The organism is Kitasatospora sp. NPDC097643 (assembly GCF_040302625.1).
Taxonomy (GTDB): domain Bacteria; phylum Actinomycetota; class Actinomycetes; order Streptomycetales; family Streptomycetaceae; genus Kitasatospora.
Map to the genome: position 1 here is coordinate 1 of NZ_JBEOSA010000027.1, position 102,460 is coordinate 102,460.

Below are 102,460 nucleotides of genomic sequence, written 5' to 3' on the forward strand. Positions count from 1 at the left end.
CGACGACGCCGCTGGTGGCCGTCCACGGGGCGGCGGAGCCGGTCTCGAAGCCCTGGTTGCCCAGCAGCTGGGCCGGGGTGCAGTTGCCGCCGGTGCTGGAGACGGCCCAACTGAAGCTGGTGCTCCCGCTCTTGCCGGCCGAGTCCTTCACCGTCACGGTCACGGTCGAGGTCCCCGCGGTGGTCACGGTGCCGCTGATCACACCGGTGGAGGAGTTGATCGACAGCCCGGCCGGCAGGCCCGTGGCGCTGTAGGACAGCGGCGCGGTGCCGCCCGAGGCGTTGATCTGCAGGTTGACCGAACCGCCCACCGTGGTGGACTGGTTACCGGGGTTGCTCACCGACACGGCGCTGCCGGCGGGCTTGGTGAGCAGGCAGCCGCTGACGTTGAGGTCGATCACCCGGCCGCTGCCCAGGCAGGTGGTGAACCAGTACGTCTCCTCGCCGTAGCTCTGGCCCTTGGTGACCGTGGTGGTGCCGTCGGCCGCGACCTCGCACGGGTTGTTGAGGGTGCACATCTCACCGTCGTCGTTGCCGGTGTTGTTGATGCCGATGATCCGCCCGCTCGCGGAGTCGACGATCGGCGAACCGGAGGTGCCGTGCGTGGTGTTGCAGCCGGAGTTGTAGCGCAGCGAGTCGTGCCAGGTCCACTGGTCCTCGCGCAGGGTGGGCACGAACCCGTTGACGGAGCAGTTCCAGGTCTGCTTCCAGTACCCGGAGGGGATGTACATCGCGGCGCCGTCGACCGGGTGCGCGTCGCTGATGGTCAGCGCGGTGGCCCCGTACTTGGAGCTGATCGAGCCGTAGGTGTCGGTGAGTTCGTAGAGCGCGACGTCGGTGCCGGTCATCGTCGCGTAGAGCACCTTGTCGGCCTGGACGGTGCCCAGGCTGTTGCCGGCGCCGTCGAGCAGGGTGCCGGTGCGGCTGCTGCCGGCGTTCTGGATCACCTCGCCGGGCCCGGGCATGGTGGGCAGGCAGTGGCCGTTGGTGAGCATCAGCGCGCGGTCGCCGGAGACCGAGGTGGGGTAACGGACCAGCGAGGCGGAGCAGTTGCTCAGGGCGATGGTGGAGGTCAGGTCGGCCGCCTGCACGGCGTGCGCGGGGGCGGCGGCGAGGGTCAGCCCGCCCGCGACGACGGCGCTGACGCCGGCCATCGCGACAACTCTCTTCAGCATGGCTCTCCTTGTGGGGGATCGCGGGCTGCTCGACTGGTCGCCGAGGCCCACGCCGCACGAAAGTGCCATGACCACTTCAAGGGGGTCAACCGTTGTGACCGAACTCGCCACCGGGAATCGGCAGTTGTGACACGCGCTGTCAGGTACGCATCGCCACAAGTCGGTTCATGGCGGGCGCGGGCGGCACTGCACGGCGCCACCCGTGCCCGCTCCGCGTACCGACGGACCGACTACGGCTGCGGGAAGTTGTTCGCGTCCACGTCGTCGGTCTTGGCGTTGCCGCCGAGCGTCGGCTGGAGCGTGATCGACCAGGAGGTCGCCGTCCGGCCGGTCTCGAACGCCAGCGTGTCCTGGAACTTGGTGAACCGGCAGTTCTGCGTGAACGCCTTCGCGTCGGAGTCCCAGTCCACCCCGCCGGCGAAGAAGACCTCGTACGTGCCGTCCTCGATCCCCTCGATGCTGGCCTTCTCCCCCTTGGCCACGTACACCGAGTGCACCGACTTGCCGTTCAGCGCGAGCGAGACCACCGCGTCCGACTTGCCGCCGTTGTCGACCTTGAACACGCCCTCGCCGCGCAGCCGGCCCTCGCGCACCAGCGTGCCGTTCTCCAGCGTGCGGGTCTGCGCCTTCGGCGTCTCCGGCACGGTGAAGGTCGTCTGGTAGCCGGCCGCGGTCAGCTTCGTCAGCGCCGCCGGCACCGTCTTCAGGCCCTCGGACTGGCCGAACTCCGCGAGGGCGGAGCTCACCGCGCAGACGTTCTTCTTGGTGATGTCGCCCCGGACCTTGGCCGCGTCGCCGGAGAGCTTCCGCAGTGCCGGGATCAGCTCGGCCTGCCCGGCCACCGCCCCGGCCGGCGTGAAGTAGCTGGTGGGCAGGCCGTTGGCGCCCTTCTGGGCGGCCTGGTCGAGCGCGCCGAGCGCGGCGTTCAGCTCGGTCAGGTTCTTCGCCGCGGCGATCTGGACCAGGGCGGCGTTGACCGGGTCGACCTGCCTGCTGAGCGCCGGGCCGTACGGCGGAACGGTCGGCGTCCAGGTCGCCGTCGGCGTGACCGTGGCCGTCGCGGCGGTCGACGCGGGCGGGACGGCCGACGGCGCGCCCGTGGTCGCCGTGCTCCCCCCGCCGCTGGAACAGGCCGCGAGCAGCAGCGCGGCGCCGACGGCCAGACCGGCCCTGGTGATGGATGTCATGGAATCCCGCCCCCCGGTGATGTCCCGTGCACACAGCGTGCACATCCCCGCGGACATGGTCCCGAGCCCGCGCGGGAAGGTCAACCGGATTGGAGAACTCCCGGAACGGCGGGCACCAGAGGAGTAAGGGGAGCGAGGGGGCCGGGGGGTCGGGGGGTTGGGAGGGGTCAGGGCCCCCCGCAGCGCGCCCGCCCAGGTCAACTACGATCGGGCTCGTGCTCAGTCTCACCGGACTCCCCCTCCAGATCATCGCCTCGGTCGTCGCGATCGCCGTCTTCGCCGCCACCATGTGGCTCTGGCCGCGGTTCGGCGGCAAGGGCTGGAAGTCCTGGACGGGACGGGTCGGCGCCTTCCTCGCCACCCAGCTCGCCGTCCTGGTCGCGATGGGCCTGATCGCCAACGGCTACTTCGGCTTCTACAGCTCCTGGAGCGACCTGCTGGGCACCAACGGCAAGCTCGGCACGGTCGTCGACCACAACCCGAACGCCGCCCTCGCCGTCACCGGCGAGCAGAGCTTCTACTCGGCCCAGGGGTCGGACCGCGAGCGCTCCGGGCTGATCCAGAAGGTCGCCGTCAAAGGAGCCGCCAGCGGCCTGAGCAACGAGTCCTACGTCTACCTGCCGCCGCAGTACTTCCAGCCGGCCTACGCGCAGCAGAAGTTCCCGATGGCCCTGGTGCTCACCGGCTACCCGGGCACCCCGGAGAAGCTGATCTCGCTGATGCAGTACCCGGCGTCCGCCCTCGCCGCGATCGAGCAGAAGAAGCTGCCGCCGACCATCCTGGTGATGACGCGCCCCACCCTCGTCGGCAACCGGGACACCGAGTGCGTCGACGTCCCCGGCGGCCCCCAGACGGAGACCTTCTTCACCAGCGACCTGCCCCGGGCCCTCGCCACCACCTACCGGATCGGCACCGACCCGGCGAACCGGGCCGTGATCGGCAACTCGACCGGCGGCTACTGCGCGCTCAAGTTCGCGCTGCGCAAGCCCGACTCCTACCGCGCGGCGGTCGCCCTCTCCGGCTACTACAGCGCCGCCCACGACGAGACCACCGGCGACCTGTTCGGCGGCAACGACCGGCTCAAGCAGGAGAACGACCTGCTGTGGCGGCTGAAGAACCAGCCGGCCGCCCCCGTCTCCCTGCTGCTCACCACCGCCAACGACGAGAACAACTACGACGAGACCCAGGCGATGGTCGGTGCGTTCAAGAGCCCGACCAAGCTCTCCACCATCACCCTGGACACCGGCGGCCACAACTTCCACACCTGGACCCGGGAGATCCCGCCGGCCCTGGAGTGGCTGGGCAAGCACCTCACGATGCCCCAGGCGGCCTGAACGAGGCCCCAGTCGGCCTGACACCCCGTCCGTCGGCCCTCCGGCCGGCGGCTCCGGGGAGATCACACCCGCCTCACAGCCCCGTCTCACCCTCCTCTCAGCCGCGCCACGCACCGTATGGCGCATGACCACGACCAGCTACACCCCTCCGGCCGGCGACCCGTGGCCCGAAGCGGCGGACTACCCGCCGCCGGAGGTGCCGCAGCCGGCCGCCGCCCCGCCCGAGGCGGCGCCGCTCTTCGCCGAGCAGCCCCTGCCGCCCACCGGCCCCAAGGGCCCGGCCTCCTGGTCCGGGCGGCTGCGCACCCTGCCCGCCCGGGCCTGGCGCGGCCGCGCCGACGACCCGCGCTGGGTGCGCCCCGCGCTGCTGGCACTGCTGGCCGCGACCGCCGTCCTCTACCTCTGGGGCCTCAGCGCCTCCGGCTGGGCCAACGCCTTCTACTCGGCCGCCGTCCAGGCCGGCAGCCAGAGCTGGAAGGCCCTCTTCTTCGGCTCCTCCGACGCCGGCAACTTCATCACCGTCGACAAGCCCCCGCTGTCGCTCTGGCCGATGGCGATCTCCGCGCGGATCTTCGGACTCTCCTCCTGGTCCGTCCTCGCCCCGCAGGCGCTGATGGGGGCGGCCACCGTCGGCGTCCTGTACGCGACCGTGCGCCGCCGGTTCTCCCCGCTCGGCGGCCTGCTGGCCGGGGCCGCGCTGGCACTGACCCCGGTCGCGGCGCTGATGTTCCGCTTCAACAACCCGGACGCGCTGCTGGTGCTGCTGCTCACCCTGTCCGCGTACGGGCTGGTGCGGGCCACCGAGGCGGCGAGCACCCGGTGGCTGGTGTTCACCGGGGTGATGTTCGGGCTGGCGTTCCTGACCAAGACCTTGCAGGCCTTCCTGATCCTGCCCGCCTTCGCGGCGGTCTACCTGGTCGTCGCGCCCACCGGCTTCTGGCGGCGGGTGCGGCAGGTACTGCTCGCCGGGGCGGCGATGGTGGTCGCGGGCGGCTGGTGGGTGGCGGTCGTCGAACTGCTGCCGGCCTCGGCCCGCCCGTACGTCGGCGGCTCGCAGGACAACAGCTTCCTCTCCCTCACCTTCGGCTACAACGGCCTCGGCCGGATCAACGGCGACGAGACCGGCAGCGTGGGCGGCGGCGGACGGCTGCCGGCCGGCATCGAGGCGCCGCCCGGCGGGATGCGCGGGCGTGGCTGGGGCGAGACCGGCATCACCCGGCTGTTCGACGGCGACATCGGCGGGCAGATCGCCTGGCTGCTGCCCGCCGCACTGATCCTGCTGGTCGCCGCGCTCTGGGCGACCCGCCGCTACGCCCGCACCGACACCGCCCGCGCGGCGTTCCTGGTCTGGGGCGGCTGGCTGCTCTCCACCGCGCTGATCTTCAGCTTCATGTCCGGGATCTTCCACCAGTACTACACGGTGGCCCTCGCCCCGGCCGTCGCGGCGCTGGTCGGCATGGGCGTGGACGGGCTCTGGCGGGCCCGGCACCGACTGCCGTACGCGCTGGTGCTGGCGGCCGCCCTCGCGGTGACGGCCGGGTGGGCGTTCGTGCTGCTCGGGCGCAGCGGGCAGTTCCTGCCCTGGCTGCGCTGGGCGGTGCTGGTCGGCGGGCTGGTGGCGGCGGTCGCGCTGGCGGCCGGGCCGCTCGTCGCGCGCTTCGGCGGACACCTCGGTGAGCGGCTCACCGGGCGCGCCGGGGCGCGGATCGCCTCGGTGGCGGGCCTGGTGGGCCTGGCGGCGGCGCTCGGCGGTCCGGCGGCGTACGCGGTGGACACCGTGAACACCCCGCACACCGGCTCGATCGTGACGGCCGGGCCGGCCGTGTCGGGCGCGTTCGGCCCGGGCGGCGGCGGGCGGCGCGGCGGGCCGGGCGGGCCGGGCTTCGCGGGCAACGGCCGGGTGTTCGTGCCGGCGCCGGGCGGCCAGGGCGGCCAGGGCGGCCAGGGCGGCCAGGGCGGCGCCCAGGGGTCCAACGGCGGCTTCCCCGGCGGCAACGGCTTCCCGGGCGGCAACGGCGGCTTCCCGGGCGGCGGTTGGAACGGTGCGGGCGGCGCGAACGGGACCGGCGGCGCGAACGGGACGGGCGGGCGTCACGAGCGCGGCGGCACCACCGGCCAGGGCGGCACCCAGCCGGGCCCGGAGGGCATCGGCGGTACGACCGGCGGCCCCGGCGGCATGGGCGGCCCCGGCGGGATGGGTGGCCCCGGCGGCATGGGCGGTCTGCTCGGCGGCACCAAGGTGAGCGAGGAGGCGGCCGGGCTGCTCGAGCAGGACGCCGACCAGTACACCTGGGCGGCCGCCACCAGCGGCTCGCAGAACGCCGCCAGCTACCAACTCGCCACCGGCAAGCCGGTGATGGCCCTCGGCGGCTTCAACGGCACCGACCCGTCGCTCAGCCTGAGCGCCTTCCAGAAGTACGTCCAGGAAGGCAAGGTGCACTGGTTCATCGGCGGCGGCAGCCGGCGCATGGCCGGCACCGGTACGAACGGCGGCACGAACGGCGGTCCGAGCACCGGTACGAACGGCGGCGCGAACGGCGAGGCGAAGGAGTCCGAGACCGCCCAGATCGAGAACTGGGTGACCAGCCACTTCACCGCGAAGACGGTCGGCTCGGCCACCTTCTACGACCTGACCGCCCCGACCTCCTGACACCGGGCGCAAGAGAAGGGGGCGCATCGCACACGCGGTGCGCCCCCTTCCGCGTGCCCGCGCTCAGTCCGACGGGCAGTGCGTCCCGGCGGCCGGCAGCGTCCCGTCCACCAGGAAGTCCGCCACCGCCTCCCGCACGCACCCGCTCTTGTCGTACGCCGTGTGCCCGTCGCCGTCCCGGGTGAGCAGCACCGCGTGGGCGAAGCCGGCGGCCATCCGCTGCGCCCAGACGTAGGGCGTGACCGGGTCGCCGGTGGAGCCGATCACCAGGATCGTGGCACTGTCCTCGGCCCGGATCCGGGCCGGCCGCTCGGCCGTGCGGAACGGCCAGCGGCGGCAGTCCGGTTCGAGCAGCGCCGCCCGGTCGTCGTGCCGGCCGACCAGCGGGGCGCGGACGGCGAGTTCGGCCCGGGCCGCACGGAGCTCCTCCTCGGTCGGGGCCATCAGGGCGTCCGCGCAGGTGATGGCGGCGAAGGCGTCCGCGGGGGCGGAGTAACCGCCGTCCTCCTCATGGCCGTTGGCGCCGTCGGCGAGCCGGAGCAGCTCCCCCGCGTCGCCGTGGTCGAGGGCCGGTTCGAGGGCCTGCCGCAGCCGGCCCCAGGAGCGGCTGCCGTTGTAGAGGACGTCGAGGGCGCCGGTCCAGGCGAGGGTGGCGGTGAGCAGGCGGCCGTCCTCGGTGGGCAGCGGGTGGTCCCGCAGGCCGTCGAGGAAGTCGGCGAGCCGGCCGGGGGCGGCGGCCCGGTCCTGGCCGAGCGGGCACTCGGGCCGGGTCGCGCAGTCGGCGGCGAAGGCGCGCAGGGCGGTCTCGGCCGCGGCGGCGGTCTCGCCGTTCAGCCGGACGGGGTCGAGGCTGCGTTCGACCGAGCCGTCCAGCGCGAGGTGGCCGGTGCGGGTCGGGAACTCCTCGGCGTAGAGCGCGCCGAGGTAGGTGCCGTAGGAGCTGCCGAGGAAGTCGAGCCGCGGTTCGCCGAGCGCGCCGCGCAGCACGTCCATGTCGCGGGCGCTGTCGCGGGTGCCGAGGTGGGGCAGCAGCGCGGCGTGCTTGGCCTGGCAGGCGTCGGCGAGGACGCGGCCCCGGTCGTAGCCGGGGTCGTCACTGCTGGTCCACTCGTCCCGGGTGCGGTCGTCGAGGCAGTGGACGGGGGTGGTGCGCCCGGCGCCGCGCGGGTCGAAGCCGACCAGGTCGAAGTGGTCGGACAGCGCGCCGCGGTAGGCCTTCCAGCCCGAACGCACCTGGTCGACACCGGAGTTGCCGGGCCCGCCGGGGTTGAGCACCAGCGTGCCGACCCGCTCCCCGGCCCGGGTGGCCCGCAGCCGGGCCACGGCCACCTTGATGGTCCGCCCGCCCGGGTCGGCGTAGTCCAGCGGCACCTTGAGCGTGGTGCACTCGACGGCCGGGTCACCGTCCGCGGGGTCCGGCTGGTCCGGGCACTCCGCCCAGTCGAGCCGCTGCCCGTACAGCGCCTTCAGCTCCGGGGCGGCCCCGTCGGGCGCCGTCGTCTCGCGGTCCGCCCGGTCCGGCCGCGGCGGCTGGGACGGCACGGTGCAGCCAGCCGCCAGGAGCAGGGCGACGGTGAGCAGGGCACGGCGGGAGCGCCGGAGTGTCAACAGGGGCACGGTCCACGAATACCATCCGTGCCCGGCCTCGTTCGCACCCGCCCCTGCCCTCCCACCTGCCTCTCCCGCCCCGTCGTCTCCCGGTCAGCCGCCGATCGCGGACATCGGGCGGTCGGGCTGGACGAAATCCGCGGAGTTGATGGCGTGTCCGGGGCCCTTGCGGGCGATGGTGGCGCGCCAGGCCTCCTCGATCCGTCCGTCGTCGGCGCCGCCGCGCAGCAGGGCGCGCAGGTCGGACTCCTCGGTGGCGAACAGGCAGTTGCGCAGCTGGCCGTCGGCGGTGAGCCGGACCCGGTCGCAGCCGCCGCAGAACGGGCGGGTGACGGAGGCGATCACGCCGATCACGGTGTGGGTGCCGGCGATCCGCCACTCCTCGGCGGGCGGGGTGCCGCCCGCGCCGGGCCGGACGCCGTCCAGCGGGTGGTGCCGGTCGACCGGGACGAGCTCCCAGCGGCGGCCGAGCACGGCGAGGATCTCGTCGGCGGTGACCATCGTCGAGCGGTCCCAGGCGCCCTGCGCGTCCAGCGGCATGGACTCGATGAAGCGCATCCGGTAGCCGTGCGCGAGCGCGAACTCGGCCAGCGGCACGATCTCGTCGTCGTTGACGCCGCGCACCGGGACGGCGTTGACCTTGACCGGGGCGAGCCCGGCGGCCTGCGCGGCGGCGAGGCCCGCGAACACGTCGGCGATCCGGTCCCGGCGGGTGATCGCGGCGTACCGGTCGGCCCGCAGGGTGTCCAGGCTGACGTTCACCCGGTGCAGTCCGGCCTCGCGCAGCGCGACGGCGGTGCGGGCCAGCCCGATGCCGTTGGTGGTGAGCGAGACCTCCGGGCCGAGCGCGGCGATCCGCCCGACCAGCTCCGGCAGGCCGCGGCGCAGCAGCGGTTCGCCGCCGGTGAGCCGGACGGAGGCGATGCCCAGCCGCTCGACGGCGATCCGCACCAGCCGTACCACCTCGTCGTCGCTCAGGACCTCGGCCTTGGGCAGCCAGTTGAGGCCCTCGGCCGGCATGCAGTAGGTGCAGCGCAGGTTGCAACGGTCGGTGAGCGAGACCCGCAGGTCGGTGTGGACCCTGCCGAAGCGGTCCAGCAGCGGGCGCGGTGCGGTGTTCATCGACTCAGTACAGGGCCCAGCGGACCGTACCGCCAGCGGCCGAACCACCGGGGACCCGCCGCGACCTGCGGGTTCTCCTTGTGGATTCGTACAACTGTGAGTTCCTACGGCTGCGCGGCGGCGGCCCGGGCAGGCAGGCTGGGCGCATGCAGCCCCCGCAGCCCTTCCGCTCCCAGTCCGACGCCCCGCCGCCCCTCGGCCCGCGGCCGTCCGCCGACCGCTCGGGGCCCGTCGCCGCGCTGGTCCTGGCCGCCGGGGGCGGGCGGCGGCTGGGCGGCCGGCCCAAGGCGCTGATCCGCTACGCCGGGCGGCCGCTGGTCGAGCACGCGGTGGCCGTGGTCCGGGCCGGTGGCTGCCCGGACGTCACGGTGGTGCTGGGCGCGGACGGCGACCGGGTCCGCTCCACCGCGCACCTGCCGGGCTGCCGGCTGGTCGCCAACCCGGACTGGGCGGGCGGCATGGGCTCCTCGCTGCGCGCCGGGCTGGCCGCGCTGCCGCCGGAGGTGTCGGCGGTGCTGGTGATGCTGGTGGACACCCCGGGCGTCACCCCGGCCGCGGTGGCCCGGCTGCTGGCCGCCCACCGGGCGGGCGCCGACCTGGCCGCGGCCGGGTACCACGGGCGGCGCGGGCACCCGGTGCTGATCGGCACCCGGCACTTCGCGGAGGCGGCGGCGGGCGCGAGCGGGGACGCGGGCGCGCGGGCGCTGCTGGCCGCGCACGCGGACGAGATCGCGCTGGTCGAGTGCGCCGACGTCGCCGTCCCGGACGACCTGGACACCCCCGCCGACCTGGCTCGCTGGTCGGCCGGCTGACCGGATCCGGGCCGCACGGGCGTTCCGTCCGGGGCATCCGCACCGCGCCGTACGGGCCTCCGACGCGCGCCACCCGGGCCTCCGAGGCGCGCCGTACGGGCGTCCGCAGCGTGCCGTACGGGCGTCCGATTCGTCCCGACCGGGCACCGATCGGGCGCATACCCCTGATCCGTCCCTGAGGATTGCCCCATTCCGCGCCGGGCGCCCCTCCTTTCGGGGAGCATGGAAACCGTCCCACCACCCGACTCGAACGGACGGAGCCCGCGATGGCCGGACTGCCCGACGACTTCACCGGACACGACCCCGCTCGGCAAGGGCCGGGGGTGGGCGGTGGCGCCCGGGCGATCCGCTGCCCCGCCTGCCGTCGCGAGCACCTGTACGAGCCGCCGTCGCTGCCCTGCCCGTGCGGCGCCTCGCTGAAGGTGCCGCTGCTGCGCGGCGGAGTGCCGGTGCAGGTCCGGTTCCGGTCCTGGGAGGACTCCTGGCTGAGCATGCGCTGCCCGCACTGCGGCCGCTCCGACCAGTGGCCGCAGCCCGAGTTCACCTGCAACTGCGGCGCCACCGTACGGCTGCCGGTGGACCGCGCCACCCGGCTCGGCGGCGGCACCGCCGCCCCGCTGGCCGGCCCCGGCCCGCAGACCTCCCGCCCGCACCCGGCCCACCCGATGGGCGCCCCGGTGCCGGCCCCGCCCACCAGCCCCGCCGGCCCGAGCGGCCCCGCCGGCCCGGCCCGCCCGTTCCGCCACCGCGCGCCGTTCCGCCCGCACCCGGTGCGCACCTCGCAGGACGCGGTGTTCACCGCCGCCCGCTACCTGGAGTGGCTGGGCTTCGACGACCTGGAGCTGACCGAGGCCCAGGAGCGCGACGGGGTCACCCTGCTGGGCAGCCGGATGGTCGCCCAGGTGGACACCTGGACCGAACCGGCCGACGTGAAGTCGGTGGAGTGCCTGTGGCTCCAGACCCTGCACGCCGAGGAGATGGCGGCCGCGATGTTCACCCTGGCCGGTTACTCGCACCAGGCCACCGTGCGCGGCGAGCAGCTGCTGGTCGCCCTGTTCAGCCTGGACCTGGCCGGCGTCCCGCAGCCCGCGAACGGCGCCGCCGAGGCCCTGATGGAGACCGGCTGGACCTCCTGAACCACCCACCCCTCCACTAGATCATCTCCTCGCCGAATGCAATAACCTGCGCTCGTGATCTGGTGCACAAGCTCACCCCCGTGTTGAATTGCCGCCACAGCGCGGGCCGTGGGCCTGTGTCGACGCTGCCCTGGCGGGCGTGCGCCCACAGACCCTCAGGGGCAGGCCCGCGCCCTTGCCGGATGGCGCACACAAGGAGGTGGCGTTGTCGGAGCACGGATCGTTGTCGGAGCACGGTTGGGGCCCGGGCGGCCCGGACCGGCGGGGGCGGGCCGCAGCGGAGGAGCCGGGGGACACCGTGTGGCGGCTGCGCTCCCGGGGGTGCTGGCAGGAGGCCGCCGAACTGTTACGGCCGGCCGCCGAGCGGGATCCCACCGCGGCCCTCGGCCGGGCCGAACTCCTCATCGAGCAGTGCCTGTTCACCGCCGCCCACTGGACGGCGGCGGAGCAGGCACTGCGACTGGCGGAGGCCGTGGTGACCACCACCGAGCAACGCGCGGCCGCCGCCTGCGCCCGCGGGTTCCTGGCGTACGTGGCCAGCGTGCTCGGCCCGCGGGACCGGCTGGACGAGGCGCAGGCCGCGCTCGGCCGCACCTCGGCCCTGCTGCCGCCGGACGCACCGGGCCGCCCGCTGCTGGACTTCCGCCGCGGACTGGTCGCCGAGAACCTGCTGCGCGACCGCGGCGCCGCCTGGATCGCCTACCGCCGGGCGCACGAGGGCGCGGGCGAGCGCGGGGACGAACTGCTGCGCTCCTACACCTGGCGGCACCTGGCCGCGCTGGCGCTGGCCCGGGGGGACCGCGGGCACGCCCGCGAGGGCTTCGACGCCTCGCTGCGGCTGCGTGAGCAACTCGGCTTCACGGTGGGGGTGGCGCCGGCGCTCGCGGCGCTCGCCGAGGTGTCCGATCCGCCGGAGGCCGCACGGCTGCGCGCCGAGGCGGCCCGGCTGGTGCACGCGCTGGGCGGGGTGCCGGTGTGGCTCGCACGCCAGTTGGGCGGCGTCCGCGCGCCGGGTGCGCCCGCTGAAACCCGCTCAGGTCCTGCGCCGGGACTGCCATCGGGGCTGCCGTCGGGACTTGCTCCGGGACTTGCTCCGGGGCCTCCCCCCGGGCTTCCCCCGGAAGGACGCATCGAACGGGAGCCCCGGGGAACAATCAGCTAAGGTGAGCCTAACCTGGCCGGGGTGAGCAGCGCCTCGGCCGGGTCGCCTTGCCGTTCCCCGGGCTCCGCCGTGCCCCGGTCCGGCCGGCCCGGCGGGGGACGCCCCGGCCGGGGACCGCCGGGCGGTCATCGGCGGCCTCCGGTCGACCCGATGGGGCCCCGCCCATGACCGTGAGCAGCAGCACCCGGCCCGGCCCCGCGCCGCGCGCCCCCCACACCTCCGAGGCGCACACCCCCGGCCCCGCGGCCGGCTCCCCCGCCCCCTCCCTCGGCCCGACGGCCGCCTCCCCGAACCCGAACCCGGACCCGGCCCCGGCCCCCGGCACGGCCGCGTACCACCGGCTGTCCCTGCTCGCCCCGCTGCTGCGGGTGCGCTGCGGCCCGCCCCGGCGCGGCGACGGCTGGATCCCCGCCGCCGACCTGACCGTCCGGCCCGAGGCGGTGCGCGAGCTGATCGCCCACGACGCCCGGCAGGGCCTGGCCCGCTACGGGCGGCCGCTGCGCCCGGACGTGGCGGCCGGCTTCGGCCTGCACCGCCTGGTCTGGCCGGTCTCGCTGCTGTTCACCGCACCCTGGTTCCTGGAGCGGCGGGTCCCGCTGGCGACCCCGGCCGACGTCGCGCTGCGCCGGGGGCGGACCATCGGCGCCACCACCGAACTGACGGTCCGTCCGGGCGCCTTCGCCTGTCTGCCGGACGACCCGGCCGCCGCCGCGCCGCAGGCCCGTACGGTGCCGGACGAGCCCGCACTGGCCGCCGAACTCCGCACCGCCCTGGGCGACTTCCTGACCCCGCTGCTGGCCGCGTTCCGCCCCGAGGTGCGGCGCGGGCCGCGGGTGCTCTGGGCGATGGCCACCGACGCGGTGGTCGAGGGGCTCTGGTACGTCGGCGGACTGCTCGGCGAGCAGGACCGGGCGCGCGCCGAACTGTCCGCGCTGCTGGCGCCCGGCCCGCCCGCCGCCGCACCCGCGTGCGCGCCCGGCGCGCCCGGCGGCTCCGCCCCCGCCCCGACCCCCTTCGCCCCGGGCGCGGGCTTCGCGCCGGGGGCGGCCCCGGGTGACGACGCTTCGGATCCTTCGGGTACCGACCGGGCCCGGGCCAGCTGCTGCCTCGTGTACACCGTGCGACCGGAGGCCATGTGCGGCGGCTGCCCCCGCGTCATGCGAAGTTGACGAAAAGGCGTACGAATTCCTCACCGGAAAGCCCGGAATTCCGGGAATCGCCTGCTTCACATTCATACGAAAATGCGATTGCGCAGGGCCGGGAAATCCCTCTCCTCAGCGCATTGACGGAGAATCAGCCATTCCCCAGCCGAGCATCCGTCATGATGGTCCCCGCCATCACGACGCAGGAACGCGACGCAGGAAAGCGAGGCTGGTTCCGGCGATGAAATTGTCCGACATACCGCTCGGCTGGGCCGTCACCGGAGGCGCGGGGCTGCTGGTCAGCGCACTCATGGTGGCCCTGGCCCGGAGCCGGGGATCCGCCCCCACCGGTGGCACGGATTCCTGGGAGCGTTCCGAGGAACGGCGCCGCCGCAAGGAATCCCTGTACGGCGCCGCCTCGTACACGCTGCTGTTCTGCTGCGCCGCCGTCGCCGCCGCGCTCTCCTTCCACGGGCTGGTCGGCTTCGGGGTGCAGAACCTCAACCTCTCCGGCGGCTGGGAGTACCTGGTGCCGTTCGGGCTCGACGGCGCCGCGATGTTCTGCTCGGTACTCGCCGTCCGCGAGGCCAGCCACGGCGACGCCGCCCTCGGCTCCCGGCTGCTGGTCTGGCTGTTCGCCGGCGCCTCCGCCTGGTTCAACTGGGTGCACGCCCCGCGCGGCTTCGGCCACGCCGGCGCCCCCCAGTTCTTCTCCGGCATGTCGCTCTCGGCGGCCGTGCTGTTCGACCGGGCCCTCAAGCAGACCCGCCGGGCCGCGCTGCGCGAGCAGGGGCTGGTCCCCCGCCCGCTGCCGCAGATCCGCATCGTCCGCTGGATGCGCGCGCCCCGCGAGACCTACGCGGCCTGGTCGCTGATGCTGCTGGAGGGCGTCCGCAGCCTCGACGAGGCGGTGGACGAGGTCCGCGAGGACCGCCGGGAGAAGATCGTGGAGAAGCAGCGCCGCAAGCTCGCGGGGCGCCGCGAACGGGCGGAGATCCGCGCCATCAACCGCGGCAACGGCGCCTGGCGCGGGCGCGGGAGCGGCGCCGCCGCCCGGCAGTTGGAGTCCGGCTCGGAGCCCGCCATACCCGGCGGGCCCGGGGGCCCGCGCGCGGTCGAGGCCGCCGAGGGCGCCGTCGTCCAGCCCGGCCTGCCGGCCCGGCCGGAGCGGCGCACCATCGACCTCACGCCCGACGAGGACACCGTGGCGCTGCCGCGGCTGGACTCGCTGGAGCGCAAGCTGAAGGACCTGGAGCAGCAGTTCGGATGACCGCGGGCCGCGGGCCCGGTTGACCGACCGTCGGGCGGTGAGGCGGCCCACCGTCCGACGGCCCGGCGGCAAGCGACCTGGCGTCAGGCGGCCGCGGTCCCGCTGAGCTCGAACCACATCCGCTTGCCGGAGCCCCGCGGCTCCACGCCCCAGGCGTCCGCCAGCGCCTCCACCAGCATCAGCCCGCGCCCGGAGGAGGCCTGCTCCCCCGGCGTCCGGCGGGTCGGCCACAGGTCCGACTCGTCCTCCACCTCGACCCGCAGCCGGGCCCGGCCGCCGTCCGTGGCCGGCTCGCGGTAGAGCCGGGCGGTGAACATGGCGTCCCGGTCGGTGTGCCGGATCGCGTTGGTGACCAGCTCGGAGGAGAGCAGCTCGGCGGTGTCGATGAACTCAGCGACGCCCCAACGGCGCAGCGCGTCGCGCAGCTCCGCCCGGACCTCCGCGATCCGCGCCAGGTCCGCCTGGCCGATCCGGCGGCGCAGCTGCTGGGCGGCCAGACCGCCGGCCGGGCCGTCCCAGCGCAGCAGCAACAGCGCTATGTCGTCCTCGCGCTCACTGGAGTCGGCGGCCTGGGAGGCGATCCGCTCGGCCAGCTCCTCCAGCGGGTCGCGGGCCGCCTCCCCGGCGGCCGGCAGCGGTCGGCCGAGCACCCGGGTGAGCCGGGCGACGCCCTCGTCGAGGTCCATGCCGCGGGCCTCGACCAGGCCGTCCGTGCAGAGCACCACGGTCTCGCCCGGGTCCAGGCTGAACCGGGTCACCCGGTACTCCTGGTCCGGATCGATGCCCAGCGGCAGCCCGCCGGCCACCGGCACCACCGTGGCGGTGCCGTCCGCGCGCCGCACCACCGGGTCCAGGTGGCCGGCCCGCACCGCGTAGACCACGCCGTAGTCCACGTTGACCTCGGCGTAGGTGCAGGTCGCGAAGTGGTCGGTGTCCAGGTCGGCGAGGAAGCGGGAGGCGCGGGCCATCACCGCGGCCGGCGGGTGCCCCTCCGCCGCGTAGGCGCGCAGGGCGATCCGCAGCTGCCCCATGATCCCGGCGGCGTGCACGTCGTGGCCCTGGACGTCCCCGATCACCAGGCCGACGTGCCCGCCGGGCAGCGGCACCACGTCGTACCAGTCGCCGCCGATCTGCAGCCCCGAGCCCGCCGCCAGGTAGCGCACCGCCGTGGTCACCCCCGGCACCGACGGCACGGTGCGCGGCAGCATCACCCGCTGGAGGCCGGCCGCCAGCTCGTGCTCGGCGTCGTGCAGCCGGGCCCGGGCCAGCGACTGCGCGACCAGGCCGCCCAGGGTGGTCAGCAGGGTGCGCTCGTCCGCGTCCAGCTCGCGCTCGTCGTCGAAACTGACCACGCAGACGCCGATCGCCCGCCCGCTCGCCACCAGCGGCAGGTACGCCCAGGAGCCGCGGCCGTTGCGGCTGGTCGGCTCCCAGACGTCCGGGTAGCCCGCGCGGTACTCCTCGCGGGTCGAGATGAAGATCGGGGTGCGGTGCTTGAGCGCCTCCGCGGCCGGGTGCCCGGCGGGCAGCACCGTGCGGTCCCAGATCGACAGCGCCTGGGGCCGGTAGCCGGAGGCCCCGAGGATCTGCGCCCGGCCGGCCTCGAAGGAGGCCAGCACCAGGCCGTCCGGCGGCAGCCCGGGCAGCGGCAGCTCGGTGAACACCCGGGCCACGTCACGGACGGTGACCGCTTCGGAGAGGGCGCGCGCCGCCTCCTTGATGAACCGGGAGCGCTCCTCGCGCAGCAGGGCCATCCGGTCCGCGCGGTCGCGCTTGTGCAGCTCGACGGTGGCGTCCCAGACGAAGCCGACCATCCGGGAGGCCCGGCCGAAGGCGTCCGCCAGCACCCGGCCGCGGAAGCGCACCGCGCGCATCGTGCCGTTCGGCCCGACGGTGCGGTAGTACGCGCCGCACTGGCCCAGCTCGGCCACCGCGCGCTCGACCCGGCGGCGCACCACCGGCGCGTCCTCGGGGTGCAGCAGGGCCAGGAAGGAGGCGGCCGTCCGGTCGAAACGGCCCCGGTCCATGGTGTCCAGGCCGATGATCGTGCAGGCCCGCTGGTCGCCCTCCAGGACGTCGCGGCGGATGTCCCAGTCGAAGGAGCCGATGCCGTTGGCAGCCATCGCGGGCTCCAGCCAGTCCGGCATCGAGTCGGCGGAGGACGGCGGCAGCCCGCCGGTCAGCACCGGCGCCAGCCGCCCGGCCGCCAGGCTCGGCGCGGTCCGCAGCGAGTGGCGGCGCACCGCCTGCGCGGGCGGCTTCGCCCGGCCCGTTCCGGCGGTGGTGGGGCCGGCGGGGGTGACTGTGGTGGCGGTGGCGGGGCCGGGCTGTTCGGGGGTGGCGGTGGTGTCGGTGGTGGACGCACCGGGAGGAAGCGCCGGCCCCGGCGACTCGGGCTCAGTGGGCATGCTGCTCCTGCCGCTGCCGTGGCGGACCGCGCCGACCGTCCGGACGGGCCGCGTGGCAGTGTGATCGGGTGCTGCTGGGATGGGTGGTGCTGCGATGGGTGGTGCTCGATCGGCCGGTGCCGACGGGCGGTGGTCAGTCGAGGTTCGGTCTTCCCGCTGCTTCCCGCACGTGGACACACATTCCCACCATCCTGGCCAATGTTCGGCCCAGCGGCAATGGCAACGGGCCGGAAATCTTCCGCTGCGCCTTCTGTTCAGGGCTTCCTTCGACAGCGAATGAATCGTCGACGAACAAGTCTTCCGGTTCGGGGCCGCACCGGCGACGGCAGCCGTCGCTGCCGTTACGGCAGGGCGTCGCTACGGCAGGGCGTCGCTACGGCAGGGCGAGCTCGAACCAGGTGACCTTGCCGTCGCCGCGCAGCTGGACGCCCCAGGCGTCCGCGAGCGCCTCGACCAGCATCAGCCCGCGCCCCGAGGTCGCGTACTCGGCGTCCGGATCGCGACGGCGGCCGGGCAGCCTGGTCACGCCGTCCTGGACCTCGATCCGCAGCCGGAGGTCCGACCCCAGCACCGCGTCGAACACCGCGCCCTTGCCGGTGTGCAGCAGCGCGTTGGTGACCAGCTCGGAGGAGAGCAGCTCGGCGGTGTCGGACAGCTCCGGCACTCCCCAGTGGCTCAGCGCCGAACGCAGCCGTCGGCGGACCGAACCGACCGCGACCAGATCGGCCGGGTCGACCGTCAGGTGCAGCCTGCGGTGCACCGCGCAGCCGGGCTCCTGCGCCCCCGGCAAGGTGGTCCCCGTGCTGCCGGTCGTGCCCTGGGAGGGGCCGCCGGACCGGAAGGCGTCGCCCGAACTCGTCCGCTGCCGCGGGAATCGCGACTGACCGTCCATCACCACATGCCCCCGCCCTCGAATCCGGGCCCCCGCCTCCGGATCCCCCGCCGGCCGGGTGGCCCCCTCGTTCTGACCACCCATCCTCATGCCCAGTTGACGGCGTTTGCAACAGTGTGCGTCCGATCACGTGGGGTGAAAGGGGCACGGGGAGGTTCACGTGATCCAACTGCCCGCGCCGGACAGGTTTGCGAAGCGCAGAGGCGGCATTCGAGCCCGCCCCTGCCCGATCCCGCGCACACCCGGCGCCCGGCCACCGGCCCGGGGCGGGCCGGGCGCCCCTACCCGCGCCCGGCGCGCACTCGCCCTTCCCCGCTCTTCGCGCCCCTGTCTCCCAGCCCCTCCATTCACGCCCCCTCCTCACCCCCCTTCCCCGCCCGGCGAGCCGAACCTCCGGGGACGGGCAACGCTGGACAGGGCGGCCGGTCCCGGGTTCAATGGCCCGGAGATGTTTGAACGCCGTTCTAACATCGTCCTGAAGCCGACCCCGTCCCCCCTCCCCGGCGACCGCGAGCGAGGAACCGTGCGACTGACCCCCACCGAGCGGGACCGGCTGCTGATCTTCACAGCAGCCGAGCTGGCCCGCGCCCGCCGCGCCCGGGGCGTACGCCTCAACATCCCCGAGGCGACCGCCCTGATCGCGGACACCGTCTGCGAGGCCGCCCGCGACGGCCGCCGCCTGGCCGAGGCCATCGAGGCCGGCCGCAGCGTGCTGACCGCCGACGACGTCCTCCCCGGCGTGCCGGACGTCGTCACCGTCGTCCAGGTCGAGGCCGTCTTCGACGACGGCACCCGCCTCGCCGTCGTCAACGACCCGTTCAAGGGCGCCGGCTCGCTCGGCGACGAGGCCCCCGGCGGTGCGCTGATCGGCGACGGCGCCGGCTACGACCCGGTCGAGGAGACGGTGGTGCTCCCCGTCCACAACACCTCCGAGGTGCCGATCTCGGTCACCTCGCACTTCCACTTCTTCGAGGCCAACCCCCGGCTGGCCTTCGACCGCGGCGCCGCCTACGGCACCCACCTGGCCGTCCCGGCCGGTTCCTCGGTCCGCTTCGACCCGGGCGCCACCGTCGAGGTCGGCCTGGTGCCGATCGGCGGCGAGCGGGTCGCGATCGGCTTCGCCGGCCTGGTCGACGGCCCCCTCGACGCGCCCGGCGCGAAGGAGGCCGCCCTGGCCAAGGCCCGCGCGACCGGCTACCTGACCACCTTCGACGACGCGGAGGTGCCGTCGTGAGCGAGCGGAGCGAGCAGTTGAACAGAGTCGCCACGCGGGCGTGGTCCGCCGAGCGGAGCGAGGTGGGAGCAGCATGACCGCCATCACCCCGCACGACTACATCTCGGTCCACGGCCCGCGCGCCGGCGACCGCATCCGGCTCGGCGACAGCGGACTGATCGTCCGGGTCGAGTCCGACTCCCAGGCGCCGGGCGACGAGTTCCTGGCCGGCTTCGGCAAGACCGCCCGGGACGGCCTGCACCTGAAGCCCGCGGCCGTCCGGGACACCTGCGACGTGGTGATCAGCAACGTGCTGGTGATCGACGCGATCCAGGGCATCCGCAAGACCTCCATCGGTCTGATCGACGGACGGATCGCCTCGATCGGCCGGGCCGGCAACCCGGACACCCTCGACGGCGTGGACGTCGTCGTCGGCACCGGCACCACGATCGTCTCCGGCGAGGGCCTGATCGCCACCGCCGGCGCCATCGACACCCACGTCCACCTGCTCTCGCCGCGGATCATGGAGGCCTCGCTGGCCTCCGGCGTCACCACGATCATCGGCCAGGAGTTCGGCCCGGTCTGGGGCGTCGGCGTCAACTCGCCCTGGGCGCTGCGGCACGCCTTCAACGCCTTCGACGCCTGGCCGGTCAACATCGGCTTCCTCGGCCGCGGCTCCTCCTCCGACGAGGCCCCGCTGGTCGAGGCGCTGGCCGAGGGCGGCGCGTCCGGCTTCAAGGTGCACGAGGACATGGGCGCGCACACCCGCGCCCTGGACACCGCGCTGCGCGTCGCCGAGGAGTACGACGTCCAAGTCGCCCTGCACACCGACGGGTTGAACGAGTGCCTGTCGGTCGAGGACACCCTCAAGGTGCTGGAGGGCCGGACCATCCACGCCTTCCACATCGAGGGCTGCGGCGGCGGACACGTCCCCAACGTGCTCAAGATGGCCGGCGTGCCGAACGTCATCGGCTCCTCCACCAACCCCACCCTGCCGTTCGGCCGCGACGCCCTGGGCGAGCACTTCGGCATGATCGTCTCGGCGCACGACCTCAAGGTCGACCTGCCCGGCGACGCCGCCATGGCCCGCGACCGCATCCGGGCCGGCACCATGGGCGCCGAGGACGTGCTGCACGACCTCGGGGTCATCGGCATCACCTCCTCCGACGCCCAGGGCATGGGCCGGGCCGGCGAGACCGTGCGCCGCACCTTCGCCATGGCCGGCAAGATGAAGGCCGAACTCGGCCCGCTCGACGGCACCGGCTCGTACGGGACGACGGAGGGCGGCGACGACAACGAGCGGGTGCTCCGCTACATCGCCAAGCTGACGATCAACCCGGCCATCGCGCACGGGCTTTCGCACGAGGTCGGCTCGATCGAGGTCGGCAAGCTCGCCGACATCGTGCTCTGGCGCCCCGACCACTTCGGCGCCAAGCCGCAGCTCGTCCTCAAGGCCGGCTTCCCCGCCTACGGCGTGGTCGGCGACCCCAACGCCTCCACCGACCGTTGCGAACCGCTCGTCCTGGGGCCGCAGTTCGGCGCGCACGGCGCCACCGCCGCCGACATCTCGGTGGCCTTCGTGGCCCAGGCGGCCGCCGACGGTGCGTACCTCGACCGCGCCGCCGACGGGCTGCCCACCCGCCGCCGCCGCGTCGGCGTCCGGGGCACCCGCGGCATCGGGCCGCGCGACATGGTGCGCAACGCCCGGGTCGGCCAGGTCGACGTCACCGAGACCGGCCTGGTCTCGCTGGACGGCTCGCCGCTGCGTTCCGAACCCGCGGACAGCGTCTCGCTCAGCCGCCTCTACTTCCTCTGACCCACCCTCACCCTCCTTTCTAGGACTGCCAGATGACCCCCACGCCCGCCTCCCTCGGCTACCGGATGCCCGCCGAGTGGCACCCGCACGACCGCACCTGGATGGCTTTCCCGACCGCCAACCCGACCTTCGACAGCCCCGAGCACCTGCACGCCGGCCGCGAGGCCTGGGCCGCCGTCGCCAACACCATCGTCCGGTACGAGCCGGTCACGCTGGTCGTCAACACCGGCGAGACCGAGGAGGCGCGCAAGTACGTCTCCGAGCAGGTCGAGATCGTCGAACGGCCGCTGGACGACGCCTGGATGCGCGACATCGGCCCGTCCTTCCTGATCGACGGCAAGGGCTCGCTCGCCGCCGCCGACTGGATCTTCAACGGCTGGGGCGCGCAGTCCTGGGCGCGCTGGGACAAGGACCAGCACATCGCCGAGCACATCAGCGAACTGACGGAGGTTCAGCGCTTCGCCTCCCGGCTGATCAACGAGGGCGGCGGCATCCACGTCGACGGCGAGGGCACGGTGCTGGTCACCGAGACCGTTCAGCTCGGCGAGGGCCGCAACGCGGACTGGACCAAGGAGGAGGTCGAGGCCGAGCTGCACGCCTTCCTCGGCACCACCAAGGCGATCTGGCTGCCGCGCGGACTCACCCGCGACTACGACGAGTTCGGCACCCGCGGCCACATCGACATCGTCGCCTCCTTCGTGCGCCCCGGCGTCGTGGTCGCCCACGTCCAGCCGGACCCGGCCCACCCGGACCACGAGGTCTGCCAGGAGCTCGTCGCCATCCTGCGCGCCGCCACGGACGCCCAGGGCCGGCAGCTGGAGGTCGTCGAACTGCCCGCCCCCACCGTCCTGCTGGACGAGGAGGGCGAGCCGGTCGACTACTCGTACATCAACCACTACGTCGCCAACGGCGCGGTGATCCTGTGCGCCTTCGACGACCCGCGCGACCAGGAGGCCGCCGCCATCCTCGGCCGGGCCTACCCGGGCCGCACCGTCGAACTCGTCGACGCCCGCGAGATCTTCGCCAACGGCGGCGGCATCCACTGCATCACCCAGCAGCAGCCCAAGGCCTGAGCCCGGCCTGAGCTGACCCTGGCCTGACCCTGGCCTGACCCGGGGTCCGACCGGCCCGATCCCGGCTACCGGAGCGGAGGCCCTGCCCCCGCTCCGGTAGCCTTCGGGCCTCCGTTCCACCGAGGGAGAGCACGCACATGGCGGACCCCCGCCCGCGCCGGCCGGCACGCCCCCGCGAGGAGGTCTTCGCCACCGCCCGCGCCGCCATCGCCGAACACGGGCTCGCCAAGCTCACCATGGCCGGGCTCGGCAAGCAGCTCCAGATGAGCGCCGGGCACCTGCTCTACTACTTCGGCAGCAAGGACCAGCTGCTGCTGGAGACCCTCCGCTGGAGCGAGGACCAGCTCGGCGCCCGCCGCCGCGACGCCCTCGCCGACCGCTCCCGCGACCCGTGGCAGCGCCTGGACGCCTACGTCCGCCTCTACCTGCCCGAGGGCACGGGCGACCCCCGGTGGATCCTCTGGGTCGAGGTGTGGGGGCGCTCCCCCGCCAGCGCCGAGATCCGCCAGGGGCAACAGGAGATCGAGGCGCCCTGGCAGGCCGACCTGGTCACCCTCATCGAGGAGGGGACCGCCACCGGCCACTTCACCCCCGGCCCCGCCGCCGACCGCGCCGCCCAGATCCGCGCTCTCCTCGACGGCCTCGCCGTCCCCATCGCCATCGGCCTCCCCGACACCCACCTCCCCACCGCCCTCACCCACGCCACCTCCCTGACGGCGATCCTCCTCCGCGCCTGAGCGGGGGAAAATATACCGACCGGTCTACAGATTTGCCTTTTTGCTGGGCCTGGCCCGCGCAGGAAGTCGGCCGGGCCGACTTTTCGCGCGCGGTGCAGGCGCACAACCCTGCGCGGGCCAGGCTTGGGCGCGCCGCCCGCCCGGGGGAGAAATATGTAGACCGGTCTAGAGATTCACTCACTCCATCAGTCGAAGCGCGCAGGAAGTCGGCCCATCCGACTTCCTGCGCAGTGAACGCTCACGCTGTTGCGCAAGGGTCATACGGGGGCGGCGGCCCCAAGGAATATGTAGACCGGTCTAGAGATTTCTCCTGGATGCGGATGCGGATGCGGGTGTGCTCCGTGCGCAGGAAGTCGGGCAGGCCGACTTCCTGCGCGGGGGTGAGGGGTGGATGGAGGGGGCGGGCCGGGTTATTCGGTCCAGATGGCGGCGGCGGTGCGGTCGTCGGCGTAGCCCTTGGCGCGGACTTGGACCTGGCGGAGGAAGTCGACGGTGCCGGGCGGGTGGGGGTGCGCCCAGTGGGCGGAGAGGAAATGGGCGACGGCCGGCTCGTCGGCGATCGGGCGGGCCAAGCCCGGTGTGCAGAGCAGCAGGATGTCGCCCGGGGTGGCGGGTACCAGGCGGAAGCGGAACGGTCGCTGGTCCGGCACCGGTCCCTCCGGCGTCGGCGGCTGGCCGTCCGGGTGGTGCAGCAGCCGCGCCGCGTAGGCGTCGATCCAGTGGCCGGAGCGCAACAGGTAGAGCCCGCCCGGGCCGACTCCGAACGCCGCTCGGTAGCCGGCCGCCGGGTCGAGCGACACCAGCAGGCAGTGCAGCGACGCCGGGGACGGGCGTTCGTCCCCCTCCTCCCGGGGCGAGAGCGCGCGCAGCGGGGCCGCCGCGCTGGTGGCGAGCCGCTGGAGGCCGTAGCGGAGCCGGTCCCGGGCGCCGTCGCGCAGGTCGGCGGCCAGGCCCGCCCGGCTGCGGCCGATCGCGGCGGCGAGTTGCCGGCAGGACTCGCCCGTGCTGGTGCCGACCGCCTCCGGGGTGACCGCCTCGTCCGCGGCGCCACCCGTGCGGTCGAAGCCGGCGAGCACGGCGAGCAGCAGTCCGTCGGGGCCGTCGCCGAACCTGGTCACCAGCAGCGCGTCGCGGCGGGGCTCGCCCCGGTAGCGGGCGGAGTCGCCCCGGACGGACACCGCCCGCAGCACCGACGACCCGTACTGGGCCCCCTCCAGCACGGTGTCCGCGATGACCGAGCCGAGCGAGCCCGGATCCGCCTCGGGCACGGCGGTCGGCTCCGGGCCATAGGTGGGCGGGCGCTCACCGACGTGCGGGGTGGCCGTCCCGCTGTCGGTGAGGGGGGAGCGGGCGAGCGGGCGTTGGTCGGGGATGAGGGTGGTGGCGGCGGCTGCGGCAGTGGACGCGGTCGCGGCGGCCGTGGCGGCGGCGAGGGTGGCCGGTTCGGGTTCGGGCGCGTGGTCGGGCTCGGGTTCCGGGACCGGCTCCGGCTCCCGCACGGCGGTGGGGGCGGGCTCGGGTTCGGGGGCGAGGTCCGGGGCTGCTTCGGTGACGGGCTCCGCCTCGGCCGTCGGTTCGGGCTCGGGTTCCGGGACCGGCTCCAGCTCCGGTTCCGGTTCCGGAGCGGGTTCGGGCTCCGGGGCCGCCTCGGCGACGGGCTCGGGTTCCGGCTCGGGTTGGGCCTCGGCGATGGGCGCGGGCGTGGGCTTGTCGAGGGAGACGGTGGGGGTGGGGGCGGGCGTCGATTCGGGGGCGTCGTCGGCGAAGGAGGGGGCCCGGAACTTGTGGGTCTCCGGGGAGGTGTACTCCGGTCCGATCACACCGATCGCGGTGTCGAACCAGTCGTCGATGCTGTCCCGTTCCAGCACCACCGTGTCAGCGGGCTCCGGCTCCGCTACCGGCTCAGGCTCCGGCTCCGCTACCGGCTGGGGCTCCAGATCCGGCTCCGGCTCCGGCTCCGGCTCCGGCTCCGCCGTGCGCTGGTGGCCGATGAGGCCGACCGCCGTGTCGAACCAGTCGTCGACGCTCCCGTCGCCCGGGTCGGCGTCCGGGGTGTCGGGGAGGGTGCCCGCGGGGCCTTCGTAGACCGTGTCCCACCAGCCGTCGTCGGGCCGGTGCGGTTGTGCGGGTGCACCCTGCATGCTCATCTGGCGGCTCCTGGGAGGTCCGTGGTCGTGCCGCCCCCGGCGGGGCCGGACTCGACGTCATTGTCTCCAAGCGCAACGACGCTGTCCGGGTTTCAGCGACAACCGGACAGTGATCGGAAAGTCCCGGCCATCGCGCCCCTCGGGGGGTTGAACAGGGGCGTGAAAGGGGTTGAACGGGGGCGTCACCAGGGGCTTCCGCGGCGGCCCGATCAGGGGGTTCACCGCCGTGTTCGCTTCCGTTCCGTCCGTGCTTGCCGGAAGTGCCCGGAGCAGGCCGTTTCCGGGGTGTTCGGTTCCGCGGGTGCCCGAAAATGGGGCCCAAGGAGGGGCATCGCTTCACTCGTTCGGCTGATTAAATGTCCGCATGACCGCGTCGGCCCCCAGCTCGCCCCGACCGGGGAGGGCCGCATGGGCGGGCCGCCCGGCGGGTGCGCTGTTGGTGCTGCTGCTGGCCGCGCTGCTCACGGCGCTGCCGTGCGCGGGCCAGGCGAAGGCGGTCGGCGCGGGCGCCCACTCAGCTCCGGCCGCGGCCGCGGCCCCAGCGCTGGCCCCCACCATGACCGCGGCGATCACCGTGACGACGGCCCCCGCCGCGCACCCCGACCCCGCCGCCAAGGCATCCGGCCTCACCGCGCCGAACCGCGCCGAACCGAACGGCGCCGCACCGAACCTCACCGCGTCCGACCTCAGGCTGCTCGCCGAGGACCAGCGGCACTGGACCTGGTGCACCGCCGACGGCGAGCCCCCGCACCGGGACAACGGCTGCTCCAGCCACCCGTACTGCGCCCAGGACGCCCAGCTCCCGAACCCGCCGCCGCATCCGCAGCCCGCCGGGTCGCCGCTCACCCCGGCGCCCGACGCGCTGCCCAGGGTGGTGCCCGCCGGGTTGCTGGACGGTCCGCACCCCGCGCCCGATCTGCACGAGCTCCAAGTACACCGGTCCTGAGCGGAACCCACCGCCCGGCACCCGCCGGCGGATCCGCCCTCCCCCGATACAGCCAACCGCCGCCCCCACCCCGGTGCGCGGCGGAGACAAGGACAACCACCATGGGTTCCGCCTCGAAGCAGTCGAGCAAGCAGTCCGGCAAGTCCGGCGCCAAGCAGGCCGGTCTCGACCGCCGCGCCCGGATCGCCGAGCTGCGCGCCGCCGAGCAGCGCCGCGACCGCCGCAACAAGATCATCGCCTCAGTGGCGGGCGGCGCGCTGGTGATCGGTGCGATCGCGACCGGCACCTGGCTCGTGATGGACCAGAACCAGAAGAAGAAGGACAAGGAGGCCGCCGCCAACGCGGACATCCCGGGCGTGCAGACCTTCGGCGAACTGGGCCGTACGCACGTCAAGGAGAAGGTCAACTACCCGATGACCCCGCCGGTCGGCGGCGACCACAACGCGGTCTGGCTGGACTGCATGGGCCACGTCTACGACCAGCCGGTCGAGAACGAGCGCGCCGTCCACTCGCTGGAGCACGGCGCGGTCTGGGTGACGTACAACGGCAAGGCCACGCCGGACGACATCAAGACCCTCTCCGACAAGGTCAAGGCCACCCCGTACTCGCTGATGAGCCCGTACCCGGACGAGAAGGGCACCATCACCCTGAACGCCTGGAGCACCCAGCTGGTCGTGGACAGCGCCAGCGACCCTCGGGTGGACCGGTTCTTCACCAAGTACGTCCAGGGCAAGCAGACCCAGGAGCCGGGCGCCTCCTGCACCATGGGGCAGATGTGACCGCCGAGAACACCGGGCCGGAGGCCGACGCCCAGGCCGGCGCCGGCACCGAGGCCAAGGCCGAGGCCGTCCGCCCGGCCTCGCGCCGCCGGCTGTGGTGGCCGGCCGCGCTGGCCGCCGCGCTCGCGCTGGCCCTCGGCGTGCCCGCCCTGGTGGCGAGCGGGACGTCCGCGTCCGGCTCGTCCGAGGCGGCCGCCCCGGCGGACGACTCGCCCGAGGCCGGGTTCGCCCGCGACATGGCGACCCACCACCAGCAGGCGGTGGACCTGTCGTTCATCGTGCGGGACCGGACGAGCGACGAGCCGACCCGCACCCTGGCCTTCGACATCATCAACACCCAGGCCAACCAGCGCGGGATGATGATGGGCTGGATCGACCAGTGGGCCCTGCCGCAGCACTCGCCGGCCAAGCCGATGGCGTGGATGAGGATGGGCCACGACTACCAGGCCCACGACGGTTCGCTGATGCCCGGCATGGCCACCAACACCCAGATCGCGAAGCTGCGTTCGCTCAGCGGTCGGGACGCCGAGGTGTTCTACCTTCAGCTGATGATGGAGCACCACAAGGGCGGCGTCGAGATGGCCCAGGGCTACGTGGACCTGGCGAAGAACGACGTCGAGAAGCGGCTGGCCCAGTCGATGGTGGTCGCCCAGACCTCCGAGATGGAGCTGATGACCGACATGTTGAAGGAGCGCGGCGCAGCCCCCGGCGTGCCCGCGTCCTGACCGACCGCGCCCTCACCGACCGCGCCCACCCCCGCCGACCCCCCGCCGACCCTGGCCAGCCCCGGGCCGGCCTGGTTCGGCGGGGGTTCGCCGTCGCGCCACCGACGCCCCCCCGAATGGAGACCGGATGACCCCCGACGCCCCCTGGCTGATCGCCGGCCTGGGCAACCCCGGCCCGTGGTTCCGGCGGACCCGGCACAACGCCGGCTTCCTCACCGTGGACCGGCTGGCCGAGCGGCACGGCGCCCGGTTCCGCCGGCGCGGGCTCGGCACCCTGTTGGCGGAGCTCGAGGTCGACGGTCACCGGGTGCTGCTGGCCAAGCCGCAGTGGTTCATCAACCTGTCCGGCCGGCCGGTGGCCCGGGTGCTGCGCCGGTACGGCGTTCCGGTCGAGCGGCTGGTGGTGGTGCAGGACGACCTGGACTTCGGGTTCGGCTCCGGCCGGCTCAAGCGCGGCGGCGGCCCCGGCGGGCACAACGGCGTACGGTCGGTGGGCGACGCGCTCGGCACCCGCGACTTCGTCCGGCTGCGGTTCGGCATCGGGCGCCCGCCGAAGGGGCAGAGCATCGGCGACTTCGTACTGAAGCGGTTCACGGAGGACGAAGAGGCCGCGCTGCCCGCCGAGTTGGACCGGTGTGCGGACGCGCTGGAGACGCTCGTCCGGCTCGGCCTCAACCGGGCCCAGGACGCCCTGAACGCCCGGACGGAGAGCTGAGGCGCGCAGCGGGTCCGGCTGCGGCCGTCACCGGGTGGTCGAACGGGTACTGCCCGGGCGGGTACCGGCCGAACGGGCACCAGCTGAACGCGAGCGGGCCGAACTGGCCTTGCCCGAGCGGGCGTTGACCGACCCGACCTGCCCGGGGATCGCCGCCCGGCGCAGCGGCGGGTCCTGCCGGACCCCGGTCCGCCGGACCACCGGCCGGGTCAGGCCGACGGCCGCCAACGCGACCGCCGCGAGGACGAGCAGCACCGTCCGGCCGCCGAACGCCGCGCCCGCCAGGTGGACGCCGAGGACCGGCAGCGCGGTGCCGAGGGCCGTCCCGAGGCTGCGCGCCATGTTGACCATGCCGCCGCCGACCGCCGAGCACTCCGCCGGGATCGCCCGCATCACCAGCGCGTTGTTGGCGGGCAGCAGCAGTCCCAGCCCGTACCCGGCGATCAGCAGCGGGGCGGCCACGGCCGGGCCGGAGGCGGGCAGCAGGGCGAACAGCAGCAGTCCGGCGGCCGCGAGCAGCGCACCGGCACGGCTGCGGGTCACGTCCGACCAGCCGCGCGGCAGCAGGGCGCCGCCGACGGTCGCGGCGACGGCGAAGGCGGCGGGCAGGAGGGTGATGACCAGGCCCGCCCGGGCCACCGGCACGCCCGCGTCGGTGAGCAGGACGGGGCCGAGCACCAGCGGGCAGAACAGCAGCAGGTAGCCGATCAGCGAGACCACCAGTCCGGACCGCACGCCGGGGGTGTTGACCAGGCCGGGCGCGAGGATCGGCCGGGCGGCGCGGCGTTCCTGACGGACCAGCGCGAGCGCGAGGACGGCGGCGGTGAGCAGCAGGGCGGCGACGGCCCAGCCGGGCAGCGGCAGCCCGGAGGCGGTGGACAGGGCCAGCAGCAGTGCCGTGGTCGAGCCGGTGAGCAGCAGGGTGCCGGGCAGGTCGAAGCGGCCGTCCTCACCGCCGGTCGCCGTCCTGCCGACCGCACCGCCGGTCGGCGTCTCGCCCGCCGCGCCAGTGGCCGGCACCTCGTCGGCTGCGTCGTCGGCCGGCACCTCGTCGGCCGCACCGCCGGTCGGCGCGTGTTCGGCCCGGGGACCGGCCGTGCGGGTGCAGGGCAGCAGGAACCAGCCGGCCAGGATGCCGAGGACGCCGATCGGTACGTTGATCCAGAACACCCAGCGCCAGGAGGCGTGTTCGACCAGCAGCGCGCCGAGGCTGGGCCCGAGGGCGAGGCCGAGCCCCTGGGCGGCCGCCTGGATACCGAGGGCGCGTCGCATGGCGTGTTCGGGGACGCCGCGCGCGACCAGGGCGACGCTGTTGGCCTGCATCATCGCGCCGCCGACCGCCTGGACGGCCCGGCAGGCGACCAGCAGTCCGAGGCTGCCGGCGAATCCGGCGCCGAGCGAGGCGAGTCCGAAGACGGCGAAGCCGCCGAGGTACATGGTCTTGCGGCCGATCAGGTCGGAGAGCCAGCCGATCGGGGCGAGCAGGGCGACCAGGACGAGCAGGTAGCCGAGGGCGACCCATTCGACGGCCGCGAAGCCCGCGTCGAAGTGCCGGCCGAGGGCCGGGAAGACGAGGGAGGTGACGCTGGCGGTGAGCTGTCCCAGGAAGGCGCCGAGGCAGACGGTACCGACGGCCAGCCAGTGGGCGTGGCGCCAGCCGGCTATGCCGCGGGGCCGGGGCCGCTCGGTGAGCAGCCGCGCGGCAAGAGCGGTGGCGTTCATGCCACGAATATATCGGATGCAGATATGTTCCTTCTACGATCTGCTCGCCGTCCGACAGGAATCGGCCACCGTCGACGGAACCGCTCCGCCGGGACCGGTCGACGATAGCCGGAGCGCAGCCGGGCACAGCGGGACGCAGCCGGGGCGGGGAGCGGCTCCGGACAGGTCCGTACCAGGGGATACGCTGTCCGCCATGCCGTCGTCACCACACGTTCCCGACCCCGCCACCGGGGCCCCCGACCCGGCGGTCGAGCACGCCCGACGGCTGACCGACGTGGTCACCCGGCTGCGCCGCGCGCTGCGCAGCAGCATCCGGACCGACTACCCGTGGGAGTCCCTGCCGATGGCGCAGGTCGAACTCCTCCAGACCCTCGCCGCCGCGCCGCTGCGCGTGGGCGAACTCGCCGCCCGGCAGCGGCTCGCCCCCAACACCGTCAGCGGGCTCGTCGGCAAGCTGCTCGAAGCCGGGTTCGTCGACCGCCAGGCCGACCCCGGCGACCGCCGCACCGCCCGGATCGCCCTCACCGACGCCGGCCGGCGCCAGCTCGACGACTGGCAGCGCGCACACGAACGCCGCATCGCCACCGCGCTCGGCACCCTCGACCCCGCCGACTGCGCGGCCGTGGTACACGCCCTCCCCGCACTCGAACACCTCGCCCAGGCCCTCGCCGAGCCGACTCCCGCCTCCGCCGAGTAGCCCCGGAGCGGGGCACGGACCGCTGGGAGGGCGACACAAAACCGCTGTTCACCGACGGTACGAACCGCTACCGTCCCTGCCATGGCCACAGCAACGGTACTGATCGAACCCTGGACGGACGCCGACCTCGCGCTGCTGCGCCGGGTCAACACCCCGGAGATGAAGAAGCACGTCGGCGGCCCGGAGACGGAGGAGCAGCTGCTCGTCCGGCACCGCCGCTACCTGGACTTCGTCCCGTCCGGCCTGGGCTGCATGTACCGAATCGTGCTGCCGAGCGGCGAGTCCGTCGGCACCGTCGGCTACGGCACCCGGACGTGGGAGGGCGAGACCGTCCACGAGATGGGCTGGAACGTCCTGCCGCCCTACCAGGGGCGCGGCATCGCCGTCGCCGCCACCCGGGCCGCCGTCGCGGCCGCCCGCCGCGAGGCCGCCCACCAGTACCTGTACGCCTTCCCGTCGGTGGACAACCCCGCCTCCAACGCGGTCTGCGAGAAGGCCGGGTTCACCCTCCTCGGCGAGACGGACTTCGAGTTCCCGCCCGGGCGGTTCATGCGCAGCCACAACTGGCGGGTGGACCTGCGGGCCGCGGCGGGCTGAGCACGAGGCGCGGGGGCGTCGTCGGCGGCGGGGGCGGGCCCGGAGGTCGAGCACCCAGGGCGGCCCCGGTCAGAACAGGGTCCCGCTCTCCAGCTCCAGCAGCCAACGCTTGCGGTCCACGCCGGCCGCGAAGCCGGTCAGCGAGCCGTTGGCACCGAGCACCCGGTGGCAGGGGCGGACGATGAGCAGCGGGTTGGCACCCACCGCGCCGCCGACCGCCCGCACGGCGCGCGGCGACTCCCCGGCGAGGTCGGCGAGTTGGCCGTAGGTGACGGTCTCCCCGTACGGGATCTCGTCGAGCGCGGCCCAGATCCGCCGGCGGAACTCGGTGCCGACCGGGGCGAGCGGGAGGTCGAAGGTGGTGCGCTCGCCCGCGAAGTAGGCGGTCAGCTGGGCGACCGGCTCGGCCAACGCCTCCGGGTCCAGGATCCAGTCGTCGGCGGGCTCGGCCAACGCGTACTTCTGGCCGGGCGCGGTGACGGTGGCCAGCGCCGCCGGACCGCCGTCCGCGGGCAGCACGCCGCTCAACAGCAGCCGGCCGAAGGGGCTCTCCATGGTGGTGTAGACGGTGGTGCTCATGCCGTTGCCGTTCATGCCGGTGCCAATCACCTCGTTGCCGTTCACGCGGTCGCCGTTCACGCCGTTGCCGTTCATGCCGGGGTGTTCTCCGTTTCGGTGCTGGTGCTCAGGGGCCCGGCCCACAGCCGGTGGACGGCGTAGGAACGCCAGGGGGCCCAGGCCTCGGCCGCGCGGGCGGCGGACTTCGGGTCCGCGGGGGCGCCGAGGCGGGCGAGGCCGTGCCGGACGCCCACATCGCCCGGGAGGAAGACGTCGGGATCGGCCAGGGCCCGCATCCGCAGGTAGCCGACGGTCCACGGGCCGATGCCGGGGAGGGCGAGCAGCCGGGCCGCGGACTCCTCCCGGTCGACGCCGCCGTCGAGCCGGACCACGCCCTCGGCCAGCGCCGCGCACAGGCCGGTCAGCGCGCGGCGGCGGGCGGCGGGCATCGCGAAGTCCTCCGGGTCGGCGACGGCCAACGCCGCCGCGCCCGGGAAGACCAGCCGCAGGCCTCCGTTGGGTTCGGGCAGCGCGGTGCCGTACTTCTCGGCGAGCCGGCCGGCCAGGGTCCGGGCGGCGCCGACGGTGATCTGCTGGCCGAGGACGGCGCGCACGGCCAGCTCGTGCGGGTCGACGTGGCCGGGCGAGCGCAGGCCGGGACGCTCCCGGACCAGCGGGCCGAGCACCGGGTCGGCGCCGAGCTGCTCGTCGACCGCGTCCGGGTCGGCGTCCAGGTCGAACAGGACCCGCAGGCGCTGGACGGCGGTCGGCAGGTCGCGCAGGTCGGCGAGCAGCAGGCGGCAGTCGAGCCAGCCCCGGGTGCGCGGGTCGCCCGGCGCGAGCCCGTCGACCTCGGCGATGCCGTGGCCGTACGGGAGTGCGAGGGTGCGCCGGTAGGTGCGGACGCCGGGGCGCGGGCCGGGGACGACCTCCTCCACGCCGGGGACGGCGCGCAGCGCGAGGAAGTCGATCAGGTGGTCGCTGTCGATCGCGCCCCGGTAGGCGAGCCGCAGGGTGAGACCGCCGGCCGGGGTCGCGGTGCGGCGGCCGGCGGCGACCTCGGCGCGCAGGCCGCTGGGGGTGCGGTCGTACACCTCGCGGACGGTGTCGTTGAACTGCCGGATGGAGGCGAAGCCGGCGGCGAACGCGACGTCGGTGACGGACAGTTCGGTGGTCTGGAGCAGCAGCCGGGCGGTCTGGGCGCGGCGGGCCCGGGCGAGTGCGATCGGGCCGGCGCCGAGTTCGGCGGTGAGCTGGCGCTGGAGCTGGCGGGAGCTGTAGCCGAGGTGCTGGGCGAGGCCGGCGACGCCCTCGCGGTCCACCACGCCGTCGCCGATCAGGCGCATCGCGCGGCCGACCAGGTCGGCGCGGTGGTTCCACTCCGGTGAGCCCGGCACGGAGTCGGGGCGGCAGCGGCGGCAGGCGCGGAAGCCGGCGCCCTGGGCGGCCGCGGCACTGGGGTAGAAGACGCAGTTGGCGCGCTTGGGGGTCACGGCGGGGCAGCTCGGCCGGCAGTAGATGCCGGTGGAGGTGACGGCCGTGAAGAAGACCCCGTCGAAGCGGGCGTCGCGGCTGTCCACGGCTCGGTACCGGATGTCGTCGTCGATCACGCTGTCCAGTCTGCGGCACCCGGCGGGGGGTGACTGGCGGAATTCGGACACCACCATCGGGCCCCCTCCCTCCCCCCACCCCGCCCCTCCTCCACCACCCGCCGCCCTCCTCGCCTTCCCTGTTATGGCCGCGGACTGTTATGGCCGCAGGCTGTTGTTGCCGCGGGCTGTAATTGCCGCGAGCTGAGGCCTCGCCGCGGCTACGCTCGGGCGCATGACCGAGCAGCCCTTCACCGGACCGGACGATCCGCGGGTCGCGGCCCTGCGCCCGGCCGAGTTCGCGTTCCCCGGCCCTCTGCGCGACAAGCTGGTCGCCGCCGTCCTCAGCGGCGCCAAAACGAGCACCACCGGCCTGCTCGCCGACTACGAGCACGCGGGTGACCCGCTGCCGCGGATCGGCGAGCGGACGGCCGTCCTCGACTCGGACGACCGCCCGGTCGCCGTGATCGAGACCACGGACATCCGGGTGCTCCCGCTCGCCGAGGTGGGGCTGCAACACGCCGTCGACGAGGGCGAGGGGTACACCACGGTGGCCGCCTGGCGCTCGACGCACGAACGCTTCTGGCGCAGCCCGGAGATGCTGGCCGCCGTCGGTGACCCGGGTTTCACCGTGGACGACACCACCCCGGTGGTGCTGGAGCGCTTCCGGCTGCTGGCCGACCTCCGCTGAGTCGGGCGGAGGCCTGGCCGGCAAGGCCGGGGTCGGCCTGGTCAGTGCTTCACGGTGCCTCCCACGGCGCGCATCGACTTGGTGATTGTCTTCCACTTCTTCAGCCGCTCCGAGGCCAGCCGGGCGTCCGAGCGGGAGGCGATCCACTCGTTCTCGCGCTGGAGCTTGAGGTAGCTGTCCATCCGGCGCTGCGGCAGGGTGCCGTCGGCGAGCGCGGCCTGGACCGCGCAGCCGGGCTCGGTCCGGTGGCCGCAGTCGTGGAAGCGGCATTCCTCGGCCAGCCCGGCGATGTCGGCGAAGGCGAGGTCCACCCCCTCGCCACCGTAGAGGCCGACCTCGCGCAGGCCCGGGGTGTCGATCAGGACGCCCCCGCCGGGCAGCGGGATCAGCTCGCGGGTGGTCGTGGTGTGGCGGCCCTTCTGGTCGACCGAGCGGGCCTCCTGGACGGCCATCGCGGCAGTGCCGGCCAGCGCGTTGGTGAGGGTCGACTTGCCGACGCCGGACTGGCCGATGAGGGCGGTGGTGCCGGGCGTGCAGGCCCGTAGGACGTCCATGCCCTCGCCGGTCTCGGCGCTGACGACGAGCACGGTGACGCCGGGCGCGGCCGCCTCGACGTCGGCCCGGATGAACTCGGCGTCGTCCACCAGGTCGGCCTTGGTGAGGACGACCAGGGGCTCGGCGCCGGACTCCCAGGCCAGGGCGAGGAAGCGCTCGATCCGACCGAGGTCGGGGTCGGCGGCCAGCGAGGAGGTGATCAGGACGGTGTCGACGTTGGCGGCCAGCACCTGGCCGTCGGAGCGCTTGCCGGCCACCTTGCGGATGATCGCGGTGGAGCGCGGCAGCAGCGCGACGACGGCGGCCATCGGCTGGGCGTGGAGGTCCACGGCCGCCCAGTCGCCCGTGCACGGGCAGTTGATCATGTCGGCGTCGCCGACCGGCCGGGTGTCGAGCCGCACGGTGCGCGGCTCGCCGGTTTCCGGGTCGGCGATCACGGCATCGCACTGGCCGCGGTCGACCCGGACGATCCGGGCCGGGAGCAGCCCGGCCTCGGCCAGCGGCGCGAAGTCGTCGGCGAGTTCGGGCGTCCAGCCGTAACCGGCCAGCGGCAGGGCGGACGGGAGGTCGGAGGTGTGGGAGGAGAACGACGGAACGGAGGCAGCGTTGAACAACGCAGTGGGCCCTTCGGGAGGAGATGACCCCGGCGGGCTACGGCTGCGTGAGACGAGAGGTGTCTCGGGACGTCAGCCGGCGGCCGGGAAGGTGAGGTGAATGCGAGTGCTGCCCTGGGCAGCCGTCGTGGCAATCCCGACCATGGGGCTCACCTCCTGCTTCTCTCCTCGGCGGCCACAGCGGCCCCCGAACCGAACGCCCCAAACGCTAGCGGACCGACCCTCCGCCGCCAACGGGTTTTTGACCTGCGGAAACGCCCGCCGGAACGCCGGAACCAGCCCCGGAACCCGCCCGGAACCCGCCCGGAACCCGCCCGGAACCCGCCCGGAACCCGCTCGAAACGCCTACCCGAAACGCCCGCCCGGAACGCCCGCCTACCCGCCGTACCGGTGCTTGAGGTTGGGGTCGTCCAGCCACCACGGCCGCATCCCGGTCTCCTCCTCCGCCGGACCGCCCCCTCCCGACCCGCCGGCCACCCCGTCCGAGCCGGAACCGGCCGCCGCCCGCGCGGCCGCCGCCGCGAACCGGGCGTCCAGCTCGGCGTCCACCGCCCGGTTCTCCTCCCGCCCCTGCACCACCATCCGCCGCACCAGCGCGGCCAGGAACGGCAGCCCGACCAGGTCGCCCAGCACCCAGAGCACGTTGCCGCCCCAGGTCTGGTCCTGCGCCAGGCTCGGCCCCCACGGCCGCCCGAGCGCCAGGTAGTAGTGCTCGGCGACGAGGTGGCCGCCGTAGATCAGCACCAGCCCCAGCCCCGCGTCGAAGATCACCTCGACGAAGGTGATGAACAGCCCGACCAGGTGCGGGTACTCGTGCCCGACCGGGTCGATCTGCAGCCGCGGCCAGAAGTACGCCAGCCCGAGCAGCACCAGTGCGAGGTGCAGCAGCACGTTCCCGAACGCGCTGGACACCGACTCCTCGTACCAGGGCGTGAAGTAGAGCAGCCACGGCGGGGCCATCAGCAGCGCGGTGGAGACGGCCGGGAACATCAGGACCTTGGACGGCCGGCTGCGCAGCGCCCGCAGGATCCGCTCCCGCCGGGCCTCCGGCGCGGCCGCGACGAGCAGCGAGACCGGCGCGCCGAGCGCCAGCAGCAGCGGGACGACCATGAGCAGCAGCACGACCTGCACGGCCCGGTCGGTGAACAGGATCCGCTCGTACACGCCGAGCCCGGAGCAGGTGGACCAGATCCACAGCAGCAGCCCGCCCAGGAAGGCGGCGGTGCGGGTGGGCCGCCAGCGTTCGCCGCCGGCGCGGTGAACGGTGCGCACCGCGGCCAGGTACCAGCCGCCGAGCGCGGCGGAGAGGGCGAGGACGAGCGGTTCGGCCGTCCACGAGGTGGCGAGGTCGGACCACTGCCAGGGCGGTGGCCCGCCGTAGCCGAGCGCCTGGACCGCGCCGTCCATCCGTGCACCTCTCCGTCCGCCCGGGCGTGATTTCCGTCCGGGCCCACCCCGGGCCCACCCGGGCCGGCCCGCCCATGATGTCCGGTCCGTCCCGGGTCGCCGCACCCGGGGCCCGGCTCTATACCCCGACCTGGACAAAGTTTTGCCAAGTCCGAACCGAGCGCTGCCCGGCCGGAGTTGCGCTCCCTTCCGGGTTCCGTCCGAGGCCCGACCGGGTCCCGTCCGGGCCGGAACGCAACCGCCGGGCCGCCGCCTTCGTCTGGCAGGATGCGTCGTCGGCGATACCGGCCACGTGGGTGAAGAAGCAAGGGGACGGACAGGGTGCACAGCACTGCACGCGGCGAGGGCCGCCGGCTGGCGACGCGCCACCGCAACATCGAGCTGGGCCTGCTGGCGCTCGCGGTGGTCGTCTGTCTGGCGGGACACATCGACGCCTATCTGGCGCTGACCGGGAAGATGCCGCCCGGGCTGCTGGTGCACGCCCTGGCACTGGGCGGGCTGGCCGGCGTGGCGCACCTGGCGGTGCGTCGGTTCGCGCCGTACGCGGATCCGCTGATCCTGCCGCTGGGGGTCTTCCTGACCGGCTTCGGGCTGATGCTGCTGGACCGGCTGGACAAGTCGTACGCGGCCGTGCACTCCGCGAAGGGCGACTACCAGAAGCTGCCCGCCGCGCCGTCGCAGCTGATGTGGGTGTTCATCGCCGTGCTGGCGGCACTGGCGCTGGTCGTGCTGGTCAAGCACCACCGGTTCTTCCAGCGCTACGTGTACCTGCTGATGGCGGGCGCGCTGATCCTGCTGGCGGCGCCCGCGTTCTTCCCGGGCCGGCCGGAGGACTTCGGCGCCAAGCGCTGGATCCGCCTGTTCGGGCTCTCCTTCGAGCCGGACGAGTTCGTGAAGGTCGCGATCACGATCTTCTTCGCGGGCTACCTGATGGCCTCGCGGGACGCGCTCGCGCTGGCCGGCCGCAAGGTCTGGGGGATGACGCTGCCGCGCGGGCGGCACGCCGGGCCGGTGCTGGCGATCTGGGTGGTCAGCCTGCTGGTGCTGGTCTTCGAGCGCGACCTCGGCACCTCGCTGATCTTCTTCGGCGTCTTCATCGTGATGCTGTACGTGGCGACGGAGCGGACCAGCTGGGTGGTGCTCGGCCTGCTGATGGCGGTCGGCGGCGCGGCGGTGGTCGGCACGGTCGAGCCGCACGTGCACGGCCGCGTGGAGGCCTGGCTGCACCCGCTCGACATCTACAAGGAGCACCACGACCCGGCGATCATCTCGGACCAGCCGGCCGAGGCGCTGTTCAGCCTGGGCACCGGGCACCTGACCGGGACGGGCCTGGGCTCGGGCCGGCCGTGGCTGATCGGCTTCGCCGGGCGCAGCGACTTCGTCTTCACCACGATCGGCGAGGAGCTGGGGCTGGCCGGGGTGACGGCTGTGCTGCTGGTGTACCTGCTGCTGGTCCAGCGTGGGCTGCGGACGGCGATCGGGCTGACCGACCCGTTCGGCAAGCTGCTGGCGACGGGCCTGGCGACGGCGCTGGCGCTACAGGTGTTCGTGGTGGTCGGCGGGGTGAGCGGGCTGGTGCCGCTGACCGGCAAGGCGCTGCCGTTCCTGGCGGCGGGCGGGTCCTCGTTGCTGGCGAACTGGCTGATCGTGTCGCTGCTGATCAAGCTGAGCGATTCGGCGGGGCGCACCGCCCTGGAGCCGGCGCTGCCCGGCCCGGAGCCGCTGCCGGCCCAGGCCGGGCCCGGCGACCGCCCGGCGGCCCCGAGCCCGTCGACGGCCTGACGGTCAGCGGGCACCCGCACACGGCACAGGGCCTCCCCCGCACCACGCGGGGGAGGCCCTGTGCCGTTGAAGCCGTTGAAGCCGTTGAGGCCGTTGAGGCCCCTGAAGCCGTTGGCGCCTGCCGGGGAGCCCGCCGGGAGCCCCCGCCGGCTACCGCTGCTGGTCCCACGGCGGCCGGGGCGGGTAGCCGGGCACCTGGTAGTCCGGCGGCGGCGCGGTGGGCCGGTCGCTGTCCGGCGGCGGCGGGGTGGGCCGGTGGTGCGGGCCGCCGCGCGCGGTGAGCCGGCCGCGGACGTTGTCGGCGGCCAGCACGTCGGCCCAGCGCTCGGGGTACTCGGAGGGCACGTCGAGGTCCTCGCCGTCCTCCTCGCCCCATTCCTCCTCGGTGCCCTCGGCGAGGCCGAGTTCGCGGGCGCGCCGGGCCCGTTCGACCGCGCGCCGGGCGGCGACCTCGCGGACCACGGCGGCGGCGGCCTCCTCGTGGGCGCGCTCGTTCTCGGCGCGGGCGTCGGCGGTCTCCAGGGTGGGCCAGCGGCGGTCTATGGCGGCGTTCATGGCGGCGCCGATGAGGACGGCCAGCGCGACCACGAAGATCCACAGCAGGACGGCCACCGGTGCGGCCAGCGAGCCGTACACCGAGGGGCCCTCGACCGAGCTGACCAGGTAGAGCCGGAGCCCGACGCTGCAGAAGACCAGCACCACCAGGGCGACCAGGGCGCCGGGGATGTCCTCGCGCCAGGGCGTGGAGACCGGGACGGCCAGGTGGTAGAGGGTGGTCAGGGAGACGATCAGCAGCACGATCGCGACCGGCCAGTAGGCGGCGCCGACCAGCCCGGCGATCCCGGGCACCGCGTTCTCGATCAGGCCGGGGCCGGCCATCAGCAGCGGCAGCACCAGCGACCCGATCACCAGGGCGCCGAGGTAGAGGCCGAGCGACATCATCCGGGTCTTGACGATGCCGCGCTTGCCGTCCAGTCCGTACATGACGGTGATGGTGTCGATGAAGATGTAGAGCGCCCTGGAGCCGGACCACAGGGAGAGCAGGAAGCCGATCGAGACGAGGTCGGGCCGGCTGTGGTCGAACACCTGGTTCAGCAGCGGCACCACGACCTCGTGGATGGACGAGTCCGAGAGGACCGTCCCGGAGGCCGAGACGATGTCGTGCTTGAGCCGGTCGATGGTGCCGGCGCCGAGGAACTTGTCGAGGTAGCCGAGGGTGCCGGCCAGGCCGAGCAGCAGCGGTGGGATCGACAGCAGGGTGAAGAACGCCGCCTCCGCGGCGAGGCCGGTGACCCGGTACTCGACGCAGGTGTTGGTGGTGTCCTTGACCAGCTCCCACGCCGTGTGGCGCCAGGTGGCCTGCTTGGCCGCCCGCCGGGAGCCCTTGCCCCGGCGCCGGGACGGCCGCTCGGGGCTCGGTCTGTTCGTTTCGCCTGCTGCTTGCACAGGGGTAACGGTATCGGGCCGGGGCGGTCCGGCTGATCTCCCCGGGGTGGGGCTGCGTGCCAGGGCACCGGGGCGGGGAGCGGCGGGAAGCCGCGGCCGTCTCGCTCTGCGAAACAGCAGCGTCCACCATCCGGACGTTAGTGGACCGCGAGTCGTGCGCCGTGCGAATCTCTTGCCATGCCAAGCGCCGGAACCACCCTAGTAGGTCGACTGCACGTCGATCTCCTTCGCGTGTCCAGCGCCATCTGTCCGGTGACCTGAGCCCCACCCCGCCGCCACCACCGCACCCGGCGCCACCACCCCGCCGTCCCCGCTGAAGCGGATGCGCAGGCGCCTGCCCGGCCTCGGTCACTGCTCCTCCCGGTCCTGAGAAACCCGCAGGTCACAGCAGCACCGCCCGCCGCGCCCGCCCAGCGACCCACCCGGCGTCAGAGCCACCTGCCCCGAAGGACTTCACCATGGCCACCACCCCCGAGACCGCCGAGCCCACGGCCGACCGCGCCGCGGCGCGCCGCCCCGCCGCGCCTCGCAAGGTGACCCGCCACCGCGGCGAGGGCCAGTGGGGCATGGGCCACTTCACCCCTCTGAACGCCAACGAGCAGTTCAAGAAGGACGACGACGGTCTCAATGTGCGGACACGTATTGAGACGATCTATGCGCACCGGGGCTTCGACTCGATCGACCCCGCCGACCTGCGCGGCCGGATGCGCTGGTGGGGCCTGTACACCCAGCGCAAGGAGGGCATCGACGGCGGCAAGACCGCGATCCTGGAGCCGCACGAGCTCGACGCCGAGTACTTCATGCTCCGCGTCCGGATCGACGGCGGCCGGCTGACCGTCGCCCAGCTGAAGGCGATCGCCGAGGTCTCCGAGCTGTACGGCCGCAACACCGCCGACCTGACCGACCGCCAGAACGTCCAGTACCACTGGATCCGGATCGAGGACGTCCCGGCGATCTGGCAGAAGCTGGAGGCCGTCGGCCTGTCCACCACCGAGGCCTGCGGCGACACCCCGCGCGTCATCCTCGGCTCGCCGGTGGCCGGCATCGCCGAGGACGAGATCATCGACGGCACCCCGGCCATCGAGGAGATCCAGCGCCGCTTCATCGGCAACCCCGAGTTCTCCAACCTGCCGCGCAAGTTCAAGTCCGCCGTCTCCGGCTCCCCGCTGCTCGACGTCGCGCACGAGATCAACGACATCGCCTTCGTCGGCGTGGTCCACCCCGAGCACGGCCCCGGCTTCGACCTGTGGGTCGGCGGCGGGCTCTCCACCAACCCCCGCCTCGGCGTGCGGCTGGGCGCCTGGGTGCCGCTGGAGGAGGTCGCCGACGTCTACGGCGGCGTCATCGGCATCTTCCGCGACTACGGCTACCGCCGGCTGCGCAACCGCGCCCGGCTGAAGTTCCTGGTCGCCGACTGGGGCGCGGAGAAGTTCCGCCAGGTGCTGGAGGACGAGTACCTCAAGTACCAGCTGGTCGACGGCCCCGCGCCCGAGGAGCCCGCCGCCCGCTGGCGCGACCACGTCGGCGTCCACCGGCAGAAGGACGGCAACTACTACGTCGGCTTCGCGCCGCGCGTCGGCCGCGTCGACGGCGCGCTGCTCGGCCGGATCGCCGACCTGGCCGCCGCCCACGGCAGCGACCGGCTGCGCACCACCGCCGAGCAGAAGATGCTGATCCTCGACATCGCCGAGGACCGCGTCGAGTCGCTGGTGGCCGGCCTGGAGGAGCTGGACCTGCGGGTCACCCCCTCGCCGTTCCGCCGCGGCACCATGGCCTGCACCGGCATCGAGTACTGCAAGCTCGCCATCGTCGAGACCAAGGAGCGCGGCCGCACGCTCATCGACGAGCTGGAGAAGCGGCTGCCGGACTTCGCCGAGCCGCTGACCATCAACATCAACGGCTGCCCGAACGCCTGCGCCCGCATCCAGGTCGCCGACATCGGCCTCAAGGGCCAGCTCGTCACCGACGAGAACGGCGCGCAGGTCGAGGGCTACCAGGTGCACCTGGGCGGCGCACTGGGCCTGGAGGCCGGGTTCGGCCGCAAGGTCCGCGGCCTCAAGGTCACCAAGGACGGCCTGCCCGACTACGTCGAGCGCGTCCTGACCCGCTACCAGGCCGACCGCGCCGAGGGCGAGCGCTTCGCCCAGTGGGCGGCCCGGGCGAGCGAGGAGCAACTCTCATGAGTGAGCGAGCCGCACCGTTCTTCTGCCCGTACTGCGGCGACGAGGACCTGCGCCCCTCGGAGGCCGGGCACGGCGCCTGGGAATGCCACGGGTGCCGCCGCGCCTTCCAGTTGAAGTTCCTCGGCCTGCTGTCGCCGGCCAACTCCGGTCCGACCAACGGGGGTTCGTCCGATGACCAGCACGACGACTGACTACGAGGCGATCGCGACCCGGGCCGGCCGCGAACTGGAGGAGGCGACCCCGCAGGAGATCCTGCGCTGGGCCGCCGACACCTTCGGCAAGCGGTTCTGCGTCACCTCCTCGATGGAGGACGCGGTCGTCGCCCACCTCGCCTCCTCGGTGTTCCCCGGCGTGGACGTGGTGTTCCTGGACACCGGCTACCACTTCCCGGAGACCATCGGCACCCGCGACGCGGTGGCCGCGACCATGCCGGTCAACGTCATCACGCTGACGCCGCTGAGGACCGTGGCCGAGCAGGACGCCGAGCACGGACCGAACCTGCACGACCGGGACCCGGACCTGTGCTGCTCGCTGCGCAAGGTCGAGCCGCTCAACCGCGGTCTCGGCGGGTACGACGCCTGGGCCACCGGGCTGCGCCGCGACGAGTCCCCGACCCGCGCCGACACCCCGGTGGTGGCCTGGGACGCCAGGCGCCGCAAGGTCAAGCTCGCCCCGATCGCCCGCTGGACGCAGGAGGACGTGGACGCCTACGTCGCCGCCAACGGCGTGCTGCTCAACCCGCTGCTGTGGGAGGGCTACACCTCGATCGGCTGCTCGCCGCTGTCCTGCACCCGCAAGCCCGGCGAGGGCGAGGACGCCCGGGCCGGCCGCTGGTCCGGCTCCGGCAAGACCGAGTGCGGCATCCACCTCTGACCACCCCGCTCAACCACCCGTAAGGACGGAAACCGTGACAGCTCACACCCTGGCCGCCGGCGGAGCCGCAGAGGCGGCCGCCCCGGCCGCCCCCTGCGAGCGCGGCGCCACCGTGTGGCTGACCGGGCTGCCGAGCGCGGGCAAGACCACCCTGGCGTTCGCCCTGGCCGAGCGGCTGCGCGCCGAGGGCCACAAGGTCGAGGTGCTGGACGGCGACGAGATCCGCGAGTTCCTCTCCAAGGGCCTCGGGTTCTCCCGCGAGGACCGGCACACCAACGTCACCCGGATCGGCTTCGTCGCCGAGAAGCTCGCCGCCAACGGCGTCAAGGTGCTCGCCCCGGTGATCGCCCCGTTCGCCGACTCCCGCACCGCGGTGCGCGAGCGGCACGCGGCGGCCGGCACCGAGTTCCTGGAGATCCACGTCGCCACCCCCGTCGAGCTCTGCGCCGAGCGCGACGTCAAGGGCCTGTACGCCAAGCAGGCCGCCGGCGAGATCTCCGGTCTCACCGGCGTGGACGACCCGTACGAGGCCCCGGAGCGCCCGGAGCTGCGCCTGCAGACGCAGGGCCGCGCGGTGGCCGAGTCCGCCGCCGAACTGCACGCCTTCCTGACCGAGAGGGGCCTCGCGTGACCACCGCGACCGACAGCCTGGTCCACACCGACGACAACCCCTTCGCGCTGACCCACCTGGACGCGCTGGAGGCCGAGTCGGTGCACATCTTCCGCGAGGTCGCGGGGGAGTTCGAGCGCCCGGTGATCCTGTTCTCCGGCGGCAAGGACTCCATCGTCATGCTGCACCTGGCGCTGAAGGCCTTCGCGCCGGCCGCCGTCCCCTTCTCGCTGCTGCACGTCGACACCGGGCACAACTTCCCCGAGGTGATCGCCTACCGCGACCGCGTGGTGGCCGAGCACAACCTGCGCCTGCACGTCGCCCACGTGCAGGACTTCATCGACCGCGGCGTGCTGCGCGAGCGCCCGGACGGCACCCGCAACCCGCTGCAGACCGTGCCGCTGCTGGACGCGATCGAGACCAACCGCTTCGACGCGGTCTTCGGCGGCGGCCGCCGCGACGAGGAGAAGGCCCGCGCCAAGGAGCGCGTCTTCTCGCTGCGCGACGAGTTCGGCGCCTGGGACCCGCGCCGCCAGCGCCCCGAGCTGTGGTCGCTGTACAACGGCCGGCACGCCGTCGGCGAGCACGTGCGCGTCTTCCCGCTCTCCAACTGGACCGAGCTGGACGTCTGGCAGTACATCGAGCGCGAGGGCATCGAGCTCCCGGAGATCTACTACGCCCACGAGCGGGACGTCTTCGCCCGCGGCGGCATGTGGCTGACCGCCGGCGAGTGGGGCGGCCCGAAGGACAGCGAGCCGGTCGAGCGGCGGCTAATCCGCTACCGCACCGTCGGCGACATGTCCTGCACCGGCGCCGTCGACTCGGACGCCACCACCATCCAGGCCGTGATCGCCGAGATCGCCGCCAGCCGGCTCACCGAGCGCGGCGCGACGCGGGCCGACGACAAGCTGTCCGAGGCCGCGATGGAAGACCGCAAGCGCGAGGGGTACTTCTAGACATGACCAGCACCACCCAGGAAGCCACCGCCACGTCGCTGCTGCGCTTCGCCACCGCCGGCTCCGTCGACGACGGCAAGTCCACCCTGGTCGGCCGACTGCTGCACGACTCCAAGTCGGTGCTCGCCGACCAGCTGGAGGCCGTCGAGCACGCCTCCCGCAACCGCGGCCAGGACGCGCCCGACCTCGCGCTGCTCACCGACGGCCTGCGGGCCGAGCGCGAGCAGGGCATCACCATCGACGTCGCCTACCGCTACTTCGCCACCCCCCGGCGGCGGTTCATCCTCGCCGACACCCCGGGCCACGTGCAGTACACCCGCAACATGGTGACCGGCGCCTCCACCGCCGAGCTCGCCGTCGTCCTGGTCGACGCCCGCAACGGCGTGGTCGAGCAGACCCGCCGGCACGCCGCCGTCGCCGCGCTGCTGCGGGTGCCGCACGTGGTGCTGGCCGTCAACAAGATGGACCTGGTCGGCTACGCGGAGCCCGTCTTCGCCGCCATCGCCGAGGAGTTCACCGCCTACGCCGCCTCGCTCGGCGTCAAGGACGTGCTGGCCGTGCCGATCTCGGCCCTGGCCGGGGACAACGTCGTCGAGCCGTCCGCGCACATGGACTGGTACGGCGGCCCGACCCTGCTGGAGCACCTGGAGACCGTCCCGGTCGGCAGCGACCCGAGCGCCGAGCCGGCCCGCTTCCCGGTCCAGTACGTGATCCGCCCACAGACCGAGGAGCACCCCGACTACCGCGGCTACGCGGGGCAGTTGGCCTCCGGCGTGCTGCGGGTCGGCGACCCCGTGACGGTGCTGCCCTCGGGCCACACCACCACCGTCGCCGGGATCGACGCGCTCGGCCGGGCGACCGACATCGCCTGGGCGCCGCAGTCGGTCACCGTCCGGCTCGCCGACGACATCGACATCTCCCGCGGCGACCTGATCGCGGCCGGCCCCGCCCCCGTCCCCACCAAGGACATCGAGGCGACCGTCAGCCACCTCAACGAGCGTCCGCTGCGCGCCGGCGACAAGGTGCTGCTCAAGCACACCACCCGCACCGTGCGGGCGCTGGTCAAGGAGATCTCCTACCGGATCGACATCGACACCCTCGAACAGCGCAGCGGCGCCGAGGGGTTGAACGTCAACGACATCGGCCACGTGGTGCTGCGCACCGCCGAGCCGCTGGCGCTCGACGCCTACTCCGACAACCGTCGCACCGGCTCGTTCCTGCTGATCGACCCGGCCGACGGCACCACCCTCACCGCCGGCATGGCGGGCGAGGCCTTCGACACCGTACGCACCACCGACGCACTCGACGCACCCGAAGAGGAGGACTGGGTCTGATGCCCAGCGAGGCGTACTCGGGCATGGACAAGGAAGGCGGCCGCATCGGCAGCGGCGTCCTCGGCAGTGGCCAGGGCGGGCTGACCCGATGTGTGGGCCGACAGGGCTGAGAACGCCCTGTCACCGGGCCGCCCCTCCCCGTCGGCCCGGCTTGCCCGGCATCGCGATGCCGCAAGCACAACCTTCCGAACGTCCGCCCCGAGACCGCCTCCTGACGGTCCGTCCGTGAACAGGACTCCACCATGGCACCGAACCGGGCCCCCCTCCATACCCTGATCCGCCCCAACGCCGGCCGGATCAGACGCACCGCCGCGGCCGCCGTCGCAGGTCTCGCCGCCGTCAGCCTGCTGTCGGCCTGCGGCTACGGCTCCAAGGCGGACGACAAGTCCTCGGACACCAAGGCCAACGCGGCCGCCACGGCCGGGGACCCCAGCTCCGCCGCCGGCGGCGCGAAGCTCTCCGCGGACACCGTGAAGATCGGTTACTTCGCCAACCTGACCCACGGCACCGCCCTGGTCGGCCTCCAGGAGGGGCTGTTCCAGAAGGAGTTGGGCGCCACCCAGATCAAGACCCAGGTCTTCAACGCGGGCCCGGCCGAGATCGAGGCGCTCAACGCCGGCTCCATCGACATCGGCTGGATCGGCCCCTCCCCCGCGATCAACGGCTACACCAAGTCCGAGGGCAAGTCCCTGAAGATCATCAGCGGTTCGGCCTCCGGCGGGGTCAAGCTGGTGGTCAACCCGGACAAGGTCGCCTCGCTCGACGACCTCAAGGGCAAGAAGATCGCCACCCCGCAGCTGGGCAACACCCAGGACGTGGCGCTGCTCAACTACCTGGCCGGCAAGGGCTACAAGGTCGACGCCTCGTCCGGCGCGGGCGACGTCTCGGTGGTGCGCACCGACAACAAGGTCACCCCCGACGCCTACAAGCAGGGCTCCGTCGACGGCGCCTGGGTGCCCGAGCCGACCGCCTCCAAGCTGGTCACCCTCGGCGCGAAGGTCCTGCTCAACGAGAAGGACGTCTGGCCGGACAAGAAGTTCGTGATCACCAACATCATCGTCTCGCAGAAGTTCCTCAAGGAGCACCCGGACGTGGTGGAGGCCGTGCTGCGCGGCTCGGTGAACACCAACGCCTTCATCAAGGCCAACCCCGACAAGGCCAAGGCCGACGCCAACGAGGCGATCAAGAAGGAGGCCGGCAACGCCCTGGAGCCGGCGATCCTCGACCCCGCCTGGTCGGACATCGACTTCCTGGACGACCCGCTGGCCGGCACCTTGCAGGCCGAGGCCGACCACGCCGTCACCGCCGGGCTGCTCAAGAAGCCCAGCCTGAACGGCATCTACGACCTCGCCCTGCTGAACAAGGTGCTCGCGGCCAAGGGCCAGGCCGCCGTGGCGGACGCCGGACTCGGCACCAAGTAACGCCCGCAGCACGGCCGTTCGCCCCCGACTCCGCGGTCCGGACCTCCGCCCGCCCGGTCGATCCCCGATCGATGCCCACCGGGACGGGCGGGGCCGGACCCCGGCCCCCCTTCGCCAGCCCAGCCGGCTGGCCACGCCAGCCAGCCACGCCAGACCACTCACGCAGGAGGTGCCCGGATGACCACGGCACTGACCACCTCGGCGGACGCCGTCGGCGCCGACGCCCACGGCGGCACGCCCGCCGTCCGGATCTCGCACGTGCACAAGTCCTTCGGCCGCCCGGGCGCCCAGACGCACGTGCTGGACGACATCACCCTCGACGTCGCGCCCGGCGAGTTCGTCACGCTGCTCGGCGCCTCGGGCTGCGGCAAGTCCACCCTGCTCAACCTGGTCGCCGGCCTCGACAAGCCGACCGCCGGCGCCATCGAGGTGCCCGGCGGCCGCCCCGCGCTGATGTTCCAGGAGCACGCGCTGTTCCCCTGGCTCACCGCCGGCAAGAACATCGAACTCGCCCTCAAGCTGGCCGGCGTCCCCCGCCCCGAGCGCCGCCCCGAGGCCGAACGGCTCCTCGAACTCGTCCGCCTCCAGGGCTCGTACGGCAAGCGCGTGCACGAGCTGTCCGGCGGCATGCGCCAGCGCGTCGCGATGGCCCGCGCGCTCGCCCAGGGCAGCAAGGTGCTGCTGATGGACGAGCCGTTCGCCGCGCTCGACGCCATCACCCGCGACGTCCTGCACGACGAGATCACCCGGATCTGGGCCGAGCGTCAGCTGTCCGTCCTGTTCGTCACGCACAACGTGCGCGAGGCCGTCCGGCTCGCCCAGCGCGTCGTGCTGCTCTCCTCCCGCCCCGGCCGGGTCGCCCGCGAGTGGCGGATCGACCTGCCGCAGCCGCGCCGGATCGAGTCCGCCGGCGTCGCCGACCTGTCCATCGAGATCACCGAAGAACTGCGTGGGGAGATCCGTCGCCATGGCCAGCACTGACACCACCCCCGTCCTGGACAAGCCCGTGAACGTGCAGAGCACGAGCGACACCGCGAACGCCGACACGGCGGACGTCGGCGCCGGCCTCGACGCCCTCGACGCGGTCACCGCGCAGCGCGGCTCGCTCGGCGAGGCGCTGCGACAGAAGGCCCTGCCGCCGCTGATCGGCGTGCTCGTCGTGATCGCCCTCTGGCAGGGCGCCTACAGCCTGCACCTCACCTCCTCCTACAAGCTGCCCAGCCCGGCCGACGTGTGGGCCTCCGCCCAGGACCTCTGGTACCAGGGCACGCTGTTCTCGATCATCTGGACCAGCGTCTGGCGCGGCCTGTCCGGCTTCGTGCTCGCCGTCGTCATCGGCACCCCGATCGGCCTGCTGGTCGCCCGCGTCAAGCCGGTGCGCACCGCCATCGGGCCGGTCCTCCAGGGCCTCCAGTCGCTGCCCTCGGTCGCCTGGGTGCCGGCCGCGGTCATCTGGCTCGGCATCAACGACTCGATGATGTACGCGGTCATCCTGCTCGGTGCCGTCCCGTCCATCGCCAACGGCCTGGTCGCCGGCATCGACCAGGTGCCGCCGCTGTTCCTGCGCGCCGGACGCACCATCGGCGCCACCGGGCTGGCCGGTGCCCGGCACGTCCTGCTGCCCGCCGCGCTGCCCGGCTACCTCGCCGGGCTCAAGCAGGGCTGGGCGTTCTCCTGGCGCTCGCTGATGGCCGCCGAACTCGTCGCCTCCTCCCCCGACCTGGGCCTCGGGCTCGGCCGGTACCTGGAGAACCAGCGCGAGTTCTCCGACATGTCCGGGGTGCTGCTCGGGATCATCCTCATCCTGTTCGTCGGCATCGCCATCGAACTGCTGGTGTTCACCCCGGTCGAGCGCCGGGTGCTGCGCAACCGCGGCCTGCTGGCCGCCGGCAAGTAAGGACCCGCGCCATGCCCGCCCTCCTCCTCATCGCCCACGGCAGCCGGGACCCCCGGCACGCCGCGACCGTGGCCGCGCTGGTCGAGGAGGTGCGGGCACTGCGGCCCGGGCTGGAGATCGCCACCGCCTACCTGGACCACTGCGCGCCGCGGATCCCGCAGGTCCTCGGGCGGCTCGACGGCGCGGCGGTGGCCGTGCCGCTGCTGCTCAACCGGGCCTACCACGCCAAGCACGACATCCCCGCCGCCCTGCGCGCCGCCGGCTCCCGGCTGCCGGTGGCGGAGGTCCTCGGCCCCTCGCCGCTGCTGCTGGCCAGCCTCGACCGCCGCCTCGCCGAGGCCGGGCTCGACGTCGCCTCCCCTACCGTGCGGGCCCGCACCGGCGTGGTGCTGGCGGCGGCCGGCTCCTCCGACCCGGCCGCCGATGCCGCCACCCGCGCCGTCGCCGCCGCGTGGCGGCGCACCCGCGGCTGGGCCGCCGTCGAGGTCGCCTACGCCTCCGCGGCCGGCCCCCGCGTCCCCGACGCGCTCGCCGCCCTGCGCACCGCGGGCGCCGCCCGCACGGCCGTCGCCCCCTACCTGCTGGCCCCCGGCCTCCTCCCGGACCGCATCGCCGCCTCCGCCGCGGACGCCGACGTCCTCGCCGACGTCCTCGGCCCCGCCCCCGAAGTCGCCGCCCTCCTGCTGGCCCGCTACGACGCCGCCCGCCTCGCCACCCCGCAGGTGCCCGCCCTCACCGCCTGAGCCTCACGAGGCCTTCCGGTGCCGGTACTCGGCCACCGCCGCGGTGATCACACTGAGCGGCACCGGCTCGTCCACATCGGCAATCGCGGCCTCGATCCACTCCCGCATGATGGCCGTCGGCTTCAGCCCCCGCTCCCGCGCCCGCCGCCGCACCTCGTCCATCACCGGCTTGGGCAGCCGCAGCGAGGTGGTGATCATCACCGACTCCGCCGTGATCGGCTCCCCGGGCTCGGCGCTCATGACCTCGTCCTCGGTGAGCTCGTGCGTCTCGTCGTACTCGGCGATGGCTTCGAGCTCCGCGCCGTTGTCAGTCATCTGCCACCTTCAACTCGTCCGCTTGGAGAACAGGCGCCGTTCGGCAGAGCCGTCATGTCACGCGCAGTGGCGCAGTACCACGCCGAGGGCACCGTGGCGCAGGCCGCCGGCACCACCAACAGATAACGACCCGCCCGCGTCACGCCGTAGCAGAGCGTTGTGCCGGCCCGGCCGCCCGAGAACCGATGAGGACGGGTGAAGACGACATCCTCGACCTCCTCCGGGTCCACGCCATGCCTGGCGATGTGCTCCTCGGACCGCTCGTTCCAGCAGATCTCACCAGGCACGAGCCGCAGCGTGTTGCAAACGCAATACGCCAGGCCAGCGGGGTTCACTCGGGCGGGTGACGGCGCCCGGGAGCGCGGACGGCGCGCGCGGCCGGGGCCGCGCGCGCCGTGGGGGTAGGGGTGGGTCAGGCCGGGAGGTTCCACTTCTGGTTGGCGGCGCCGTTGCAGTCCCAGATGCCCAGCTGGTTGCCGTTGGTGGTGGAGAAGCCCAGGTCGTCCAGGCAGCGGCCGGACTGCGGGTTGACCAGCGAACCGTCGGGGCGGGCCTGCCACTGCTGGGCGCCGGTGCCGTTGCAGTCCCAGGTCTGCACCAGGGTGGCGTTGCCGGTGCGTCCGCCCTGGACGTCCAGGCACTTGCCGAGGGCGCGGATGGTGCCGTCGGTGCCGATCTTCCAGGTCTGGTTGACGTTGCCCAGGCAGTCCCAGATCTGGGTGGGGGTCCCGTTGGCGGTGCTGCCGCCGCGCACGTCCACGCACTTGTTCGCGTAGCCGCTGATCTGGCCGACCGGCCCCGCCGGAACCGCCGGGCCGAACTGGATATAGCCCATACCCGGCGTCAGCGGGTAGCGGCACGAGGTGCTGCCGGTGCCGTTGCCGGTCACCCAGTTGCCGGGCGAGACCTCGTAGATGGGCATGTACCGGGTCCAGTCGTAGCCATTGCAGTCGACCACGACGCGCCAGGTCTGGTTCGGGTCGATGCCCGTGCAGGTGCCGACGGGGTTCCAGTTGGCGTCGTTGACGGTGCAGCTCCCGACGCCGCCCGGGCCCGGGACGGTGCTGGACGCCGCGCTCTGGGTAGTGCTCTCGGCGGCTCCAGCTGCGGCGGGCGCGGTGAGCGCGGCGGCTCCGGCGAGCAGGGCGGTGGCGAACATGGTGGCGATACGACGCATGGCGGGGCTCCTTGAGGCTGAGGGTGATCCGGTCGGCAGTCCTGCCGCGGGCATCAGACGGGCAGGTGCCAGACCTGGTTGACGGCGGTGGCGCCGAAGCAGTCCCAGATCTGCAGGACCGCGCCGTTCGCACTGGAGACGCCCCGCACGTCCAGGCAGCGGCCCGACTGCGGGTTGACCAGCGAACCGTCGGGGCGGGCCTGCCACTGCTGGGCACCCGTGCCGTTGCACTCCCAGGTGCGCACCAGCGTCCCGTTGCCGGTTCGCCCGCCCTCGACGTCCAGGCAGTTGCCGACCGCCCGCACGGTGCCGTCGACACCGACCTTCCAGGTCTGGTTCACGTTGCCCAGGCAGTCCCAGATCTGGGTCTGGGTCCCGTTCGCGTTGCTGCCGCCGCGCACGTCCAGGCACTTGCCCGCGATGCCGGTGATCTGGCCGACCGGACCTGCGGGGACCGCCGGACCGAACTCGATCTGGCCCGCACCCGGCATCAACGGGTAGATGCACCCGGTGGTGGCGGTGCCGCTGCCGGTGACCCAGTCGCTGACCGCACCCGAGTAGATGGGCATGTTCCAGTTCCAGTCGTAACCCGTGCAAGCGACCCCGACGCGCCAGGTCTGCATCGGGTTGATGCCCGTACAGGTGCCGACGGGGACCAAGTTGACGTCGGTGACGGTGCAGCTCCCGACGCCGCCCGGGCCCGGGACGGTGGTGGACGGCGCGCTCTGGGTGGTGTTCTCGGCGGCTCCGGCGGCGGGCGCGATGAGCGCGGCGGCACCGGCGAGCAGGGCGGTGGCGAACAGGGCGGCGGTACGACGCATGGGGGAGTCCTTCCGGGGAGGGTGAACCGGGCGACCCACATGTGAAGTACTCGTGGTGATAATGCGATTTTTATGTGGGCCGCGCGAAAGCCTCGGGGCGGGACATGTTCACGGTCAACGGGCAGGGTGAAGATCACGCCACCGGTCCGTCCACGTACGGAACGTGTACGACACGGCACGCGACCGACCCGGGCAGGCCGGACGCGCGGGCGATCCGGCCGGATCCTGTACGGCCCGGCCCCCGGGTGAACGGGAGCCAGGCCGCGGCCGGGTGGTGCCGGGTCAGATCCGCCGCAGGGTGAAGGTGTCCGTGGGGTGGCCGCCGATCGCGTCGGCGAGGCCGCCGGTGAGCTGGTAGAGGGCGCCGGCGGGGCCGGCGGTGACGGCGGTGGGGGTGGGATCCGTGCTGGGGTGGACGGCGGTGAGGCGGGCGGTGCGCCAGTGGTCGTCGGAGCGCAGTTCGACCTCGGCGTCGCGGCCGGCGCCGAAGAAGGCGTTGGTGACGCCCGCGATGCCGCCGTCCGGGCGGCCGTGCAGGCCGTCGAGGTGGAGCAGCGCGCCGGGCTCGGCGCCGGTGACCTCGACGCGGCGCAGTTCGGCGGGGCGGTGCACCGGCAGCTGCCAGAGGGCGCCGTCGTCCCACTTCCCGAGGACGAGCCGGCCGTCCCGGTAGACGATGCCGTTGAGGCCGGGGAGGCCGGGCTGCGGGGTGAGCCGCTCGTCGCGCAGCAGCACGGAGGCGGTGCCGTCGGCCGTGACCCGGTAGACGATCGGGGCGGAGGAGTCGGTGACGTACGCGGTGCCGTCGGGGCCGATGGCGAGGTCGTTGGCCTGGTGCCCGCCGCCGTCGCCGGCCACCGCCGCGAGGTCGACGTAGAAGAGCCGACGACCGGTGTCCAGGTCGTAGGCGCCGAGGCCGGCGATGTGGTTGCGGGTGGCGGCGCTGCTGCGTTCGCCGACGCCGTTGTCGAGGTTGGCGACCAGGACGCGGTTGCGCGCGGGGTCCACCTTCACCCCGGCGACCTCCACCAGGGCGGCCGGGTCGTCGACCAGGGTGCGGACGCTCCCGTCGGTGCGGACGGCGGAGACGGTACCGTGGCGCAGCGAGCCGAGCAGGAAGCGGTGGTGGGCCTGGTCCCAGGCGGCCGACTCGGGTACCAGCGCGGCGGCGTGACCGGTGATCACGGCCGGGGCGCGCCCGGCGGAGGCCGAAACGGAGGCCGAGGCCGAGGCGGTGGCGTTGGCGGTGCCGGAGGCCGTACCGAGCAGCAGGGCGGATGCGGCGGTGGCGACCAGGGTGCGGCGGAGGGCGCGGTTCATCGGGGATCCCTTGGGTGTGTGGTCCGTTGACGGGATCAAGCCTCGCCGGACCGGCCGGGCCGCAGCAGTGCGTGGCGATACTGGTAGTCGAACTACCAGGAAGGACGGGGGACATGAACGACGCCGAGGAGCGCCGGCGGGAGCTGTCGGGCTTCCTGCGCAGCCGCCGGGCCCGGCTGACGCCGGAGGACGTCGGTCTGGCGCCGGGGGTGCGGCGCCGTACGCCGGGGCTGCGGCGGGAGGAGTTGGCGCTGCTGGCCGGGGTGGGGGTGACCTGGTACACCTGGCTGGAGCAGGGGCGGGACATCAACCCCTCGCCGGAGGTGCTGGGTTCGTTGGCCCGTACGCTGCGGCTGGACCGCGCGGAGACGGCGTACCTGTTCCGGCTGGCGGGCAGCCACCCGCGGGAGGACGACGCCGGGGTGCCCGACGAGGTGCCGGCCTCGCTGCTGCGGCTGATGCACGCGCAGTGGCCGGCGCCGGCGTTCCTGATGGACGCCGGCTGGGAGGTGCGGGCGTGGAACCGGGGTGCCGAGGCCCTGTTCGGCCTCTCCGCCTGGCCGTTGGAGCAGGGCCTGGCCTGGGTGGTGTTCGGCAATCCGGTGCACCGGGCCCGGGTCGTGGACTGGGAGGCCCATGCCCGCCGGTTCCTGGCCCAGTTGCGTTCCTCGTACGCCGAGCGCGGCGGCGACGCGACGGCGGCCGGGCGCCGGCTGGCCCGGCTGATCGCCCAGGTGCGGGCCGAGTACCCGGAGGCGGAGCGCTGGCTGGACGAGCACCGGGTGGAGGAGCGTGCGGGAGCCGAGAAGGTCATCCGGCACGAGGAGTTGGGGCTGCTGCGGATCGACGAGCACGTCCTCCAGGCGCCCGGCGGCCTCCAGCTGGTCGTCCTCGCTCCCCGGGACGCCGAGACGGCCGACCGCCTGAGCCGGCTCGGCCCGGCGGCCGTGCCGGTGTGAGGGGGTCCCGCCGCCCCGTTCCAGCGGGGTCGGGGCGGCGGGACCGGGGCGGCGGGACCGGGGCCGGGTCAGGCCGTCGGGAGGTTCCACTTCTGGTTGTCGTAGCCGTTGCAGTCCCAGATGCCGAGCTGGTTGCCGTTGGCGGTGGAGAAGCCGAGGTCGTCCAGGCAGCGGCCGGACTGCGGGTTGAGCAGCGAGCCGTCCGGGCGGGCCTGCCACTGCTGGGCGCCGGTGCCGTTGCAGTCGTAGATCTGGACCCGGGTGGCGTTGCCGGTGCCGCCGCCGCTGACGTCCATGCACTTGCCGAGGGCCCGGATGGTGCCGTCGACCCCGATCCGCCACTTCTGGGCCCAGGTGCCGTTGCAGTCGTAGATCTGGACGGGGGTGCCGTTGCCGGTGTTGGCGCCCTTCACGTCCACGCACTTGCCCGCGTAGCCGGTGATCTGGCCGGTCGGGCCGGCGGGCGGGGTGGCGCCCATGACGATGCGCGGGAACCAGACGCTGTCGCCGATGCCGCAGGAGGCCGAGGCGGTGCCGTCGCCGATCGCCAGGCCGCCCCACGCGGGGCGGGAGAACTGCACGGTGTGGTCGGCGTTCCAGTAGTAGCAGTTGGCGGTGACGGACCAGGTCTGCATCGGGTCGAGGCCGGTGCAGCGGCCGACGACGCTCCAGCCGGACACGCCGACGGAGCAGGCGGGGTCGGCCTGGGCGGCGGTGGCCGGCGCGGTCAGGGCGGCGGCCCCGGCGAGCAGGGCGGTGGTCAGCAGTGCGGTGGATCGGCGCATCGGGACGGTCGTCCTTCCAAGTCGGCGGATCACGTCAACTCGGCCTCCGGCGCTTCGTGATGACGGCGCGTCGGATGTGCGGGCCGCGGGCAAGCCTCGGGGTGGGCGCGGTGGACCGTCAACCGGCAGTTCACCGGGAACTGCCGGTCGCACCGGCGCTGAGCAGCGCAGTTCCGGCCAGCGGCAGTTCCGGGCGGCGGCAGTTCCGGGCGGCGGCAGCTTCGGCCGGCGCCCGGAACGCCGAACGGCCCGGCGCCCCCTCCGCAGCGGGGATGCCGGGCCGTTCCGCGGAACGTCAGTCGAACTTGCGGCGCTGGCGCCCGGTGCCGTAGTTGCCGCCGGACTTGGAGCCGCTGCCGGGCTTGGCGCGGCCGGAGGAGCGGCCGATGAAGCCGGCCGCCTGGGGGCGGTCGCCGCCCTGGCCGCCGGCGCCGATGCGCTGCTTGGGGCGGGGGCGGCGCGGGTTGCCGTTCATGTCGACGTCGGTCGGCAGCGTGGAGCGCTTGCCGGGGCGGCGGCGCGGGGTGCCGGCCTTGGCCTCGGGCTTGCCCTCGGCGGGCGGGGTCACCACCGGCACGGCGAGGGTGACCGGGACGCCGCTGGGGGTGCGGGCGCCGGTGATCTTGGCGAGGTCGGCGTCGCCGGGGCGGATCTTGGTGACGGTCGGGCGGATCCCGGCGACCGTCATCAGCCGGTTGACCTCGCGGCGCTGCTCGGGCAGCACCAGGGTGACGACCGTCCCGGACTCGCCGGCCCGGGCGGTGCGGCCGCCGCGGTGCAGGTAGTCCTTGTGGTCGACCGGCGGGTCGACGTTGACGACCAGGTCGAGGCCGTCGATGTGGATGCCGCGGGCGGCGACGTTGGTGGCGATCAGCGCGGTGACGTGGCCGTCCCGGAACTGGTCCAGCACCCGGTTGCGCTGCGGCTGGGACTTGCCGCCGTGCAGGGCCGCGGCCTTGACGCCGTTGGCGAGCAGCTGCTTGGCGAGCCGGTCGGCGCCGTGCTTGGTGTGCACGAACATGATCACGCGCCCGTCGCGGGAGGCGATGTGCGCGGTGGCGGACGCCTTGTCGGTCGGGTCGAGCTGGAGGACGTGGTGGTCCATGGTGGTCACCGCGCCGGCCGACGGGTCCACCGAGTGGGTGACCGGGTCGGTGAGGAAGCGCTTGACCAGGCGGTCGACGTTGCGGTCCAGGGTGGCGGAGAAGAGCATCCGCTGCCCGCCCTCGGCGACCTGCTCCAGCAGCTTGCTGACCTGCGGCAGGAAGCCCATGTCGGCCATCTGGTCGGCCTCGTCCAGGACGGTGATCGTGACGTCGGAGAGGTTGACGTCACCGCGCCCGATCAGGTCGTCGAGCCGGCCCGGGGTGGCGACCAGGACCTCGGTGCCGCGGCGGACGGCGTTGGCCTGCCGGTTGATCGACATGCCGCCGACCACGGTGGTGATCCGCAGGTTGACGGCGGTCGCGTACGGGGTGAGCGCCTCGGTGACCTGCTGGGCCAGCTCGCGGGTGGGCACCAGGACCAGCGCCAGCGGGTGCCGGGCGTCGGCACGGCGGCCGGCGGTGCGGGCCAGCAGCGGCAGGCCGAAGGCCAGGGTCTTGCCGGAGCCGGTGCGGCCGCGGCCGAGCACGTCGCGACCGGCGATCGAGTCGGGCAGGGTGGCGGCCTGGATCGGGAACGGCTCGGTGACGCCCTCGCGGGTCAGCGCGGAGAGGATCGCCTTGGGCAGGTCGAGCTCGCCGAAGCTGGCCGCCGGGGGCCGGGCCGGGGTGCCCTCGACGACGGTGAAGTCGGCGGGCTCGGGCGCGACGGTGGTGCGGATGTTCTTGGGGGCGCCGGCGCGGCTGCGCGGCTTGCGCGCCTGCTCGGGGCGCTCGGCGTTCTCGGTGCGGCGCGGGCGCTCGGCGCCTTCGGTACGACGCGGGCGCTCGGCGCGGCCGGCGCTCTCGGTGCGGCGCGGACGCTCGGTCCGGGCGGCGTTGTCGGTGCGGCGCTCGCGCGGCGGGCGGGCAGGGGTGGTCACGGGGTCTCCGTCCGTTGGGCAACAGCCCGGTGTGCGGGCTGGTCGGCCGTCGGAAGGGAGTGCGCCGCCCCGGCCGTTCGGCGGCATGCGCGAGGGCCCGCACCCTGCGGTACGGGCCCTCGCTTCGCGAGATCGCGAGTCAGCGTGGAGGCTGACGTCAGCCGATGACGCGGATGTTCTCGGCCTGCGGGCCCTTCTGGCCCTGGGTGACGTCGAACTCGACGTGCTGGCCCTCGAGCAGCTCACGGAAGCCGTTCGCCTGGATGTTCGAGTAGTGCGCGAACACGTCCGGGCCGCCCTCGGCCTGCTCGATGAAGCCGAAGCCCTTTTCGCTGTTGAACCACTTCACGGTGCCGGTAGCCATAACCGTCTCCTCTAAAACTGGGGCATCAGGGATTCACACCTCGTGAACCCCGAGTAGCCGCGATCCCCATCCGGAGACTGAAACACCGGACAAAACAAATGCGCCTGTTGGTTGGGACCAGCAGGCGCACACAAGCGTTCATGGGAACCAAAACTGCAACTGACTCGACTGTAGCACGCTGGCACCCCGATTGACCGGGGAGTTTTCTGCCCGACAGATCACGTTTGGCCGCCCGGGAAAGCGGGCAGGCGGCGCCCCGCCGAAGCGGGACGCCGCCGTGTCCGGGCGTTTCCGGTGATCAGTGCCGGCCGGCCGGCTCCGGCAGGCCGTGCGCACCCGCCACCGGCGCCGTGCCGTGGCCGACGGCGTCGCCGCCGTGGCCGGGCCACCAGGCGCGCTTGCCGACCAGCGCGGTGAGCGCCGGGGTGAAGAACATCGCCATCACGAAGGCGGCCAGCAGGATGCCGAAGGCCATCGCGAAGCCGAACTCCATCATGAACATGTTGCCCGCGAGCATGAAGGTCGCGAACGAGGCCGCCAGGATGAAGCCGGCCGCGGCGACGGTCGGGCCGCCGTGACGCAGCGCCTCGCGGGCCGCCTCGCGCGGGCTGCGGCCCGCCCGGGCCTCCTCGCGCAGGCGGGCGATGATCAGGATGTTGTAGTCGGTCCCGATCGCCACCACGAAGAGGTAGATCAGGATCGGCATCATGAACATCAGGCCGGTCTCGCCCTTGAGGTTCTGGAAGATCAGCGTGGTCGAGCCGAGGGTGGCGGTGAAGCCGAGGCCGACCGAGGCCATCAGGTACCAGGGGGCGACCACGCTGCGCAGCTGGAGCGCGAGGACCAGCAGGATGAGCAGCCCGGCGATCGGGAAGACCAGCTCGTAGTCGTGCGTCATCGCCAGGTTGATGTCCTTGAACACCGAGGTCAGGCCGCCGACCTTGGCCTCGGTGCCGGCCGGCGCCTGGCCGTGGGCGACCTCGCGCAGCTCGGTGACGGCGTCGATGGCCTCGCCGCTGGCGGGCGCGTCCTTGAGCATGACGGTGAACTGCGCGGTGGTGCCGTCGGCGTTGATGCTCTTGGCGTCGGCGTTCGGCAGGAACACCTTGGAGACGCCGTTGACCTTCTGCAGCTTGTCGGCGAAGGCCTGGAAGGAGGCCGGGTCGAGCTTCCCGCCGTTGGTGCTGCTCAGGTAGACCTGGCTCGGGTCGGCCGCGCCCTTGGAGAAGCCGTTGGCGATCTTGTCCTGGACGACCATCGACTCCTTGTCCTTGGGCATGGAGCTGCTGGCCATGTCGAACAGGCCGTTGTAGTTCAGCGCACCCGCGGACAGCGCCAGCAGCACACCGCCGGAGGCGACGGCGACCAGCGCCGGGCGCTTCTGGACGACCCGGCCGAGCGCGGTGAAGCGCGCGTCGCTGGGCTCGTTCATCCACTTCTTGCCGGGCCAGAAGACGGCGCGGGCCGGGATGACGGAGAGCAGCGCCGGGGCCAGGGTGAGGGCGGCGAAGGCGGTGACGACGACCGCGATGGCCAGCGCCGGGCCGAGGGCCTGGAACATGCCGAGGCTGGAGAGGATCAGCGCGGCGAAGGCGATGGTGACGGCGCCGGCCGCGGAGGCGATCGCCTCGCCGACCCGGCCGACCGCGTTGACGACGGCGTCCTTGCGGTCGTCGCCGGCCCGCAGCCGCTCGCGGTAGCGGAAGGCGAGGAAGAGGAAGTAGTCGGTGCCGACGCCGAGGACGACGACGATCAGGATCGCCATCAGCACCGGGGTGCTCTTCAGGTTGAAGATGTCGGTGGCGTAGTTGATCAGGCCCATGGAGGCGGGCAGCGCGACCACCAGCGAGACCAGGATCGGCAGCAGGCCGGCCAGGATGCTGCGGAAGATGATGCCGACGATCACGATGACCAGCACCAGCGTGGCCATGGTGATGATGCCCTCGGCGGCGCCGGAGGACTCCTTCTGGTCCAGCGCCTGCGCGGCCGGGCCGCCGAGCTGGAACTTCAGGCTGGTGCCGGAGGCGAGCTGCTTGCCCTCCTCGCGGATCTTCTTGGCGATGTCGGAGAACTCGTTCTGGTCCTGCTGCTTCACCTTGTCGATGGCGATCATCGCCATCGCGTACTTGCCGTCCTGCGAGGTGGTCTGCTTGCTGGCCGGGATGACCTTCTCGACGCCCTCGATCTTCTTGGCCGCCAGGTCCTGGACCAGCTTGTCCATCGAGGCCTTGTCGGCGTCGTTCAGCGCGGCGCCGTCATTGCGCTCGAACAGGGCGAGCGCGGAGGGGGTGAAGGCGCTGGGGAAGGCCTTCTCCTGCACCTGCGCGGCCTGGATGGACTCGTAGTGCTTGGGGAGGAACGCGGCCTCGTCCGTCTGGGCGGCGATCTTCGGTGCGGACAGGACGAGTCCGAAGGCCACGACCACCCATGCGATGATCACAAACCACGCACGGCGTACCGCGAATTGTCCTAGTCGGTGGAACATGCTCGTGATGCCTCCTGGGCATGGTTCACCGCAGCCCTTGGGGGACGGGACGCCGGGCGACGGCAGGACCGGCCCGGGGAACGCACGGCGACGCCCCCTAGCCGGTCGGCAGGTAAGTAGGTCTTGGGCGTCATCCTACGAGCACTTGCTTGCCGCCCGGCAAGGAGCCCCCGTTTTCCAACCCCCGATGGGCCGCCCCGAAACGGCCCGCGCTCCAGTCTCCCCCGACGGCACGCCGGTTGACCTCGTGCTCCGGGTGGAGACAACTCCCCCTCAGGGTGGAGTTCGCCCCCTACCTCCAGGGAGGAGACGGTCAGGGTCGGGGGGTAGGGAAAACCCCACCCCGGCCCCGAGGCAAGCACCAGGGGCCACTCACCCGCCAGCCGGATACCTCCCCAACACCCGTTTCCCTACTGTCGATTGCGACGCCGGACCCGCACCCGGCGCCCGGAATCCGGCGGCCGTGGCGAGCACCGACCACCACCGCCCGTCCGGCGACGACCGCCGCTCTCCCTGGGGGGACCACCGTGAGGACCAAGCTCGGCATGGCTGCCGCGATGGGCGCCTGGAGCGCCAAACACAGAAAGACCGCCGTCTTCGGCTGGCTGCTCTTCGTCGTCCTCGTCGCCGTGCTCGGCGGCCTGCACGGCAGCACCGAGGTGACCGAGTCCGAGGCGATGCCCGGACAGGTCTCCCGCGCCGCGAAGATCCTCGACGACGCCGGCATCAAGAACCCGGCCGGCGAGACCGTCCTGGTCCAGAGCACCACGCAGACCGCCGACGCGCCCGTCTTCCGGGCCGCCGTCGCCGAGGTGGTCGCCGCCGTCAACGGCACCGGCCGGGCCGCCGCCGTCCACTCCCCGTACGACACCAAGGCGGTCTCCGGGGACGGCCACTCGGCGCTCGTCCAGGTGACCCTCAAGGGCGACCACGACGAGGCCGTCAAGAACGTCCAGACCGTCCTGGACGCCGTCGCCGGCGTGCAGTCCAAGCACCCCGACCTCACCGTGGTCGAACTCGGAGACGCCAGCTCCGGCAAGTGGCTCCAGGACCAGTTCGCCAACGACTTCGCCCGCGCCGAGTGGACCGCCGTGCCGCTCGCCCTCGGCATCCTGCTGATCGCCTTCGGCGCCCTGGTCGCCGCCGTGCTGCCGGTGGTCCTCGCGCTCACCGCCTTCGTCGCGGCCGGCGGGCTGGTCGCGCTCGGCAGCGGCCTGCTGCACACCAGCAACGACGCCAGCTCGGTGATGCTGCTGGTCGGCCTCGCGGTCGGCGTCGACTACTGCCTCTTCTACCTGCGCCGCGAGCGCGAGGAGCGGGCCGCCGGGCGCGACCTGGACGGCGCGCTGGCCGTCGCCGCCGCCACCAGCGGCCGGGCCGTGCTGGTCTCCGGGGTCACCGTCGTGGTCGCCATGGCCGGCATGTTCCTCACCGGGATCGCCGACTTCCAGGCGATGGCCTTCGCCACCATCGTGGTCGTCGTCACCGCCGTGCTCGGCTCGCTCACCGTGCTGCCCGCCCTGCTGTCGATGCTCGGCGACCGGGTCGACAAGGGCCGCCTCCCGCTGCTGTCCCGGCTGCGCCGCCGCGACACCGCCGAGGCCGGCGGCCGGTTCTGGAACGCCGTGCTCACCCCGGTGCTGCGCCGCCCGCTGGCCGCCACCCTGCTCGCCGGCGCCTTCCTGCTCGGGCTGGCCGCGCCACTGCTCACCATGCACACCGCCAACCTGACGTTCCAGCAGCAACTGCCCAAGGGCAACGAGCTGGTGGCCGTCTCACAGAAGATCAACGACGCCTTCCCGGGCAGCCCCGCCCCCGCCACCGTGGTCGTCAAGGCCACCGACATCGGCTCCCCCGCGATGACCGCCGCCCTCGCCGACCTCAAGGCCAGGGCGCTCGCCAGCGGCCGGATGCACGGCCCGGTGGACGTCACCGTGCACGCCGACAAGAACATCGCCGTCGTCGACATCCCGCTCAACGGCACCGGCAACGACGACACCAGCACCGCCGCCCTGAAGACCCTGCGCGAGGAGCTGGTGCCCGCCACCGTCCTCAAGGTGCCCGGCACCGAGGCCCCGGTCACCGGACGCACCGCCGGCTCGTACGACTTCAACAACCAGATGACCGACGCGATGCCGGTGGTCCTCGGCTTCGTGGTCGCCTTCGCCTTCCTGCTGATGCTCACCTCGTTCCGCTCGCTGGCCGTCGCCGCCACCGCCGTGGTGCTCAACCTGCTCTCGGTGGGCGCCGCGTACGGGGTGCTGACCCTGGTCTTCCAGCACGGCGTGGGCGCCTCGCTGCTCGGCACCGCGGGCGTCGGCGCGGTCGAGTCCTGGGTGCCGCTGTTCCTCTTCGTGATCCTCTTCGGCCTCTCGATGGACTACCACGTGTTCGTGGTCTCCCGGATCAAGGAGGGCCGGGACCGCGGCCTGCCGACCCGGGCCGCGATCGCCCACGGCATCCGCTCCACGGCCGGGGTGGTCACCAGCGCCGCGGTGATCATGGTCGGGGTGTTCGCGGTCTTCGGCACCCTGTCCATGCAGGCCATGAAGCAGATGGGCGTCGGCCTGGCGGTCGCGGTGCTGATCGACGCCACCGTCATCCGCGCCGTCCTGCTGCCCTCGGTGATGAGCCTGCTCGGCGAGCGCAACTGGTACCTGCCGCGCTGGCTGAACTGGCTGCCGGACCTCTCGCACGGCGAGGCCGTCCCGCCGGTCGGCACCGCCCGCACCCTGCACGGCCAGGCCCCCGCGGCGCCCGCCGAGGGCAACCGGCACCGCCGGGTCGAGGTCTGACCACCCACTCTCCACGGCCGGGCCCCGCAGCGCGCGGGGCCCGGCTGCGTCATGATGATCACGACCGGCCGGTGGCCCGGAGAGCGGCACCGGGGAACCCGAGGAACGGAGCAGCGCCATGATCCCCTTCGACGAGGGCCGGGCCCGACTGCTGCTCGCCCACGCCTGCGAGTCCGCCGGACTGCCCGGCCCCGGCGACGCCCGACTGCTCGCGCTCGGCGAGAACGCCGTCTTCGACCTCGGCGACCCGGCGGTGGTCGCCAAGGTCGGCCGCGGCCCCGAACTGTACGAGCGGGCCCACCGCGAACTCGACGTCGCCCGGTTCCTCGCCGGGCAGGGCGTCCCGGTGGTCCGCCCGTACGACGCGGTGCCGCCCGAGCCGCAGCTCGCCCACGGGCACCCGGTCACCTTCTGGCACCGGCTCGCCCCCGCCGTCCGGCCCGCCCGCCCCGCCGACCTGGCCCCGCTGCTGCGCGACCTGCACCGGCTGCCGCCGCCGCCCCTCCCGCTCGCCCACCGCGACCTGCTGGCCCCGGTCGAGCGCTGGCTGGCCTCCGCCGAGGGCCACGTCGACCCGGCCGACGTCGCCTTCCTGCGCCACCGCCGGGACGCCTTCGCCGCCGCCCTGCCCGACCTCGCCCCGCACCTGACCCCCGGCGTGATCCACGGCGACGCGCTGCCGCGCAACGTCCACGTCGGCCCGGACGGGCCCGTCCTGCTCGACCTGGAGAACGTCTCGAACGACCTGCGCGAGCACGACCTGGTGGTCCTCGCGCTCAGCCACGACCGCTACGGCGTGCCGGGCGAGGAGTACCGGGAGTTCACCGCGGCGTACGGCTGGGACGTCCGCGAGTGGCCCGGCTTCGCGGTGCTGCGCGGGGCCCGGGAGACGGCCAGCGCCTCCTGGGTGGCCCAGCAGGCGGCGGGCAACCCGGCCGCGCTGGCGGAGTTCCGCCGCCGGGTCGCCTCGCTGCGCGAGGGGGCGACGGAGGTGCGCTGGTACCCGTTCTGAGCGGGGCGGGAAGGGGGTGGGGATAGCGGCCGTCGTCGGCGAACGCCAAGCCGACGGCGTGTGAGAAGTGTCTTAAGGCGGATCGGTCCGTCGCGCAACCGGCGCCCGTACGATCGGCGTCCTATCGGACAGTCATCCTGACCGAGGGATCGGCACCCGTCTTCAGCACCTCAGGAGCCGCCGCCATGCCCCAGCCCGCCGCCCAGCCCCGCCCGTCGACCCGCCCGGCCCGCCGCCGTCCGCGGCTGATCGCCGGCTGCGTCGCCGTGGCCGCAGCCCTGGGCCTGGCCGCGTGCGGAACCGCCAGCGGAGCGCTCCAGCCGGGCGCCACCGCCGGCGCGCAGTCCCCGATCGTCATCCAGCCGACCACGCCCACCGGCACCCCGGCGCAGACCATCGCGCCCACCCCCGGCTCCGACGGGGTGCGCCCCTCCGGCGCCCCGGCCGCCCCGGCCACCCCGTCCGGCAACCCGAAGACGAAGACGCCCCCGTCGGCCGGCGGGACGCCGGCCGGGACGCCGTCCACCGGCCCGACGGGCACGCCCACCGGCACGCCCTCGGGGATGCCCGCGGGGACGCCGTCGCCGGGCACCACCCCGGGCGCGCCGCCCACCAGCACCGCGCCCGTCCCGCCCGTCCCGGCCGGCACCGTCATCGGCTCCACCGCCTCCGGCGGCCGCACCGTGGCCCTCACCTTCGACGACGGCCCCGGCCCGGCCACCGGCCAGATCCTGGACCTGCTCGCCCAGTACGGCGCCAAGGCCACCTTCTGCGAGATCGGCCAGAACGCCGCCGCCAACCCGGCCCTGGTCAAGCGCGTCCTGGCGGGCGGCCACCGGCTCTGCGACCACAGCGTCCACCACCCGCAGCCCTTCGCCAAGCTGCCGCACGACAAGGCCGTCTACGAGATCTCCGCCGCCAAGGACATGATCGTCCAGGCCGGCGGCCCCGGCACCCAGGTCACCTGGTTCCGCGCCCCCGGCGGCGGCTTCAACGCCGACAACGAGCACATCACCGCGAGCCTCGGCATGAGCTCGCTCGGCTGGACCGTCGACCCGCGGGACTGGTCCCGCCCCGGCGTGCCCGCCATCGTCTCCACCGTGCAGAGCCAGCTCAAGCCCGGCGGCGTCATCCTGATGCACGACGGCGGCGGCGACCGCAGCCAGACCGTGGCCGCACTGAAGCAGCTGCTGCCCTGGCTGGTCGCGCAGGGCTACACCTTCGACTTCCCGGCGGCGTAAGACCGTTGGCCTGTTCGCTCCCCGTTCACCTGGTGGACGGGGAGCAGTCGTTTCGGGCCCGGGTTCGGCCAACGCGCCGAACCCCACCGCCAAGGCCGCCCCAGCGCCGAGGAGTTCACCCGCGCCGAGGCCCGGCCGCCGGCCGACGAACCGTCGGCCCCCGCCGGGCCGTAGGGTGAGCCGGGTGACGAACACCCACGCCGGCCCCATCTCCGCCGACGACCTCGCCGTCGCGCTGCCCGCGATCGCACCCTACCTGCGGCCCGCCACACTGCTCCACCCCGAGGCCGCCGACGCCCCCGACCCGTACCGCAGCCGGATCGGCGGCCCGGCGCTCTGGCCCGCCGGCGAACCGTGGCCGCACTGCACCGCCCGGCACCTCGACGACGGGTACGAGTACGAGGAGATGCCCGCCGGGGACACCGGGATCGCCCTGCTGCCGGTCGCCCAGATCCGCGCCGAGGACGCGCCGCACCTGCCCTGGCCGGACGGCGCCGACCTGCTCCAGTTGCTCTGGTGCCCCAACGACCACGACGACATCCAGGGCGGGCGGTTCTACTACGGCCCGGCCGTCGAACTGCGCTGGCGCCGGATCGCCGACCTCGCCCCGCTGACGCCCCCGCCGCCGCGCCGCACCGAGGACGACTACTACCTGCCACGGCCGTGCGTCCTGCACCCCGAACAGATCCAGGACCTCCCCGACCGGGACGAACTGCCGGCCGAACTCCACCGCGCGGCAGAGGAGTTCGCCAACCGGCACGACACCGAGTACTGGGACCTGGCCCCCGTGGACGGCTGGAAGGCCGGCGGCTGGCCTTCCTGGCGGCTGACCGACCTCGTCCCCGTCGACTGCGGCGCCTGCGGCACCCGGATGCGGCACCTGTTCACCGTGCTCAGCGGCGACGCACCGGGCGTGTCCGTCGGGCGGCACGGCCGGCTGAACATCTTCCGCTGCCCGCAGGACCACAACCACCCGGTCGGCCTGGACCTCCAGTAGCGCGTGTCCGACGGACACGCCCCCGGGCCGGTCAGGACACGACCAGCCGGAACACCTGCCGGGAGCCGCCCTCCGGCCCCGGGGCGGCGGCCTCGGCCGGGGTGAACCCCAGTCGCTGGTAGAAGACCCGGGCCCCGCTCACCACGGCACCCGGGTGGTCCGGACCGAAGGTCACCACCTCGACCACCGCCGGGGCTCGGCGGCGCAGCGCGTCCGCCACCAGCGCCCGGCCCACGCCCGTCCGCCGGGCCCGGCCGGCCACCACCAGCCAGTGCAGGTGCAGCGGCGGCTCACCGCCGAACAACAGCCCACCGAGCGGGGTGCCGCCGGCCGGGTCGTCCACCACGGTGGCCCGGCCGCGGTCGATGTGCCGGGTGACGGCCCGGTGGAAACCGGGCTCGGCCACCATCGGGCCGAACCAGTCCTCCACCTCGGCGGCGAGGGCGAGGAAGCCGGACAGGTCGGCGGGGCGGGCGAGTCGTACCGTCATGCCGCACAGGCCCTAACGCAGGGGCCAGCGCGGGTCGATCACGGCCTGCGGGTCCTTGCCCTTGCGCAGCCAGGCCTGGAGGCCCTCCGCCCAGTCCCGGTACCAGCCGATCTGCCGCTGGTGCAGCTCCGCCACCGGGACGTCGCCCACCTCGGCCGGGTAGCGCTCGGCCAGCGCGACGGCCACCCGGACGGCGGCCAGCGCGTCGCTGCCGGCCTCGTGCGCGTCCGTCAGTTCCACGCCGTACACCTCGCAGACCCGCTGGAGCGTGCGGGAGCCCTTGCGGTACTTGTCCACGGCCCGGTCGACGACCAGGGCGTCCAGCACCGGCCCGACCGGCCCGCCCAGGCGCTCGGCGAGCGGCGCCAGCCCGTACCGGCGCAGCTCGGCGTCGAGCAGCGAGAGGTCGAACGGCGCGTTGAAGGCGACCACCGGTCTCCCGTCGGCGAGGCGCGCGCAGAGCGCGGTGGCTATCTCCTCCACCGCCTCCTTGGCCGGCCGGCCCTTGCTCCGGGCGACCCCGTCGCCGATGCCGTGGATCGCCTCCGCCTCGGCGGGGATCGGAACCCCCGGGTCGAGCAGCCAGTTGGCGGCCCCCACCCGGCGGCCCCCGACGGTGTCCACGAGCGCGGCCGTGACGATGCGGTCCACGGCCGGGTCGGTGCCCGTGGTCTCCAGGTCGAAGCCGACCAGTGGCTGCTGCCACCAGCTCATAAGGGTGCGTCCTTCCGTCCATCTGGTCGAAACAGCCCCTATCATCACCCGCCCCACCGACAACCCGGCCCCGGGGTCACCCGCCCACCCGGGCCGCAGGCGGTGCCGGGGCGGGGCTGATGAGGCTGGTGAGCGTGCCGAAACAGTCCCAGGGGGCCCGGCCGCCTCGGCGAAGCCCCCGGCGGCCGGAGGGCGGGTCAGGCTGTGGTGGGGCGGCGGAGGGCGGTACGGGTGGGGAGGAGGCTGGCGGTGGTGGCGAGGAGGAGGCAGAGGGCGGTGGTGGCGGTGAGGGGGAGCCAGGGGATGTGGGTGGGGACGGTGGCCTGGCCGGCCAGGACGCGGTGGTTGAGCAGGGCGGTGGTGCCGTACTGGGTGAGGGCGGTGACGGCGAGGGCGAGGACGGCCGCGGTGGCGACGACCAGGACGGCCTCCAGCACGACCATCGACAGCACCTGGCGCCGGACGGTGCCCGCCAGCCGCAGGGTGGTGAAGTCGCGTCGGCGGTCGGCGGCGGACATCACCATGGTGTTGACGATGGCGATCAGCGCGTAGAGCAGGGCCGGGCCGAGGATGGTGCTGGTGGCGATCCAGGCGTAGTGGGCGCCGGGGTCGGGGCCGGGCTCGCGGGCGTCGGTGAGCTCGCCGCCGAGGCGGTCGGCGGGGGCCGCGGCGAGGTGGACGGCGCCGGGGTGGGCGCCGGCCAGGTGTCCGGCGGTGGCTTCGCCGCTCAACAGGATCTCGTCGAGCCCGAGTTGGGTGCGGTAGACGAGGGCGAGCCGCAGCGTGGTGACGGTGCCGTCGGCGAGCCGCAGGTTGACCTGGTCGCCGAGCTGCCAGCCGTGGCCGCGGGCCTGGTCGTCGGAGGCGGCGAGGGTGGCGCCGTGCAGGTCGGCGGGGGTGCCGTGGACGGCGGGCAGGGTCCAGGCGGTGGCGAGGTCGCCGTCGACGACGGTGGCGCTGGCGGGGGCGCTGGCGGGCGAGTCCTCGGAGGTGTCGGCGAACGCGGCCCGGTCGGCGCCGAGGCCGGTGACCACGGTGGGGGTGGTGGCGGTGGCGCGCAGGCCGGGCTGGGCGGCGACGAGCCGGTGCAGGGCGTCGGCGGGCAGCGGCTGGGCGCCGGGGCGCAGCACGTACCGGGCGGCGGTGGTGGCCCGGTTCTGGGCGGTCATGGCGTCGGCGAAGGCCGCGGTGGAGCCGATCACGGTGCCGGCGAGCGCGATGGTGAGGAAGGCCGGGGTGGCGGTGGAGACGGTGCGCCGGACGGCGGTGAGCGCGTTCTGCCGGGCCAGCAGCGGGGCGGCGCCGACGGCCCGGGCGAGCGGGGCGCTGAGCAGCCGGACGAGCGGCGGGACGATCACGGGCGCGAAGAGCGCGAGGGCGGCGATGGTGAGGAGGTCGGCGCCGAGCACCCACTGGGAGGCGAGTTGCGGGTCGGCCGGCTGGTCGCCGGGGGTGGCGGGCATGGTGGGCGCGGCCAGGTAGTAGGACACGGTGCCGGCGAGGACGAGCAGCCCGGCGAGGGCGCAGGCCCAGCGGGGCCGGGTCATCACCTTGCGGTCGACCGCGGCGTCGGCGAGCGCCTCGACGGCGCGGACCCGGCCGGCCCGCAGGGCGGCGGTGAACGCGCCGAGCAGGGCGACGAGCAGGCCGACGGCGGCGGCGAGCAGCATCGGCCCGGCCGCCGGGTGGGCGGTGAAGCCGTCGGGGGCGGCGCCGCGGGCGACCAGCCAGGCGGCGAGCGCGGGTGCGCCGGGCAGCGCGAGCAGGCAGCCGGTGACGGCGGCGGCGAGGGCGACGACGGCCGCCTCGCCGGTGATCAGCAGGACGACCTGACGCGGGGTCGCGCCGACGGCCCGCAGCATGGCGATCTCCTGGCGGCGCTGGGCGACCGCGAAGGCGAAGGTGCCGGCGACGACGAACACGGCGACGAAGGCGGCCATCGCGGCGGTGAACAGCAGCACCTTGTGCAGGGAGGGCGCGCCGAGCGGGGAGTCGTCGCCGGCGGTGTTGTCGAGCAGGACGCCGGTGGTGGCGACCAGGGTGACGCCGAGGGTGAGGGCGACATAGGAGCCGGCGAAGGCGGCCTTGCGGCGGCGCAGTCCGGCGGCGGCGACGGGCAGCAGGGTGGCGAGGCCGGTCATCGTGCCACCGTCTCCAGGGCGGTCATCCGCTCGGCGACCTGCTGGGCGGTCGGGCGGGCCAGGTCGTCGACGAGGCGGCCGTCGGCGAGGAAGAGCACGCGGTCGGCGTAGGAGGCGGCGACCGGGTCGTGGGTGACCATGACGGTGCTCTGGCCCTCCCGGTCGACGAGTTCGCGCAGCAGGGCGAGGACGTCACGGCTGCTGCCGCTGTCGAGGGCGCCGGTCGGCTCGTCGGCGAACAGGACCTGGGGCCGGGTGATCAGGGCGCGGGCGATGGCGACGCGCTGCTGCTGGCCGCCGGAGAGCTGGGACGGCAGGTGGCCGGTGCGCTGGCCGAGGCCGACCTGGGCGAGGGCGCGGTGGACCTCGGCGCGGTCGGGGCGGCGCCCGGCCAGGCGCAGCGGCAGGCCGACGTTCTGTTCGGCGGTGAGCGAGCCGACCAGGTTGAAGGCCTGGAAGACGAAGCCGAGCTTCTGCCGGCGCAGGACGGTGAGCTGGGTCTCGGTGAGGCCGGAGAGGTCCGTCCCGTCGAGGGTGACCGTGCCGCTGTCGGGGCGGTCGAGGCCGGCACCGCACTGGAGCAGGGTGCTCTTGCCGGAGCCGGAGGGCCCCATGACGGCGGTGAAGGTGCCGCGGGCGAACTCGACGTCCACCCCCCTGAGTGCGTGGACGGCCTCCGGCCCGGTTCCGTAGGTGCGGTGCAGTTGTTCGAGGCGCAGGACCGCCCCATCCCCCATGATCATCACGGGGCCTATGCCTACCACGGCCGCGGTCGGCCCGGCCAGTCTGATCTGCCGTCAGCAGAAGGCGGGCTCGCGGACCAGGTAGGCGTCGATGGCGTCCTTGTGCTCCAGGGTGGAGCCGTGGCGTTCGTGGAGGCGGCGGGCGGCGCTGCCCTGGAGCACGTCGAGGCGGACGGGTTCGCCGGCCGGGCTCAGGACACCGGGCGGGAGTCCCCCCAGACGCCTTCGAACTCCTCGCGGTAGACCTCCAGCAGGCCGGGTTCGGTGCCGCCGGGCTGCTGGCCGGCGCCGCCGCGCAGGACGAGGGCGGGCGACTCCATGCCGCGGGAGCGGCGCAGGTAGGGCTGGATGACGCCGAGGTCGCGGGTCTGCCGGCGGCCGCCGGCCGGGCCGGTCGGGCGGGGGCCCTCGACCAGGTAGGCGGTGAAGCGGGGGGTCTCGTCGAAGACCCGGATCTCGAAGCCGCCCTGGTCCCGCAGCCGGGCCCGGACCCGCCGGACGTGCATGATGTTCATCTCGATGGAGCGGGACAACTCGCTGCGCCCGATACCGAGTTCGCGTTCCCGGCGGCGCACGGCGCTGCTCGCCGGGTTGAGGAAGAGCAGCCGGACCCGGCAGCCCTCCCCGGCGAGCCGGACGAGGCGTTTGCCGGTGTAGTTCTGGCAGAGCATGCCGAGGCCGATGCCGAGCGCGTCGAGCCGCCGGGCGCCGTCGAGCAGGTCCTCGACGGGCAGGTCTCGCTGGAGCCGGACCCGGTCGGCGTGCACGGCGACGACGTCGGCGTAGCGGCCGGCGACGAGGGACTCGACGACGTCGGCGGGGACGCCGCCGGTGCCGCCGTCGAGGACGGCGAGCAGGCGGGCGGCGGCGCGTTCGGTCTGGGCGAGGACGGTCTGGGTGAGCACGCGGTTGCGGGAGACGACGTGCCGGGCGACCTCCAGTTCGTCCAGGGCGAGCTCGATCTCCCGCCGGTCGGCGAGGTAGGGCTCGAAGCAGGGCCAGTGCTGGACCATGAGTTCGCGCAGCTGGGGCAGGGTGAGGAAGACCAGCGGGTCGTCGTCGGCGGGGTCGAGCAGGTAGCCCTTGCGGCGGCTGACCTCGCGGACGGCGCCGGCCCGGTGGGCCCACTCCTCGCCGGCCGGGCCGGCGGCGGCGGTGACCCAGTCCTCGCCGTGGGCGGGGGCGTAGATGGGGTGGAGGACCTCGTCGACGAGGGAGCGCAGCCGCTGTTCGACGAGGTTGAGCCAGACGTAGGCGCGCCCGGAGAGGCGGACGCGCTGGTAGGCGTCCTCCCATTCGGCGGCGGACCAGGCGAGGGCCGGTATCTCGACGGGGCCGCTCTGGGCGGGCACCAGGGAGCGTCCGGTCATGGTGGGGCGCATGACCACCGTGGGCGCCTCGCTGCGGGCACCGCCCCGGTCGGGGCCGTCGAGCCCTCCGCCACGGCCGCCGGCGGGGAACACCATGCGCCACCTCACCTGTTGCTGCTGCGTTCCGCCCCCGGTCCGTGGAGGGACCGCTGATGGACCGCCACGGGTGACGGTCCGCCACGAGTGCGGGGCGGCCGGACGATCAAGGGTACTGCCCGCCGCGAGCGGTCCGCAGCCGGATGGCCGAGGGGGTCCCGTCCGCCCCTCCCGTCACACCCGCCGCAGCCCGCTCCGCCGCTCCGGCCCGGGACCGGCCCGCTCATCACAGGATTGCTCGCCGGGGACCGGCTGCCGGACACCCGTTCGGGCGAACACCGGCCGCATGTCCCGCCACCCGGGGGAAGCCTCGGGGAGTATGCGGACTGTGCCGTACGTCACGGCGCGCGACCGCCGCACATGCCCGGCCGCCCGGCCGGGAAGAAGAGCGTCCAGGTCCGGGCCGATTGTCGGACTACATGTCAGTTTCCGTTGTTTACAAGGAAGTTGAGGACACATGCAGGTCTGGCCTGGGAAGCCCTACCCCCTCGGCGCCACCTACGACGGGGCCGGCACCAACTTCGCGGTCTTCTCCGAGAGTGCCGACCGCATCGAGCTCTGCCTGATCGGCCAGGACGGTTCGGAGACGGCCGTCGAACTGCGCGAGACCGACGCCTTCGTCCGGCACGCCTACCTCCCCGGCGTCCAGCCCGGCCAGCGCTACGGCTTCCGCGTGCACGGGCCGTACAACCCGGGCCTGGGCCAGCGGCACAACAGCGCCAAACTGCTGCTGGACCCGTACGCCAAGGCGATGAGCGGGCACATCGACTGGGACGAGTCCGTCTACGGCTACCACTTCGGCGCCCCCGAGCGCCGCAACGACCTCGACTCCGCCCCGCACACCATGCACTCGGTGGTCATCAACCCGTACTTCGACTGGGGCACCGACCACCCGCCGCGCACCGACTACCACCGCACGGTCATCTACGAGGCGCACGTCAAGGGCCTCACCCGGCTCCACCCGGGCATCCCCGAGGAGATCCGCGGCACGTACGCGGGCCTGGCCCACCCGGCGGTGATCGAGCACCTGGCCAAGCTCGGCGTCACCGCGATCGAGCTGATGCCGGTGCACCAGTTCGTCCGCGACCACCGGCTGCGCGACCTCGGCCTGACCAACTACTGGGGCTACAACACCATCGGCTTCTTCGCCCCGCACTCCTCCTACTCCTCCACCGGCGACCGCGGCCAGCAGGTGCAGGAGTTCAAGTCGATGGTCAAGGCGCTGCACGCGGCCGGGATCGAGGTGATCCTGGACGTCGTCTACAACCACACCGCCGAGGGCAACCACCTCGGCCCGACGCTCTCGCTGCGCGGCCTGGACAACGTCTCCTACTACCGCCTCGCCCGCGACCAGCGGTTCTACGAGGACACCACCGGCACCGGCAACAGCCTGCTGATGCGCAGCCCGCACGTGCTCCAGCTGATCATGGACTCGCTGCGCTACTGGGTCACCGAGATGCACGTCGACGGCTTCAGATTCGACCTCGCCGCCACCCTGGCCCGGCAGTTCCACGAGGTGGACCGGCTCTCCTCGTTCTTCGACCTCGTCCAGCAGGACCCAGTGGTCTCCCAGGCCAAGCTGATCGCCGAGCCCTGGGACCTCGGCGAGGGCGGCTACCAGGTCGGCAACTTCCCGCCGCTGTGGACGGAGTGGAACGGCATGTACCGGGACACCGTGCGCGACCTGTGGCGCGGCGAGAACGCCACCCTCGCCGAGTTCGGCTCCCGGCTCACCGGCTCCTCCGACCTCTACCAGGACGACGGCCGCCGCCCGATCGCCTCCATCAACTTCGTGACCTGCCACGACGGTTTCACCCTGCGCGACCTCGTCTCGTACAACGAGAAGCGCAACCAGGCCAACGGCGAGGACAACCGGGACGGCGAGTCCTTCAACCGGTCCTGGAACTGCGGCGTCGAGGGCCCCGGCGCCGACCCGGCCGTCGAGGAGCTCAGAGCCCGCCAGCAGCGCAACTTCATCGCCACCCTGATGCTCTCCCAGGGCGTGCCGATGCTCTCGCACGGCGACGAGCTCGGCCGCACCCAGCAGGGCAACAACAACGCGTACTGCCAGGACAACGAGCTGACCTGGGTGCACTGGCCGGAGGGCGACGGACCGCAGGCCAGGCTGCTGGAGTTCACCCAGGGGATGATCTGGCTGCGCCGCGACCACCCGGTGTTCCGGCGGCGGCGGTTCTTCCACGGCCGGCCGGTCTCCGCCTCCGCCGCGGGCCGCGACGACCTCACCGACATCGCCTGGTTCACCCCCGCCGGGGAGGAGATGACCAAGCGCAACTGGGGCGCCAGCTACGCCAAGTCGCTGTCCGTCTTCCTCAACGGCTACGCCATCTCCGAGCCGGACCGGCGCGGCGGGCGGATCGTCGACGACTCCTTCCTGCTGATGTTCAACGCGCACTTCGAGCCGCTGGAGTTCACCGTGCCCGCCGACCACGGGCAGGAGTGGCAGGTCGTGGTGGACACCACGCTGCCCCGGCTGCCCGCCCCGGGCACCGGCGCGCGGGTCAAGGCCGGGGACACCCTCTGGCTCACCGACCGCTCGCTGCTGGTGCTGCAACGGCCGGCCTAGACCAATCGGCCGCGGTCACCTGTTCGGATCAGCAACGGGTCTTGGCGGCGGGCTCCCCCGGGTACCTATGGACCTATGACCTCCGCCGCCGAGCCCGCGCAGCCCCGCCCGGCCGCCGCCGCTCCCACGGGCGCACCCACGGCCAGCTACCGCCTCCAGCTCCAGCCCGGCTTCACCCTGCACGACGCCACCGCCGCCGTCCCCTACCTGGCCGCCCTCGGCGTCTCCCACCTGCACCTCTCCCCGCTGCTGGAGGCCGCCCCCGGCTCCACCCACGGCTACGACACCGTCGACCACGGCCGGATCAGCGGGCAGCTCGGCGGCGAGGACGCGCTGCGCGAGCTCGCCGCCGCCGCGCACGCGCACGGACTGCGGCTGATCGCCGACGTGGTGCCCAACCACATGGCCGTGCCCGTCCCCGAACAGCTCAACCGGCCGCTCTGGGAGGTCCTGCGGGACGGCCCCGACTCGCCGTACGCACGCTGGTTCGACATCGACTGGACCGCCCAGCCCGGCCCGGTCGACGCCCCCGGGCGCGGCCGGGTGCTGCTGCCGCTGCTCGGCGACCGGCTCGGCGCCGAACTCCACCGGCTCACCGTCGACGGCGGGCAGCTGCGCTACCACGAGCACGTGCTGCCGCTGCGGCCGGGCACCGAACACCTGCCGCTCACCGACCTGCTCGCCCGCCAGTGGTACCGGCTCGCCTGGTGGCGGCTGGCCCGCACCGAGCTCAACTACCGGCGCTTCTTCACCGTCAACGAGCTGATCGCCGTCCGGGTCGAGGAGCCCGAGGTGTTCGCGGCCACCCACGAGGTGCTGCTGCGGCTGCACGCCGACGGCGTCCTGGACGGCTTCCGGATCGACCACCCCGACGGCCTCGCCGACCCGCGCGGCTACCTGCGCCGACTCGCCGAGGCCACCGGCGGCGCCTACACCGTGGTCGAGAAGATCCTCACCGGGGACGAGCAGCTGCCCACCGACTGGCCGGTCGCCGGCACCACCGGCTACGACGCGCTGCGCCGCATCGACGGCGTGCTCACCGACCACGCGGGCGCCTGCCGGCTGGCCGGGGCGTACGAGGCCTTCCTGACCGGCGGGCCCGCCTCCAGCGAACCCTGCGCCGACCCGCACCCGGCCGTCGCCGCCGCCCGGCGCGGGCGGGCCGACATGACCGCGGAGTACGGCGAGCTGGCCGCCGAGGTCGACCGGCTGGTGCGGATCGCCCTGCGGATCGGGGCCGCCGAGCCCGCGCACGCCGACCACGCGCCCTGGCAGCTGCGTGCGGCGCTGCGGCGGCTGCTCACCGGCTACCCGGCGTACCGGCCGTACGCGCGGCCCGGCGAGCCGGTGCCCCCGGTGTCCGAGCAGCAGCTACGGGCGGCGCTGGACGGCTCCGCCGACCCGACCGACCGGCTGGTGGCCGCGCTGGCGCTCGGCGAGCTGGGCCGGGGGCCGGAGCACGACGAGTTCTGCGTCCGCTTCGCGCAGACCGCCGCCGCGGTGGCCGCCAAGGGCGTCGAGGACACCGCCTTCTACCGGTGGAACGCGCTGCCGGGCCTCAACGAGGTCGGCGGCGAGCCCGCCCGGCCCGGCCTGCACCCGGCCGACTTCCACGCCTGGTGCCGGTACCTGGAGAGCAGCTGGCCGCACAGCATGACCGCGCTGTCCACCCACGACACCAAGCGCAGCGCCGACGCCCGCGCCCGCCTCGCCGTGCTCGCCGAGCAGCCGGAGGCCTGGGCCGCCGAGGCCGCCGCCTGGTCCACCGCCGCCGGGCCCCCCGCCCCCGGTCTCGACCGGGACGGCGACTGGCTGCTCTGGCACACCCTGGTCGCCGCCTGGCCGATCAGCCCCGACCGGCTGGTCGCCGCCCTGCTCAAGGCCGTCCGCGAGGCCAAGCTGCACACCTCCTGGACCACCCCCGACCCCCGCTACGAGCAGGCCCTCGCCGACCGCGCCCGCGCCGTCTACGACAACCCCGGACTGCTCCCGAGGATCGAGGGCCAGGTGCACGCCATCGCGCCGCACGCCCGTGCCAACACCCTGGCCGCCGCCCTGCTGCACCTCACCATGCCGGGCGTGCCGGACCTCTACCAGGGCAGCGAGGAGCCGCTGTACACGCTGGTCGACCCGGACAACCGGGGCGTGGTCGACTTCGGCCCGCTCGCCGTCCGGCTCACCGACTCGGCCACCCGGCGACCCGGCGACCTCGCCCGGGAGAAGCTGCACCTCACCACCAACGCGCTGCACCTGCGGCGCACCCGCCCGCTCGGGCCCTACCGGCCGCTCACCGCCGTGGACCTCTCCAGCGACCACCTGCTGGCCTTCGCCCGGGGCGAGGACGTCATCACCGCCGTCACCCGGCTGCCGTACGGACTGGCGCGGGCCGGCGGCTGGCGGAACACCGTGCTGGAGCTACCGGCCGGCAAGCCCTGGACGGACGAACTGACCGAACGCAGCTACCCGGCGGGCGCGCTGCCGGTCGCCGAGCTGCTGGCGACCTACCCGGTGGCACTGCTGACCAGGCCTTTCCGGAAGGGGCGCGCGTGAGGACGTACGAGGTCTGGGCGCCGTACGCGGCCGACCGGGTGGAGGTCGAAGTCGACGGCTCCGCCCACGAGTTGGCGCGCTGCACCGACCGCGAGGGCTGGTGGTCGGGCGAGGCGCCGGACGGCGACTACGCGTTCCGGCTCGACGACGGCCCGCCACTGCCCGACCCGCGCTCGCCCTGGCAGCCGCACGGACCGGACGGCCCCAGCCGGCCGGTGGACCACGCCGCCTTCCGCTGGTCGCAGACCGGCTGGCGCGGCCGCCCGCTGCCCGGCGCGGTGCTGTACGAACTGCACATCGGCACCTTCACCGCCCGCGGCACCTTCGACGCGGCCGCCGAACACCTCGACCACCTGGTCGAGTTGGGCGTCGACTTCGTCGAGCTGATGCCGGTCTGCCCGTTCCCCGGCCGGCACGGCTGGGGCTACGACGGGGTCTCGCTGTGGGCCGTGCACGAGCCCTACGGCGGGCCCGAGGGGCTGAAGCGCTTCGTCGACACCGCGCACCGCAAGGGCCTCGGCGTGGTCCTGGACGTCGTCCACAACCACCTCGGCCCCTCCGGCAACTACCTTCCCGCGTACGGGCCGTACTTCACCGACCGGCACCACACGCCGTGGGGATCGGCGGTCAACCTGGACGCGTCCGGCTCGGACGAGGTGCGCCGCTACCTGATCGGCAGCGCGCTCGCCTGGCTGCGCGACTACCGGATCGACGGCCTGCGGCTGGACGCCGTGCACGCCCTCGCGGACGACCGGGCGATCCACTTCCTGGAGGAACTCGCCCACGAGGTCGACACGTTGGCGGTGCGGACGAACCGGCCGCTGTTCCTGGTCGCCGAGTCCGACCTCAACACCCCGCGCACCACGGCCCCGCGCGCGGCCGGCGGCCAGGGTCTGACCGCCCAGTGGAGCGACGACTTCCACCACGCCCTGCACTGCGCGCTCACCGGCGAATCCCAGGGCTACTACGGCGACTTCGCGCGCCAACCGCTCGCCGCCCTCGCCAAGACGCTCACCCGCGGCTTCTTCCACGACGGCGGCTGGTCCGCCTTCCGCGGCCGCAGCCACGGCCGGCCGTTCCCGGTGGACGGCGGCGGGCACCGGCTGCTCGGCTACCTCCAGACCCACGACCAGGTGGGCAACCGGGCGCTCGGCGACCGGATCTCCACCAGCCTCTCCCCCGGCCGGCTCGCCTGCGGCGCCGCGCTGGTACTCACCTCGCCGTTCACCCCGATGCTGTTCATGGGCGAGGAGTGGGGCGCGGCCACCCCCTGGCAGTACTTCACCGACCACACCGACCCGGGCCTGGCCGAGGCCGTCCGGCAGGGGCGGCGGCGGGAGTTCGCCGAGCACGGCTGGGCCGCCGAGGCCGTCCCCGACCCGCAGGAACCCGCCACCGTGCTGCGATCGGTGCTCGACTGGACCGAACCGCGCCGCGTCCCGCACGCCGAACTCCTGGACTGGTACCGGACGTTGATCCGGCTGCGGCGGGCCCGTCCGGAGCTCGCCGACCCGGACCTGGGCGCGGTGCGGGTGGCGTACGACGAGGCGGCCCGCTGGCTGGTGGTGCACCGAGGGCCGTACCGGGTGGCGGTCAACCTCGGGGCGGGCGAGGCCTCGGTGCCGCTGGACGGGACAGTGCGGGAGATCGTCGCGGCCTTCGGGACGGCGACGGCGGCGGGGTCGGCTGTGCGGCTCGGGGTCGACTCGGTGGCCGTGGTGCTGACCCCCTGACCGTCACCAGAGGAACGTCCCGATCCGCTCCCGCAGCGAGGCCGCGTCCAGACCGTAGGCGGCCAGGTGCTCGGCCATCGAGCCGTAGTGCCGGTGCTCCTCGCGCGGCACGCCCAGGGCCAGCACCCGGTGCGGGCGGTCGGCCAGCGCGGCGTGCGCCTCGTTCGCGGACGTCCCGGCCAGGTACGGCTCGACCAGCACCACGTCCGGGCGGTCACCCAGTGCCGCCCGCAGACCGGCCGCGTCGAAGGGGCGCACCGTGGCCGCGTACAGCACGGTCACGTCCAGGTTCTCGGTGGCCGCCAGCACCGCGTCCAGCATCGGTCCGACCGCGACCACCACGCCGCGCGAGCCCCGGCGCACGGTGGTGAACCGGCCCGGCTCCACGGTGACGGCCGCCGCGTTCTGGTGCGCGGAGAGGCGGACGTACACATTGCGGTCCCCGTCGGCGGCGGCGTGCCGCAGCAGCTGCTCGGCCTCGTCCGGGTGGCCCGGCACGTGGACCGTCCAGTCCGGCAGGGTGTCCAGCAGCGCGACGTCGCCCGGCGCCATGTGGGTGCGACCGCCGGCCGGCCAGTCGTAGGAGCCGGCCGCGCTCACCAGCACCGCCCCGACGCCCTGGTGGACCAGGTCCAACTTGACCTGCTCGAAGGGGCGTTCGATGAGGAAGCTGGCGAAGGTGTGGGCGATCGGGCGCATCCCGGTCAGCGCCAGGCCGCCGGCCGCGCCGATCAGCAGCTGCTCGCGGATGCCCACGTTGACCACCCGGTCCGGGTGGCGGTCCCGGGCGGGGGCGAAGCCGGCCGTGCTGATGTCGGCGAGGACCAGGGCGAGGCGCGGGTCCTCGTCGAGGAGGCGGGAGGTGACGTCGATGAAGCGGTCGCGCATGGTGTCCATGAGAGCTGAAGTGCCTTTCGGTGTGGGAGGGTTCGGCGGCTTCGATCGGACAGGCCCTAGTACTCCTTGGGCTCGACCCGGGCGACCACCACGTGCGGGCGGCCCGGGTGCTCGGCGGTGAAGGCCCGGTACAGCGCCTCGTGGTCGCGGCCGTCGACGGTCTCGGTCGACCAGCCCTCGGCAGCGAACCGGGCCGCGATCCCGCCCTGCCAGCCGTGCGTGGCCGAGGAGTTGTCGATCACCACCACGTGCAGCCGGTCCAGTCCGGCCGCCCCGGCGAAGGCCACCGCCTCGTGGTTGGAGCCCTCGTCGAACTCCGCGTCGCCCAGCAGCACCCACACCGCCGGGTCGGACAGCCCCTGCGCCCGCAGCCCCAGCGCCGTGCCGACCGCCAGCGGCAGCCCGTGCCCGAGCGAGCCAGAGGCGATCTCCACGCCCGGGACCAGCATCCGGTCCGGGTGGTGGCCGAGCGGCGAGTCGTAGCCGCCGAAGCTCGGCAGCACCGCCGGGTCGAGGAAGCCCTTGGCCGCCAGCACCGAGTAGTACGCCATCGGGCCGTGGCCCTTGGACAGCAGGAAGCGGTCGCGGTCCTGCGCGTCGGCGGTCTCCGGCGTGACCCGCAGTACCCGGTCGTACAGCACCCAGACCACGTCCAGGGTGGAGGTGGCGGCCGGGCCGTGCTTCTCGGCTCCGGTCATCAGGCGCATCAGGCCCGGCAGGTCCTCGAACCGGGCGTTCGTCGTGGTGGCGTTCGTCGCGGCTGCGTTCGTCGTCATGCCACGATGGTGCAAGTTAAAGTCGACTTGAGGTCAAGCGGCTACAGTGGACCTTCGTGACCGCCATACCCGACCACGGCCGCCCCGCGGGCCCCACTGCGGGCCCCACTGCGGGCCCGTCCCGCCACGACCTGCTCACCATCGGCCAACTCGCCCACCGCAGCGGCCTCGCCCCCTCCGCGCTGCGCTACTACGAGAGCCTCGGCCTCATCCACGCCACCCGCACCGCCGGCGGCCAGCGCCGCTACCCCCGCGGCACCCTGCGCCGGATCGCCTTCGTCCGCGCCGCCCAGCGGGTCGGCCTCTCCCTCGACGAGGCGCGCGTCGCCCTCGACCGGCTCCCCGAACGGCCCGCGCCCAGCGGCACCGAATGGACCCTCGTCGCCGAGTCCTGGCAGAGCCGCATCGACGAGCAGATCGCCGAACTCGAACGGCTCAAGGCCAAGCTCTCCGGCTGCATCGGCTGCGGCTGCCTCTCCCTCACCCGCTGCGCCCTCTACAACGCCGGCGACCGCGCGGGCGAGGCCGGCCCCGGCGCCCGCTACCTGCTCACCCGCGACCCGGCCACCGGGCCCGAACCGGTCGGCCCCCTCGATCCGGCGCCCTGAACGGCCGACAACCCGTTGCCGCCCCGACGGCCGGCCGCCTGCCGTGCGGCCATGCTGTCTGTGGTGGAGACGGAAGAGCAGTGCGACACGATCCTGCCCGACGAGTCGGTGATGCGCCCGGGCGTCCAGGCCCTCTGCGACCAACTCGGCCTCGCCGAGCTGCCGTTGACCCACACTCCTCCACGTGTACAGCGACCTGCCATGGTCCTACGCGAGTTGAAGCCTTCGGCGACGACCTTCGAGGCCCTCGCCGAGGAGTGGTTCGGAGCGGAGTGACGGCGGAGTGACGGTCACTACGCCGGCCCGGGGCGGGGGTCCGTGCGCAGCAGACCGTAGCGGACCAAGTCCCGCCAGGCGCCGTCCCGGAAGGTCGCGCTGCGCTGCACGCCCTCCCGGGTGAACCCGCACTTCTCCAGCGCCCGCTGCTCCGCATGGTTGGCGGTGTCGGTGTCCGCCTCCAGCCGCATCACCGTGGTGTGCGCGAACAGGTACTCCACCAGCAGGAGTTGGGCCCGGGTGCCGATCCCCCGACCGCGCGCCTCCGGCCGCAGCTGCGCCCCGAGGCTCCAGTACGGCGTCCGGCCCGCGCCGCGCAACGGGCGCCAGGCGACGAAGCCCGCGAACCCGCCGTCGGCCACCACCGCGAGCATCGACTGCCCGTCCGCCAGCAGGCCGTTCTCCGCCCAGCGCCGCCGGAACCGGGCCGGGTCGTGCCAGCCGTACCACTGGAACGGCCCGACGGCCTCGGGGTCGTGGATCAGCGCGTCGAGGTGGGCGACGTCGGACGCCGTGAACGGGCGGAGGAAGACGCTGTCGGTGCTCACGCCGACGCCAACGCCCCACCCTCGGCACCGGTTCCCGGTCCGGTTCCAGGTCCAGGCCGGGGGTCCGCGCGCAGCAGACCGTAGCGGACCATGTCCCGCCACGCGCCGTCCCGGAAGGTCGCGCTGCGCAGTACGCCCTCCCGGCCGAACCCGCACTTCTCCAGCGCCCGCTGCTCCGCATGGTTGTCCGCCTCGGTGTCCGCCTCCAGCCGCACCACCGGCGTGTGCGCGAACAGGTAGTCCACCAGCAGGAGTTGGGCCCGCGTACCGATCCCCCGACCGCGCGCCTCGGGGCCCAGCTGGATGCCGAGGTTCCAGTGGTAGGAGGACGGGCCCGACGCCACCCGGTGCCACTCGACGGCCCCGCACAGCTCGCCGCCGGCGATGACCGCGAGCTGCGAGAGCTCGTCCGTGAGCAGACCGTCCTGCGCCCATCTCGCCCGCCACCCGGCCGGGTTGGACCAGCCGTACCACTGGAACGGCCCGACGGCCTCCGGCGCGAAGAGCAGGTGTTCGAGCGCGGGGAGGTCCGTCTCGACGATCGGGCGGAGGGCGACGGCTGCTGGGCTCATACGCCCCACCCTAGGGCAGTGCCGCGTTGATCCTTCGGGGGTTGCCGGTCAGCCGGCGGGGTCGCCGAGGTAGCGGCCGACGGCGCAGTCGAGGGCGTCAGCCGCATGGATCCGCGAAGGATCAACGCGGCGCTGCACTAGTCCTGGAAGAGTACTTCCGGATTGTTCGGCGAGGGGCCGTCCAGCAGCGGACGATGGATCCCCTTCAGCGTCTGGTCGAAGAACGCTGTCACGTACTCGCGGGTGATCACCACCCCGCGTTCCGGGGAGAAGGGCGGCGTCGGGAACCCGGCCTGCTCCTGAAGCAGGTTCAGGTCGGCGAAGCTGAAGTGGTCGGCGCCGGCGACCGTCAGCCACTTCTTGTAGCCGCCGAGGGCGGCCCAGGCCTGCTCCCACGAGGTGTCGTGGCTGCTGGGCGAGTGGTTGTCGGCCGTGCCCAGCATGAGGAGCGGCCGGTTGATCTGGCCGGGCATCGGGGCCGGGTGGAAGCTGCCGTCCATGTTCACTCCGGCCCGTACTCGCGGGTCGGCGATCATCGTGGCGGCGGCCGCCGCTCCGCCGAGGGAGTGTCCGGCCGTGCCGATCTCGTGCTTGTCGATGAGGTGTGCCAGGCGCCACGCGGTATTGCCGTGCGTCAACTGGTCGATCACGAAGGACTCGTCCAGCGCCCGGCTGGCGGCGACGGAGTCGAAGTCGAGCCGCGCCGGGTCATCGCAGATCGCGCACGACGGCGTCTGGCCGTTCGCCAGCGTCTCGCCGAAGTCCTCGTAGGTGTGGCCGACGAGCGCGACGACGTAGCCGTGACTGGCCAGCTCGGTCGCGAGCGCGGTGAGCGTCATGCGCGGGTCCTCGTACGCGGGTGAGAGGACCACCAGCGGATACTTGCCGCGCTGCGGCCGCGCGCCGTCGAAGGCGTGGGTGGTGACGCTGGAAAGGGTCTGCGGGGTGACGCCGGAGCTCGCCGGTATCTTCCGGTGCTGGATGATTCCGGCTGCCTCGGCGAGGGTCATGTAAGGGGCCGGGGTCCCGGTCCCGGGGACGGCCGGGTAGACCATCGTGACGGTCAGTTGGCGGGGGCCGGACGACGGCACCCACGGGTCGGGACGGCTGGCGTCGGTGAGGTGGATGACGTCCTCGCCGGCGGCGTAGCGGCCGGTCGGCGCGGGGAGCGTGCCCTGGAAGGACCGCGTGGGCGCGGTGGCCGTGGCCGTGGCCGGTGCGGTGTCGAACACGTGCGTGGCCACCGGTGTGGCCGACGGTGTGGTCGTGGCGGCGAACCCGGCGCCGGTTCCGGTGACGAGGGCGGCGAGCGCCAGCGCCGCGACAGCGCTGATACGGCGATTGCGTTTCATGGGATCGACGCTAGGGTTCCGCAGCTCCGTCTCGAATCACCCAGTGGATGCAAACATTCCGGTGTCGTTCGTCGCCCCCGGGAGGTACCGGAGTCACCCGCCGGGAGTACGTCGCGCGGCGCGGGGTTCCCTTCGCCGGCATCGTCGAGCGCCACCTTCGTCCTGGCCTACGACGAACACGGGCTCAGGCGCCGTGGATGCCACCCCGAGCCCGCCGGTGGCGACGGCGGGCGCGGGGCCGCAACCCGGTCAGTAGTTGCAGTTGACCCTGCCGGGGCCGCTGTTCCAGCCGTTGGAGAAGTCGTGGGTGGATCCGACGGAGATCGGGAAGCTGCACGTGGTGAAGCCGCCCCACGAGGAGCCGATGAGGACGTTCATGTTGCGGACGGCGGCGGTGAAGGACCGGCCGGGCGTGTAGGTGGTCCCGGGACCCTGGTAGATGAAGTAGGACACCCAGGAGCTGGCCTGGCCGGCGCTGAACGGGCGCCGACCTTCGGCGCTGTTGTGGGCGGGGTCGTTCCAGTTGAGGTAGATCTCACCCGAGACGTTGTTGTTCCAGTTCCGACCGCTGCTGTCGTTGTACCAGTCGATCTCGGCGTAGGAGCACAACGAGGACTTGTCCCAGCCGATGTACAGCTGCCCGAGCGTGGTGGAGCCCCAGAAGTTGCTCACCGTCACGGGGGTGGACGGGCCGAGCTGGACGAGATTGCCGGAGTTGTAGCAACCGGCGGCGTGGGCGGGGGCCGTGCCGACGGTGGTGAGCAGGGCGGCGGTGGTGCCGATGACTCCGGCGACTGCCGTCAGGCGGCGGGCGGAGCGACGAACCTTCGCAAGCCCGGACTTGATCGTGAGCTTCATGCGTACCCTTCCTCCAGCGGGCCTTCGGGCGTCTCGCGGCGCCCGCGGGCGATGCTAGTCCGGCACTCCTTGGCATGGACAGACCCAGGATCTGCCAATCGAACTTCCGGGCACCCCAACGTCGTTGGGGTCGGCGTCAACCCGCGATCGACCGGGCGAGCCGGAACCCGACGTCGTCGATCCGCAGGGTGGGGTGGCTGCGCCGCCGGACGGAGGCGCGGCAGCTCCAGTGCTCGTCGAACCAGCCGCCGCCGCGCAGCACGCGGTAGTCGCCGTACACCTCAGGGTCGTAGCGGTCCCAGCACCACTCCCAGACGTTGCCGAGCATGTCGTGCAGACCGAACCGGTTGGGCCGCAACTCGCCGACCGGATGCGGGCGTTCACCGGAGTTGCCGCGGTGCCAGGCGATCTCGTCGAGCGGCGCGTAGCGCGGACCGTCGGTGCCGGCGCGACAGGCGTGCTCCCATTCGGCCTCGGTGGGCAGCCGGTAGCCGTCGGCGGCGCGGTCCCAGTGCACCTCCTCGCCGTGGTGACGGTAGGCGGGGGTGAGTCCGTCGTGGCGGGAGAGTTCGTTGCAGAAGCGGACGGCGTCGTACCAGGAGACGCTGTCGGCCGGGCGGCGGTCCCCGGCCACGGCCGCGTACTGCTCACGGGTGACGGGACAGGCCGCCAGCCGGTACGGCGCGAGGTCGACGGTCCAGCGGCTGCTCGTGCGGCGGTCCGACAGGGTGACCCGCCCGCCGGGGACGGCGATCAGTCGGGTCGGCGCGGTGACGTCCATGAACGCCGAGCCTAGGACGCACCGGCGAGCAGGTCGAGTGCGCACCGTTCGGCCAACTCCTCGGCGTGCGGGGGCAGCGGGCTGCCGGCGCGCAGGTGGCCGCGGACCACAGCAAGCGGGAGGCTGACGACGGCGAGGGCGATCCGGTCGACGTCCAGGGCGGTGCCGGCCCCCAGGCGCTCGGCGAGCCCGGCCAGCGCCTTGCGCACCCGTCGGCCCCCTTGCCGCTCGCACCGGACGTACTCCCCCGGCCACTCGGCCTTGCCGAAGGCCTCCGCGCCGTGCAGCAGGACGGCGGCCGGCCCGGGGTTGGCGCGGCTCCAGGCGACGACCCGGCGAGCGGCCAGGGCTCCGGCCGCCGACGGGTCGTCCGGGTTGGAGTCGAGCGCGGCGAGCCAGTCCGCTTGGAAGTCCTCGACCGTGCGCAGCCACAACTCGGCCAGCAGCGCCGCCCGTTGCGGGAACCGGTGATAGACGGAGCCGTTCGGCGCACCGGACTCCCGGGCGACCGCCGACATGGTGACGGCGGCCGGTCCACCGGCGGCCGCGAGCCGGACGGCGGCGTCGAGGAGGGCGGATTCGTCGTAGCGGGGTGGCCTGGGCATGGAGTGGAGAGTACTCTCCAATTCAATTGGAGGGGTCTCTCCAGAACGTGTGGGGGAGCGAGGGGAAGGCAGGGGGCGGCATGGCCGTGCTCAACATCCACGAACGCGTCATCCCGGCAACACCCGAGGAGGTCGGCGCCCTCGTCGACGGACTCGCAGGCCCGGACGACCGGCTCTGGCCGGCGGCACGCTGGCCACGCATGCGCCTGGACGCCCCGCTCGGCCCCGGCGCGGCGGGCGGACACGGGCCGATCCGCTACACCGTCGTCGGCCACGCGCCGGGGCAGTGGGTGCGCTTCGCGTTCACCGCGCCGCGCGGCTTCGACGGCTTCCACGAGTTCACCGTCCGGGCGGCGCCGGGCGGCGGCACGCTGCTGCGCCACACCCTGGCCATGTCGGCGCGCGGGCCGGCCCGCCTCAGCTGGCCGCTCGCGTTCCGGTGGCTGCACGACGCCCTCCTGGAGGACGGGCTCGACCAGGCGCAACGGGCCTTCGGCGGCACCCCGGCCACGCCCGCGCGGTGGAGCCGGTACGTCCGGCTCCTGCGGGCCCTGATCCACCGCTGACCGGCCCCCGCTGGCCGACCCGGCCTGGCGCCCACAGTTGCTGACGGCCGCCGGGGCGGCTACAGCAAGGCCACTGCCAGAGCGACTGCGGCCAGCGAGGCCCCTCCCGTGCACCGGGCGACCACGGCGGTCACGCGCCCGCACTCCGGTCCGCGAGCGCGTTGGAAGGCGGCGACCAGCGAAGGGATCGCGGCGACCGGGAGGTAGAGGAGGCTCAGCGGGAGAACAAGCCAGTCTTCGAACACTGCCATGGCCCAGAGGCTCAGGATGAGCATCGGCACCGAGATCACGGCCACCACCGCACCCGCCGCCGCACAGGCGACCCGGAACGGATCCCGCTTGCGGAAGAACAACGGCACGGCGCAGGCGATGCCGCCGAGGAGCCCGACCAGGTGCAGGAACGTCAGCATGCCGTCGAACGCGGTGGTGAGGACGACCAGCGGCAGCAGCGCGACAGCGACCGCGAGGGCGGCTAGCCTCTTCGCACTTCCCGGTACGTCCACCACGCCCCCAGTCTGTTATTTGAACGCGTTCAATTACCATACACCAGGGCGAGGAGGCCACCCCAGGTCCCCAGCGCGAACACGGCGATCAACCACCCGCCGTTCATGGCGTCCCGGTGCGGCAGCCGGCTGTTGGCGACCCTCCGGGCCGCCAACAGGACCAGGGTCGCGGGGCCGAACAGGCTGACCCACCAGCCGATCACGGCGCCGATCACGGGTATGCCGAAGAAGCCGATGAGCGCGAGCGGGAACGAGGCGATCCCGGCGACCACCGCTCCTGTGGTGCACGCGGCCTGGAACGCCGCCCGATTGCGCGCGTTCGCCAGCGGAGCGGCGACGGCGAGCACGGGAAGCAGGAGCACCAACGCCCAGAACCGCGCGGGGACCAGGAAGAGCAGCGCGGGCCCCGTGCTCATCACCGTGGCGGCGCCGACGAGATACACGGCTTGGCGCGGCACCTGGTACCGAGGGTAGAGATCCATGACATCCCCCAAGCGCGAAAGTTGAACACGTTCAACTGAACGCGTTCAAATGTAGCGCGCAGGGCGGCACGGGTGTCAACGGGGGTCCCGCTCCGCGATGGCCGCGAACACGCGGCGGCGGACGGCGGCCGACGCCTCGGGCAGCCGGCGCGCCAACTCGGCGTCGAGTCGGCGACGTTCGGCCCGGAGCAGGCGGGCGGCCCGGGTGCGGGAGAAGTGGACGAACCACCAGTCGGCGAGGCGGTTCACAGGTTGCCTCCGGGGGGCGTCCAGTGGAGCCGCAGGTGGTGGAGGAAGGAGGGAAGAACGACGGGGAGGTCGAGCGGGTCGGCGGTGGTGCGGTAGTCGGCGACGAAACGGTCGGCGGACGGGCCGGTGAGGTAGCGCTCGAACCAGAGCCACTGGGGGCGGGAGATCGGCTGGAACTGGAGGGAGAACCAGAGGGCGTCGAGGGCCTTGGGGAGGAGGGAGTAGATCGTCGGGGGCATGAGGCCACCGGTGATCTCGGCGGTGACCAGGCGGTTTTCGAGGGTCACGCGACACACTCCGAGCCGGCGGAGACGGCGGGCGCGATCTCCGCCCAGACGATCTTGCCGATGGGTAGACGAGGGCAACAACCCCAGCGCTCCGAGAGGGACTTGACGAGGAGGAGTCCCCGCCCGGACTCCTCCTCGGCGGAGCTCGATTGAAGGATCGGCTCGCGGTCACGGCGCGCGTCGTGGACTTCGATGCGCAGCCGGGAGGGCGAGAGGGAGAGCGAGAGCCACACCCGGTTCCCGATCGGCGTGCCGTGCACGATGGCATTGGTGACGAGCTCCGAGACCACCAACTCGCCATGATCGATGAAGAGTTCGCCTCCGGGAGCGGCGGAGAGGAGGCGAGACAGGTGGCCCCGCGCCTCCCCCGGCGACCGCCGACTGCGCACCAGCCAGCAGGAGGAGGAGATGGGGAGGCTGGAGGGGTTCTGAGGCATGGCGAAGGCACCTTTCAGGGGCAGGAAGCAAGCCATGGCGACGACCGGGAAAAGGCATGGGAATGCCCGGCAATGAGGCCGTCGTGATCACTCAAGAGATCCGAAGGACTACTGGCTGTAGCATGCTCCGCGATAGCCAGATCTCGCAAGCGCCATCACGCGCAATTGCGCGGCATCGCAAGGCTCTTGTGATCACACGCGGAGGTGGCAGACTGTGACTCGACGTCAACCAAGAGGGAGCACCAAGCGTGGACAGTCCAACTGTGCTGCGGCGTAGGCTCGGCTCTGAGCTGCGACGACTGCGCGAGCGGACCGGGCTCCAGGCGAAGGCCGCCGCAGACGCGTTGCAGTTCAGCGCAACGAAGGTGTCGAGGATCGAGTCCGGTCAGACGACACTCAAGGAATCGGACGTCCGCGCGATGCTCGAACTCTATGGCGTCACAGACGCCGCCGAGTTGCATCAGTTCATCTCGCTCACCCGCCGCAGCACGCAGCGCGGCTGGTGGCACGACTTCGGGGACACCCTGCCCGACTGGTTCCAGACCTACGTGGGCCTGGAAGCTGATTCGGCGCGGATCCGTACCTACGAGACCGAGCTGGTCCCCGGTCTCCTCCAGACCCCCGACTACGCCCGCGCCGTCTTCCGCGCCTCACTGGCCAACCAGGACGGCGACATCGAGGAAATCGTCAACCGTCGCGCCAAGCTGCGCATGCAGCGCCAAGAGGTCATCAACCGGCCGGAGCCGCCGACCGTGTGGGTTGTGCTCTCGGAATCGGTCCTGCGGCGGCCAGTTGGCGGGCCAGAGGTGATGGCCCAGCAGCTCAAGTTTCTGGCGGAGCTGGCTCAACGACCAAACATCACCCTGCAAATCCTCCCGTTCTCAGCAGGCGCGCACGCTGCGATGAGCATGGCGTTCCGCATCCTGTCGTTCTCTGACGTGCCTGGCGAAATCGTCTACGTCGAGGCGTTGACCAGCAGCCTGTACATAGAGAAAGAGTCGGACATCGCCCGCCACGAGACTGTCTTCAACCAGTTGGCCGCGACAGCGATGACCCCAGAAGAGTCCGAGTCTTGGATCCGCAGGTTGGAAACAGAGGGGTGTGGGCATGGAACCTGAAGTCCATTGGCAAAAGAGTAGTTACAGTGGCGGCGAGGGCGGCGATTGCATCGAGTGCGGGCAACTGGCACATGCTGTTCTTGTCCGCGACAGCAAGGACCCCAATGGTCCGGTGCTGACCTTCTCCTCCGAAAGCTGGAAGGCCTTCATCTCCAGCGTGCAGGCCAACCACTTCCCGGCAGCGAACTGACGAAGCTCTCTCAGCGGCGGCCCTGCGCGTGTGCGCGCAGGGCCGCCGCCGCATTCGCCTCGCCTACGGCTCGCCGAACGGACTCCTGCTCACTCCCCCGCCCCGCGATGCGGCCCTCAGCATCCGCCGAAACGTCGGACACTCCAGGTGACTCGGCGCCGGACACGCCGCCGCGTGCCGCAACTTCGTTCTCAACACATCCAGTTGAGCGATCACCTCGTCCAGCTCCGCCGCCTTCTCCTCCAGCATCTGCCGATCCACGCTCACCCGCCCGTCCGCCCCGAACATCCGCCCGATCTCGGCCAGCGTGAACCCGGCCGCCCGCCCCGCCGCGATGAGCTGCAACCGCTCCAGCACGTCCTCCCCGAACTGCCGGCGCAGCCCCCGCCGCCCGACCGAGGCGATCAACCCCTTCTCCTCATAGAACCGCAGCGCCGACACGGACACCCCCGCCCGCCGCGCCACTTCCCCGATGTCCAGCGCCGTCATTCCCTTGACCTCAACTCGCATTGAGGTAGCACGGTGGCATCTCCGCGAACACCAGCACAACCACCCAGGAGCCCCACCATGACCACCCCCTGGACCGGCGCCTCCGGCCGCGCCTGGGCCGACTCCCAGTCCCTCCTCGAAAACCTCTTCCGCCCCGTCGAGGACCTCCTCCTCTCCACCCTCACCCCCGACCGCACCACCCACCTCCTCGACGTCGGCTGCGGCACCGGCGGCACCACCGTCGCCGCCGCCCGCCGCCTCGGCCCCACCGCGCACTGCACGGGCGTCGACATCTCCGCCCCCATGCTCGACGCCGCCAACGCCCGCCTCACCGAAACCAAACCGGCACCCACCCCCACACAGGAAGCCGGCCACGTCGACTTCCTACTCGCCGACGCCCAGACCCACCCCTTCCCGCCCTCCACCTACGACACGATCGTCTCCCGCTTCGGCGTCATGTTCTTCGACGACCCCGTCGCCGCCTTCGCCAACCTCCGCCGCGCCGCGACCCCCGGCGCCGCCCTCCGTCTCCTCGTCTGGCGCGACGCCGCCGACAACCCCTTCATGACCACCGCCGAACGCGCCGCCGCCCCGCTCCTCCCCCAGCTCCCGCCCCGACGCCCCGACGCCCCCGGCCAGTTCGCCTTCGCCGACCCCGACAAGGTCCGCCGCATCCTGACCTCCGCCGACTGGACGAACGTCGACCTCCAGCCCGTCGACGTCCCCTGCGCCCTCCCCGAACCAGGCCTCGTCCCCTACTTCACCCGCCTCGGCCCGGTCGGCCTCGCCCTCGCCGCCGCCGACGACGACGAGATCCGCGCCCGCGTCGTCGAGACCGTCCGCCCCGCCTTCGACCCGTTCGTCCACGGCGACGAGGTCCGCTTCACCGCCGCCCTCTGGCTGATCACCGCCACACGCTGACCACCCCCCGGGAACGTGGCGGAACCGTTACTTCCGCCCGTTCCCGACCCCACCCTCCCTCCGCCCACAAAGGCCCCTTCCCGGCCCCCGCCCACGCCCACACCGCCCCGCGCCCCCACCCCCAATACCCCCGGACGTCCACCCCCAAGGCCGCACACGCACGGCCCGCTCCAGCCCGTCCCGCCAACCCTCCTGACACCGCCTCATCCCCACTAACCTCACCCCCATGAACCGCACCATCCGCACCCCCGAAGACGTCCTCGACCTCCTCGACCGCCTCTTCCCGCCCGCCGCCGACCGCTGGACGTCCGACGCCTCCGCCTGGTGGGACGGCTTCTACGCCGACCGCTCCTCCGACCGCCCGTTCTTCGTCCCCAAGCCGGACGAGAACCTGGTCTCCTACCTCGACCGCGGCCTCCTCCCCGCCCCCGGCCGCGCCCTGGACCTCGGCTGCGGGCCGGGCCGCAACGCCATCCACCTGGCCTCGCTCGGCTTCGACGTCGACGCCGTCGACCTCTCCCCCACCGCCCTCGCCTGGGCCCGGGAGCGCGCCGACGAGGCCGGCATCACCGCCGAAACCCTCCGCTTCCACCAGGCCAGCATCTTCGACGTCGAACTCCCGCACGCCCGGTACGACCTGGTCTACGACTCCGGCTGCCTGCACCACCTCCCCCCCGCACCGCCGGATCAGCTACCTCGCCCTCCTGGACCGCGCCCTCGCCCCGGGCGGCCACTTCGTCGTGAACGGCTTCGCCGCCGGTGCGATGGGCTCCGAGCTTCCCGACGAGGAGCTGTACCGCCGCGGCGGCCTGGAGGGCGGCCTCGCCTACACCCCGGACGAACTGCGCGCGCTCTTCGCCGACCTCACCGAGGTCGAGATCCGCCCGATGGCCCCTCAGCCGCCGGACTCCCCGCTCTTCGGCATCCCCGTCCTCCTCACCGCCCTCTTCCAGCGGCAGCCGTAAGTGGGCGATCCGAGCCACGCCCCGCCCATCAGTCAGGTCACCATCCAATAGCACTTCTTAAGAAAATTCTCATGTACCGCACCTACCCTCCGCCGGGTGAATGTCTCCCTGCTCGGCGGCTGGTTCCCGTGGACGGTCCAGGCGGCGGCCCTCGCCCTGTTCGTCACCGCCATCGGCTGGCGGGACCGGACCTGGCGCGTGAAGTGGGGGCCGATCGCCCTCGGGACGGGGCTGCTGATCACCGCCTTCGTCGCGGTCGCGGTGCTCACCCTCTCCGGGATCACCGACCCGATCCCCACCGACGTCTGGCTCTGGAGCGGCATCGCGATCGCGGCCCTGTGCGTGCTCGGCTTCGGCTGGCGCAGCGCGCAGTGGTGGCGGCGCAGCCTCGTCGCGCCGACGGCCGTCCTCGCCCTGTTCTGCGGGGCGAACAGCGTCAACATCGACACCGGCTACTACCCGACGCTCGACGACGCCATCGGCGGACTGACCGACCAGCCGCTGCCGGCCCAGATCTCGCTCGCCGAACTCGACTCCCTGCACGGCAAGACCACCACCGGGCGCATCGTCAAGGTGGACATCCCGGCGACGCCCAGCGGCTTCGCCCACCGGCAGGAGCTGGTCTACCTGCCGCCCGCGTGGTTCCGCAGCCAGACCCGGCCGCAGCTGCCGGTGCTGGAGATGATCGGCGGCGAGTTCGCGGTGCCGGACAACTGGCTGCGCGCCGGTGACGCCCTGAAGACCGCCGACGACTACGCCGCCGAGCACAACGGCTTCGCCCCGATCCTGGTCTTCGTCGACGCGACCGGCGGCTTCAAGGTCGACACCGAGTGCGTGGACGGCAAGCACGGCAACGCCGAGACCCACCTGGTCAAGGACATCCCGCCGTTCGTCCAGAAGACCTTCAACGCCTCCACCGACCCGCACAAGTGGGGCGTGGCCGGCTGGTCGATGGGCGGCACCTGTGCGTTCGACCTGGTCATCGGGCATCCGGACGTCTTCATGCACTTCGGCGACTTCTCCGGCGACAAGGGCCCGTACGTCGGCAACAAGGACCACACCGTGCAGGAGCTGTACGGCGGCGACGAGGCCGCCTGGGCGGCCCACGAACCGGCGAACGTGCTCGCCGCCAACCACGGGAAGTACCAGGGCGTCTCCGGCTACTTCGGGCTGGGCGACCAGGAGAAGGGCCAGATCGACGCGGCCAAGAACCTCGACGCGGCCGCCAAGAAGGCGGGCGTCACCACCACCACGGTGATCGGGCCCGGCAAGCACAGCTGGCAGACCGGCGCCGTCACCTTCACCAAGGCGCTGCCCTGGCTCGCCCAACAACTCGGCGTCCCCGGAGCCCACTCCTAGGGCCTGCCACGCCGCCCCGCTCCCGTTCCACACAAAGCCTTGGCATCACCGGCCCCACCTGCCCCTCCCGTCACCACGCCACAGCCTCCGGGACCGCGCCCCCACAGCGCCCCAAATCCATGCTGAGCAGCGGGGACTGGGAAGGATCGCCGCCGAACCGCCGCCCCGCCCGGCCCGCGACCGCCACGGCAGACCGGTCACGGACCGTCACAGGCCCCCTCACGATCGCGCACATGTTCGCACAGCTTCGCCACCGGACCCGTGCAACCGCCCGTCCCCGCCGGGTCGGCGCCGCGATTCCGGTTTTGCTCCCAGCGGCCAGATGGCACTAAATTTCGACCGCCGTCGACACAGCCGACCCTGACCTGCCTTCAGTTCACGGAAACGCCACCGGGAACGAACGAACAGCGGACCGGGCCGCGGCCGACCGGCAGGACGTAAACGGGGGAGGAACAATCATGCCGAGTGCCCGCAGCCAGGGGGCGACCAGGCGGCGCGAACGGACGGCCGGTGCCGCGCACGCGGGAACCGGGGTCGCCACGCGCCCCGAACCGAACCCGCACCACGACACCGGACACTTGAGGACACGTCAGTTGCGCAGCACTCGACAGGTCACCGTCACCACCGCGACCACCGCGGCCGCCCTGCTCTGCCTCGGCGCGCTGAGCGCCTGCGGGCCCGACAACAGCGCGGACCAGGCGGGCGGCAAGACGGCCGCCCCCACCACCGCCACCACCGCGGCGCCCACCGGGGGCGCACCGACCGGCGGGGCCACCACCGCCGCGCCGACCGGGGGCGCGAGCAAGCCCGCTCCCGGCGGTGGCGGCAAGGGCATCCCGGCCGCGGCCTGGATGGACACCCACAGCATCCCGATGGACGAGACGTACCACTGGGCGCCGCTGGCCGCCAACGCCAAGCCGGTCACCGGCGTGGTCACGTTCAAGGGCCAGGAGCTCTGCCACGCCACCGTCGCCAAGGACGACGAGACGCTGTTCACCGGCAAGGCCGCCGCGAAGGCGCAGGTCGGCTTCGGCGGCGATCACTGGATGGCCCAGCAGACCCTGCTGAACTTCGGCGACCCGGGCCCCAGCAGCGGCACCAAGCAGCTGACCACCCTCTCGCACTCGCGCCTGCTCGACGCCCTGAAGGGCTGCGCCAAGACCGCGCCCGGCGCCACCGTGAAGGTCAACAGCGCGGACGACGCACCGTACTTCGCCGCCGTCATGACCATCCCGCAGCCCGACGGCTCGACCGTCACCCTGCACGAGTACGTGGTCGACGCGGGTGGGACGGTCAGCGAAATGTCCGTCTACGTGGCGACCAAGGCCGGCGCCCAGCCGAAGGACGCCTGGAAGGCCCCCGAGGACCGGTACGTGGGCACCGGCATGACGGCACCGCTCTGCGAGGCCCTGCCGACCTGCTGACCCGCTGACCTGCTGACCTGCTGACCAACTCAGCAGCTGAACAGCTGACCGACGTCAGCTCCGCAAGACCGCCCCGGCCGGCGCCGGGGCAGGCGGGTCGATCCGTCCGGCACAGGGGACCGGACGGATCGACCCACCATTGACGTCAGCCGCCTCAGAGGCCGAGCCGGCTCAGCGCGGTCGTCCAGTCGGAGGCGATGGCGCTGCGCGCGGCGGCCAGGGTGACTCTTCCGCCGCACACCGCCGTCTTCAGCTTGTTCTCGACCGAGTCCTTGCTCATCGCGGTCTGGCTGCCGTAGCGCGGCTCGGGCCACAGGTTGCGCGGGTCGCGCGGCGCGCCGCCGAGCTCCAGCGGGACGAGGTGGTCCTCCTCGTAGTCCGACAGGTTGGTGTCCGCGTACCCGTACTGCGCTATCTGCTGCGCCTTCAACGGGTTGGTGTAGCTGGTCGGCGGGCGGACAGTGGACGTCCAGCCGGAGACGCAGATCGTCTGGCCGATGGTGGCCTGGGTGACGTCCGGGTTGTACGCACCCGGCGTGCAGGACGGGTCGGGCAGCGGCAGGTAGCCCTGTGAACAACTCGCCGCGAGCGTACGGCTCTTGCTGGCGGTGCTCTTGGTGCTGCCGGCCTTCGCGGGGGCGGCCTGCGCGGTGCCGGCGGCGAGCCCGGCGGTGGCGAGGGTGGCGGCCACCGCAACGACGGTGAGGCGCTGACGGATCATCATGTGGGCGAACTCCTGGGGCCTGCCCGGCCGTTCGCCGGGCGAATGCGCCCATGACAGCACCGCCCGCACGACCGCCGTCAGACCCCTGACGTGAACGCCCGGTGACCACACCGGGGCAGCTCACCCGGCCGCCGCCGACCCACCGTCCAGCAGCGAGGCCAGCAGCGCCGCCGGCCCCTCCGGCAGGCTGCCGTGGACGAGTTCGGTGCGGTGCACCAGCCGCGGCGCCCCGACCGGGACGGCCACGACCCCGGGCGCCCCGGCGAGCACGGACGCCGGGAGCACGGTGAGCCCGTGCCCGGTGGCGACCAGGGCGAGCAGGCCGTGGACGTCGGTCCCCCGGTAGCGGGTGGCGGGGCGGAAGCCCTCGACGCCGGCTGTGGCGCGCAGCCGGGCCGTGGTGGGGGCGAGGTCGGGTGCGTCGAGCCAGCGCGCGGCGGAGAGGTCGGCGAGCGCGATGCCCGTCCGCCCCGCCAGCGGGTGCCCGGCCGGGAGGGCGACCGCGACGGGCTGCTCGTCGACGGCGACGGTGCTGAGCGGGCCGACCTCGGGCAGCGGCAGCGGATCGCTGGGGGCGGCGAGGCCGTCGATCAGCGCGAGGTCGACCTCACCGGTGGCGACCAGCGCGGGCAGCGCGTCCTGGGCGAGGACCCGGACGACCAGCTCGACCCCCGGGTACGACCGGCGTACCTCGCCCAGCGCACGCCCCAGCGCCGCCCCGACCGCCAGCGGGGTGGCCCCGAGGAGCAGGCGGGCACTCGGGGTGCCGGCCAGGCGCGCGACGTCGGCGCGCGCCGCGTCCAGGCGGAGCAGCAGCGGGGCGGCGTGTTCCAGCAGCCGCGCGCCCGCCTCGGTCGGGCCGACCGGGCGGCGGTGGAGCAGCGCGGCGCCGAGGTCGGTCTCCAGGGCGGCGATCTGCTGGGAGACGGCCGACTGGGTGTAGCCGAGCTCCCGGGCGGCCTCGGAGAAGGAGGCGAGGCGGGCGACGGTCACAAAGGTGCGCAGCTGCTGCGGGTCCACGGCGGTCCGGTACTCCCTCTCGACATCACGACATCACGGCCGGAAACGACATCACGCCATCTGATCGACGAGTAAGAAATCATCGTTGGCGCTGATCTCGGGTCCCGGGTCAGGATAGCCGCATGACCTACCTGACCCCCCGGATCGCCCTGGTCGGCGACCGCTCCCCCGCCGTCCGCTCGCACGCCCGCATCCCCGGTCTGCTCGACGCGCTCGCCGAGCGCGACCAGCTCGTCCTGGACGCGTACTGGATCCCCAGCGAGGACGCCGAGTTGCCCGGCGCGCTGGACGGCTTCGACGCGATCTGGCTGCTGCCGGGCAGCCCGTACCGCAGCGAGGCGGGCGCGCTGGCCGCCGTCCGGACCGCCCGCGAGCGCCTGATCCCCTTCCTCGGCACCTGCGCCGGGTTCCAGCACGCCGTGCTGGAGTACGCCCGCGACGTCTGCGGCCTGGCCGGGGCCGCCCACGGCGAGCAGGACCCGGACCGCGACGAGCTGGTGATCGTGCCGATGGCCTGCTCGCTGGTCGGGCACGAGGGCGCGGTGGAGATCGCCCCGGGCAGCCTCGCCGAGCGCGTCTTCGGCACCACCCGCACCCTGGAGCGCTACCACTGCGCGTACGGGCTGAACGCCGACTACCTGGACCGGCTGGAGGCCCACGGGCTGCGGTTCAGCGGCGCGGACGACTCCGGCCAGCCGCGGGTCCTGGAGCTGGCGGAGCACGAGCACCCGTTCTTCCTCGCCTCGCTGTTCCAGCCGGAGCTGTCCGGCGACGGCACCCGCCCGCACCCGGCGATCCGCGCCCTGGCCGCCGCCGCGGCCGCCCACGCGAACGCCGTCACCACCGTGGGCCACCCGAACACCGTCACCACCGTCGACCACGCGAACGCCGTCACCGTCTGAGAGCGGCTACATCGGCAACGACCGCAGCCGCACCGGCCCCTCCGGCCACTCGGCGCCGGGCACCAGCGGCGCCCACATGGTGCGCATCGGCATCGTCGCCAGCCGCCCCTCCGGCTGTTCGACCGTCACCTCCGGCTCCACCTCACGGAACCCGAGCCCCCGGTAGAACGGGACCAACGGCGGGCGGCAGAACAGCAGCGCATGGCGGTGGCCGAGCGAGCGCGCGTGGTCGAGGGCGGTCCCGACCACCGCGCGGGCGAGGCCGCCGCCGCGCCGGTCGAGGGCGACGCAGACGCCGCCGACGCCGATCGCCTGGAAGTCGGTGCCGCCGACGGTGAGCGGGGCGGGCAACAGACCGGTGTGCGCGAGGAGTCGGCCGTCGGTGGCCCGGATGCCGAAGTGGATCTCCTTGGTCAGCCAGGTCAGCCCGGCGTAGGCGACGCCGTACGGGTCGTCGCCGGGGCCGAGGATCTCCTCCTGGTCGGCACGGGTGTACTGCGGCAGCCGTTCGACCACCGGGGCGGGCGGAGCAGCGAAACGATCATCCATCCGGCCATGCTCCCGCCCTGACCGGCCTCCTTTCCAGACCCTTCCCGGCCACTGTGATCCGATGATCATCCCGGGAGAGCCGGGTGATCGTCCCGGAGCGGCCGGGCTGTGGAAGCATGCCCCCATGCGCCAGCCCACCCGCCAGCAGCGGTCCAGGTCCCGGCACTCCGACCGGCCCGGGGCGGCCGACCCCGCCGGCGGGCTGCCCGGGCTGCCGGGGTTGCCGGCGCTACCACCCCTGCCGGCCCGGCTGCCCCGCCCGCTGGTCGACCTCGCGCCGACCGCCCTGGTGCTCCTGGTGCTCGTCCCGCTCGCCGCGAACGACCCCGACCTCGGACCGACCACCTCGGCCCCCGTCAACGCGGGGCTGATGACGGCCGGCGCCCTCGCCCTCGCCGTCCGCCGGCGGTACCCGGAGGCGGTCACCGCGGTCACCCTGCTGAGCGGCCAACTCCCGCTCGCCATCGCCCTCTACGCGCTGGCCGCGCGGCGCGGCGCCACCCTCGCCCTGGGCGTGCTCGCCCTCCTCGCCGAGGCCCGGCTGCTGCTCCCGTTCGACGAGGGCGACCTCACCACCTACTCCGCCCTCGCCAACCTGATCGAGGACCCGGCCGTGTTCGGGGCCGTCCCGCTCGCCCTCGGCCTGGCCGCCCACCAGCGGGCCCGCGCCGTCTCCGCGCTCGCCGAACGCAACCGGCTGCTGGAGGAGGCCCGGCGGCACGCCGAGGAACGCGCCGTCGCCGCCGAACGCGCCCGCCTCGCCCGGGAGATGCACGACATCGTCTCCAACCGGGTCTCGCTGATCACCCTGCACGCCGGCGGCGCCCAACTCGCCACCGCCGACGACCCGGTGGCCGTCCGGGCGACCCTCGGCCTGATCCGCACCCTAGGGCAGCAGGCCCTCACCGAGCTGCGCGGCCTGCTCGGCGTGCTCACCCCGGCCTCCGACCAGGGCCCCTCGCTGCGCGGCCTGGCCGCCCTGGTCGAGGAGTCCCGGCAGGCCGGCCTCGCCGTCGGCCTCACCCTCACCGGCCCGGCCGAGGGCCCGCCCGCCCCCGGCCCCGCCGTGCAGTACGCGGCCTACCGGATCGTCCAGGAGGCACTGACCAACGCGCACAAGCACGCCCCGGCCGCCGAGGTGGCCGTCACCGTCGAGGTCCGGCCGGACGGGCTGCGCCTGGCGGTCGTCAACTCCCCCGACGGCACCGGCGGGGCGCCCGACCTGCCCTCCGGCGGCCACGGCCTGGACGGCATGCGCACCCGCGCCGACGACCTGGGCGGCACCCTGCACGCGGGCCCCACCCCCGACGGCGGCTTCGCCGTCCGGGCCCGCCTGCCACTGGCCGCCACCGCGCCCTCGTCCGCCGCGAACTGATCAGGCCGACGTGCTCCGGGACTTGAGCTCGTCCCACACCTCGGCGACCCGCGGCGCCAGCGCCTCCAGCGGGCCGCTGTTGTCGATCACCAGGTCGGCGATCGCCAGCCGGTCCGCCCGCGCGGCCTGCGCGGCCATCCGGGCCCGGGCCTCCTGCTCGGCCATCCCGCGCAGCCGCACCAGCCGGTCGATCCGCACCTCGTCGGCCGCGTCCACCACCACGACCAGGTCGTAGAGCGGGGCCAGCCCGTTCTCCGTGAGCAGCGGCACGTCGTGGACCACGACGGCGTCCGGCGCGGCGGCGGCCTCCAGTTCGGCGGAGCGGGCCCGCACCAGCGGGTGGACGATCGCGTTCAGCGCCGTCAGCCGCTCCGGGTCGGCGAAGACGATCGCGCCGAGCGCCGGACGGTCCAGCGCCCCGTCCTCGCGCAGCACGCCGGGCCCGAACTCGGCCACCACGGCCGCCAGTCCGTCCGTCCCGGGCGCGACCACCTCGCGGGCGATCACGTCGGAGTCCACGATCACCGCGCCGTGCGCGGCGAACAGCCGGGACACCTCGCTCTTGCCCGCGCCGATCCCGCCCGTCAGTCCGATCTTCAGCATGCGGCCAGGCTACCGGCGCCCGGCGGCCCCGGTCAGCCGGGCTCCGAGGTCAGCCCGGCCCCGGGCCCAACCTGGCGGCCCCGGTCAGCCCGGCCCCGTGGCCGGCGCGGTGGCCCCGGTCAGCCCGGCCCCGAGGTCAGCCCAGCTCCAGGCTCTCCCCTTCTCGCAGCACCCTCACCTCCGCCCCCGTCCCCGGGCCGCCCGGCCCGACCAGGTGGGTGTGCACGGCGAAGCCGGCCGGGCTGAGCACCGCGTCGTGGACCGGCACCGCCTGGCGCGGGCCGGCCTCCCGGACGTAGTCGACCAGCTCGGACACCTTGCTCCACGGCGCGGCGATCGGCAGCAGCAGGGTGTCCACCGCGTGCGGCGGCACGGTCAGGGCGTCGCCGGGGTGGAAGAGTCGACCGTCGAAGAGGAAGCCGATGTTCCTGACCAGCGGGATGTCCGGGTGGATCACCGCGTGCCACTCGCCGTGCACCGACACCTCCATCCCGCCGAGCTCGAAGGCGTCTCCCTCGCCGACCACCGCGACCCGCCCCCCGACTCCCTCCAGTTGCGCCGCCACCGCCGTGTTGGTCCACACCCGCAGCGCCGGGTCGGCCTCCAGCGCGGCCCGCAGCCCGGCCTCCTCGAAGTGGTCCATGTGCTCGTGGGTGATCAGGACGGCGTCGGCCCCGGCGAAGACCGCGGGGTCGGTGAACATCCCGGGGTCGACGACCACGGTGGTGCCGTCGTGCTCCAGACGTACGCAGGCATGTCCGTACTTGGTGATCCTCATACCACCAAACAATACAGCAAGGCTGCACAGTCTTGCTGTAGGAATTTCGGATAGACTTCCCCCATGCCCAGCAGCGCACCGCACCCGGACACCCTGGAACTCGCCGCCGACCTGCGCGCCGCCCTCGGCGGCCTGGCCCGCGCGCTACGCTCCACCGACGAGCTGCCACAGAACCAGGCCGCCGTACTCGGTCTGCTGGTCCGCGACGAACGCGTCTGCACCATCGCCGAACTGGCCGAGCTCCAGCGCGTCCGCCACCAGTCGATGGCCCGCACCATCGCGCTGATGACCGAGGCCGGGCTGGTCACCCTGCAACGCCACCCCACCGACGGCCGCAAGCAGTTGGTCACCGCCACCGAGGCCGGCCAGGCCGCGCTCCTGGAGCAGCGCGCCCGCCGCGAGGCCCGGATCGCCGCCGCCATCGAGGCCCGCCTCACCCCCGAGGAGCAGTCCCAGCTGCGCACCGCCGTCGCCCTGCTGGCCCGCCTGCGCTGAACCCCGGCAACTCCCGGCCGAGCGGACCCGCCCTACGCCCCCGACCCCACCAGTTCCTTGGCCTCCGGCCGGGGCGCCGGGATCACCGCCGGCTCGATGGCCGGCAGCTCGACGTGCTCGCTCAGCCCGAAGCGCCGGTGCAGGCGCCGCAGCGGCGCGGGGGCCCACCAGTTGAACTCGCCGAACAGGGTCATCGCGGCCGGCACCAGCAGACAGCGCACCAGGGTGGCGTCGACCGCGACGGCGACGGCCAGCGCGATGCCCATCTGCTTGACCATGAGCATGTCCCCAAGGGCGAAGCCGGCGAAGACGATCACCATCAGCAGCGCCGCCGAGGTGATGATCCGACCGCTGCGTTGCACGCCCAGCTCCACCGCCTCGGTACAGCTGTACCCGCGCGAGTGCAGTTCCTTGATCCGGGCGAGCAGGAACACCTCGTAGTCCATCGACAACCCGAAGGCGAAGGCGAACACCAGCACCGGGATGAAGGTCTCCAGCCCGCCCGTCGGGCTGAACCCGAGCATCCCGCTGAACCAGCCGTCCTGGAACACCAGGGTGAGCGCGCCGAGCGAGGCGCCCAGCGAGAGCAGGTTCATCAGCAGCGCCTTGACCGGCATCACCACCGAGCCGGTCATCAGGAAGAGCAGCACGAGCGTGCCCGCCGCCACCAGGCCGAGCGCCCAGGGCCCGCGCGACATCAGCTCGTTCTTGAAGTCCACCACCGAGGCCGCGCCGCCGGTGACGTAGGTCTTGAGGCCCCCGCGGTCGGCCCGCAGCTCCTCGACCACCTTCTTCGCCGGCCCGCCCTGCGGGTCACCGTGGACGAGCACGTCGATGGTGGAGACCGAGTCGGTGACCGGGGTCACCGCCCGCACCCCGCTCACCCCGGGCAGCTTGGCGACGACCTCGTCCGCGTACGCCTGGGCGACCGGCGCCCCGCCCTCGACCACGACGGTGATCGGCGCGGCGGAGGCCTGCGGGAAGCGGTGGTCGATCGTCTCGGCGACCTGCCGCCCGGCCGAGGAGGCGGGCAGCACGGCGGCGCCGGAGTTGCGCATGTCGGCGTGCAGGAAGGGGGCGCCGGCGGCCACCAGCAGCGCGGTGCAGACCAGCGCGACCGGGACGGCCCGCTTGCGTACTCGACGCACGGTGCGGCTGAAGAAGCCCTCGTCGGGTACCGGCGCGGTCGGCGTCTTGATCCGGGAGCCCGCGAAGCCGAGCAGCGCGGGGACGAGCGTCAGCGCGGCGGCGACGGCGATCACGACCACGCTCACCCCGGCGGCGGCCACCGCGCGCAGCACCGGGCTGGT

Annotated in this window: 95 protein-coding genes and 2 pseudogenes; 50 read left to right on the top strand and 47 right to left on the bottom strand. The window is 73.6% G+C overall.

Going from position 1 to position 102,460, the window contains the following annotated elements; genetic code table 11:
- Together ABTY15_RS18710 and ABTY15_RS18715 are read right to left on the bottom strand one after the other, a co-directional pair.
- Nucleotides 1-1,174, bottom strand: a 1,174-nt coding sequence (locus ABTY15_RS18710; RefSeq protein WP_350591128.1) for a putative Ig domain-containing protein, incomplete at its 3' end; no start/stop codon positions are given.
- Between the two features lie 230 nt (nucleotides 1,175-1,404).
- Entirely contained in the window at nucleotides 1,405-2,361 is a 957-nt protein-coding gene (locus tag ABTY15_RS18715; RefSeq protein ID WP_350591133.1) for a hypothetical protein, read from the bottom strand.
- Between the two features lie 215 nt (nucleotides 2,362-2,576).
- On the opposite strand from ABTY15_RS18715, the gene ABTY15_RS18720 reads away from it, so the two are divergent.
- Entirely contained in the window at nucleotides 2,577-3,695 is a 1,119-nt protein-coding gene (locus ABTY15_RS18720; RefSeq protein WP_350591140.1) for an alpha/beta hydrolase, read from the top strand.
- Nucleotides 3,696-3,819: 124 nt separating this feature from the next.
- Nucleotides 3,820-6,345 carry a glycosyltransferase family 39 protein gene (locus ABTY15_RS18725; protein ID WP_350591144.1) on the top strand — a complete coding sequence of 842 codons (2,526 nt, stop codon included), beginning with the start codon at nucleotides 3,820-3,822 and terminating at the stop codon, nucleotides 6,343-6,345.
- A 63-nt stretch (nucleotides 6,346-6,408) separates the two neighbouring features.
- Here ABTY15_RS18725 and ABTY15_RS18730 read toward each other — a convergent pair whose 3' ends face one another.
- Complete coding sequence (locus tag ABTY15_RS18730) at nucleotides 6,409-7,962, bottom strand: alpha/beta hydrolase (RefSeq protein WP_502893535.1); 1,554 nt, start codon at nucleotides 7,960-7,962, stop codon at nucleotides 6,409-6,411.
- Nucleotides 7,963-8,046: 84 nt separating this feature from the next.
- On the bottom strand, nucleotides 8,047-9,075 hold the full coding sequence (gene moaA / locus ABTY15_RS18735; RefSeq protein ID WP_350591153.1) for a GTP 3',8-cyclase MoaA: 1,029 nt from the start codon (nucleotides 9,073-9,075) through the stop codon (nucleotides 8,047-8,049).
- A 239-nt stretch (nucleotides 9,076-9,314) separates the two neighbouring features.
- On the opposite strand from moaA, the gene ABTY15_RS18740 reads away from it, so the two are divergent.
- The 5 genes and pseudogenes from ABTY15_RS18740 (at nucleotide 9,315) to ABTY15_RS18760 (ending at nucleotide 14,597) form a co-directional block, all read left to right on the top strand.
- Nucleotides 9,315-9,887 carry a nucleotidyltransferase family protein gene (locus ABTY15_RS18740; protein ID WP_350591790.1) on the top strand — a complete coding sequence of 191 codons (573 nt, stop codon included), beginning with the start codon at nucleotides 9,315-9,317 and terminating at the stop codon, nucleotides 9,885-9,887.
- A 266-nt stretch (nucleotides 9,888-10,153) separates the two neighbouring features.
- Nucleotides 10,154-11,023, top strand: a complete 870-nt coding sequence (locus tag ABTY15_RS18745; protein WP_350591157.1) for a hypothetical protein — start codon at nucleotides 10,154-10,156, stop codon at nucleotides 11,021-11,023.
- A gap of 205 nt (nucleotides 11,024-11,228) precedes the next feature.
- Nucleotides 11,229-12,020, top strand: a pseudogene (locus ABTY15_RS18750) (hypothetical protein); the annotation flags it as partial.
- A 329-nt stretch (nucleotides 12,021-12,349) separates the two neighbouring features.
- Complete coding sequence (locus ABTY15_RS18755) at nucleotides 12,350-13,354, top strand: (2Fe-2S)-binding protein (RefSeq protein WP_350591162.1); 1,005 nt, start codon at nucleotides 12,350-12,352, stop codon at nucleotides 13,352-13,354.
- Nucleotides 13,355-13,568: 214 nt separating this feature from the next.
- Nucleotides 13,569-14,597 (top strand): DUF2637 domain-containing protein, encoded by a 1,029-nt coding sequence (locus ABTY15_RS18760; protein WP_350591165.1) that lies wholly within the window; start codon nucleotides 13,569-13,571, stop codon nucleotides 14,595-14,597.
- An 83-nt stretch (nucleotides 14,598-14,680) separates the two neighbouring features.
- Here the strand turns inward: ABTY15_RS18760 and ABTY15_RS18765 are convergent, their stop codons facing one another.
- Entirely contained in the window at nucleotides 14,681-17,005 is a 2,325-nt protein-coding gene (locus ABTY15_RS18765) for a SpoIIE family protein phosphatase (protein WP_350591170.1), read from the bottom strand.
- Between the two features lie 373 nt (nucleotides 17,006-17,378).
- Nucleotides 17,379-17,765, bottom strand: coding sequence for an ATP-binding protein (locus ABTY15_RS18770; protein ID WP_350591173.1), 387 nt, complete (start codon nucleotides 17,763-17,765; stop codon nucleotides 17,379-17,381).
- 655 nt (nucleotides 17,766-18,420) lie between these two features.
- Between ABTY15_RS18770 and ABTY15_RS18775 the strand changes: the two genes are divergently transcribed.
- The 4 genes from ABTY15_RS18775 (at nucleotide 18,421) to ABTY15_RS18790 (ending at nucleotide 22,736) form a co-directional block, all read left to right on the top strand.
- The gene (locus ABTY15_RS18775) at nucleotides 18,421-19,131 is read left to right on the top strand and encodes an urease subunit gamma (protein WP_350591177.1); all 711 of its coding nucleotides are present in this window, start codon (nucleotides 18,421-18,423) and stop codon (nucleotides 19,129-19,131) included.
- A gap of 73 nt (nucleotides 19,132-19,204) precedes the next feature.
- A complete protein-coding gene (locus ABTY15_RS18780; protein WP_350591182.1) occupies nucleotides 19,205-20,926 on the top strand; it encodes an urease subunit alpha in 1,722 nt (573 codons plus the stop codon).
- Nucleotides 20,927-20,958: 32 nt separating this feature from the next.
- Nucleotides 20,959-21,999 (top strand): agmatine deiminase family protein, encoded by a 1,041-nt coding sequence (locus ABTY15_RS18785; protein WP_350591188.1) that lies wholly within the window; start codon nucleotides 20,959-20,961, stop codon nucleotides 21,997-21,999.
- A 137-nt stretch (nucleotides 22,000-22,136) separates the two neighbouring features.
- Entirely contained in the window at nucleotides 22,137-22,736 is a 600-nt protein-coding gene (locus tag ABTY15_RS18790; RefSeq protein WP_350591191.1) for a TetR/AcrR family transcriptional regulator, read from the top strand.
- A gap of 410 nt (nucleotides 22,737-23,146) precedes the next feature.
- Here the strand turns inward: ABTY15_RS18790 and ABTY15_RS18795 are convergent, their stop codons facing one another.
- A complete protein-coding gene (locus ABTY15_RS18795; protein ID WP_350591195.1) occupies nucleotides 23,147-24,883 on the bottom strand; it encodes a PP2C family serine/threonine-protein phosphatase in 1,737 nt (578 codons plus the stop codon).
- 364 nt (nucleotides 24,884-25,247) lie between these two features.
- On the opposite strand from ABTY15_RS18795, the gene ABTY15_RS18800 reads away from it, so the two are divergent.
- From ABTY15_RS18800 to pth, 4 genes are all read left to right on the top strand, one after another.
- The gene (locus ABTY15_RS18800) at nucleotides 25,248-25,829 is read left to right on the top strand and encodes a hypothetical protein (protein WP_350591200.1); all 582 of its coding nucleotides are present in this window, start codon (nucleotides 25,248-25,250) and stop codon (nucleotides 25,827-25,829) included.
- Nucleotides 25,830-25,930: 101 nt separating this feature from the next.
- A complete protein-coding gene (locus tag ABTY15_RS18805; protein WP_350591203.1) occupies nucleotides 25,931-26,608 on the top strand; it encodes a thioredoxin-like domain-containing protein in 678 nt (225 codons plus the stop codon).
- 92 nt (nucleotides 26,609-26,700) lie between these two features.
- Nucleotides 26,701-27,333, top strand: a complete 633-nt coding sequence (locus ABTY15_RS18810) for a DUF305 domain-containing protein (protein ID WP_502893538.1) — start codon at nucleotides 26,701-26,703, stop codon at nucleotides 27,331-27,333.
- Between the two features lie 127 nt (nucleotides 27,334-27,460).
- Nucleotides 27,461-28,048, top strand: a complete 588-nt coding sequence (gene pth, locus ABTY15_RS18815) for an aminoacyl-tRNA hydrolase (RefSeq protein WP_350591208.1) — start codon at nucleotides 27,461-27,463, stop codon at nucleotides 28,046-28,048.
- Nucleotides 28,049-28,075: 27 nt separating this feature from the next.
- Here the strand turns inward: pth and ABTY15_RS18820 are convergent, their stop codons facing one another.
- Nucleotides 28,076-29,770 (bottom strand): MFS transporter, encoded by a 1,695-nt coding sequence (locus ABTY15_RS18820; RefSeq protein WP_350591211.1) that lies wholly within the window; start codon nucleotides 29,768-29,770, stop codon nucleotides 28,076-28,078.
- Nucleotides 29,771-29,963: 193 nt separating this feature from the next.
- On the opposite strand from ABTY15_RS18820, the gene ABTY15_RS18825 reads away from it, so the two are divergent.
- A complete protein-coding gene (locus tag ABTY15_RS18825; RefSeq protein WP_350591220.1) occupies nucleotides 29,964-30,467 on the top strand; it encodes a MarR family winged helix-turn-helix transcriptional regulator in 504 nt (167 codons plus the stop codon).
- Nucleotides 30,468-30,548: 81 nt separating this feature from the next.
- Nucleotides 30,549-31,064 carry a GNAT family N-acetyltransferase gene (locus tag ABTY15_RS18830; RefSeq protein WP_350591225.1) on the top strand — a complete coding sequence of 172 codons (516 nt, stop codon included), beginning with the start codon at nucleotides 30,549-30,551 and terminating at the stop codon, nucleotides 31,062-31,064.
- Nucleotides 31,065-31,133: 69 nt separating this feature from the next.
- Here the strand turns inward: ABTY15_RS18830 and ABTY15_RS18835 are convergent, their stop codons facing one another.
- Both ABTY15_RS18835 and ABTY15_RS18840 read right to left on the bottom strand, forming a co-directional pair.
- Nucleotides 31,134-31,643, bottom strand: a complete 510-nt coding sequence (locus tag ABTY15_RS18835; RefSeq protein WP_350591817.1) for a methylated-DNA--[protein]-cysteine S-methyltransferase — start codon at nucleotides 31,641-31,643, stop codon at nucleotides 31,134-31,136.
- A 71-nt stretch (nucleotides 31,644-31,714) separates the two neighbouring features.
- Nucleotides 31,715-33,289 carry a DNA-3-methyladenine glycosylase 2 family protein gene (locus tag ABTY15_RS18840; RefSeq protein ID WP_502893536.1) on the bottom strand — a complete coding sequence of 525 codons (1,575 nt, stop codon included), beginning with the start codon at nucleotides 33,287-33,289 and terminating at the stop codon, nucleotides 31,715-31,717.
- 157 nt (nucleotides 33,290-33,446) lie between these two features.
- Between ABTY15_RS18840 and ABTY15_RS18845 the strand changes: the two genes are divergently transcribed.
- The gene (locus ABTY15_RS18845; protein ID WP_350591235.1) at nucleotides 33,447-33,902 is read left to right on the top strand and encodes an ASCH domain-containing protein; all 456 of its coding nucleotides are present in this window, start codon (nucleotides 33,447-33,449) and stop codon (nucleotides 33,900-33,902) included.
- Nucleotides 33,903-33,943: 41 nt separating this feature from the next.
- Here ABTY15_RS18845 and rsgA read toward each other — a convergent pair whose 3' ends face one another.
- Both rsgA and ABTY15_RS18855 read right to left on the bottom strand, forming a co-directional pair.
- Nucleotides 33,944-35,071, bottom strand: coding sequence for a ribosome small subunit-dependent GTPase A (gene rsgA / locus ABTY15_RS18850; RefSeq protein WP_350591243.1), 1,128 nt, complete (start codon nucleotides 35,069-35,071; stop codon nucleotides 33,944-33,946).
- Nucleotides 35,072-35,446: 375 nt separating this feature from the next.
- Entirely contained in the window at nucleotides 35,447-36,478 is a 1,032-nt protein-coding gene (locus tag ABTY15_RS18855; protein ID WP_350591250.1) for a cytochrome c oxidase assembly protein, read from the bottom strand.
- Nucleotides 36,479-36,799: 321 nt separating this feature from the next.
- On the opposite strand from ABTY15_RS18855, the gene ABTY15_RS18860 reads away from it, so the two are divergent.
- Entirely contained in the window at nucleotides 36,800-38,260 is a 1,461-nt protein-coding gene (locus ABTY15_RS18860; RefSeq protein WP_350591255.1) for an FtsW/RodA/SpoVE family cell cycle protein, read from the top strand.
- Nucleotides 38,261-38,410: 150 nt separating this feature from the next.
- Here the strand turns inward: ABTY15_RS18860 and ABTY15_RS18865 are convergent, their stop codons facing one another.
- Nucleotides 38,411-39,706, bottom strand: coding sequence for a YihY/virulence factor BrkB family protein (locus ABTY15_RS18865; protein WP_350591260.1), 1,296 nt, complete (start codon nucleotides 39,704-39,706; stop codon nucleotides 38,411-38,413).
- 177 nt (nucleotides 39,707-39,883) lie between these two features.
- Between ABTY15_RS18865 and ABTY15_RS18870 the strand changes: the two genes are divergently transcribed.
- From ABTY15_RS18870 to ABTY15_RS18920, 11 genes are all read left to right on the top strand, one after another.
- Nucleotides 39,884-39,967, top strand: coding sequence for a putative leader peptide (locus ABTY15_RS18870; protein ID WP_310593185.1), 84 nt, complete (start codon nucleotides 39,884-39,886; stop codon nucleotides 39,965-39,967).
- 197 nt (nucleotides 39,968-40,164) lie between these two features.
- Nucleotides 40,165-41,889 (top strand): nitrite/sulfite reductase, encoded by a 1,725-nt coding sequence (locus ABTY15_RS18875; RefSeq protein ID WP_350591266.1) that lies wholly within the window; start codon nucleotides 40,165-40,167, stop codon nucleotides 41,887-41,889.
- The gene (locus ABTY15_RS18880; protein WP_350591270.1) at nucleotides 41,886-42,080 is read left to right on the top strand and encodes a hypothetical protein; all 195 of its coding nucleotides are present in this window, start codon (nucleotides 41,886-41,888) and stop codon (nucleotides 42,078-42,080) included. Before ABTY15_RS18875 ends, ABTY15_RS18880 begins: the two co-directional genes overlap by 4 nt.
- Nucleotides 42,061-42,762, top strand: coding sequence for a phosphoadenylyl-sulfate reductase (locus ABTY15_RS18885; RefSeq protein WP_350591274.1), 702 nt, complete (start codon nucleotides 42,061-42,063; stop codon nucleotides 42,760-42,762). The genes ABTY15_RS18880 and ABTY15_RS18885 overlap by 20 nt, the downstream gene beginning before the upstream one ends.
- Nucleotides 42,763-42,811: 49 nt before the next feature.
- Nucleotides 42,812-43,393 (top strand): adenylyl-sulfate kinase, encoded by a 582-nt coding sequence (gene cysC, locus ABTY15_RS18890; RefSeq protein ID WP_350591835.1) that lies wholly within the window; start codon nucleotides 42,812-42,814, stop codon nucleotides 43,391-43,393.
- Nucleotides 43,390-44,328, top strand: coding sequence for a sulfate adenylyltransferase subunit CysD (gene cysD / locus ABTY15_RS18895; RefSeq protein WP_350591279.1), 939 nt, complete (start codon nucleotides 43,390-43,392; stop codon nucleotides 44,326-44,328). The genes cysC and cysD overlap by 4 nt, the downstream gene beginning before the upstream one ends.
- A 2-nt stretch (nucleotides 44,329-44,330) precedes the next feature.
- The gene (locus ABTY15_RS18900) at nucleotides 44,331-45,662 is read left to right on the top strand and encodes a sulfate adenylyltransferase subunit 1 (protein ID WP_350591285.1); all 1,332 of its coding nucleotides are present in this window, start codon (nucleotides 44,331-44,333) and stop codon (nucleotides 45,660-45,662) included.
- A gap of 242 nt (nucleotides 45,663-45,904) precedes the next feature.
- Entirely contained in the window at nucleotides 45,905-47,083 is a 1,179-nt protein-coding gene (locus ABTY15_RS18905) for an aliphatic sulfonate ABC transporter substrate-binding protein (RefSeq protein ID WP_350591291.1), read from the top strand.
- Nucleotides 47,084-47,260: 177 nt separating this feature from the next.
- Nucleotides 47,261-48,064 (top strand): ABC transporter ATP-binding protein, encoded by an 804-nt coding sequence (locus ABTY15_RS18910; protein ID WP_350591296.1) that lies wholly within the window; start codon nucleotides 47,261-47,263, stop codon nucleotides 48,062-48,064.
- Nucleotides 48,051-48,980 carry an ABC transporter permease gene (locus ABTY15_RS18915; protein WP_350591302.1) on the top strand — a complete coding sequence of 310 codons (930 nt, stop codon included), beginning with the start codon at nucleotides 48,051-48,053 and terminating at the stop codon, nucleotides 48,978-48,980. The genes ABTY15_RS18910 and ABTY15_RS18915 overlap by 14 nt, the downstream gene beginning before the upstream one ends.
- 11 nt (nucleotides 48,981-48,991) lie before the next feature.
- Nucleotides 48,992-49,723 carry a sirohydrochlorin chelatase gene (locus ABTY15_RS18920; RefSeq protein WP_350591307.1) on the top strand — a complete coding sequence of 244 codons (732 nt, stop codon included), beginning with the start codon at nucleotides 48,992-48,994 and terminating at the stop codon, nucleotides 49,721-49,723.
- Nucleotides 49,724-49,726: 3 nt separating this feature from the next.
- On the opposite strand, the gene ABTY15_RS18925 is transcribed toward ABTY15_RS18920, so the two are convergent.
- The 5 genes from ABTY15_RS18925 to ABTY15_RS18945 form a co-directional block, all read right to left on the bottom strand.
- Nucleotides 49,727-50,038, bottom strand: a complete 312-nt coding sequence (locus ABTY15_RS18925; protein ID WP_350591311.1) for a hypothetical protein — start codon at nucleotides 50,036-50,038, stop codon at nucleotides 49,727-49,729.
- Complete coding sequence (locus tag ABTY15_RS18930; RefSeq protein WP_350591317.1) at nucleotides 50,035-50,325, bottom strand: BrnT family toxin; 291 nt, start codon at nucleotides 50,323-50,325, stop codon at nucleotides 50,035-50,037. The genes ABTY15_RS18925 and ABTY15_RS18930 overlap by 4 nt, the downstream gene beginning before the upstream one ends.
- 125 nt (nucleotides 50,326-50,450) lie before the next feature.
- On the bottom strand, nucleotides 50,451-51,215 hold the full coding sequence (locus ABTY15_RS18935; protein ID WP_350591329.1) for a ricin-type beta-trefoil lectin domain protein: 765 nt from the start codon (nucleotides 51,213-51,215) through the stop codon (nucleotides 50,451-50,453).
- A gap of 53 nt (nucleotides 51,216-51,268) precedes the next feature.
- Complete coding sequence (locus tag ABTY15_RS18940) at nucleotides 51,269-52,036, bottom strand: ricin-type beta-trefoil lectin domain protein (protein WP_350591335.1); 768 nt, start codon at nucleotides 52,034-52,036, stop codon at nucleotides 51,269-51,271.
- Nucleotides 52,037-52,318: 282 nt separating this feature from the next.
- The gene (locus tag ABTY15_RS18945) at nucleotides 52,319-53,356 is read right to left on the bottom strand and encodes a hypothetical protein (RefSeq protein ID WP_350591340.1); all 1,038 of its coding nucleotides are present in this window, start codon (nucleotides 53,354-53,356) and stop codon (nucleotides 52,319-52,321) included.
- A 113-nt stretch (nucleotides 53,357-53,469) separates the two neighbouring features.
- Between ABTY15_RS18945 and ABTY15_RS18950 the strand changes: the two genes are divergently transcribed.
- Nucleotides 53,470-54,315: a helix-turn-helix transcriptional regulator gene (locus tag ABTY15_RS18950; protein WP_350591348.1), complete on the top strand. Its 846-nt coding sequence runs from the start codon at nucleotides 53,470-53,472 to the stop codon at nucleotides 54,313-54,315.
- A gap of 68 nt (nucleotides 54,316-54,383) precedes the next feature.
- On the opposite strand, the gene ABTY15_RS18955 is transcribed toward ABTY15_RS18950, so the two are convergent.
- The 4 genes from ABTY15_RS18955 to ABTY15_RS18970 all read right to left on the bottom strand — a co-directional run bounded on the left by ABTY15_RS18955 (nucleotide 54,384) and on the right by ABTY15_RS18970 (nucleotide 59,915).
- Nucleotides 54,384-55,100: a ricin-type beta-trefoil lectin domain protein gene (locus ABTY15_RS18955; RefSeq protein WP_350591357.1), complete on the bottom strand. Its 717-nt coding sequence runs from the start codon at nucleotides 55,098-55,100 to the stop codon at nucleotides 54,384-54,386.
- A 295-nt stretch (nucleotides 55,101-55,395) separates the two neighbouring features.
- A complete protein-coding gene (locus tag ABTY15_RS18960; protein ID WP_350591368.1) occupies nucleotides 55,396-57,126 on the bottom strand; it encodes a DEAD/DEAH box helicase in 1,731 nt (576 codons plus the stop codon).
- Nucleotides 57,127-57,283: 157 nt separating this feature from the next.
- Nucleotides 57,284-57,490, bottom strand: a complete 207-nt coding sequence (locus ABTY15_RS18965; RefSeq protein WP_350591384.1) for a cold-shock protein — start codon at nucleotides 57,488-57,490, stop codon at nucleotides 57,284-57,286.
- Nucleotides 57,491-57,788: 298 nt separating this feature from the next.
- A complete protein-coding gene (locus tag ABTY15_RS18970; protein WP_350591394.1) occupies nucleotides 57,789-59,915 on the bottom strand; it encodes an MMPL family transporter in 2,127 nt (708 codons plus the stop codon).
- Between the two features lie 605 nt (nucleotides 59,916-60,520).
- Between ABTY15_RS18970 and ABTY15_RS18975 the strand changes: the two genes are divergently transcribed.
- The 4 genes from ABTY15_RS18975 to ABTY15_RS18990 all read left to right on the top strand — a co-directional run bounded on the left by ABTY15_RS18975 (nucleotide 60,521) and on the right by ABTY15_RS18990 (nucleotide 66,020).
- Complete coding sequence (locus ABTY15_RS18975) at nucleotides 60,521-62,770, top strand: MMPL family transporter (RefSeq protein WP_350591848.1); 2,250 nt, start codon at nucleotides 60,521-60,523, stop codon at nucleotides 62,768-62,770.
- Between the two features lie 118 nt (nucleotides 62,771-62,888).
- Nucleotides 62,889-63,782 (top strand): phosphotransferase enzyme family protein, encoded by an 894-nt coding sequence (locus ABTY15_RS18980; protein WP_350591405.1) that lies wholly within the window; start codon nucleotides 62,889-62,891, stop codon nucleotides 63,780-63,782.
- Nucleotides 63,783-63,967: 185 nt separating this feature from the next.
- Nucleotides 63,968-65,023, top strand: coding sequence for a polysaccharide deacetylase family protein (locus ABTY15_RS18985; RefSeq protein WP_350591419.1), 1,056 nt, complete (start codon nucleotides 63,968-63,970; stop codon nucleotides 65,021-65,023).
- Nucleotides 65,024-65,207: 184 nt separating this feature from the next.
- A complete protein-coding gene (locus ABTY15_RS18990; protein ID WP_350591425.1) occupies nucleotides 65,208-66,020 on the top strand; it encodes a YwqG family protein in 813 nt (270 codons plus the stop codon).
- A 31-nt stretch (nucleotides 66,021-66,051) separates the two neighbouring features.
- Here the strand turns inward: ABTY15_RS18990 and ABTY15_RS18995 are convergent, their stop codons facing one another.
- The 5 genes from ABTY15_RS18995 to ABTY15_RS19015 all read right to left on the bottom strand — a co-directional run bounded on the left by ABTY15_RS18995 (nucleotide 66,052) and on the right by ABTY15_RS19015 (nucleotide 71,574).
- Complete coding sequence (locus ABTY15_RS18995) at nucleotides 66,052-66,510, bottom strand: GNAT family N-acetyltransferase (RefSeq protein WP_350591433.1); 459 nt, start codon at nucleotides 66,508-66,510, stop codon at nucleotides 66,052-66,054.
- A 12-nt stretch (nucleotides 66,511-66,522) separates the two neighbouring features.
- Nucleotides 66,523-67,224 carry an exonuclease domain-containing protein gene (locus ABTY15_RS19000; RefSeq protein WP_350591440.1) on the bottom strand — a complete coding sequence of 234 codons (702 nt, stop codon included), beginning with the start codon at nucleotides 67,222-67,224 and terminating at the stop codon, nucleotides 66,523-66,525.
- 197 nt (nucleotides 67,225-67,421) lie between these two features.
- Nucleotides 67,422-69,365 (bottom strand): FtsX-like permease family protein, encoded by a 1,944-nt coding sequence (locus ABTY15_RS19005; RefSeq protein WP_350591451.1) that lies wholly within the window; start codon nucleotides 69,363-69,365, stop codon nucleotides 67,422-67,424.
- Entirely contained in the window at nucleotides 69,362-70,108 is a 747-nt protein-coding gene (locus ABTY15_RS19010) for an ABC transporter ATP-binding protein (RefSeq protein WP_350591462.1), read from the bottom strand. The genes ABTY15_RS19005 and ABTY15_RS19010 overlap by 4 nt, the downstream gene beginning before the upstream one ends.
- Before the next feature lie 191 nt (nucleotides 70,109-70,299).
- Nucleotides 70,300-71,574 carry a DUF5919 domain-containing protein gene (locus tag ABTY15_RS19015; protein ID WP_502893537.1) on the bottom strand — a complete coding sequence of 425 codons (1,275 nt, stop codon included), beginning with the start codon at nucleotides 71,572-71,574 and terminating at the stop codon, nucleotides 70,300-70,302.
- A 457-nt stretch (nucleotides 71,575-72,031) separates the two neighbouring features.
- On the opposite strand from ABTY15_RS19015, the gene glgX reads away from it, so the two are divergent.
- From glgX to treZ, 3 genes are all read left to right on the top strand, one after another.
- Nucleotides 72,032-74,158 (top strand): glycogen debranching protein GlgX, encoded by a 2,127-nt coding sequence (gene glgX, locus ABTY15_RS19020; RefSeq protein WP_350591470.1) that lies wholly within the window; start codon nucleotides 72,032-72,034, stop codon nucleotides 74,156-74,158.
- A gap of 75 nt (nucleotides 74,159-74,233) precedes the next feature.
- The gene (gene treY / locus ABTY15_RS19025) at nucleotides 74,234-76,708 is read left to right on the top strand and encodes a malto-oligosyltrehalose synthase (protein ID WP_350591479.1); all 2,475 of its coding nucleotides are present in this window, start codon (nucleotides 74,234-74,236) and stop codon (nucleotides 76,706-76,708) included.
- Entirely contained in the window at nucleotides 76,705-78,441 is a 1,737-nt protein-coding gene (treZ, locus tag ABTY15_RS19030; RefSeq protein WP_350591490.1) for a malto-oligosyltrehalose trehalohydrolase, read from the top strand. Before treY ends, treZ begins: the two co-directional genes overlap by 4 nt.
- A gap of 3 nt (nucleotides 78,442-78,444) precedes the next feature.
- Here treZ and ABTY15_RS19035 read toward each other — a convergent pair whose 3' ends face one another.
- Both ABTY15_RS19035 and ABTY15_RS19040 read right to left on the bottom strand, forming a co-directional pair.
- Nucleotides 78,445-79,338, bottom strand: coding sequence for a transketolase family protein (locus ABTY15_RS19035; protein ID WP_350591503.1), 894 nt, complete (start codon nucleotides 79,336-79,338; stop codon nucleotides 78,445-78,447).
- A 56-nt stretch (nucleotides 79,339-79,394) separates the two neighbouring features.
- A complete protein-coding gene (locus ABTY15_RS19040) occupies nucleotides 79,395-80,114 on the bottom strand; it encodes a thiamine pyrophosphate-binding protein (RefSeq protein ID WP_350591509.1) in 720 nt (239 codons plus the stop codon).
- A gap of 56 nt (nucleotides 80,115-80,170) precedes the next feature.
- Here ABTY15_RS19040 and soxR point away from each other — a divergent pair, with 56 nt between their 5' ends.
- Nucleotides 80,171-80,722, top strand: coding sequence for a redox-sensitive transcriptional activator SoxR (soxR, locus tag ABTY15_RS19045; RefSeq protein WP_350591517.1), 552 nt, complete (start codon nucleotides 80,171-80,173; stop codon nucleotides 80,720-80,722).
- Between the two features lie 63 nt (nucleotides 80,723-80,785).
- On the top strand, nucleotides 80,786-80,998 hold the full coding sequence (locus ABTY15_RS19050; protein WP_350591526.1) for a hypothetical protein: 213 nt from the start codon (nucleotides 80,786-80,788) through the stop codon (nucleotides 80,996-80,998).
- A gap of 17 nt (nucleotides 80,999-81,015) precedes the next feature.
- On the opposite strand, the gene ABTY15_RS19055 is transcribed toward ABTY15_RS19050, so the two are convergent.
- From ABTY15_RS19055 to ABTY15_RS19080, 6 genes are all read right to left on the bottom strand, one after another.
- On the bottom strand, nucleotides 81,016-81,546 hold the full coding sequence (locus tag ABTY15_RS19055) for a GNAT family N-acetyltransferase (RefSeq protein ID WP_350591535.1): 531 nt from the start codon (nucleotides 81,544-81,546) through the stop codon (nucleotides 81,016-81,018).
- Nucleotides 81,543-82,118, bottom strand: coding sequence for a GNAT family N-acetyltransferase (locus tag ABTY15_RS19060; RefSeq protein WP_350591543.1), 576 nt, complete (start codon nucleotides 82,116-82,118; stop codon nucleotides 81,543-81,545). The genes ABTY15_RS19055 and ABTY15_RS19060 overlap by 4 nt, the downstream gene beginning before the upstream one ends.
- A 137-nt stretch (nucleotides 82,119-82,255) precedes the next feature.
- Nucleotides 82,256-83,470 carry an alpha/beta hydrolase family protein gene (locus ABTY15_RS19065; RefSeq protein WP_350591550.1) on the bottom strand — a complete coding sequence of 405 codons (1,215 nt, stop codon included), beginning with the start codon at nucleotides 83,468-83,470 and terminating at the stop codon, nucleotides 82,256-82,258.
- 249 nt (nucleotides 83,471-83,719) lie between these two features.
- Complete coding sequence (locus tag ABTY15_RS19070) at nucleotides 83,720-84,328, bottom strand: hypothetical protein (protein ID WP_350591556.1); 609 nt, start codon at nucleotides 84,326-84,328, stop codon at nucleotides 83,720-83,722.
- A gap of 136 nt (nucleotides 84,329-84,464) precedes the next feature.
- Nucleotides 84,465-85,109 (bottom strand): formylglycine-generating enzyme family protein, encoded by a 645-nt coding sequence (locus ABTY15_RS19075; protein WP_350591567.1) that lies wholly within the window; start codon nucleotides 85,107-85,109, stop codon nucleotides 84,465-84,467.
- An 11-nt stretch (nucleotides 85,110-85,120) separates the two neighbouring features.
- Nucleotides 85,121-85,714: a TetR/AcrR family transcriptional regulator gene (locus ABTY15_RS19080; protein WP_350591577.1), complete on the bottom strand. Its 594-nt coding sequence runs from the start codon at nucleotides 85,712-85,714 to the stop codon at nucleotides 85,121-85,123.
- 80 nt (nucleotides 85,715-85,794) lie between these two features.
- On the opposite strand from ABTY15_RS19080, the gene ABTY15_RS19085 reads away from it, so the two are divergent.
- Nucleotides 85,795-86,280, top strand: coding sequence for an SRPBCC family protein (locus ABTY15_RS19085; protein WP_350591589.1), 486 nt, complete (start codon nucleotides 85,795-85,797; stop codon nucleotides 86,278-86,280).
- A 59-nt stretch (nucleotides 86,281-86,339) separates the two neighbouring features.
- Here the strand turns inward: ABTY15_RS19085 and ABTY15_RS19090 are convergent, their stop codons facing one another.
- From ABTY15_RS19090 to ABTY15_RS19110, 5 genes are all read right to left on the bottom strand, one after another.
- Nucleotides 86,340-86,786 (bottom strand): hypothetical protein, encoded by a 447-nt coding sequence (locus ABTY15_RS19090; protein ID WP_350591595.1) that lies wholly within the window; start codon nucleotides 86,784-86,786, stop codon nucleotides 86,340-86,342.
- 26 nt (nucleotides 86,787-86,812) lie between these two features.
- Entirely contained in the window at nucleotides 86,813-87,265 is a 453-nt protein-coding gene (locus ABTY15_RS19095; protein ID WP_350591603.1) for a hypothetical protein, read from the bottom strand.
- Nucleotides 87,266-87,340: 75 nt separating this feature from the next.
- Complete coding sequence (locus ABTY15_RS19100) at nucleotides 87,341-87,514, bottom strand: hypothetical protein (protein WP_350591610.1); 174 nt, start codon at nucleotides 87,512-87,514, stop codon at nucleotides 87,341-87,343.
- Nucleotides 87,511-87,801, bottom strand: a complete 291-nt coding sequence (locus ABTY15_RS19105) for a hypothetical protein (RefSeq protein WP_350591617.1) — start codon at nucleotides 87,799-87,801, stop codon at nucleotides 87,511-87,513. The genes ABTY15_RS19100 and ABTY15_RS19105 overlap by 4 nt, the downstream gene beginning before the upstream one ends.
- A complete protein-coding gene (locus tag ABTY15_RS19110) occupies nucleotides 87,798-88,238 on the bottom strand; it encodes an ATP-binding protein (RefSeq protein ID WP_350591624.1) in 441 nt (146 codons plus the stop codon). The genes ABTY15_RS19105 and ABTY15_RS19110 overlap by 4 nt, the downstream gene beginning before the upstream one ends.
- A 248-nt stretch (nucleotides 88,239-88,486) precedes the next feature.
- Here ABTY15_RS19110 and ABTY15_RS19115 point away from each other — a divergent pair, with 248 nt between their 5' ends.
- Together ABTY15_RS19115 and ABTY15_RS19120 are read left to right on the top strand one after the other, a co-directional pair.
- Nucleotides 88,487-89,356 carry a helix-turn-helix domain-containing protein gene (locus ABTY15_RS19115; RefSeq protein WP_350591635.1) on the top strand — a complete coding sequence of 290 codons (870 nt, stop codon included), beginning with the start codon at nucleotides 88,487-88,489 and terminating at the stop codon, nucleotides 89,354-89,356.
- Complete coding sequence (locus ABTY15_RS19120; RefSeq protein ID WP_350591641.1) at nucleotides 89,346-89,546, top strand: DUF397 domain-containing protein; 201 nt, start codon at nucleotides 89,346-89,348, stop codon at nucleotides 89,544-89,546. Before ABTY15_RS19115 ends, ABTY15_RS19120 begins: the two co-directional genes overlap by 11 nt.
- A gap of 63 nt (nucleotides 89,547-89,609) precedes the next feature.
- Here ABTY15_RS19120 and ABTY15_RS19125 read toward each other — a convergent pair whose 3' ends face one another.
- The gene (locus tag ABTY15_RS19125) at nucleotides 89,610-90,035 is read right to left on the bottom strand and encodes a helix-turn-helix domain-containing protein (RefSeq protein WP_350591649.1); all 426 of its coding nucleotides are present in this window, start codon (nucleotides 90,033-90,035) and stop codon (nucleotides 89,610-89,612) included.
- Between the two features lie 78 nt (nucleotides 90,036-90,113).
- On the opposite strand from ABTY15_RS19125, the gene ABTY15_RS19130 reads away from it, so the two are divergent.
- The 4 genes and pseudogenes from ABTY15_RS19130 to ABTY15_RS19145 all read left to right on the top strand — a co-directional run bounded on the left by ABTY15_RS19130 (nucleotide 90,114) and on the right by ABTY15_RS19145 (nucleotide 94,704).
- Complete coding sequence (locus ABTY15_RS19130; protein WP_350591660.1) at nucleotides 90,114-90,956, top strand: class I SAM-dependent methyltransferase; 843 nt, start codon at nucleotides 90,114-90,116, stop codon at nucleotides 90,954-90,956.
- Nucleotides 90,957-91,182: 226 nt separating this feature from the next.
- A pseudogene (locus tag ABTY15_RS19135) lies at nucleotides 91,183-91,921 on the top strand (class I SAM-dependent methyltransferase).
- A 96-nt stretch (nucleotides 91,922-92,017) separates the two neighbouring features.
- A complete protein-coding gene (locus tag ABTY15_RS19140; RefSeq protein WP_350591670.1) occupies nucleotides 92,018-93,280 on the top strand; it encodes an alpha/beta hydrolase in 1,263 nt (420 codons plus the stop codon).
- A gap of 593 nt (nucleotides 93,281-93,873) precedes the next feature.
- Nucleotides 93,874-94,704 (top strand): hypothetical protein, encoded by an 831-nt coding sequence (locus ABTY15_RS19145; RefSeq protein WP_350591682.1) that lies wholly within the window; start codon nucleotides 93,874-93,876, stop codon nucleotides 94,702-94,704.
- 154 nt (nucleotides 94,705-94,858) lie between these two features.
- Here the strand turns inward: ABTY15_RS19145 and ABTY15_RS19150 are convergent, their stop codons facing one another.
- Complete coding sequence (locus ABTY15_RS19150; protein ID WP_350591691.1) at nucleotides 94,859-95,428, bottom strand: hypothetical protein; 570 nt, start codon at nucleotides 95,426-95,428, stop codon at nucleotides 94,859-94,861.
- Nucleotides 95,429-95,548: 120 nt separating this feature from the next.
- On the bottom strand, nucleotides 95,549-96,448 hold the full coding sequence (locus ABTY15_RS19155) for a LysR family transcriptional regulator (RefSeq protein WP_350591702.1): 900 nt from the start codon (nucleotides 96,446-96,448) through the stop codon (nucleotides 95,549-95,551).
- A 122-nt stretch (nucleotides 96,449-96,570) separates the two neighbouring features.
- Here ABTY15_RS19155 and ABTY15_RS19160 point away from each other — a divergent pair, with 122 nt between their 5' ends.
- Nucleotides 96,571-97,350, top strand: coding sequence for a CTP synthase C-terminal region-related (seleno)protein (locus ABTY15_RS19160; protein WP_350591710.1), 780 nt, complete (start codon nucleotides 96,571-96,573; stop codon nucleotides 97,348-97,350).
- 6 nt (nucleotides 97,351-97,356) lie between these two features.
- Here the strand turns inward: ABTY15_RS19160 and ABTY15_RS19165 are convergent, their stop codons facing one another.
- Entirely contained in the window at nucleotides 97,357-97,899 is a 543-nt protein-coding gene (locus ABTY15_RS19165; protein WP_350591719.1) for a GNAT family N-acetyltransferase, read from the bottom strand.
- Between the two features lie 124 nt (nucleotides 97,900-98,023).
- Here ABTY15_RS19165 and ABTY15_RS19170 point away from each other — a divergent pair, with 124 nt between their 5' ends.
- Nucleotides 98,024-99,274 (top strand): sensor histidine kinase, encoded by a 1,251-nt coding sequence (locus tag ABTY15_RS19170; protein ID WP_350591731.1) that lies wholly within the window; start codon nucleotides 98,024-98,026, stop codon nucleotides 99,272-99,274.
- Here ABTY15_RS19170 and coaE read toward each other — a convergent pair whose 3' ends face one another.
- Together coaE and ABTY15_RS19180 are read right to left on the bottom strand one after the other, a co-directional pair.
- Nucleotides 99,275-99,877: a dephospho-CoA kinase gene (gene coaE / locus ABTY15_RS19175; RefSeq protein WP_350591744.1), complete on the bottom strand. Its 603-nt coding sequence runs from the start codon at nucleotides 99,875-99,877 to the stop codon at nucleotides 99,275-99,277.
- A 136-nt stretch (nucleotides 99,878-100,013) separates the two neighbouring features.
- Complete coding sequence (locus ABTY15_RS19180; RefSeq protein WP_350591753.1) at nucleotides 100,014-100,655, bottom strand: MBL fold metallo-hydrolase; 642 nt, start codon at nucleotides 100,653-100,655, stop codon at nucleotides 100,014-100,016.
- Between the two features lie 63 nt (nucleotides 100,656-100,718).
- On the opposite strand from ABTY15_RS19180, the gene ABTY15_RS19185 reads away from it, so the two are divergent.
- On the top strand, nucleotides 100,719-101,150 hold the full coding sequence (locus tag ABTY15_RS19185; RefSeq protein ID WP_350591767.1) for a MarR family winged helix-turn-helix transcriptional regulator: 432 nt from the start codon (nucleotides 100,719-100,721) through the stop codon (nucleotides 101,148-101,150).
- Between the two features lie 32 nt (nucleotides 101,151-101,182).
- On the opposite strand, the gene ABTY15_RS19190 is transcribed toward ABTY15_RS19185, so the two are convergent.
- Nucleotides 101,183-102,460: MMPL family transporter (locus tag ABTY15_RS19190; protein ID WP_350591779.1), on the bottom strand; the 1,278-nt coding region annotated here is incomplete at its 5' end.

Excerpts from the sequence above, each read along its gene's own strand:
- ABTY15_RS18715 (WP_350591133.1), bottom strand. The coding sequence starts at position 2,361 with ATGACATCCATCACCAGGGCCGGTCTGGCCGTCGGCGCCGCGCTGCTG.
- ABTY15_RS18725 (WP_350591144.1), top strand. The coding sequence starts at position 3,820 with ATGACCACGACCAGCTACACCCCTCCGGCCGGCGACCCGTGGCCCGAA.
- moaA (WP_350591153.1), bottom strand. The coding sequence starts at position 9,075 with ATGAACACCGCACCGCGCCCGCTGCTGGACCGCTTCGGCAGGGTCCAC.
- ABTY15_RS18745 (WP_350591157.1), top strand. The coding sequence starts at position 10,154 with ATGGCCGGACTGCCCGACGACTTCACCGGACACGACCCCGCTCGGCAA.
- ABTY15_RS18755 (WP_350591162.1), top strand. The coding sequence starts at position 12,350 with ATGACCGTGAGCAGCAGCACCCGGCCCGGCCCCGCGCCGCGCGCCCCC.
- ABTY15_RS18760 (WP_350591165.1), top strand. The coding sequence starts at position 13,569 with ATGAAATTGTCCGACATACCGCTCGGCTGGGCCGTCACCGGAGGCGCG.
- ABTY15_RS18765 (WP_350591170.1), bottom strand. The coding sequence starts at position 17,005 with ATGCCCACTGAGCCCGAGTCGCCGGGGCCGGCGCTTCCTCCCGGTGCG.
- ABTY15_RS18780 (WP_350591182.1), top strand. The coding sequence starts at position 19,205 with ATGACCGCCATCACCCCGCACGACTACATCTCGGTCCACGGCCCGCGC.
- ABTY15_RS18785 (WP_350591188.1), top strand. The coding sequence starts at position 20,959 with ATGACCCCCACGCCCGCCTCCCTCGGCTACCGGATGCCCGCCGAGTGG.
- ABTY15_RS18790 (WP_350591191.1), top strand. The coding sequence starts at position 22,137 with ATGGCGGACCCCCGCCCGCGCCGGCCGGCACGCCCCCGCGAGGAGGTC.
- ABTY15_RS18795 (WP_350591195.1), bottom strand. The coding sequence starts at position 24,883 with ATGAGCATGCAGGGTGCACCCGCACAACCGCACCGGCCCGACGACGGC.
- ABTY15_RS18800 (WP_350591200.1), top strand. The coding sequence starts at position 25,248 with ATGACCGCGTCGGCCCCCAGCTCGCCCCGACCGGGGAGGGCCGCATGG.
- ABTY15_RS18805 (WP_350591203.1), top strand. The coding sequence starts at position 25,931 with ATGGGTTCCGCCTCGAAGCAGTCGAGCAAGCAGTCCGGCAAGTCCGGC.
- pth (WP_350591208.1), top strand. The coding sequence starts at position 27,461 with ATGACCCCCGACGCCCCCTGGCTGATCGCCGGCCTGGGCAACCCCGGC.
- ABTY15_RS18820 (WP_350591211.1), bottom strand. The coding sequence starts at position 29,770 with ATGAACGCCACCGCTCTTGCCGCGCGGCTGCTCACCGAGCGGCCCCGG.
- ABTY15_RS18825 (WP_350591220.1), top strand. The coding sequence starts at position 29,964 with ATGCCGTCGTCACCACACGTTCCCGACCCCGCCACCGGGGCCCCCGAC.
- ABTY15_RS18830 (WP_350591225.1), top strand. The coding sequence starts at position 30,549 with ATGGCCACAGCAACGGTACTGATCGAACCCTGGACGGACGCCGACCTC.
- ABTY15_RS18835 (WP_350591817.1), bottom strand. The coding sequence starts at position 31,643 with ATGAGCACCACCGTCTACACCACCATGGAGAGCCCCTTCGGCCGGCTG.
- ABTY15_RS18840 (WP_502893536.1), bottom strand. The coding sequence starts at position 33,289 with ATGGTGGTGTCCGAATTCCGCCAGTCACCCCCCGCCGGGTGCCGCAGA.
- ABTY15_RS18845 (WP_350591235.1), top strand. The coding sequence starts at position 33,447 with ATGACCGAGCAGCCCTTCACCGGACCGGACGATCCGCGGGTCGCGGCC.
- ABTY15_RS18855 (WP_350591250.1), bottom strand. The coding sequence starts at position 36,478 with ATGGACGGCGCGGTCCAGGCGCTCGGCTACGGCGGGCCACCGCCCTGG.
- ABTY15_RS18870 (WP_310593185.1), top strand. The coding sequence starts at position 39,884 with ATGCCAAGCGCCGGAACCACCCTAGTAGGTCGACTGCACGTCGATCTC.
- ABTY15_RS18875 (WP_350591266.1), top strand. The coding sequence starts at position 40,165 with ATGGCCACCACCCCCGAGACCGCCGAGCCCACGGCCGACCGCGCCGCG.
- ABTY15_RS18880 (WP_350591270.1), top strand. The coding sequence starts at position 41,886 with ATGAGTGAGCGAGCCGCACCGTTCTTCTGCCCGTACTGCGGCGACGAG.
- ABTY15_RS18885 (WP_350591274.1), top strand. The coding sequence starts at position 42,061 with ATGACCAGCACGACGACTGACTACGAGGCGATCGCGACCCGGGCCGGC.
- ABTY15_RS18900 (WP_350591285.1), top strand. The coding sequence starts at position 44,331 with ATGACCAGCACCACCCAGGAAGCCACCGCCACGTCGCTGCTGCGCTTC.
- ABTY15_RS18905 (WP_350591291.1), top strand. The coding sequence starts at position 45,905 with ATGGCACCGAACCGGGCCCCCCTCCATACCCTGATCCGCCCCAACGCC.
- ABTY15_RS18910 (WP_350591296.1), top strand. The coding sequence starts at position 47,261 with ATGACCACGGCACTGACCACCTCGGCGGACGCCGTCGGCGCCGACGCC.
- ABTY15_RS18915 (WP_350591302.1), top strand. The coding sequence starts at position 48,051 with ATGGCCAGCACTGACACCACCCCCGTCCTGGACAAGCCCGTGAACGTG.
- ABTY15_RS18920 (WP_350591307.1), top strand. The coding sequence starts at position 48,992 with ATGCCCGCCCTCCTCCTCATCGCCCACGGCAGCCGGGACCCCCGGCAC.
- ABTY15_RS18925 (WP_350591311.1), bottom strand. The coding sequence starts at position 50,038 with ATGACTGACAACGGCGCGGAGCTCGAAGCCATCGCCGAGTACGACGAG.
- ABTY15_RS18935 (WP_350591329.1), bottom strand. The coding sequence starts at position 51,215 with ATGCGTCGTATCGCCACCATGTTCGCCACCGCCCTGCTCGCCGGAGCC.
- ABTY15_RS18940 (WP_350591335.1), bottom strand. The coding sequence starts at position 52,036 with ATGCGTCGTACCGCCGCCCTGTTCGCCACCGCCCTGCTCGCCGGTGCC.
- ABTY15_RS18945 (WP_350591340.1), bottom strand. The coding sequence starts at position 53,356 with ATGAACCGCGCCCTCCGCCGCACCCTGGTCGCCACCGCCGCATCCGCC.
- ABTY15_RS18950 (WP_350591348.1), top strand. The coding sequence starts at position 53,470 with ATGAACGACGCCGAGGAGCGCCGGCGGGAGCTGTCGGGCTTCCTGCGC.
- ABTY15_RS18955 (WP_350591357.1), bottom strand. The coding sequence starts at position 55,100 with ATGCGCCGATCCACCGCACTGCTGACCACCGCCCTGCTCGCCGGGGCC.
- ABTY15_RS18965 (WP_350591384.1), bottom strand. The coding sequence starts at position 57,490 with ATGGCTACCGGCACCGTGAAGTGGTTCAACAGCGAAAAGGGCTTCGGC.
- ABTY15_RS18975 (WP_350591848.1), top strand. The coding sequence starts at position 60,521 with ATGGCTGCCGCGATGGGCGCCTGGAGCGCCAAACACAGAAAGACCGCC.
- ABTY15_RS18980 (WP_350591405.1), top strand. The coding sequence starts at position 62,889 with ATGATCCCCTTCGACGAGGGCCGGGCCCGACTGCTGCTCGCCCACGCC.
- ABTY15_RS18985 (WP_350591419.1), top strand. The coding sequence starts at position 63,968 with ATGCCCCAGCCCGCCGCCCAGCCCCGCCCGTCGACCCGCCCGGCCCGC.
- ABTY15_RS18995 (WP_350591433.1), bottom strand. The coding sequence starts at position 66,510 with ATGACGGTACGACTCGCCCGCCCCGCCGACCTGTCCGGCTTCCTCGCC.
- ABTY15_RS19000 (WP_350591440.1), bottom strand. The coding sequence starts at position 67,224 with ATGAGCTGGTGGCAGCAGCCACTGGTCGGCTTCGACCTGGAGACCACG.
- ABTY15_RS19005 (WP_350591451.1), bottom strand. The coding sequence starts at position 69,365 with ATGACCGGCCTCGCCACCCTGCTGCCCGTCGCCGCCGCCGGACTGCGC.
- ABTY15_RS19010 (WP_350591462.1), bottom strand. The coding sequence starts at position 70,108 with ATGATCATGGGGGATGGGGCGGTCCTGCGCCTCGAACAACTGCACCGC.
- ABTY15_RS19015 (WP_502893537.1), bottom strand. The coding sequence starts at position 71,574 with ATGGTGTTCCCCGCCGGCGGCCGTGGCGGAGGGCTCGACGGCCCCGAC.
- glgX (WP_350591470.1), top strand. The coding sequence starts at position 72,032 with ATGCAGGTCTGGCCTGGGAAGCCCTACCCCCTCGGCGCCACCTACGAC.
- treY (WP_350591479.1), top strand. The coding sequence starts at position 74,234 with ATGACCTCCGCCGCCGAGCCCGCGCAGCCCCGCCCGGCCGCCGCCGCT.
- ABTY15_RS19035 (WP_350591503.1), bottom strand. The coding sequence starts at position 79,338 with ATGGACACCATGCGCGACCGCTTCATCGACGTCACCTCCCGCCTCCTC.
- ABTY15_RS19040 (WP_350591509.1), bottom strand. The coding sequence starts at position 80,114 with ATGACGACGAACGCAGCCGCGACGAACGCCACCACGACGAACGCCCGG.
- ABTY15_RS19060 (WP_350591543.1), bottom strand. The coding sequence starts at position 82,118 with ATGAGCCCAGCAGCCGTCGCCCTCCGCCCGATCGTCGAGACGGACCTC.
- ABTY15_RS19065 (WP_350591550.1), bottom strand. The coding sequence starts at position 83,470 with ATGAAACGCAATCGCCGTATCAGCGCTGTCGCGGCGCTGGCGCTCGCC.
- ABTY15_RS19070 (WP_350591556.1), bottom strand. The coding sequence starts at position 84,328 with ATGAAGCTCACGATCAAGTCCGGGCTTGCGAAGGTTCGTCGCTCCGCC.
- ABTY15_RS19075 (WP_350591567.1), bottom strand. The coding sequence starts at position 85,109 with ATGGACGTCACCGCGCCGACCCGACTGATCGCCGTCCCCGGCGGGCGG.
- ABTY15_RS19080 (WP_350591577.1), bottom strand. The coding sequence starts at position 85,714 with ATGCCCAGGCCACCCCGCTACGACGAATCCGCCCTCCTCGACGCCGCC.
- ABTY15_RS19085 (WP_350591589.1), top strand. The coding sequence starts at position 85,795 with ATGGCCGTGCTCAACATCCACGAACGCGTCATCCCGGCAACACCCGAG.
- ABTY15_RS19095 (WP_350591603.1), bottom strand. The coding sequence starts at position 87,265 with ATGGATCTCTACCCTCGGTACCAGGTGCCGCGCCAAGCCGTGTATCTC.
- ABTY15_RS19110 (WP_350591624.1), bottom strand. The coding sequence starts at position 88,238 with ATGCCTCAGAACCCCTCCAGCCTCCCCATCTCCTCCTCCTGCTGGCTG.
- ABTY15_RS19120 (WP_350591641.1), top strand. The coding sequence starts at position 89,346 with ATGGAACCTGAAGTCCATTGGCAAAAGAGTAGTTACAGTGGCGGCGAG.
- ABTY15_RS19125 (WP_350591649.1), bottom strand. The coding sequence starts at position 90,035 with ATGACGGCGCTGGACATCGGGGAAGTGGCGCGGCGGGCGGGGGTGTCC.
- ABTY15_RS19130 (WP_350591660.1), top strand. The coding sequence starts at position 90,114 with ATGACCACCCCCTGGACCGGCGCCTCCGGCCGCGCCTGGGCCGACTCC.
- ABTY15_RS19150 (WP_350591691.1), bottom strand. The coding sequence starts at position 95,428 with ATGATGATCCGTCAGCGCCTCACCGTCGTTGCGGTGGCCGCCACCCTC.
- ABTY15_RS19160 (WP_350591710.1), top strand. The coding sequence starts at position 96,571 with ATGACCTACCTGACCCCCCGGATCGCCCTGGTCGGCGACCGCTCCCCC.
- ABTY15_RS19165 (WP_350591719.1), bottom strand. The coding sequence starts at position 97,899 with ATGGATGATCGTTTCGCTGCTCCGCCCGCCCCGGTGGTCGAACGGCTG.
- ABTY15_RS19170 (WP_350591731.1), top strand. The coding sequence starts at position 98,024 with ATGCGCCAGCCCACCCGCCAGCAGCGGTCCAGGTCCCGGCACTCCGAC.
- coaE (WP_350591744.1), bottom strand. The coding sequence starts at position 99,877 with ATGCTGAAGATCGGACTGACGGGCGGGATCGGCGCGGGCAAGAGCGAG.
- ABTY15_RS19180 (WP_350591753.1), bottom strand. The coding sequence starts at position 100,655 with ATGAGGATCACCAAGTACGGACATGCCTGCGTACGTCTGGAGCACGAC.
- ABTY15_RS19185 (WP_350591767.1), top strand. The coding sequence starts at position 100,719 with ATGCCCAGCAGCGCACCGCACCCGGACACCCTGGAACTCGCCGCCGAC.